This window comes from Methylocystis bryophila, assembly GCF_027925445.1.
GTDB classification, from domain to species: Bacteria; Pseudomonadota; Alphaproteobacteria; order Rhizobiales; family Beijerinckiaceae; genus Methylocystis; species Methylocystis bryophila.
Genome location: NZ_AP027149.1, coordinates 1805056 through 1916655 on the forward strand (window position 1 = coordinate 1805056; position 111600 = coordinate 1916655).

Consider the following 111600-nt stretch of genomic DNA (forward strand, 5'->3'; position numbering starts at 1 on the left):
ATGCGGTTGTTCAGAACGCCCTTGCCGTCGACCACCTCATGCTTCTTGGCGTTGAAGGCGGTGGCGTCGTCCTTGAAATGTTGGATCAGCGTTCCAGGCTCGGGCCCTTCATAGAGCACCTTGGCCTTACCTTCGTAGATGCGGCGACGACGGTTCATGGGCGTGGACCCGGCTAGAGAATCTCGTGGCGCGTCTTCGAAGCAGAAAGGAGCCGGCGACGGCGCATTGTGCTCAAGAGCCGGATACGGCTTATTGGCGCTCCTGCTTCGTCCGCCGCGGCGGTCGTATCCCTTCCGCGCCTTGCTGACAACCCTGCGGGCGCGCCTCCGATCCTCTTCCCTTAAAAAAGGGCTCCCGCCCCGCAGCCTAGCGGGGCGGAAATCCAATCAGCCGCCGCGCAATTCGGGCGCGCGGCCTCCTTTGGCGGCTTCCTCACCACCAGTAGCGCCACCGACGCCAACGCCAGGGGCGGTAATAATACCGGCGACGCCAACCCCACCAGCGGCGGCGACGCCAACGCCAGCGACGCCACCATACGTCCTCCGTTTGTCCGCTGGGCGCGATCACGTCGCGGGGCGCGACGAGTGGCGCTGCGTCCGCGGCGCTCGCCGCGAGAACCGCCAGGGATAAGAGAGTCGCAGTCAGGAACCCGCGTCGATCCATTCTTCCCTCCTTCTGATGCGTCCGAAGCGTTTCAATTCGCGTTTCGGGCCGCGCCCAAATCAACGCGTTATTCGCGGCATGGTTCCAGGCTCGACCGTGCCGGTGCGTATCAAAAAGCGAAACCTCGCCGCGCCATGCCGTCCCGACCGGAAGGCCGCGCTTCAGCTCAGGCATAGAACAGCCACATTTGTAAACTTTTCTCTACCGCGCCCTTCCCGCATTTTTTGGGCGGAGCGTCTCCTAGGCCGCGCCCGACTTTGCGGGTCGAGTGGAGTTCGCGTAAGGCGTGTTCGGGGTTCGCCCGAGCCTACAACGAGAAGAGGACAGCCGAATGAAGGCGCCTTTTGACAAGCAGGAGTTGATGGCGGGCCTGGCGGAGCTCGAGAAGCGTGTGCGAGAGCACAAGCCTCCCCGTCGGCCGGCGGCCTCGCCGAACGACAGTCTGGATATCGACCTTGCGGCGATTGCAGCCGCGGCGAAGTCCAGGAGCGCGTCCAAGCCCGCAGCGGCTTCAAATGAAGCGCTCGTCGTCGAAGACCAATCGGCGACGCTCGACGGGGGTCGCGATGTTGCGGCCCTCAAGGAGCGCGCGTCTCAACCGGCCGCGCGCGACGCCGTGGCGTTGTTGGCGGATTTCCCGCGCGACCACGCCGCGCCGTCGCGATCCGCTAAGGTCGATATCGTCGCCGAGAGGAACTTCCGCGCCTCGCCCTCCGAGAGAGCAAGCGCGCCCAGCGTGGCGGATGCGGCGCGGCGCGGCGGTGAGCCGCAGTCCCTGCCTTCGCGATCGACGAAGGCCAACTCGGATTCGCGCCAGGCTCCTCGAGCTTCTGCGCCCGCCTCAGCGAGCGCGCCTTCGCGCCCCCATCGCTGGATCTATGCGGCGGCGGCGATCCTGATCGTCATCGGCTCGCTTGTCGGAGGCGGCGGCTATCTCGCAGGCGGAAAAGTCCTGGCTGCGCTCCGCTCTCCTTCGGCGCCGCCCAGACTCGCTCCGCCGCCGGAAGAATCGGCCGCGGCCCCTGCGCCTGAAGAGCGCGCGGACGAGGGGTCGACGGCGTCGGCTGCTTCGGAGAAAACCGCAGCCGTTTCGGCTGACGAGGCCGCCCCGGCCGCGCCCGAGCTCCAGTCCCCTGTGAGGGCCACTGAGGCGACGGCGACGCAAGCGATCCAGCCCGCGGAAGCGGTCGCGACGCCTCCTGCCGCAGCCGGCCCGCCGCCACCGGCCGCAAAGGCCGCGGTCCTTGCCGAGCCCCCCGCAGCGGCGACTCCGCCGACGTCTGCGGCGCCGGGCGCCAAGGCCGAAAAGTCGGCGAAGAAGCCGAAGAAGCCCGCAGTCGACAAATCGGAGGATAAATCCGACAGCGCGAAGCACCACGCGAAGGCGAAATCCGCCAAGGTCGCAAAACCGCATCCGGCGCCCGATGCGCCGCCGCCCCAGGTCCCGCCACCCCAGCCGCAGTCCCTGGCCGCTCCGCCGCCGCCCCCGCCGGTTGCGGCGAACCCCGAACCCGGCGTCTTGGCGCGGGCAGGCCAGGCGGTCGGCTCGATCACCGGCACGGTCAAAGGCTGGGTGGGTCTCGATTCTGGCGCGCACGCTCAATAGAGCGTGTCACGGAAAAGCGCTTTACAACAGCCTGTTAGCCCTCATCCTGAGGAGCGCCGCAAGGCGCGTCTCGAAGGATGAGGGTTTCAGTCTCCCCGCGCTCCCACCCTTCGCGACGCCGCTTCGCGGGCTCCTCAGGCTGAGGAGCGGGGGATGCGAAGAAGGGCGCAGAGCGAGCAGATCCTAGATCACGATGCGTTTGAGCGGAATCGCTCAAACGCAGATAACGTCATCGATTCTAAAGTTTTAGAGCGCGATTGGCGCGAAAAGCCGGTTCCCACTTTTTCGCATCGCGCTCTAGACGCTCAAACTTGCTTTCTGCGGCTTCGAGCTCGGCGAAAGCTTTATGCGGCGGTCGACGTCGCCTTACGGTGATGGCTGATATAGAAACCGGCGACCACGAGCAGAGCGACGCTCACCAAGGTCACGAGCAGGCTTGCTCGCTGGAGCAAGGCCAGGAAGGGCACGGCCGCGCCCAGCAACGCGCCGACGAGCGAGATGCGCCAGGCTCCAATCTGCGCGCCGGCCGTGAAGGTTCCAAGCGCCAGCAGCACCATCATCATCAGCGCGGAGGCGTTGGCGTTCATGATGTCGGCGACGTCCTGCACGGAGAGAAGCCGCATGGCCCCAAGCACGGCGCCCCAGTGCAGCGCCTCAATGCGCAAGAGCTTGGTGAGCGCGACCTTGTGCTGCTGGTCGCGCATGCGCGCATAAATGCACACAGCTGCGAAAAAGGGGATGAGCAGTTCCCAGTAGAGCGCCATCTGCTCGAGCGCGAGGCTCGCGAAGGCGACGCCGATCAGGGCCAGAATCAAGATGGCGATATAGGGCCAGTCCTCTTTGAGGAAGGCGCCAAGGCTCGGCGAACTTCCCGCTTCGTCGACCATCATGTCTCTCCTGCCGGAAAGCCGCATCTCCCCCGGAGCTTGGATCGTTAGCTTCGCCGCAAGCTTTACGCCAAATCAGAATGGGGCGCCAGCGCGGGCTGCGCCGCTCGCTTGAGCGCGTGTCCCCAAGCCCTCGAAATGTTATGCCTTGCCCATGAGCAAGCCTGTGCGCATCGACGAAAGCTGGCGACCGCATCTCGAGGCGGAATTCGCCAAGCCCTATTTCTCCGCGCTGCGCGAATTCGTGCGCGAGGAATATGCGGGGCAGCGGGTCTTCCCTCCCGCCGCCAGAATATTTCGGGCCTTTGACGCGTGTCCCTTCGAGAAGGTGAAGGTCGTCATCCTGGGTCAGGACCCTTATCACGGGGCGGGACAGGCCAACGGCCTGTGCTTTTCGGTCGACGCAGGCGTCGCTACGCCGCCGTCTCTGGGGAACATCTTCAAAGAGCTCGAGGCCGATCTCGGGCGCCCGGTCTCGCGTGACGCCGATTTGTCGCGCTGGGCGTCTCAGGGCGTGCTTCTGCTCAACGCAACCCTGACGGTTCGCGAGGGCGCCGCGGGCTCGCATCAGAATCGCGGGTGGGAGGAATTCACCGACGCCGCCGTGCGCGAGCTTAACGAAAAACGCCGCGGGCTCGTCTTCATGCTGTGGGGAAGCTATGCGCGCCGCAAAGGCTCAGGGATTGATCGCAGCCGCCATCTCGTGCTCGAGGCGGGCCATCCGTCGCCGCTTTCAGCGCAACGCTTCTTCGGATGCCGTCATTTCTCCAAAGCCAATGCGTATCTTGCCGCGCAGGGCGTAACCCCGATCGACTGGTGATCTCGCATGTCGGGCGGACGGTCGAGCGACCGGGCTCGACCGGAAGCGGTCATCAGCGCTGGCCTGTCAGGCCAACGCGCAATATCGTCAGGGCACATGGGAACCGTTCTATTTCAACCGTTAGAGACGACCCGCCTCCTTTTGCGCTGCGTGGTTGCCGACGACGCCGCGGCGACGGCCATGATCATGACGCCGGAAGTCAGCCGATGGTTGGCAAATTGGCCTGTTCCTTTCACCCACGAAATGGCGGTTGCGCGTATTGAGGCTGCCCGCGATAGGGCTCGCAGGGGCGATGCTCTGCCGTTCACCGTGACCGACAAAGTCAAAGGCGACCTCATCGGGTGGGTGATGATCTACCGGAGTGAAGAGAATCCTCGGCGCGGCTCTCTTGGCTATTGGGTTGGCGAGAAGCACCACTGCAAGGGCTACATGAGAGAGCTTATGCCGATAGCATTGGCGGCGGGTTTCGACCTGCTCGACCTCGACGCGATCGAAGCCGCGGCGCAACCGGAAAATGCTGCTTCGATTGCGGTCATGAAGGGTTGTGGAATGAAGCCAGCTGGAGAGGGGATGGTCTACGCCCCCGCCCGGGGGCGTCACGAACTTTGCCAATTCTACGAGGTTCAGCGTTCTCCCACCCCGGCTTGAAGGTCCTGTGTCCATCTATTCTGGCCAACGCGTCTGGCCAACGCGATCGAAGCGGACGAACGGCCGTCTCGGGTCAAAAGCGGTCGACCCGCATCCTTTCCCCCCGCTCCTTGGCGCGGAGCCAAAGCACGCTGGGTTTCTGCCACTAGTTCCCGGCGCGTCTGCCGCGCACGAAATTGGTCACCGCCTTGCCGAAGCGCCACCAAGGCGAGGCGTTGATGCGGTCGAGATGATAACGATATTCGGCGATCGTTGCGTCTCTGAGGGCGAGCGGATCCCCACTTGCGGTCCACATTGAGGAAGGACTGAGATCGTAATTGAGAGTTCGATTACAAGATTTGCAAATGCTGCAGCTTGAAAAGCCCGGCGACATATTTGTTTGGCGGAGCTGGTTCATTTCCGATCCAGTAAACAGATCATAATAGTTCTGTTGCAAAAGATTACCAATAACATGTTTCATGCTGTAATCCATGCAGCATAGAAGAACATCTCCGTTCGGCAACACCACGTTTTGATCATAAAATGGGGTATCAGCACAGCTGACCGCCGTCGTGTTGTGTGGTGTTTGTGTATAAATATTTTGAGTTTCCACATTTTTTTCATCGAGGCTGCCGGCTCTTGTGTGCCCATGCCATGGGGGTATTTCTAAGTTTAGATGAGATAAATCTTTGTGTGTGGCTCCCGACCCATCCATTGTCATTATGCTGAATGCATCAAGAATATTTTCTTGCTTGAGTCTTCTAAATTTTAGAAAAACATTCTCCCAAGTTCTGGAGTATTTCCAGCCTGGCATGTTCCCGTTCGCATCTGGCAGGTGTAGGCAGACAGCTACAATCTGCTGGCTATGGATTCGCAGCAATTCAATCACTTGGTCGGCGTCCGGCTCGCTCATGCCGTAAAGCGTGCTGAACACGGCGACTTTATAGCCGCTTGCCAGCGTTTTTCGTAGCATTTCCGTGCAGTCTGGATTAGCCCATGGCTCGGCCATGCCGGAAAAATCAATGCGCACATGCTTGGGCGTCTTCGATAAGATCCGCTCAAAAGTCTCAAGACCCATATACTTTGAGTCTCTGTCGCGTGGCGCGTTCTCTGCTTCATACTTTTTCTTTAGCGCCGGCTGCGGACAGAAGGTGCACATCAAGGGGCACCCGACCATCGTTGTGATCTCTAAAGTGGGCATTGGGATTTGCTACTCCGCTATCGTGTTGCCCCCCGGCAGCCAGAACAGCGATAGGCGCCTCGCGTCGACGACGCCCTGTCCCTCGAGCTGCGGCGATGTCCGCCCGCGCGCTCGCTAGTTCGCGACCCCTTTTAGCGGATTTATAACGAGATTGCTCGCGAATGGAGCTGGACTTCGGACTCTGGCTGTTATCTCCTGGCTTACTCTCGTAATCCCGACAGCGCGAACATGCGAAAAACCGGCGCGCCCCGGAACGGGCGCAATTGGGAACGAGGATATGGTTCCCGCCGCACACGTACGATAATGGCCGACGGATCGGCCCTCTTGGAACGCCTCTCTTGAAGCATCGTAAATTCCTAGCGATCACGCTAACCCTGGGACTGACTGTCGTTACGCCCTGCCAGGCGCAGACGCAGAGTCCCTCGGGCGCCAAGCCGCCAATTCCGCCCGCAGTCTCGACGGCGGCGCCGCCTCCCCCTGCCGCCCCGCCTGCGCAGCCGGCGCCCTCAGCGCAGCAGCCTGCGACAGCCGCGCCGGCGAAGCCGCCGACGCAGGCGAAAGGTCCCGCGAAGCCCGCAGCGCCGGCCGCGCCCGTCGCCAAGCTCGATCGAGCGGAGGCCATCAAGCGCGCCAACGCCTTCTTCAACGCCTCGCCCGTGCTGACGGCCGACTTCGTGCAGCTCGGCGCGGACGGCAAGCGCTCCGAGGGCAAGCTTTACGTGCAACGCGCCGGGCGCGTGCGCTTCGAATATGCCGATCCTGCGACGATGGAGGTCGTCTCGGACGGCTTGCGCGTTGTCGTGCGCGACCGCAAGCTCAAATCCGAGCAGGCCTATTTCATCGAGCAGACGCCGCTGAAGTTCTTCATGAAGGAGAAGTTCGACCTCGAGAAGGACGTGAAGCTCGTCGATGTCTTGATCGAGGATTCGGGCGTCACGGTCGAGATTGAGGACAGCGCGACATTGGGCGGAACGTCGCAGCTCAAGCTGCTCTTCGATCCCAAGACGTTCAAGCTCAAGCAGTGGCAGGTGACGGATCCCCAAGGCTATCAGACGCTGTTGACGCTGTTCAACCTCGACCAGGCGACGACGCCGGATCCTGCCCTCTTCAAGCTCGAGCAGAAGGCGAACGCGAACTGAAATCTCGGATGGGATTCGTCGAAGGGCAATGGCCGAGGAACCTCAATCCCAATGGCGACTGTTTCGGTCCTTTCGGGGGAGGGGAAAAGGCGCGTGGCGCTATGACCTCGTCGCGGGTCTGACGCTCGCCGCGATCGCCGTCCCCGAACAGATGGCGACGGCGCGGCTCGGGGGTTTTCCTGCGCATATCGGATTTTTCGCCTTTATCGCGGGCTCCGTCGCCTTCGCCGTTCTCGGCTCGAACCGCTATCTCTCGTCGGGCGCCGATTCGACGATCACGCCGATCTTCGCGGGAGCGCTCGGCGCCCTCGTCTCCTGGAATTCGGACGCCTACCCACAGCTGGCGGTTCTGCTGGCGCTCTCCGTCGGTCTGCTTTTGACGCTCGCAGGACTGTTTCGCGCGGGCTGGGTGGCCGATCTGCTCTCGATTCCGGTGATGACGGGTTTTCTCGCCGGCATCGCGATCCACATCGCCAATTCGCAGGCGCCTGCGCTTCTGGGCTTGCCCTCCGAACCGGGCGGCGCGCTTGAAAGCCTCGCGGCAGTCTGGAGAAGGATCGGCGCGGCGAACCCCTATGCGCTTGCGATCGGCTTCGCCACGCTTCTCTGCATCTCTCTTTGCGAATGGATCAACCCGCGCATCCCGGGAGCCTTGATCTCGCTCGCGGCTGCCACCTTCGCCGTCGACCGCTTCGATCTCGTCGAAAAAGGCGTCGCGGTGGTCGGAGGGTTCAAGGTCGTCTTGCCGCGCCTCGCGATGGATCCGAAGATTTGGGACGATCTGCCCCGCGTCTTCGGTCTCGCCGTCGTCGTCGCCGTCGTCGTGATGGTGCAGACCGCGGCCGTGTCGCGATCCTTTCCGAACGCGCCCGGCCAATCGCCGGACGTGGACCGCGATTTTCTGGGGCTCGGCGCGGGAAGCTTGCTTGCCGCATTGGTCGGCGCTTTTCCCGTCAATGCAAGTCCGCCGCGCACGGCGATCGTCTTCGAGACGGGCGCTCGAAGCCAAGGGGCCGCGATCGTCGCCTGCTTGGCTGTGCTGGCGACCATCATCTATGGTTCGCCGCTTTTGGAGAAGGCGCCGGAGGCCGCGCTTGCCGGCGTGATGTTCTTCGTGGCCGGCCGCCTCATTCGCCTGCGAGAGATTCGTGCGATCTCCGCAAAGACGCGCGCCGAGCTCCTGTTGGTTGTCGCGACGGCGCTGCTCGTGACGATCCTGCCGGTTCAAACGGGCGTGGCGCTGGCGATCTTGCTCTCGCTCGCCCATGGCGTCTTCACCACGACCCGCACGCGACTGATAGAATATGAGCGGCTTCCCGGCGCCTCGATCTGGTGGCCGCAGAGCGCGGCGTTCAGGCCGAATCTCCTGAACGCAGAAAACGCGATCGATTCCGAAAGTTTAGAGAGCGATTTGTGCGAGAAACCGGTCTCCGCTTTTTCGCATCGCGCTCTAGCGCGCTTCCCGCTCGAACGGAATCGTTCGAGCGATAAGGAATCGCGCCAAATCAAAAGGGTGGAGCATGTCCTGACCGGAAAACCGCTTCGCACTTTTCCGGGACATGCTCTAGCGGGAGAAAAGCTCGAAGGCGTCATCGTCGTCGCCTTTCAGGCGCCGTTGTCCTTCCTCAACGCCTATGGCTTTCGTAGCGACTTGGAGGAGGCGATCGCACGCGATCACGCCGCTCCTGTGCGGCTCGTCATCTTAGAGGTGAGCAGCAACGTCGAGATCGACTACACGGCGGCGCGCATCCTTGACGAGACGATCCGCCGCTGCCGCACGCGAGGCGTCGACTTCGCCATCGCTCGGCTTGAATCGGTGCGGGCTCAGGCGGCGCTCAAGCGCTTCGGCGTGTCCGCTACTCTTGGGGAGGGCCATATCTTCCATAGCGTGGACGAGGCGACGCGAGCGCTCGCGCCCGACGCCGCCGTGCGTCCTGCGTAGAGACCGAATCCGCGGGCTCTACATGCGCGTGAACTCGCGCGACAGGGCCTTCTCGATCTCCGGCAAGGGGTGACGCGTCAGGTCGCGGTCGAGCTCGCCTTTGACCTTGCTGTGAGCCTTGTCGGAGAGTTCCTTGCGGATCTCGCCCAGCACCCGCGGGGGCGCGATGATGATGATCTCCTTCATCTCGCCGCTCTCCGCCGCGGTGTTGATGCGCTGCGCGATGTGACGGGCGAAGTTCTCCTTCTCGAGCTCATGCCAGTCGGTGGGCTCGATCGCGCTGCGGACGCCGCCCCGCGAGGAAAAGAGCCGTCCCGGCGCGTCGGAGCCGAGGTCGCGGGCGGCCGGAATCTCCTCGACCACCGCCTGGAGCACGCGCAGATCGAGAAGATCGGGGTCGCCGTGATTGGCCAGGAATATCGCACGCCGGCCGTCGCCGACCACCACCCACGCGCCGTTGTGCACTACGATGTGGCTCATTGCTGCTTCTTTCCTTTTTTCCGCCTCTTCTTATGAAGTTGGGAAGCGCCGGCAGAGCGGCAAGCGCGACGTGACGCCGCGCCGTTGAGCTTCAGCCCGACTTTTTCCCGCGCATGAGAGCCCCGGCGCGAGCTTGGGCTCGCCCGCCACTTGCCGGCCGAACATTTTAGAGTAACATTTCCTCAGAAGCTCCCCTCGCCGCCCGCGGAACGGTCGAGGCGGCGGCTGCCTAGCAGTGCGACGAGCGCCGCAGAGTTTTCGTTCCGCTCGGTCGTCAGGCAGACTTAGGAGATTGACTATGAGTGAGGACCGAATCCCCAGGGGGGGCTCACAGGACGCTTCAATCACAAGTGTGGTGAATGCCTTGTTTGTCCGTCTCTTGTCCATAGGGCTAATGGTCGCAGCCTGCGCTCTGACGTTTTGCGGTCCCGCCGCCGCTCACGGACGTCTGGGGGCGGCCGAAGGCCGCTGCCGCCTGTTCATCGGCCCCGACATGATGAATTTCACCGGCTATTTGCCGGACGCTTCAAAAGTCGAGTTCTGCGAGGATATTCCAGCCACCGGACATGTGATCGTCGCGCTCGACGACATTCAGGAAGAATTGCGTGACATGAAGGTGGAAATCCGGATCGTGCGCGACGTGGGCGGAGCCGCCAATGAGGAGGAAAACCTCAAGGCGGTGACTGTGGCCTATGTCGAGCCGCGCTATTACCCCACGGGCACGATCAACTTCGAGCACACCTTCTCCGAGCCTGGCTATTACGTCGGCATCGTCACGGCGATCGGAGATCATGGCGAGCGCTGGGTGTCGCGTTTCCCCTTCTCGGTCGACAAGAGCTTCATGCGAACTCTGCCGATCTACCTGCTGCTCGCGGCTGCCGTGGTGGCGGGATTCTTCATCTACCTGCGTCATCGCCACGAATGGGCGCCGAAGAAAGTGTCGGCGCGCCCTCCGAGTGATCCGACGCCGACGCTGCCGCCGGCGCCGGCCGAGTAGGGCGCTCATGCGCGCAGAGCATGTCCCGGAAAAGTGCGAAGCGGTTTTCCGGTCAGGACATGCTCCACCCTTTTGATTTGGCGCGATTCCTTATCGCTCGAAAGATTCCGTTCGAGCGGGAAACGCGCTAGTCCGTCTCGCCCTCGATCGCTTGGGCGAGACGGGCGATCGTCTTGGCGTAGACGCGCGCCTTGTTCCATTCGAGCAGCACGGCGAAATTGGCTTCGCCTTCGCGGAAACCTTCGCCGCGCTTCCAGCCCTTCGACTGCAGGAAATTCGCGGTCGAGGCGAGCGCGTCCGCCGTGTCGCGGATGAGGTCGCGCGTGCCGTCGCCGTTGAAGTCGACCGCATAGAGCAGATAGGACGAGGGCAGGAGCTGCGTTTGGCCGATCTCGCCCGCCCAATCGCCACGCATGTCCTCAGGACGCATGTCGCCGCGCTCGACGATTCTGAGCGCGTCCAAAAGCTCGGCGCGAAACGTCTCCGCGCGCCGACAGTCATAGGCGAGCGTCGCGACCGCGCTGAGGATGGGAAAGCGCCCGGTGTCGGCGCCATAGCCCGTCTCCAGCCCCCAGATCGCGACGATGATCGCGCCGGGAACGCCATATTGCCGCTCGATCTTCGCGAGCAGCGCGGCGTGGCGGCGCATCAGCGCCTTGCCGTGCGAGACGCGTTTCGGCGTCACGAGCCGCGCAGAGAAATCCTCAAAACTCTTCTTGAAGACATGGCCCTGGCCGCGGTCGCGCCCAATGACGCGGGGATCGTAACGCACGTCGCGAAGCGCGCGCTCGACGACGCTGCGCGAAACGCCGTTCGCCGCCGCCTCGTCCTTGAAGGCGGCAAGCCACGCGCCGAAGCCGGACGAATCATTGCCGCAAGGCGCGGCAAGAGCGGGCGCAGCGGAGAGGGCGATGAGGGCCGTCGCGAGAAAGCGTGCGACTCTTAGAAAAGCATTGTGGTAGCGCTGGTCAGCCATGTGTCGAGCAACGATATCCACTCTGTGCTTTCGGATCGATCATTGGATTGAAGGGGCGGAGTGGCGGGCGATTATCGTCTCGCGCATATTTGAGTGAAATTTCGCGCCCTAGGCTCCTGGGACCTGCATGGGTCCGCCCTATCCCCAACTCGCCTTATGTCTCAACTCCGTCTGGGCAGACGTTTCGATCGGCTCGAAGCTCGCGCCAATTCAGTCACGCGTCAACTGATTCGGATGGATCTCTGAAAACCGCTTTTCCCCAGGGAGTTTCGCTATCTCGCAGCAAATTTGCGAAAAGCGGAGATTCCCATGCCAACACTTCGTAGAGCGATGACTTCAGCTCACTCCATTTTCCTGAAGGGGCTCCTGCCTTTGGCGTCGTGAAGGCGGGGCCTGTCGCAAGGGGTCGATCGCCGAGAGAGAAGGGCGCGTCCGACGGCCTTCTCGAGGCGGAAAACTTGCACCGGCGCGCCCGTCGTCAGCTTAAACGTCACAATTTCTTCGCGAGGCTGACAATGGACGCGTTTACCCGCGCTCGTCGGGTTGAAACCTGTCTTGAGGGGCTTTCATGAAACATGCTCTGTTCAGAACCATGTCCGCTGCGGTGGCGTGGATGATCGCCATGCAGCCGCTAGGGGCGCAGATGCTTGGCTACGGTTCGGCGCCAATCTTCTTCAACAACCCGCCCGGCGCAACCTTCCCTCAAAATCAACCCCTCGTGCGCCAGCAGCCGAACCCGACCTCGGACGTCGCGCCTTACGCGTCCCGTTTCCAGAACGATTTGGCCTTCAGCCAGCGCTACCAAGCCTATTATGCTCAGGCGCTGCGCAACAAAGTCAAATATGTCTTCGTCATCTTTAACGAGAACCGCTCTTTCGACCACGAATTCGGCACCTTTCCTGGCGCCAATGGCCTCTATTCGGACGGCGTCAATCCGCGCTCGCCGGCCAACACGCCGGGATTCACGCAGACCTACACTGACAAGCTCTCGGGCGCGACGATCACAGTGCAGCCCTTCCTGATCGGGTCACAGCAGAACGCAAACATCATCGACAGCGTTGATCATTCCCACACCGGTCTCGCGACGAAGCTCGATGTGGGCAGCAACGGCGTCCCGCAGATGAATCAGTTCTCGCTCGACGAATATACCAAAAGGGCCGGCGCGAGTCCGACTTCGACAAGCAACAAGGCGGCCAATCAATTCGCCCATCTCGTCATGGCGCACATCGACTGCAACACAATCCCGTTCTTCTGGTATTACGCCAGCCGATTTACGATCTTCGACAACATCTTCGCGACCGAGGACACGCCCTCGACGCCGAACGCGATCGCCATGATCGCCGGCCAGTCGGGCGAAACGCAGTGGGTCAAGCACCCTTCCAGCGGCTCGGCTGGGCCGACCGACACGTCCGTTGCGAATATCTGCCAGCAGCCAGGCGCGACCCCGAACCCCAGCTCCTTGACCCCGGGCCAGACGGGCACGCTTGCGGGCGTGCCAGTCACCGGCGACCCGCAGCCCTTTTATGGGTCGGAGTTCGACGGCACGACGACCTCGCGTGAGCCCGCGGGCTGCGCCACCCCTGGAAACCCCGCAAAGCCGGCCGAAAGTTACGCCACGAGCAACATCGCGAACGTCTTGACCTTCGCGAGCCTGCCGCTCACCTTCCAGGGCTCGCAAATTCGGGCGGCGATGGCGACGGATCGCAATGCTTCGATCGATCTCGGCGACATCCAGAACGACATCCCGTACATCGCCTCGCTCGGCACGGCGCCAGTCGCTTGGCGCTGGTATCAGGAAGGCTTCGACCATGAGCCGACCGACCCGCCGGGCGAAACGACCAACACCAGTTTCGTGAGCCATCACGACGGGGCGCAGTATTTCGGCTACATCGCCGACAATCCGTCGCTTTCTTCAAACCTGAAGGGCCTTGGCGATTTCTTCAACGACATCGCTAACAACAACTTGCCCCCGCAAGGCGGCGTCATCTACATCCGCGGCGGCTACACCAACATCCAAGGCTTCTCGCCGACGATTCAGAACCCGAACTTCCCGGTGACTGGCGCGCTGGCGGGGACTGCGGCCACCAATCCCAACATCGCCGCGGTCAACACAGCGAAATCTGGCGACGACAATCACCCGAGTTACACGGACGCCTTCATCTCCGAGGCGATGGCGGCGCGGGTGATCAATGCGGTCGCCGGCAATCCGACCCTGTGGAGCCAGAGCGCGATCATCATCACATTCGATGAGTCGGACGGCTTCTACGACCACGTGCCGCCGCAGATTCTGTCCTACGGACCAGACGGCCTGCCGCAGGCGCGTGGCGTGCGCATTCCGCTGATCCTGATCTCGCCCTACGCTCACGCGCATGCGGTTTCCGACGCAATCGGCGATCACAACGCGATCATCGAGACGATCAACGCGATCTTCAACCTGCCGCCGCTCTCAACGCTTCCCGACGAGGCGTCGGCGCTGGCGGCGGGCAATTCGGCGGCCTTCAATCAGTTCGTCCCGGCGGGCGGTTTGCCGGTGACTTCTGGCCAGCAGAAGTATCTCGGACCGCGCGACACACCCTCGGCCTTAATGCAGAGCTTGCTCTCGGGTTTCGACCTGGCGCGTCTCATGGGCAACTCTCCGCCGCTTCCGGCGTCGCTCGCGCTGATCCCGACCTCGATCGCGAATAGCATGCCGCCTTTTAGCGGGGCGGGCTGCTCGGCGATCGGCGTGACGCCCGTCGTGCCGCAAGGTCAAACTACGGACAATCCTCCGCCGGCCGGTTTCAACAACCTGCCCTCGACGCTGCCGCAGTATAACTAGCGCGCTTCCCGCTCGAACGGACTCGTTCGAGCGATAAGGAATCGCGCCAGATCAAAAGGTTAGAGCATGTCCTGGCCGGAAAGCCGCTTCGCACTTTTCCGTGACATGCTCTAACGCGACGCGAGACGCACGATTGGAGGGGCTCGCGCCGCGCGGCGCGAGCCCTTTCTGCGTCATGTTCAGAGAAGGGGACTCCTCGCCGTGCAAAAGCTTCCATTCGTCATCGCAATCGCCTGCGCGCTCTCGAACCTATCGGTATCCCCTTGCGTCGCAGGAGCCTTGCTGGACCGCGTCAAGCAGCGAGGGAGCGTGACCTGCGCCGCGGTCCAGCGCCCCGGTCTCGCGAAGATTACGGGCGGGGAGTGGCGTGGGATGCTTCTCGACTATTGCCGCGCCATCGCGCTCGGAGCCCTCGGCCCAGAGGGGAGGATCGACTTTCGCGAGCTGGAGACGCCGCTTCAATATGACGGAGCTCGCGCCGGCGACGACGACGTGCTGTTTCTGACGGGAACCGAAATCGTCGAGAACGATCTGAGCGGCGCCGTGCTGCCTGGCCCTGTGGTCTATCGACAGGCGCATGCGGCGCTCGTCGAAGAGACGTCGCCTATCCGCAAGCTCGAGGAAATCGCCAATAAGAGCGTCTGCTTCTTGCAAACGACGGCGACGGCGAAGTCGCTCGAGTTCTGGCTTGGACACAATAAGCTCAATATCTTGCGCGTGCCCTTCGAGGAGCCAATCGAATTTTTGGACGCCTATAACGTTCGCCGCTGCGCCGTCGCGGTTGGCGAGGAGACCGAACTGGCCGAGGTCAAGGCCCGGCGCGGCGTGCAAAAATTCTCCAGCCGCATTCTGCCGGAAAAAATCGCGGTTTTTCCAATCTTTGCGGCGACTCCGATCCAGGACGCGCAGTGGTCGGCTCTTGTCGCCTATACGGTGATGGCGCTCCAGGCCGCGGAACGCCCGCAGACCGACTGGTCGAATGGCGGGGCGAAGGCTCTATCGATAAACGGCGCCGCGATCGGGCTCGATAAGAGCTGGCAGACCCGCGTGGTCGACGCCTTCGGCGGCCACGCCGCAATCTATGACCGCAACCTCGGCGAGGGGTCGCCCCTCCGCTTGCCGCGCGGCGTCGACGCGCTCTGGAGCGACGGTGGCTTGGGCGCTCCCGCCTATGCGGAGTAATCGCGAATGTGGCCAAAATGTCACGCTTCCCAAAAATGCGCATGACCGAGCACGGCGAAGATTTTTCTGTCAAGCTATAGTCATGCGACGCGCTTAGCTCAAGCAGGACTCGATGAATGCGTCCCAACTTCGAGTGTTCGTATTCTACGTCGTGGGGAGATCTAGCGCCGTGAAAACCTCTCAGCCTCTTACTCTGGCCGCCACCGCGGCTCTGTTGGTCATGAACGGCTCTGCGCTTGCTGCCGATCTACCGTCGCGCAAGGCTGCGCCGCTGCTGCCGCCGCCCCCGCCGCCCGCTCAGTGGAGCGGCTTCTATGGCGGTCTGAACGCCGGCTACGTCTTTGACGCCAGCTCCCAAGTGACGCAGACGGCAGGTCTCCTGCAGCCGATATCCGGCGATCTTTCGCTCGCCTCGGGCCTACCCGCCTCGTTCAGCGCCGACAATAGCGGCTTCATCGGTGGCGGTCAGATCGGCTACAATTATCAATTCCTCGGGAATTATGTTGTGGGTCTCGAGGCGGATATCCAGGGCCGCGCATCGTCCAGCGGTAGGGCGACCGCGGTCATGGGAACAAACGTAAACACAATCCCGGGCGATTTCCCTTTCCCGGCCGTGCGCGCCACGTCAGTGGAGAAGGACACGAGCTGGCTCGGCACGGTCCGCGGCCGCGTCGGTTGGGTCGCGATGCCGCAACTGCTGCTTTACGCAACCGGGGGTCTTGCCTATGGCGACGTGAAGCTGTCGAACAACACGTTCCTGGCGCAACCCTTGTTCTTCGGCCTTGTGCAAACTGACTTCGGCGGGACAAGCGCTTCCGACACGCGCATCGGCTGGACCGTCGGCGGAGGCGCCGAGTGGATGTTCGCGCCGAACTGGAGCGCGAAAGTCGAATATCTTTACTACGACCTGGGCTCGGTGAACCTAAATTATGTGACGCTCTCGAACTTCGTGCTCGCCGGTCCCTTCGCTTATGGACCGTCTCTCGGCGTCGGGGCGTCGGCTCGCTTCAGCGGCCACATTGCGCGCGTCGGCTTGAACTATCACTTCAACTGGGCCTCGCCGGCGCCCGTCCTCGCCAAATATTGATCGCGCCGAGAGCGGCGTGTCAGGGAAGGATTCACGATCGTGTTGGGAATCCTCCCCTATCCGCGAGGGATCCTTGACCGGGCTGAAGCTCGGTGGAGAGGCCGTCACGGCGCTTTCGTGGCGTTCATGAGTCGGTCACGGAGGCGATCTTAGGCGGAAGGCGCGGGCCCTGCGAGCTCCGCGCCTTTTCTTTTGCGCGCGCCGGGAGAAGCGAACATCCGGAGAACATTGGCCCGTGAACGGCCGCGGAACGGACTCGCGAAAGAGCAGTCGAAAAATCGAAATTGTTCTCGTTTCGCCCCATCCGTCCATCGACGAAAATATTTTGAAATCAGTCTCTTAAATGGTCGGAGTGGCGGGATTCGAACCCACGACCCCTTGTCCCCCAGACAAGTGCGCTAACCGGGCTGCGCTACACTCCGACTCGGGCGTCTTATAGGGGGCTCGGGCCGCGCTGGCAACGCCGCGCTTGTTCAGCCATGACGGCATTACGATTTATCGGCGTTACCATTGAGATGTGAGCATGCCGTGGCCCCTTAAGGGGATGGATTTACGCCGACGCCACATCCGTCCGGCCGCCTTGCCTGCGGCGGCGCGTCGTTTGACAAAGCTTCACAAAAAAGAACAGGTGGCGGAGCCTCTCTTCCCCGCGGGGCGGGCGATTGAGGCTCATCTCAACGATTGACTTCGAGACGCAGAAAGCCCGATGTCCGACGATCACCGCAAGCTTCTTCGCGAAATGTTCGACGCCGCGGTCGCCGCGGCGCACCCTTCCGTCTGCCTGCCGCCGCATATCGCCAGGATCGCGCCGCCCAAAGGCCGCACGGTCGTCGTCGGCGCCGGCAAGGCCGCAGCGGCCATGGCGGCCGCCGTGGAGCAGCATTATCCCGCCACGCTCGAAGGCCTGGTCGTGACGCGCTACGGCCATGGCGCGCCGACCGCGCAGATCGAGGTCATCGAGGCCTCGCATCCCGTGCCCGACGCCGCCGGCCGCGAGGCCGCCGCGCGAATCCTGAAAACCGTGCAGGGCCTGACCGAGGACGATCTCGTGCTGGCGCTGATCTCGGGCGGCGGCTCGGCGCTAATGGCGCTGCCCGCCGAGGGCGTCACGCTCGAGGAGAAGCAGGCCGTCAATAAGGCGCTGCTGAAAAGCGGCGCGACGATCTCCGAGATGAACTGCGTGCGCAAGCACCTCTCCGCGATCAAGGGCGGGCGTCTGGCTCGGGCCGCAGCGCCGGCGCGCGTGGTCGCCTTGATGATCTCGGACGTGCCGAACGACGATCTTTCGGTCATCGCCTCCGGACCGACCGTGCCGGACGCCACGACGCGCCAGGACGCGCTGGCGGTGATCGCAAAATATAAGATCGAGGCGCCGGCCGCCGTGCTCGCGCATTTGGGCGGCGACGCCTGCGAGACGCCCAAGCCCGGCGATCCCGTTTTCGCGCGCGTCGAGAATATTCTCACGGCGACGCCGCAGGGCTCGCTCGCCGCGGCCGCCGAGGTCGCGAAAAAGGCGAGCTTCACGCCCTGCATTCTCGGCGATCTCGAAGGCGAATCGCGCGACGTGGCGTTGGTGCATGCTGGCGTTGCGCGCCAGATCGCCCTTCACGGCCAGCCTTTCGCGCCGCCCTGCGCGATCATCTCGGGCGGGGAGACGACGGTTACGGTGCGCGGGCACGGCAAGGGCGGGCGCGACGCGGAGTTCCTGCTCGCCTTGACGCTGGCGCTGCAGGGCTTCGGCGGGATCAGCGCCGTGGCCTGCGACACGGACGGCATCGACGGCAGCGAGGACAACGCCGGCGCGATCATGACCGCGGACAGTTTCGCGCGCGCGGAGCGGGCAGGGGTCGATCTCAAGGCGCTTTTCGCCAACAATGACGCCTATACGGCATTCGAGAAGCTCGGCGATCTGATCATCACCGGCCCGACGCGCACCAACGTCAATGATTTCCGCGTCATCCTGGTTCCGAACTGGGCCGGGCGCTAGATCACGCTGCATTCAGGCGGACTCGCCTGAATGCAGAAGACGTGATCGATTCTAAAAGTTTAGAGCGCGACTCGCGCGAAAAACCGGTTTCCACTTTTTCGCATCGCGCTCTAGACCTTCGGCGCGTCGCGCCTCTTTCGTGATAGTGTAGGCCCTCCCGGCGCTTGGCCGGGAGCGGTCCGTCACGAAAGAGGCCGGCGTTTTGCGATGTGGAGATTTCTCGGCCTTTGCGCGCTGATTCTGGCGCTGGACGCGACGTCGACGCCGACGCAAGCGGGCGCGCCTCCGCTTCCGGGCCCGCCCGCGCGTCCCTTCCTCGCCCGGATGAACGGCCCCTGTCCAAAAAAATGCCAATGGATCGCGGTGCAGGGCGCGATCGACAAGACGACGCTCTCGGTTTTTGACGAGCTCGTCGCGACGCTCGGCGACGCGAAGCCCCCCGTGTTCTTCAACTCAGTCGGCGGCGATGTCGCCTCCGCCGTGCTGCTCGGCGAGCGCCTTCGTAAGCTCGGCCTCGACACGGCCATCGCCGCGACCCGCCTCAATTCGAAAGATTTCGGCATTCTCGGCAGCTCACCCGCAACGGCGCCGCGCGCCGACGTGGTTGTCTCGGGGCGCGGCTTCTGCGCCTCGGCCTGCGCGCTCGCCTTTGCCGGCGGCCTGCGTCGCTATGCGCCGCTCGAGACCTCGCTCGGCCTGCACCAAATGCTTCAGCCCGAGCAGGATGTGCAGCAAAAGGTGGCTGTGTTCGAGCAGGGGGAGGTGAGCCTCAACGGGCAGGTCGTCGGCAAGACATCCCGCCTGGTGGGAACAAAGACCGTGACGCGGCATCTGCCGAAAGGAGCGCCGCCCGACGCCGTCTATAGCGCTGTCGAGGCCTATTTCACGAAGATGGGCGTCGACGGCCCCAAAGCCGTTGCGCTGATGCGCAAGATGCGGCCCGAGAAGATGGACTGGCTCACGCCCGAGCAGATCCTGGAGACGCGTCTCGCGACAGCGCGCAAGCGCGCCGACGCGCTGCTCGACTTCTGAAAGCAGGGCGACCCGCTCAGCTCGCCGCGCGGCGCAGGCGGTCGCGGATCGCTTCGCCGAGACCCTGTCCCGGGATCGGCGCGACGGCGGCGCGGGCGATCCCGCGGGCGTCGAGCGCGCGCAGATGCGCATAGAGATTGGCCGCCGCCTCCTTGAGGTCGCCCGAGGGCGAAAGATCGAGCGCGACGGGCTCGCCCCTGGCGGCGAGCGCGCCGCCAAAATCGAGCCCCGCCTCGCCCCGCTCCAAGGTGAGGGCGTCCAAGCGCAGCCGGGCGCGCGGCGCGTAATGCGACGCCGTCATGCCGGGCGCGAGAACGCTCTCCCCCGCCTGCGCGAGCTTCTGGCCGAGCGCCTCCTCGATCGCCTCGCGCGGCGTCGCGCCCGGCCGCAGCAAGGTCGCCCGCTCGCCCAAAAAGGCGACGATCGTCGACTCGAGGCCGGCGGCGGCGCGGCCGCCGTCGAGAATGAGATCGATCTGCCCGGCAAGATCGCTCATCACATGCTCGGCCGTGACCGGGCTGACATGGCCCGAGCGATTGGCGGAGGGCGCGACGATCGCGCCGCCGAAAGCCTCGATCAGCGCCAGCGCCGTCGGGTGGGCGGGCACGCGCAGCGCGACGCTCGGGAGCCCCGCGCGGGCGAGCTCGCAAACGCTTCCCGTCTCCAAGGCCGGGGCCACCAGCGTGAGCGGACCGGGCCAGAAGCGCTCGGCCAGCCGTTGCGCGGGTGCGGGCAGCGTCGCCTCGCGCATCGCGGCGTCGAGCGTCGCGATATGGGCGATCAGCGGATTGAAGCGCGGGCGGCCCTTGGCGGCATAGAGCGCGGCGACAGCGTGAGGCGAGGCGGCGTCGGCGCCGAGGCCGTAAACCGTCTCCGTCGGAAAGGCGACGAGCCCGCCGGAGCGCAAAATCTCCGCGGCGCGTTCGATCGCGGCGCTCGAGGCGGGAAGGAGAGCTGTCATGATTGCGGCTCCAGGAGCAACGCGGGCGGGGAGTTCAAGAATGGCCTTCCCTGATTGCTGTGCGGCCCCCTCCCTCACCCTCCCCCGCTTCGCGGGAGAGGGGGCGTTCGGCGTTGCGCGACGTCTCGATGAAGCTCGCAGTCTACTCCCTCTCCCGCGAAGCGGGGGAGGGCTGGGGAGGGGGTCGCAAGCATAGAGTGACGAAGGGGACCGGGAGACCCCAACTACAGGTCCAGACGGCGACAACGCAACTGAGGCGCCCGTTGCAGAGCGGCGCGGTCGCAGTGTAGGACACTTCCCTCCTGGCGGGGATAGCCGGGCCGGTAGCTCAATTGGTTAGAGCCGACCGCTCATAACGGTCTGGTTGGGGGTTCGAGTCCCTCCCGGCCTACCAATAAAATCAGTGAGTTATTACCTATATTGGTCCTCGGGAAGCCTGCTCCCGCAGTTTCCCCCGCAATCACCTGTGAGCTCGGTCTTCGCGACCTGCGACTGCGGCCGGTGTGGATGCGTCGGCGCTTGCCGGCTCGACTGAGGTTCCGGCGCTTGCCCGCCGATTGCGCTGCTCGAGCTGTGGCGCCCGGCCCAACGATGTGCGACCGGACTGGCGTGAGCATCGGGCCTCAGGGTTGTCGCGCTGACTTCGGCCGGTTCGAAGGGCATGCGCCATCTCTGACCGTTCGCGAATGGCCTGGACCGCCATCAGCGCCCGCAAGATGGAGCCGCCGCCCGAAAGGGGCGGCTGGTAGCTCGGATGATCGTTTTCAGGTGCGGCGCGCGCCGGCAAATAAGCCGGCCAGAGCCAAAGCTGCGAGGCCCGCGAGACCAACGCCGGGGACCGGAGCCGGAGCGGAAGCAGGAACCATAGAAGTTACCAACATGTGATCGCCGGCGGCGTCCGTGAGCGTGAAGGAAGCGGAGCCTCGGGGCCCGCCGGGGAGGGGTGACCAAAGATTGAAATCGCCCCAGTCGCCCCAGGCACAAGCCCCCGTGGACGGACCGTATGCGCAGCCGGCACCCACAGGCTGTCCAATCAGATTTTGACCGAGGTTCAGCGGGGTGGAGGACCAAAAGATTATCGACGCAAAATCGGAGGTGGTGAACGTTCCGCCGCCACCCTGGGGATCCGTGATCGTGACCGTGATGTTTGAGACGCCAGTATTGGGAATGAAGATGGGCGGGGCGAGCGCCGCAATTAGCGGGAACACCGAGTTGTCGAAGGTGATCGACCCGGTCGCGGTCGCCTGATTTCCAAAAGAAGCGCCGCTCCAGGTGATGTCGAGCGTCTCCATCGCTGCGAGGGACGGCGAACTGGCGCCGAGCAGCATGCCAACGGCCAGGAGATATTTTGCGGATTTCATGACAAGCGCCTTTCTTTGAAGCAATAGTGCGAGCAGACGTCGCAACTGCCCTTAATCGCCCTTGGCCCGAAGTCGACGCCAATAGGCCAGCAAAATCTTCCCTGGTAAATATGCGTAGGCGGCTCTTGGCAAGATTTCCTTGAGGAGTTGTGAACGTACCACACTGCCTAAACCTGAGACGAGGCTCGGGCCCCATGCATGCGAGCGGCAGACACGGGTCATTTCTGAGCTTTCTTCCGTCCCGCCGCGCGCCATCGGGATGGCGCGGGTCTTTCGTCAGGTTCACTTGCATGACCGCGCTCGATGGGCACGGATTGGCCACTGCATGACGCGAACAAAAGATAAATTTCCTGGCCGCAATTTCGGGCAAACAGCCTGATTTTAGGATAACGCCAATCTCGCGGTCGACAGTTCTCCGGCCAGCATGGGTTGTCGGGCCAGCTTGCATTGCCCAGGGCGATGCTGCGCCTATCTCGCAAGCAGCGAGAAAAAAAGCAGGGCCAAGAGGATCAGGCTGACGATCCGCCAAAAGGCGACGGGGTTGCGCTCGTAGAGCGGCTTGCGCGTCGGCGCGCGGGCGATTCCACGATGGACGCCGTTTTCGAGCTCGAATGCGAACTCCAGCACGTCGCCGTAACGCTCGCGCGGCTCGACGGCTACGGCTCTCAACACGGCGGCGTCGAGCCAGGCGGGTAGATCCGGTCTCCGGCTGCCGATAGGCCGCGGCTTGCCGAAGCGCGGCCGGCTGAAGGGCTCGATCTCGCCATAGGGGTAGTCGCCCGTAAAGGCGCGATAGATTGTGACGCCGAGCGCATAGAGATCCGACGCTTCGTCGCCCGGCGCGCCGAGGAAGAGCTCCGGCGCCATGTAGCTCGGCGTGCCGGGAACGTCCTCGGCGCAGAAATCCTCGAGCCGCGGCGCGCGGCAGACGCCAAGATCGATGAGGCGCAGGCCTCCGTCCTTCAACAGCATCACATTATCGGGCTTGACGTCGCGGTGGATGATCCCGGCGCGGTGCAATGTCGCGACAGCGCGCGCCAGACGCGTTGCGATATTGACGCCTTCCTCCAAAGCGAGTTTTGGCGCGCGCCGAAGTCGCGCCTCCAGCGTCTCGCCGTCGTAAAACGGCATGGCGGAATAGAGGCGCGTTCGCCGGCTTTCCTCTGCTTCGACGATTTCTCCGATGAAGGGGCTGCGCACGCGCGCCGCGACCCAAGCTTCATTGACGAAGGATCGCCGATAGCTCGCGTCGGTCGCGACGCGGGGATGCGGAAACTTCAAGACGAGCAGGCTTCCGTCGCGAAGGTCGGTCGCACGCAGAAGGCGACTGTAACGCCCGTCGGAAACCGCCTGCTCGAGGCGATAGTCGTCGACGATCTCACCGGGCCGCGGCAGCGACTCGATCGGCAAATCGGCGACGACGCGGGCAAGCGCCATTTCGTCGGCAGGCGGCAGATCGATCAAATCGGCGACGAGCGCTGTGGCATTGTCGTCGCCGCCCGCCTCCAGCGCCGCACTGACCAGCCTTTCGGCCGCTTCCTGCGGCGAGGCGGCCTCGGAAAGCAGCGCGCGAATCGACGCGTTGCGCAGGGGCCCATGCACGCCGTCGCTGCAAAGCAGGAACCGGTCATGCAGACGCATCGCATGTGAAGCGTTGTCCACGCGCAACGTCTCCTCGAAGCCGACCGCGCGCAACAACGCGTGGGACAACTCGCCGCGTCCGAGCACGTGGTCGCTCGTCAGCAGCTCGAGATCGAAATCTCGCAGTCGATAGGCGCGGGAGTCGCCAACATGAATGAGAAACGCCGTGCGCCGCGAAAAGATCAGCGCCGAGAAGGTCGTGGCCATTCCCGCGAGACCAGAATCGACGCGCGCCTGCGCGGCGATCCATGCGTTGATCGATTCCAGCGCGCGGGAGGCGGCGCGCGCGACGCCGAGAGTTTCGGGCTGCGCATAATAGGCGTCGATGAAACCGCGCACGCAAGTCTCGGCCGCCTCGCGTCCGCCCTTGTGGCCGCCGACGCCATCGGCGACCGCGGCCACAATTCCTTGCAGCGCGCCGGGACCGATCGGCCCCGAGGCGGTGGCGACATAGTCCTGATTCTCTGGCCGTCTACCCGCTTCGGTGCAGAAGCCGATCTCGACGCGCAGGCCGTGGTCGTAACGGGCGAGCAGCGGAAGTCCTCCGGCGGGATCAGAGCGAATTCCGCAAAAGTTGACAGACTTTTGCGGAATTCGCTCTGGCTTTTTACATTCTGGCGCGAATTCTTATCGCTCGAACGATTACGTTCGAGCGGAAAGCGCGCTAGATACGCGCGCCAGAAACGGCGCCCCAGGTCGTGCGCCAGCGCGACTTCACCAGCAGTAAGCCGAGGAGGCCAAGCAGCGCAAGCACGCCGAAGAAGCTGAAGCCCATGAGAAAGCCGCCGGTCGCGCCCTTCGAGAAGGCGAGCGTTTTGGCCAGAAAATAGCCGCCGAAGCCTCCCGCGGCGCCGACGAGCCCGGTCATCGCGCCGATCTCGTTGCGAAAACGCTGCGGCAGGAGCTGGAACACCGAGCCATTGCCCATGCCGAGACACAGCACGCCGAGAGAGAAGAGTCCGACCGCGGCCCAGGCGATCGGCGGCAGCTGCGTCAGAGTCCAGCCGGCTCCCTCCGCGGGCGCCGGCCCCTCGGGCATGAAGGCTACGGCGAAGTAACAGAGCGACACCAGGCTGAAGAGAATGGATAGCGCTTTGATTCCGCCGATGCGATCGGCGATGTGGCCGCCGACCGGACGAAAGCCCGAGCCCAGCGCGACGATGAGGGCGACGACGAGGCCCGCAGCGACGCCGCTCGCATGATATTGAACGGTGAAATAGAGCGGCAGCGCCGAGGCGAGACCGACGAAGCCGCCGAAGGTGATGAAGTAGAAGAACATGAACCAGCGGCTGTCGGGGTCGAGGAAGATACGGCCGTAATCGGCAAGGCTGCTCTTGGCGCGCGCGACGGGGGCGTCCTTCGCGGCGAAGACATAAAAGACCAACACCATGGCCATCAGGATCATCAAGATGGCGAAGACGGCCTGCCACCCCCAATTTTCCGCGATCGACGGGGCCAACAGCGTGTCGAGCACCACGCCCATGTTGCCCGCGCCGGCGATGCCCATCACCACGCCCTGATAGTGCGGCGGATACCAGCGGCTCGCCTGCGGCAGCGCGACCGCGAAGGACGCGCCGGCGACGCCCAGCGAAAGGCCAAAGAGCGCGATCGGCAACGGATCCGAGAGCCCGAACAGATAGACCAGGGTCACGGAGAACAGAACCACGACTTGCGCCATGACGCCTGTGATCTTGGCGCCGATCGCATCGGCGATCAGTCCGAGCGGCAGGCGAAAAAAGGCGCCGCCGAGCACGGGGATGGCGACCAGATTGAGCTTCTGCTCAACGGAAAGGTGCATGTCCTTGGCGATGTAGATCATCAGCGGGCCGAGCGACACCCAGGCCATGAAGCTCACATCGAAATAGAGAAAGGCCGATAGCAGCGTCGGCCAATGACCGGCCTTCTTGAAGTCTTCGAATTTCATTGATGACGGCTCCTTGGGTTGGTGCGGCGTGGGGTAAAGCGCCTCATTCGGCGTGCTCCAGGACAGGCGTCCTCTCCGGGGCGGCGCCCTGATCGGTCCTGTCCTTGAGAATTCGTCGGATCTCGGAACGGCAAGAGCCGCATCCCGTGCCGGCCTTGGTGAGACGGCCGACGGCCTCGGGGTCGGCGGCGCCGTGAAGCGCGATCGAGGCTTCAATCGCTTTCGCGCCGACGCCATGACAGACGCAGATCGTCTGGCCCGGATCCGCGAGACCCTCTCTTGGACGCCCGGCGAGCAAGGCGCGCGCGTCGCCGGCCTCCGCTTTCTCGAATTCCGCGCAGAGGAAGGCGCGCGAGGCGGCCACCGGCTCTCGCGCGACGAACAGGAGACCGGAAGGACGGCCGTCCTGGATGAAAACCCAACGCCGGGCTCCGCTGCGCGGATCATGAGTCTGGGCGAGCTCGACTTCGGCTTCGCCGCAGCCGATCAGCGCTCGCGCAAAAACGTCCCAGTCCCGTGGCGGCGTCTTGCCGGCGAGCTCGATGCGCCAGCCGAAGCGCGTGCGCGCCAACGCCCAATATCCCGCGCTGATCTCCTTTGGCTTCTTGCGCGTCAGCGCGAAGCCGAACCAGACGGCCGGCCAGGCCTCGATGCGCACGGCGCTCGCCTTCAACTCCGGTTGGCCGGATAGGGGATCGACATTTGCAGCAACCAGAGCGTCGACCCGCGCGGCCGCGGCGTGTTGATCGGTCCAATGGATCGGCGCGAAGACGGAGCCCCTTTGTTGACGATCCGTGATCAGCGTTCGCAGGATCACGGCGCCATGCGCGTTGGAGACGCGGGCGAGCCCCGCGGGTTGAAGCTTCAAGCTTGCCGCGTCCTCCGGATGGATTTCGACGAAAGGTTCGGCGACATGCTGCGAAAGCCTCGGCGCGACGCCGGTGCGCGTCATCGTGTGCCACTGATCGCGCAGGCGTCCGGTGTTCAGGACGAAAGGCGCTGCGGCGCTGGTGCGGCTTTGGGGCGGGCGATAGGGCGTCGCGACGAGCCGGGCGCGCCCGTCTGGCGTGAAGAAACCCCCGTTCGCGAAGAATCGCTTCGGCCGAGCGAAGGCGGTTTCGCCCCGGCGCCAGGGCCATTGAAACGGCCGTAAACTCTCATAAGCGGCGGCACTGATCTCAGCGCAGGCGGAGATGTCGAAACTGCGTTCTCCGTGGTTGAGATGACCGGAGAGGGCCGCATATTCTCTGAAGATGTCGGCCGAGACCGCATAGTCGAAACCCTTCGCCCCCATGGCGCGCGCCACGCTGCAGAGAATTTGCCAGTCCGGCATGGCGTCGCCCGCCGCAGGACCTAGCGCGCGCTGGCGCGAGATCCGACGCTCGGAATTGGTGACGACGCCGTCTTTCTCTCCCCAAGGCTGCGCTGGCAGCTGCACGTGAGCGAAAGGCGCCGTGTCGGTCTCGGCCATGACGTCGGAGACCACGACGAAATCGCATGCGGCGAGCGCGCGCTTGATCTTGTCGGCCTCTGGCAGGCTCGCCACTGGATTGGTGCCGATGATCCACAAGGCCTTGATCCGGCCGTCGCCGACGGCCTCGAAGAGATCGACAGCCTTGAGGCCGGGCTTGGCGGCGACGCGCTCATAACCCCAGAAGCCGCGGACAATCTCGCGATGCCGTGCATTCTCCAGCTCCATGTGGCAGGCGAGTTGATTGGCGAGGCCGCCGACCTCGCGCCCGCCCATCGCGTTGGGCTGCCCGGTGACGGAGAAAGGCCCGGCGCCCGGGAGACCGATGCGGCCCGTGAACAAATGGCAGTTGAGAATGGCGTTGACCTTATCGGTTCCGGCCGAGGATTGGTTGACGCCTTGGGAGTAAATCGTGACCGTGCGCTCTGTCGCGGCGAACGCCTCGTAAAATTCTGCGAGCGCTGTCTCGTCCAAGCCTGTCGCGGCGGCGACCTTCGTCAGCGACCAATCTTGTGCGGCGAGCAGGGCGTTGTCCGCGCCCTTCGTATGCCTGTCGACATAGGCGGCGTGGCGCCGACCTGTGCGCTCGAGAAAGCGCAACAAGCCCAGAAACAGCGCCACGTCGGAGCCGGGCTTGAGCGAGAGCTGCAGATCGGCGATCTCGCTCGTCGCCGTGCGGCGCGGATCGATGTTGACGACGCGCATGTCGGCGCGCCGCGCCTTCGCCTGCTCCAGGCGCTGAAACAGCACGGGATGACACCAGGCGAGATTGGAGCCGACGAGCACGACGAGGTCGGCTTCCTCGATGTCCTCATAGACGTTGGGAACAATGTCGGCGCCGAAGGCGCGCTTGTGTCCGGCGACGGAGGAAGCCATGCACAGGCGCGAATTGGTGTCGATATTGGCTGAGGCGAGGAAGCCCTTCATGAATTTGTTGGCGACGTAATAATCCTCGGTCAGCATCTGACCGGAAACGTAAAAGGCGACGGAATCCGGTCCGTGTTGCTCGATCGTTTCGCGAAAACGCCTCGCGACGAGATCGACCGCTTCGCGCCAGGAGGCGCGCGCGCCCTTGATGATGGGGTGCAGCAGACGGCCTTCGAGCGTCAGCGTTTCCGCAAGCGCCGAACCTTTGACGCACAGCCGCCCGTAGTTCGCGGGATGCAGCGGATCGCCCGCAATCTCGACCGCGCCGGAAGGCGAGATGCGCGCCTCGACGCCGCAACCCGTCCCGCAATAAGGGCAGGTCGTCTGCACGACCCGCGAGGAGACGTTCATGGCGTCACCGCCTGATGCATTTCGAGATAGACGCGACCCTTCTCGACCTTCACCGCAAAGCGGCGCGCGCAGCCAGTGTCGGGGCCGGTCGCCGCGCCGCTCTCGAGGTCGATGATCCAATTGTGCAAGGGGCAGGCGACTTTGCGGCCGTGCACGATGCCCTCGCTCAGAGGGCCGCCTCTGTGCGGGCAGCGGTTCTCCAAAGCGAAGACCTCGTCGCTGGCCGTGCGAAACACGGCGATGTCGCGACGCGGCGTCTTCACAATCCGGGCGCCGCGGGGTGGTATTCGCTCGATCGGGCCGATGTCGAACCAGTGCGGGGAGATCGCGTTCATTTCACTCGCTCCTCATTCGGCGGCGACAGGCATTTCAAGGGGCGCGGGGAGGTTTGCGACCACGGCGAGCGGGGCGAACTCATTGGCCCCGAAGCCCGCGACGCGCTCGGCCCAAGGGTCCTTGCGCACGGCGCGCTGAGAGACGAGGAAGCGGTCATAGAGCGCCTTGCGCGCTTCGTGATCCTCCATGATCACATGACGCACGCGATCGAGGCCGGTCTTCTCGACCCATTTGTACAGCCGATCGAGGTAAGCCGCCTCCTCGCGGTAGAGCTGCATGACAGCCGCGACATGCTCGAGCGCCTGCTCCTCGGTCTCGACATGGCCCAGCAGATCGGTCGCGCGCACATGCAGGCCCGCGGCGCCGGCAATATGGATGTCGTAGCCGCTGTCGACGCAGATGACGCCGATGTCCTTCACCGTGGCTTCCGCGCAATTGCGCGGGCAACCCGAGACGGCGAGCTTCACTTTCGCGGGCGTCCACGAGCCGCAGAGCAGGCGTTCCAACTTGACGCCAAGCCCGGTGGAGTCTTGCGTGCCGAACCGGCACCATTCCTTGCCGACGCAGGTCTTCACCGTGCGCAGTCCCTTGGCGTAGGCGTGACCCGATACGAGGCCAGCGGCGCTGAGATCCGCCCAGACGGCCGGCAGGTCTTCCTTCCTGACGCCCAGAAGATCGATGCGTTGTCCGCCCGTCACCTTCACTGTCGGAATCTTGAACTTGTCGGCGACGTCGGCGATGGCGCGCAGTTCATTCGGCGTCGTGAGCCCGCCCCACATGCGCGGCACGACGGAGAAGGTTCCGTCCTTCTGGATATTGGCGTGGACGCGCTCATTGACGAAGCGCGACTGCGCGTCGTCCTTGTAATGCAGCGGAAAGGCGCAGAGCAGATAGTAGTTGAGCGCGGGCCGGCAGGACGGGCAGCCGCAAGAGGTTTTCCAGCCGAGCTCCTGCATGACGGCCGGCATGGAGTTGAGCTCGCGCGAGACGATGAGGCCGCGGACCTCCTCATGCGTGAGATCGGTGCATTTGCACATCGGCTTGCGTTGGGAGGCTTGGTAGTTCTCGCCGAGCGCGCTCGCGATCAGCGCTTCGACCTTCGTCGTGCACTGGCCGCAGGAAGCCGAGGCCTTCGTCTGCGCGCGCACCTCTTCGAGCGACGCAAGGCCGTTCTTCGTGATCGCCGAGACGATCGTTCCCTTGCACACGCCGTTGCAGCCGCAGATTTCCGCATCATCCGGCAAGGCTGCAACGGCCGCCATAGGGTCGAGGGGGGACCCTCCCTGATAGGCCTGTCCGAAGATCAGCGTGTCGCGCATCGCGCCGATGTCGGTCGCCTTTTTCAGGAGATCGAAGAGCCAGGGACCGTCCTCGGTGTCGCCATAGAGGACGGCGCCCCTGACGCGGTCGCCTTTCAACAGGATGCGCTTGTATATGCCGCGCGCGGGGTCGCGCAGGACGATCTCGTCGCTGTCGTCGCCCTCCGAGAAGTCGCCGGCGGAGAAGAGATCGATGCCGGAAACCTTGAGCTTGGTCGAGGTGACGGAACCCGAATAAGCTGCGACGGCGTCGCCGGCGAGTTGCGCGGCGACGACCTTGGCCATCTCGAACAAAGGCGCGACAAGGCCGTAGCAGAGTCCGCGATGCTCGACGCATTCCCCGACCGCGTAAACATCGGGGTCGCTCGTGCGCATATGATCGTCGACCTTCAGCCCGCGCTCGACGACGAGCCCCGCCTCTTTGGCGAGTTTGGCGTTGGGACGGATGCCGACCGCCATGACGACGAGCGACGCTTCGATCTCGCGGCCGTCCTCGAGTCTGACGCCGGTGACACAGGTCTCGCCAAGGATGACCTTGGTGTTGGCCTCGGTCAGCACCTCGACGCTGCGTTGCTCGATCGCTTTCTTCAAGAGATAGCCGGCGGACTGATCGAGCTGGCGCTCCATCAGCGTCGGCATCAGATGCAGGACCGTGACCTCCATGCCTTTGGACTTCAGGCCAGCTGCGGCCTCGAGTCCCAACAGGCCGCCGCCGATCACGACCGCGCGCCCCCCTTTCTCGGCGGCGCGAAGCATCGTCTCGACGTCGTCGAGATCGCGAAAGGTCACGACGCCAGGAAGCGTCACGCCATGAACGGGAATCGCGATCGGCGTCGAGCCCGTGGCGATCAGCAATTTGTCGTATGCCTCGACGGCGCCAGCGGCGGTGGCGATGGTCTTGGCCGTTCGATCGATCGCGGTGACGCTTTCTCCCTTGCGCAGCGTGACGCCACGCTGCGCGTACCAGTCGTCGTCATGGATGATGATGTCTTCGTAGGACTTCTCGCCGGCGAGCACCGGCGAGAGCATGATCCTGTTGTAATTGACGCGTGGCTCTGCGCCGAAGACGGTCACGTCGTACGCGTCGCGAGCGCGCTCGAACAGGTCTTCCAGCACGCGGCCTGCGGCCATGCCGTTGCCGATAACGAGGAGTTTTGGCTTCTTCCGAGAGCCCGGCGATTGCGTCATCATGCGCACCTTGTTCGTGACCTCGAAGGTCCCGTTCACGGAGCGCGAGTCGTCGGCGCGTTTTTGGAGGGTGACGCAACGACAGACCACACGCGTCGCCCTTGCAAGAAGGTGCGATGCGCCGCCCGTAAGCGAAATCCCACGCTGGATTTCTCTCGGGAGATCGAGGTCGTCGTTGACCGAGAAGCAGGAGCAAATTGCGCGCCAGTTCAAGCCGCTCGTCCGGCAGTGGCGCGAAAACAAGCATCATCGCTAACAAATTGATCTAAAGGCGAATACCCTTAGGAAGCCTCAGATGCGCGAGATGCTGCGCTTTGGATAGATGTCATATCGCCTATTGATTTGGCGCCATGCGTGGCATCGCGAGCATCGCGCCTAAATATGAAGCCTTCTCATATTTTCTGGCCGATCGGAAACGCCTGCAAATAGCCGGCGATATCATCGCTGTCGAACGCCGGCCCTGCAAAGGCCTCGATCGGCGCGGGAGGCATGGATTTTTCGCCGATGACAGAGTCGTAGAGATCGGCGCGCATGACCGCTTTCGCTGCGGCGAGACGCTCGGCTGAATGACGCGCCTGTCCCCAGCGGAGCATTTGCGCATAGAGCCAAGCGGCTTGCTGCGCGCTGGGTCGGCAGGCGCCATCGCGGTGGATGACGAGATAATCCTTGGCCCGCCTCTGGTCTCCCTTTGCGTTGACGATCAGCCGCCCTTCAAGGCTCCGCTTGATCAGCTCGGCGTCGATTGCGAGGCGGTCCTCTCGGGCCAAAATCGAGGCGACCTCACTGTGAGCCTCGACGTCATCCACGAATTTAGCGGCGGCGACGATTGCGCGGATGAGGGCTGCGACGAGCTCCGGAGCGGTCTCGACGCTGCTCCCGCGCAACGCCAGGACCTTCTCCGCCGCGCGCGGAAAAATCTCGCAGCCGAAATGCAGGATCACGCCAAGGCTTGCGTCGACAGCGACCGAGTTCCAGGGCGCGCCGACGCAGAATCCGTCGACATGGCCCTCGCGCAAGCTGTCGGCCATGAAAGGCGGCGGCAGCACGACAAGGCGCAAATCGCGATCAGGGTCTATCCCTCCTTCCGCCATCCAGTATCGCAACTGATAATTATGCGTCGAAAAGGGAAACGTCATCCCGAAGGTCAAGGGTTCGAGCCCTTGCGCCTCGCGCCGCCGCACCAGGTCGCCCAGCGCTCTGGCGCTGATCATGGGGCTTTCGAGCTCGCAGCCGGCGATTTGCCGCATCTCCTCGAACAAGGAGGGCGACAGGGTGATGGCATTGCCGTTGGTGGCGAGGCTCAGGGGCGCCGCGAACGGAACCTTGACATGCCCGAGCCCCAAGGTCGAAGCGATCGCCATCGGCGCCAATAAATGCGCGGCGTCGAAATGACCGATGGCGAGCTTATCGCGAATGTTCGACCACGACGCCTCGCGCACGAGCTCGACCTCGAGCCCTTCGGCGCTGGCGAAGCCCTTGTCGACGGCGACGATGAGCGCGGCGGCGTCGACAAGCGGCATGAAGCCGATCCGCAATTTTTGCTCGCCCGTCATCTCAACAGCTCCGCGGCCGTGATGATCGCACGCGCCACCTCGCCGATCTTTTTCTTCTCGCGCATCGCCGCGCTCCGCATGGCCGCATAGGCTTGCTCTTCCGACAGGTTCTTGGTCTTCATCAATATGCCCTTGGCGCGATCGATCGACTTTCTGTCCTCGAGGTCCGATTTTGCTCGCGCAAGCTCATCCTGCAACCGGGAGAAGGCGTTGAACCGCGAGATGCAGAGATCGAGAATCGATTTGATCCGTTCTTTCTTCAATCCATCGACAATATAGGCTGAAACGCCGGCGTCGACCGAGGCCTCGATGGACGCCGCGTCGCTCTGATCGACGAACATGGCGATGGGGCGACGGACGGCTCGACTGACTTGGAACATTTGCTCGAGCATGTCTCGCGACGGGTTCTCGAGATCAATCAGGATCACGTCGGGGTCGATGGCGTAGATGCGCTTTAGGAGATTGTGCATCTCGCCGAGCCGCTCGACATCCGCAAAGCCCGCTTCCCGCAAGCCTTCCTCGAGGATCGCCGCGCGAACCGGGCTCTCGTCGACGATGACGATTTTCAAGCCGCTGTTTCCGATTGATGGGAAAGACACAAAGTGCTCTTCGAGCGTTTCACGAGTTGCGGGCGGGCCACGTCTTCCATAGCCTCGATCGCGATTTCGATTCTTGCCGTAAGAGAGCGCCGGCGCCCCCAACGGCGATCCGAAAACGCGATCGCCTTTCTTCGTTCATACGCGAATCCGTCGCGCGCGGGCAGAGGCGGCGCCCTGAACCGAATGGGTCAGAATTTATCGAGGACCGGCGGCAACGCGCCCCAGCCGAAGTGATAATTCACGCCGGCGCGGATCACGTCGCCGTTGAAGCGCGCCCGATAGGAGGCGTTGGAGAAGAGCCCCTTCGATCCATAGACCGCCTGCAGCGGAAGCGTCGTCGCGGTGCCGAGATCATAGTAGAGATACTCGACCTTGGCGCTCCATTTCGGCAAGAACATCCATTCGACGCCGCCGCCGCCCGTCCATCCAGTGCGCATATCTTGGTAGCCATAAGCAGTGCCGCCTCCATTGAGCTTGGGCGCAAGGCTCGGGCTGAACCAGACGGCGCTCAGATCGGCTTCGCCAAAGGCGAGCCCGGCCGTTCCATAGGCGAGCAAGGTCTCGGTCGCCAGGAAGCCGAGGCGTCCGCGCACGGTGCCCAGATTATGCTGGCTGCGCACGCCCTGGACATAGGTCGGAGGAGACGCGGCGAACCAGTTCGCTTCGCTCACGCCCACCGCGAGACCCTGCACGTCGGTCTCGAAACCGGTCAGGAATTTGTCGCTCAGCAGCCGGTTGTATCCGATCTGCGCCCCACCGATGAAACCGCTGTTGTTCAGACTGAAGCTCGCCGGCACGGCGCCCCGCGCGGCGAGGGCGACGAAGCCGCCACCCGAGCCGACATAGTCGAAGCGCGTGGCGTCGTCGGCGTTCCAAGAGTAGCCCGAGTTGAGGCCGAGATAGAGGCCACTCCATATCGGCGCGAAGGGAGTGGCCGCCTCGACGGGTCCCTTGCGCGCGGGCAATCCCTCCGCGACCGGCGTCGCCGCCACGTCTGTCGCCTTCCAGCGCAACCCCATCGTCGCCTGCCACGCCTTCGCAAGCTGTGGCCCGTTCAGATCCTGGTAGACCGGAATTCCGCCTTCAACCAGCAAAGTCAGCCCGGGGACGCCGATGAGCTTGCCGTCAAGCGAGGCGCCGCCGAACAGTTCGATGCGCTTGCCGCCGTAAAAGAGCGGGTCCGCCGCCTGGATCTTCGCGACGATCCATGGGTCGGCGCCGACGATGTGATCTTGAATATTGCCGCTCACGCGGAAGGTGGTCGTGAAGCCGGGAATCCAGCTATAGCCGACCCAGCCGTTCGCCTCCTGATAATTGCCCCACATATAGCCTTCGTCATTGACGGTGAGCGGCAAGCGCGCGCGGTAGGATAGACCCCAGGACCAGGGTCCTACAAAGCCGCCGTAGAGTATCCCCGGGAGAACGTCGAACGTGCCGGTCCCCGTCTGCATTCCATAAAAGGCCCGCCCCGTCGCCCAAACGCCTGTAGGTTGTAAAGACGTCGCGATATTGTGGTCGCTGCCGGTCGGGAAGGACATGCCGAGATTGAGCTGCACGCGATGGATCGGGTCCTGATAGACGCGCCAAATTCCTGAAAGCTGGGTGTCCTGCAGGCTCTCCGTGCCCGGATTGCTCGTGCCCCTGGGAATGATCCCGCTCGTTCCGTTGAAGATGATGTAGCTGATGTGTTTTTCGATGAGGCCGGTGTTCAGGACGACGGAAAAGTCCTTGGTGACGCCATAGGCAAGCGTGACCGACTGCATCTCGTCCAGCCGTGTCGTCGGCACGACCCTTAGGGGCGCTGTCGGGCCCCAGTACCAGGGCGTCGTCGCCACAATTTGTTGCGCCGACACCCCTTGCGTGCCGATCAGCGAGTGAGCGTTTCCTATGAATGTCGGCGAGAGAGTCACCAGGAGATTCCCCGCCCCCGGCAAAGCGTCGCCGAAGACCCCGAGCGGAGCGGGCGGCGGAGCGGGTTGCGCAGGAGGCGCCGCATCTGTTTTGGAGACGTCGGCCGCCTGAACCAAGGAGACGTCGAGCAGTCCCGCAGCGGCCACGGCCAGCAGCCGACAGCGCCGTCGTCGAGAGTCAAGGCGGAAGTATCTAAGGGATCTCGGTCGCATGTCGCTCGCTCCAACGCCGGCCGAGCGAACCTGTCGCGCGGCAAAAAAAAAGCCGCCGCTCCGAAGTCCCGCTTCGGATGCGGCGACTTCGGAGCAGCGGCGTTGCTGCAAGGCCCGTCATTGGGCCGTGACGTCATTTCTGACGCTTCTCCATAACTCAAGCACGACCGGCGCCAAGCGGCTTTCTGAAGTTTTTCATTTATGAACAGATAGATAGCGATTGGCGCCCGGGCCCCCCTTTGCAGAGGGCTGGTCAAAAGACGGGCGCCGTGTCGAAGATGCAAGCAGTGAGAGACGGCAGATTCTATCGAACTGACGGGGTCGCCCTGGCGCGTCTTCCTGAGCCTACCAGCGAGCGCAATGCGCTCCAAATGCTTGCATAGACGTCGCCGGCGCCGCTAATCTCGCGTCTTCGTCACGCGACCTGCCAGGAAAAGACCGCCTCCATGACCTTCATCGAGTCCCATCTCGCGCCCGCCGGGCGCAAGAGCGGGCATATCAAACTGCACGGCCCCGAGGACTTCGAAGGCATGCGCCGCGTCGGGCGTCTCGCCGCTGATGCGCTCGACATGCTGATCGAGCACGTGCGGCCCGGCGTCACGACCGACGCGCTCGATAAGCTCGTCTTCGATTTCGCGATGGCGCACGAGGCTTATCCCGCGCCGCTCGACTATCGCGGATATCGCAAATCCATTTGCACCTCGATCAACCATGTCGTCTGTCATGGCATCCCCGACGACAAAGCCTTGCGCGAAGGCGACATCGTCAACATCGACGTGACCTTCATCCTCGACGGCTGGCACGGCGACGCCTCGCGCATGTTTGGCGTCGGCGAAATTCCGCGTCGCGCGGAAAGGCTCATCGAGGTGACCTATGAGGCGCTCATGCGGGGCATCGCCGCGGTGAAGCCGGGTGCGACGACCGGCGACATCGGCGCGGCGATCCAGCGATATGCGGAGAGCGAGCGCTGCTCCATCGTGCGCGAATTCTGCGGGCACGGTCTTGGGCGGCTGTTCCATGACGAGCCGAACATTCTGCATTATGGCGAACGGGGCAAGGGCGTCGCGCTGAAGCCCGGCATGTTTTTCACGATCGAGCCCATGGTCAATCTCGGCAAGCCGCAGGTGAAGATCCTTTCTGACGGCTGGACGGCAGTGACCCGTGACCGCTCGCTCTCGGCGCAGTTCGAGCATTCGGTCGGCGTGACCGAGACTGGCGTCGAGATTTTCACGCTGTCGCCGACCGGGCGCGACAATCCTCTCGCGGCAGTCGGCAGTGGGCAGTAGGCAGTCGCGCCTTAACGGTTTTCTGCCCTACTGCCGACTGCCTATTTGCCCACTGCCGCAAGTCCGACATGAAGGCCAAAACGCAAACTCCCGACGGCATGCAGGAGGCGGCGGAGCCCCATTTTCACGGGCACCGGCAGCGACTGCGCGACCGCTTCATGGAGGCGGGCGCCGGCGCTCTTTCCGATTATGAGCTCGTCGAGCTTGTGCTGTTTCGCGCGATCCCACGGCGGGACGTGAAGCCGCTCGCCAAGGCTTTGGTCGCGCGCTTTGGCTCCTTCGCCGAGGTCGTCGCGGCGCGGCCCGAGCGGTTGCGCGAGATCGAAGGGTTAGGCGAAGCGGCCGTCTGCGAGCTCAAGCTGATGGAGGCGGCGGGCCGCCGTCTCGCCCGCGGCGAGGTTGGAAAGCGGCGCGCGCTGTCCTCATTCATCGAGGTCATCGACTATTGCCATGCGTCGATGGCTTACGCCGAGCGTGAGGAGTTCCGGGTGCTCTTTCTCGACAAGCGCAACGGCCTGATCGCCGACGAATTGCTCGGCGTCGGCACGGTCGATCACACGCCCGTCTATCCTCGTGAGATCGTTCGTCGCGCGCTCGAGCTCAGCGCTTCGGCGCTCATCCTCGCGCATAATCACCCGTCCGGCGATCCGACTCCCTCCACCGCCGACGTGCGGCTCACGCGCGACATCGTCGAGATCGCGAAGCCCTTCAACATCGCCGTGCACGACCATCTGGTCATCGGGCGGCACGGGCACGCGAGCCTCAAGGGTTTGAAAATGATTTAAGCCACGAGGAGGAGCCGACATGTCAAAGCTCCACGATGGCCAAGCTCGACATCGCTGAATTGAAGCGCGCCTTGAATGGGACGGAAAGCGCCACGGCGTGATCGCGCGAGGGGCCGCTAACGCTTTCCCTTCTTCCGGGGCTGCGGAGCGTCGTGTTTGGGCGCCGCAGGCCTGCTCTCCTTGCCCTCGGCGGCAAGCCTGACGATCCGCTCGCGAATCCAACGCGAGCCGGCGTGCGCGTGGCTGCGCTCGTGCCACAGCAGCGCGACCTCAAATCGCTCAGAGAGCCAGGGCGGCTCGATGATCGTCAATCGATTTCGATGCGCTTGAAGAAGGCGCCGCGGCGCGAGCGCGACGAGATCGCTCGTCGCGACGATCTCCGGCAGGAAAAGAAAGGACGCCGCCGAGAGCACGACATTGCGGCGATGGCCCAGCGCCGCCAGCGCCTCGTCGACGGGCGTTGTGAAGCCGCCGCCTTGCCGTGAGACGATCACATGCTCGAGGCGAACATAGTCCTCGATCGTGGGGGCGGCCTTCAGTTTTGGATGATCGCGGCGCCCGATGAGCACGTAGCTTTCGTCGAAGAGACGGCGTTTGCGCAAATGCTGGGCGTCGCCGTCGGGCATGGCGATCGCCAAATCGATCTCGCCGCTTGCGAGCTGAGGCTCGAGCTGCTGTGGGCTCAAACGGCGAACGGCGACGCGTATGCGCGGCGCCTCGCGGCGCAGCGCCAGGACGAGGGGACCGACGATGACCGCCTCCAGATAATCTGAGCAGGCGATCGTCAGCGTGAAGGCCGCGCTCTCGGGCGCGAAATCCTTGTGGTTGCGCATCGTGCCGCGCAATTGATCAAGCGCCTGACGCAAGGGGTCGAGAAGCTCGAGCGCCTTGACCGTCGGCGTCATGCCACGATGTGCGGGAACGAGCAGCGGGTCCTCGAACAAGGCTCTGAGGCGATTGAGCTGCGCGCTGACGGCGGGCTGGCTCAGATGAAGCCGCGCCGCGGCCTTCGTCACATTGCGTGTGGCGAGCAGGGCTTCGAGCGTCACAAGCAGGTTGAGGTCGATGCGCTTGGTATCCATCAAAATGATGATAGAGCAAAAAATAATCAATTTCACAGATAGTGGTCGAAACGACAAGCTCCAGCCGTCGAGCCTTCAATGCTGGAGATCTGAGCCGTGCGCAAAAACATCCTTCTGGTTTACGCCCATCCCGAACCGACCTCTTTGACGCGACTGCTCGTGGCGGTGGCGATCGACGCGCTCGAGAAGCAGGGTCATGCGATCGCGCAATCCGATCTCTACGGCATGCGCTGGAAAGCCGTCTTCGACGCCGATGATTTCCCCTCTCGCGCCGATCCGACGCGGCTGTCGTTCATCGCGGAATCCGCTCACGCCTATGCGACGGGGCGGCAGACCGATGATGTGGCGAGCGAGCAAGCCAAATTGCTATCGGCCGACGCCGTCATCTTCGTCTTTCCCCTGTGGTGGTATGCGCCGCCGGCCATCGTGAAGGGTTGGATCGAGCGGGTCTACGCCTTCGGTTTCGGCTACGGCTACAGGGATGGCGGCAATCGTCACCGGTTTGGCGAGGGCGCGCTCAAGGGCAAGCGCGCGCTGGTCTGTGTTCTCGCGGGCGGGCCGACTGCGGACTATGGTCCACGCGGCGTCAACGGACCTTTGGATCAGCTTTTGTTTCCGCTGACCCATGGCGCGCTGTTCTATCCGGGCATGGACGTTCTCCCGCTTCACGCCATTTACGGAACGGTCTTCGTGACGAGCGCCGCACAGGTTGGCGCCATCAGGGAGAGCTGGCGGCGCCGAGTCGAAGGGCTCTTTACCGACAATCCCATTCCGTTTCGCCCGCAAAATGGCGGGGACTATCCCGATTTTCACACGCTCGCTGAGCATGTCGCGCCTGGCCGCGACGGCTTGACCGCGCATATCGCAGATGAGTGAACGGCTCGCCGCTCATTCCTGCGAGGGATCGACGCGCGGCGACGTCGGCGCTACTCTCGCCACACGCGGAATCGCGCCTGAACGCTGCGGTTCTCGAGCGCGTTCTCCGCTCGGATGGAATTGTTTGGGCGGCAAGCGATCGCGCGCGGAAAGCAGCGTGATTTAAGGAGTGAGCTATGGCTGAGGGCTTCCCGGTCAGCGGACAATGTCTTTGCGGCGCGGTGCGGGTGACGGCGAAAGCCGCCCCGTTTCGGATGGCGCAATGTCACTGCCGCGACTGTCAGCGCGTTTCCGGAACGGGCCACACGACCAATGCGCTCTTTCACGAGGCCGACGTTGAGGTCATCGGCGAGACGAGGGGCTTTGCGGTGACGGCGGACAGCGGCTCGACGTTGACGCGTTATTTCTGTCCCGTCTGCGGCAGCCGCATGTTCGGCCACAATTCCAAGCGGCCCGGCGCGGTCGTCCTCTCCGCCGGGATTTTCGACGAGTCGGATTGGTTCCAGCCGCAGATGGCGCTTTACAGCGCGCGCCGCCCGGCGTGGGATCCGGAGCGCGCCGACATCCCGAACTTCGAGACGATGCCGCCGTCGCCAAAGTGAACGACGTCGGCGCCGCCGCCTGCGCCTCTCTTGATCACTCCACGCCCAGCTTCTTTTGCAGATTGGTCGACGACGTCGTGTATTGGAAAAGCAGCTTCTTATGCGGATAGACGTAATGATGGATGCGCTGCGCTGCGAGCGAACCCTCGTGGAAGCCGCATAAAATCAGTTTCAGCTTGCCGGGATAGGTGTTGATGTCGCCCACCGCGAAGATGCCGGGATGATCCGTCTCGAATTTCTCGGTGTCGACCGGAATGAGATTCTCATGCAGGTTCAGACCCCAGTTGGCGACGGGGCCGAGCTTCATGGTCAGCCCGAAGAATGGGATGAGGCGGTTGCAGGCGAGCGCCTCCTGCGCGCCGTCATTGCCTTTCAGCGTCGCGGTCGAAAGCTCGCCGTTTTCGCCGTCGATATGGGTAATCTGGCCGAGCTTCAGCGCGATCTTGCCGCCAGCTACGAGCTCCTGCATCGCCTTCACGGAATGGGGAGCGGCGCGGAACTCCGCGCGGCGGTGCACAAGCGTCAGGCTCTTGGCCACCGGCTGCAAATTGAGCGTCCAGTCGAGCGCCGAGTCGCCGCCGCCGACAATCACCACGTCTTTGTCGCGAAAGTCCTCGACCCGGCGAACCGCATAGAACACGGATTTGTGCTCATAGGCCTCGATGCCGGGGATCGGCGGCTTCTTAGGCTGGAAGGAGCCGCCGCCGGCGGCGATCACGACCGCCTTGGCCTTGAACTCTTTGCCGAAGTCCGTGCCGACGAGGAAGGAGGGCTCTTCCGCCGTTCCGACCGATCGGAGGGTTTCGACCATCTCACCGAAATGGAATGTCGGATGGAAAGGGGCGATCTGCTTAAGGAGATCGTCGGTCAGACCCTGGCCGGTGATGTGGGGAATGCCGGGAATGTCGTAGATCGGCTTTTCCGGATAGAGTTCCGAGCATTGGCCGCCGGCGCGCGGCAGAATGTCCACAAGATGCGCCTTGATGTCCAAGAGGCCCAGCTCGAAGACCGTGAACAGGCCAGCCGGGCCCGCGCCGACGATGACCACGTCGGTCTCGATCACTTCGCTCATTCTTTTAGGATCCCCGAAAGGGTGGAGCGCCCGCGCGCGAACGCCGGGCACAGTCCAGTTGTTCTATAGCATGCTTGCGGCGACGCAAGCCGAGTCGCCCGCGCCGCTCATGCGCCCAGTCGTCGCGCTGGCCTAGAGCAAGTCCCGGAAAAGTGCGAAACGCTTTTCCGGTCAGGACACGCTCCAAACTTTTGATTTAGCGCGGTTCCTTATCGCTCGAGCGGGAAACGCGCTAGCCTTGCTGCGCGGGCGTGCGCAGGATGAGGCCCTCGAGCTCCGGCTTCACGACGATCTGACAGCAAAGGCGTGAGTTCTGCTCGACGGCGAAGGCGAAATCCAGCATGTCCTCTTCCATCTGCGAGCGCGCGCCGGTCTTCTCGAGCCATGCGGCGTCGACATAGACATGGCAGGTCGCGCAGGCGCAGGCGCCGCCGCATTCCGCGGCGATCTCGGGGATGTCGTTGCGGCGAGCGGTCTCCATCACAGTCGAGCCGACCTCGCCTTCCACCGTTCGCGCTTGTCCCTTGGAATCGACGAAGGTAATCTTGACCTTCGAGGGCGCGCCGCCGCCGGGCTCGGCGCCGTAACGAAGGAGTTGATCGTCGAGTGCCGTCTTGACCATTTGCTTGAGCTTTCTCCCGAACGCCAGATAGCGCCACCGTAACGACGCTTCTCAACTTTAGCGGTCCAGTAGCAGAGCCCCGGCGCCCACGCCAGTCCTTTCGCGTCACCTTCCTCGGCGGAGCCAGGCGGCGAGCCGGTCCGCCGCCGCGTCCAACGCGGCTTCATAGGCGCGCGCGGCCTCCGGTCCGAGCGTATGCGGCGCAGGCGCCTCGCCGAGAATGACTTTCTCGCTCACTTGCCCGCCGTCTTTTTTCGTGAGGCGAGCGACGATCTCGACGAGCGCCGTTTCACTGCCCGAGTCGATCTCGAAGCGGCGCAGCTCCATCGACAAGCGGTAAGCCGCGTTGTCGCCCTGGCGAACGGCGTTGACGCCGAGCGCCATGAGGCGGTCGATCAACCGCCCCTGCACAAGTCTCGGCACAGTGTCCGACCATTGCGCGTCGGCAAGGTAGGCGAGCTCGCCGCCCTCGCCGCGGATGAGGAAGCGGTTCGTGTCGATGATGGCCGGCGCGCTGGGCTCCTGGATCGCGATCGCCTCGCCATGGACCCGCCCGCGCGTAAAACTGTCCGGCGAGAAGTCGAAGGTTTCGCGTGGACTGGAGCAGGCCAAGAGCGTCAGCGCGGCGCAGATCGCCGTCGCGACGCCGAGCAGGCCTCCCTTCCGTTTCGACCGAATCGGATACATGCGTCCTCGCGCGCCATCCGGGATCCGGTTTCGCCCGCAGAGCCTGAGCTTAGCGTATTTTTGCGACAGGAACAAAAGGCCGACGTCTCCGGCGATGAGCCATTAAGCGGAAGATTCCTGGGCCAGACAATGCTTCTCCTCTGGTCATGCAAGGGTTTCGTCCGCAAGGCGCGCCCCGGCATTTCGAGGATCTTGCTTAAGAAAGAGGTAACTTCGGGGCTAGGCCGACATAGCGTCTTTCCCGCTCGAACGGGATCGTTCGAGCGTCGCGGCCCTCCGCGCCGCCGCGCCCGCGCCCGCGATTGCCGGGCCGCTCCGCGCTCACTCCGCTGCGGCCTGATCCTTGGCGTTGCGAGCGAGCCTCTCCGTCTTCAAGAGTTCGGCCACTAGGAAAGCCACCTCAATCGCCTGTTCAGCGTTCAGGCGCGGATCACAATAGGTGTGATAGCGGTCGCGGAGATCGGATTCCGAAATCGCGCGCGCGCCGCCTGTGCATTCCGTCACATTCTTGCCCGTCATCTCGAGATGGATGCCGCCGGCGTATGTGCCTTCCGCCTGATGCACGGCGAAAAAGCCCCGGATCTCGGCCATGATGCGGTCGAACGGCCGGGTCTTGTAGCCGCCGGCGCTGATCGTGTTGCCGTGCATCGGATCGCAGGACCAGACGACTTCTCTGCCCTCGCGGGCTACGGCGCGGATCAACGGGGGAAGCTTCTCTTCGACCTTATCGGCGCCGAAGCGGCAGATGAGCGTGAGGCGTCCCGGCGCATTCTCCGGGTTGAGCAGATCGATGAGCTGGAGGAGGCCATCGGGGCTGAGACTTGGCCCGCATTTGAGGCCGAGCGGGTTCTTCACGCCGCGCAGATAGTCGATATGCGCGCCGCCCGCTTGGCGCGTGCGGTCGCCGCACCAAAGCATGTGGCCCGACGTCGCGTAATGGTCGCCGGTCGTCGAGTCGACCCGCGTCAGCGCCTCCTCATAGCCGAGCAGCAACGCCTCGTGGGAGGTGTAGAACTCGGCCTGGCGCATCTCCGGATGATGCTGGGGGTCGAGTCCGATCGCACGCATGAAGCTGAGCGATTCGCCGATATGGTCGGCGAGCTTCTGATAGCGCTCGGACTGCGGGCTGTTCCGCACGAAGCCGAGCATCCAGCGATGGGCGTTCTCGAGATTGGCGAAGCCGCCCATGGAGAAGGCGCGCAGCAGATTGAGCGTCGCAGCCGACTGGCGATAGGCGAGGAGTTGCCGCTCGGGATCGGGAATGCGCGCGGATTCCGTGAACTCGATGTCGTTGATGATGTCGCCGCGATAGCTCGGCAATTCGGCGCCGCCCTGCTTTTCGACCGGCGAGGAGCGGGGCTTGGCGAATTGTCCGGCGATGCGCCCGACCTTCACGACCGGCGAGGCGGCGGCATAGGTCAGCACCACCGCCATCTGCAGGAACACGCGGAAGAAATCGCGGATGTTGTCGGCGGAGTGCTCGGAAAAGGCCTCGGCGCAGTCGCCGCCTTGCAACAGGAAAGCCTTTCCAGCCGCGACCTCCGCCAGCGAGCGGGTCAAATTGCGCGCTTCGCCCGCAAAGACCAGAGGCGGGAAGCTCGCGATCTGCCGCTCCACCGCGGCCAGCGCGGCAGCGTCCGGGAAAATCGGCGTTTGCTCGATGGGCTTCTGTCTCCAGCCGCTGGGGCTCCAACGTTCCAAGATGGTGTATCTCCGCTACTTTCGCCCGATGGCGCTATTTTTTGGGGCGCTTATATAGCAGACGCCGTCGGTTGGCGACAGTATTGCGACGGCCCCGCGGCGGTTCTAGAACCGTTGCGCGGGGACCACGCCCGAGGATTTTCTTCGGACGCGGGGAGCTTGCGGTTGACACCGGCCGCATTCGTGAGAATCTGTTCCCGCGCATCCCGCTATCCTTGTAGAAGGGGCGGGGAGCGGCCCGTATCGAAACCTCGGCCAATTCGGGCTTGGCCTTGCGTCAGAAGGAGAAACTCCATTCGCCGGCCAATGAAGAGCGTTGCGGTCCCTCAAAAGGAAGGCCCCAAAGTTAACAAAGAGATTCGCGCCAGAGAAGTGCGCCTCATCGATTCCGAAGGCAAGAACCACGGCGTCGTGCCTTTCCTGCAGGCGCTGGAGCTTGCCGACGCCGCAGCGCTGGACTTGGTCGAGATCGACCCCAATTCCGAGCCGCCCGTTTGCAAGATCCTCAATTACGGACGCTTCCGCTTTACCGAGCAAAAGCGCGCCGCCGAGGCGCGCAAGAAGCAAAAGATCGTCGAGGTCAAGGAGATCAAGCTGCGCCCCGGCATCGACGATCACGACTATGAGACAAAGATGAAGGCGGCGCGCCGCTTCTTCGAGGAAGGCGACAAGGTCAAGGTCACTCTGCGCTTTCGGGGCCGCGAGATCGCTCACCAGGACATCGGCTATCGTCTAATGACGCGCGTCAAGGCCGAGACCGCGACGATCGCCAAGGTCGAGCTCGAGCCTTCCATGGAAGGCCGTCAGATGATCATGGTCCTCTCGCCGCGCTGAAGTTTCGGCGCGCGCTTTCGATCGGAACGCGCCCATGCCCATCTTGGAGCTTCAGTCCATCCGGCTCGTGCGAAGCGCCGCCGCGCTCGCCCTGGTCGGGCTCGTTGGAATTGCGGCGGCCCGCGCTCAGCTCGCGCTGCCCGGCGCTGCCGCGCCTTCCGACACGGGAGCGGTCGCGCCGGAGGCGCAGTCGGAAGAGACTGCGATCCGCAAGCGCCGCGCCGCTGCGAGCGAAGGCGAGGCGGGGCCGGCGGTCGCCCCAAAGCCTCCGAGCGAGGATTCGATCGCCGAAAAGCCTCTGTTTCTCGATGGGAGCCGCGGCCGAATGGAGTTCCAGCGGTCCGCGGGCGAGACGCGTCTCGTCAAGCTGACGCTTGCCGGGGATCGGCTGTCCCGCTCGGGCGAGAGCTGCAGCGTCGAAGCGCCGGCAGCTCAATTGAAGCTCGCCCCGCGCGAAGGCGATGCGGGCGTTCGCCGTTATCAGCTTGACTATGCGGACTGCCCCTTCAGCGTCGACGTGCTCGACGGCGCCGTGCTCGTATCGACTGAAAAAGGCGCCTGCACGATCACCGCATCCGATTGCCGGGTCGATCCCAATGGCCTCTGGGGCATGGGCGCCGCCGAGTTCGACCCCAAGAACGCCAAGGACATGTTGAACCTTCGCGCTCGGGTCGAGAAGACGATCCACGCCGACTTCCGCGCGCTCTACGACAAGAACAAGAAGGATCGGCCGCTGCGGGCGTATCTCGTGCGCGAGCAGGCGGGCTTTTCCGCCCGGCGCGGGGAGATCTGCCGCAATTATGCGCAGGAGGCGGATTTCGGCTATTGCGCGCTGCGCATCACCGAGGCTCGCGCGTTGAGGCTCGGGACCCAGCTCGCGAAGGGCGTGAAGCTGCCGCAGGGCGTCGCCCTGCAGGAGCCCGCGAAAGAGAAGCGCATTGGCAGATAGGCCGTCTCATCCGCCCTTGCGCTGAAGCATGCCCTTTGCGGGATCATAGGCGCGGATCGCCGCGATGAGAAAGAGCGCCGTATAGCCTGCGACCACCGCAAGCGAGTCCCAGGCGATCTGCTGGTGGAAGGCGAAGCGGATCAACTCCACCGCATGGGTGAAGGGGTTGACCGCGCAGACGTAATAGAGAAGCAGCCCCGATTCCTTGACGCGCCAGAGCGGATAAAGTGCGGAGGAGGCGAAGAACATCGGGAAGATCACGAAATTCATCACGCCGGCGAAATTCTCGAGCTGCTTGATCGCGGAAGAGAGCAGCATGCCGAGCGCGCCGAGCATGAGCCCGGAGAGCGCCAGCGCTGGCAGCACGGTGAGATAGCCCCATTTCGACGGCGGCTCGATCTCCCAGAAATAAGCGATCAGCAGATAGGCCGCGACCTGCAGGATCGACACGGCGACGCCGGCGAAGAGCTTCGCGCCGAGCAAAAAGGCGCGCGGGAAGGGCGAAACGAGGAGCGTGCGCATGTTCCCCATCTCGCGGTCATAGACCATCGAGAGCGACGACTGCATGCCGTTGAAGAGTTGAATCATCGCCATCAGTCCGGGCGTGATGTAGACCTCATAGAGCACATAGGTGTCGTAGGGCGGGATGATCGAGACGCCGAGCACGGAGCGAAAGCCCGCGGCGAAGATGAAGAGCCAGACGAGCGGCCGCACCAGCGCCGAGATGAAGCGCTCACGCTGGTGCAGAAAGCGCAGACCTTCGCGCCACACCACGCCGCCGAGGCAGACGGCGTATTGAGCGAGCGAGAACCCGCTCTCCCTCTCCCCGCGAGCGGGGAGAGGGCTGGGGTGAGGGGCCGGGGGGGACGTCAACGATACCGCCTTTCGCTCTGCGTGCGGGCGCTCAACCTTTCGCGGAATGAGCCCAAGCCCTTCACACTAACCCTCTCCCCGCTCGCGGGGAGAGGGAACCACGCCCATCGTCAGCTTCTCGAACGCCCCGCCGATGCTGTCCGTTTCCTGCGCTGCGACGATCTCGGCGGCGGAACCATCCGTGAGCACGCGGCCCTCGTGCAGCATGATCACCTGATCGCTGGGCGCGATCTCGTCGATGAGATGCGTCGTCCAGAGCACGGCAAGATTTTCTTGCGCCACCAGGCCGCGCACATGCTTGAGAATGTCGGCGCGCGCCTTGATGTCGAGACCGACGGTGGGCTCGTCCAGGAGCAGGAGGCTCGGTCTGTGCAGCAGCGCGCGGGCGATCTCGACGCGGCGCATCTGCCCACCCGAAAGATCGCGCGCCTTCTCGCGCGCGCGTTCGCTAAGCCCTGCGCGCTCAAGCGCCGCCCCGGCGAGACGCTTGCCTTCGCCCGGACCAATCCCATGCAGCGCGGCGTGATAGAGCAGGTTCTGCGTGAGGCTCAATTCGAGATCGAGGGTGCGCGCCTGGAACACGACGCCGAGCCGGCGCAGCGCCTCGCCCGGCGTTTTCGCAACGTCATAGCCCATGATCTCGACGGCGCCGGCTCTCGCCCCATAGAGCCCGGTCGCGAGCGAGAACAGCGTGCTTTTCCCGGCGCCGTTCAGGCCTAGCAGCACGGCGAAGGCGCCGCGCTCAACGCGCAGAGAGACATCGTCGAGCGCTTTGCGCGCGCCATAGGCGTGCGAGAGGCTTTTGACGTTAAGGGCTGGCGTCTCGCTCACGCCGACTGCCCCTCATTGCGAGCGAAGCGAGGCAATCCAGGGGCTACGCCGCGACTCTGGAGTGCTTCGTCGCTAACGCTCCTCGCAATGACGGCCGTAATCACTGCGGCGCCACCACGACGCCCCAGGGGAAGGCCCCCACCGGTATTGACTTCACGACCTTCAAGCTCGCCGTGTCGATGACAGAGACGTCATTGGAGACGCCATTTGCGGTCAGGAGATATTTTTCGTCGGGCGTGAAGGCGAGATGCCAGACGCGCTGGCCCACCAATAAATATTTTTCGATTTTTTTCGTCTCGGCGTCGATGACCGCGACGCGATTGGCGGGGCCGAGCGCGACGAAGGCGCGCTTGCCGTCCTTGGTGATGGAAATGCCTATGGGCTGAATCGCCTCCTTCGATAGGCCTGGAATTTCGAAGGAAATCTTCTGCTTCAGCACGTGCTTTTCGGGGTCGATCACCGCGACCGTGCCGCCGACCTCGGAGGAGACCCACAGCTCGGAGCCGTCCGGCTTGAACTCGGCAAAGCGCGGGCGCGCGTCGACGAGAATATTGGCGACGATCTCCTTGGAGCGCGTGTCGATTAAATGCGCCATATTCGTCGTTTCCGACGTGTTGACGAGCGTCTTTCCATCGGGGCTCACCGCCATGCCTTCGGGCTCGACGCCGACCGGCACATCGCCGATCTGACGCTTCGTCGCCACGTCGATCATCGTGACGAGATTGTCGTTTTCGTTGGAGACATAGATCGTCTTGCCGTCCGGCGAGAGCACCATCAACTCCGGATCCGGGCCGGAAGGGAGACGGCCGGTGATCTGCTGCGTTTTCGTGTTGAGCACCTGGATCGCGTCGTCGTCGCCGGCGCAGATGAAGAGTTCTGAGCCGTCCTTGGTGAGCTCCAAGCCGCGAGGACGGCGGCCCACCTTGATCGTCCTCACGGCCTCGAGTTTTTCCGTGTCGATGATCGTGACGCTATTGCCCTTCTCGTTGCTGACATAGGCGATAAAGGCCTGAGCGGGAGAGATTGCGCAAAAGGCGAAGAACGCTGCGAGCGGGACAAGCCCCCTCCCCAGCCCTCCCCCGCTTCTCGGGGGAGGGGACGGCCGGCGGAAGCGGGACTCTTCATGAAGCGCGGGGCCTACTCCCTCTCCCGTGAAACGGGGGAGGGCTGGGGAGGGGGCATCCTTCATCATTGCAGCCTGCATTTCGTTTCGGGCTTGTCGAGGCCCAGCGTGTCGAGCTCGCTCGTCTGGTGCAGAAAGCCTTCCTGCGGGGAGACGGAGACGACGATGCGCCCGTCCGAAAGCAGGATCGGCTGACGCAATTGCTGGTTCCAGGGGCGCAACGTCAGTCGCACGCCCTTGAAGGCCGCGATCGAAAAGTCGGGCGAGACGAGATAAGCGTGAAGCTTCTCAGTCTCGCTGGACGCCGTCCGCGTCGCCGCCTCGCCGATCATCCGCATGGCGAGCCAGGCGTTGTTGTCGCGCGCGTTCATCGTCCGGTGAAAGCTTTGCGTGAAGCGATTCTGCAATTGCTGCGCGCCCCACTGCTCATGCGCGCCGTCCCAGCTTGTCGGCACGAGCCCAGCCGATCCAGCAACCGGGCGTGGATCGAAGGTGCGATAGGGCAGATAACCAGCGAAGACGTCCGATTCATCGGCGGCGATGAGCACGTCATAGCTTGGCGCGCCCTGCGTTAGCACCGGCATCTGGCGCTGCGTCTGCACCGAGCCCGAATCGCTGCGCCGCCCGCCGCCCGTGTCTTCGAAGAGGCGCTCCTCGACGATCTTGGCGCCGAATTTCTTGGCGCTGGCGCGGTAAGCCGCGGCGAGGCGTTCGTCCTCGGGATGCGATCCCTTGATCAGGAGCCAGCGCGACCATTTCTTCCAGACGAGATATTGCGTGAGCCCGTCGGCAAGCATCGCGCGCGAAGGGGCGACGTGAATGACGTCGGCGCGGCAATCCTGCTCGCGCAGCGATTCGTCGGGCGCCGAGACGTTGAAGAGAAGCGCGCCCAGAACCTTGGCGCGCTCCGCGGCGGCGAGGAGGCGCGGCGCGGAAAGATCAGCGATAATGAGCCGCGCGCCCTCTCCCGCGAGTCGCTCGACCGCCGCCCCGGCGTCCTCGCGGTCATCGATCTTCGCATCGATCGTCTCGAAGCGCTGGCCGGTGAATTTACCGGTCGTATTGTCGTCGGCCGCGCCCATGAGAGCGCCCGCGAGCGTGTCGTCGGCCGCGGGAAGATCCAGGATCGACAAGGTCTCGCGCGAATGCGGCTCGCGCAGCACGCCGACCTTGATCGTCAGCGGCTCGGCCTGCGCGGGCGCGGCGAGGAAGAAGGCAAGACAAAGGGCTACGAGCCGGCGCATGGCGTCCTTTTCAACTTGCCGGAGGCGGGGGCGGATCGCATTCATGCCGCCTTCGTCGTAAACGATCAATGAGATTGTTGGGATCGAGGCTTCGCCTCGATGAAACGGGCTGGCGCCCTGGGCGACGCCGGCCGCGTCGCAGAGAGGGATCGAGCCCGTGCCGTCGACACTCCTCAAAATGCTTGCCGCCTTTGCCGCCATGGCGGCGGGAGCGGCTGGTCTCATGACCTTGCGCGCGCCGCAGGAAATCACCTTCACGCAAGCGGAGCTGCAAAAGCGAATCGACCCGCTGCTCGACAAGGACCTGCCGCTCAAGGGACCGGCGGCGGAGATCGTCTCGTCGCTGCAGGCGCGCATGGTCAATGTGACCATCGCCGAGGGGCGCGTCGACATCGCCGCGCTCCTCCAGGGGAAGCTCGTCATCGGGCCGACCTTTTCCCTCTTAGCCAGCCTGCGCGGAAAGCCGCTCTATGAGGACGGCGCCTTCTACTTCGAGCCGGAAGACGTTCGGCTCGAGAAATTTTCGCTGGGCGAGGAGGGGAAGCTCGCGGGGGCCTTGGCGGGCCTTGCGCGGCTTGCCGGGCCGGGCGCGGCGGAACTCCTCGACAAGAAGCGGCGAGAGCTGGAGGGCGCCGCGAAAGGGCTCGCCGAAAACGCGATCAAAGCCGAGCTGGCGAGACGGCCCTTCTATCGGCTCAAAGACGACGCCAAAGCGGAACTGCTTCGCGCGACGCTCGACACCCTTGCGGTCGAAGGTGACAAGCTCGTGATTCGCTTCACGCTTTGGCGCGCGACGCCATGGGCGGCGCTCGGCGGCGCGGCGCTGCTCGGGGGCCTCGTCGGCGTCATTTTGGCCTCGCGAAGGTGATGCGCTCGATTCTGCGCTCTTGCTGAAAGCTTTTTGCGCGCTCGTCATATCTCCGCGCCTGATGGGCGCTACCTGTACCAGCGGCCCGCGGCGCCCCTGCTATCAGCCTGCGCCGCTCGCCGAACGAGGGAGGGATAGAATGGCGCAGGGAAGAAGGCTCGCGATCGGTCTGGTCGCCGGAGGGTTGCTGCTCGGCGGGACGCTCGTCGCCTCGCTGCCGGCGCAAGCGCAACAGGCTGAGATCAAGGCGCTGGACGCCGACAACGATGGGACGCTGGACCTCGACGAGGTGACCAAGGGGGCGCAGGCCGGTTTCGACCGCATGAACAAGGATCGGGATGACACGCTCGATCGTGATGAGCTCGGCTCGCGCGTGGCTGCCCAAGAGTTTTCTGACGCGGACCCCGACAAGGACAAGACCCTGTCGAAGGAGGAATACGTCGCGCTCGCAACGAAACTCTTTAAGCAGGCGGACATCGATGGCGACGGCACGCTCGACGCGAAAGAGCTGAACTCCGAGGCCGGACGTGAGCTTTCGCCCCTGATCCACTGAAAGCCGAGCGTCTGGGCGCAGGGAGCCCGCGACAGGCGGAAGGCGAGCCGCGTCGTGAGGCGGGCAGCGAAGGCGTGGGCTTTTCAAGCACACGTTCGTTCCAGCATAATGGACCTGGTCATCCTTGGTGTTGCCCGGCGCGAGCTGAAAGCCCACGCCGTTAACACTTCATGTCGAGGAATGGCCGTCGCGCCGCACAGCCTGGGCTGACGGCCATCTCAGCCTTGGCGCTCGGAGCTGTTCCCGCTTGTCCCCGGTTTCACCCAAGACTCTTCCGCTCCAAGGACGCGCGGTCGCGCTCGTGCATCCCTCTTGGCACAGTTGCGGGACCTATCGCGTCGTGCTCGGCCAGGTCGCGGCTTATCGGGCGCTTGGCGCGCGCGTGTGTCCGGTCGCGGTGTCAAGCGATCCTGGCTTCAGCCCAGGGCGCGACTGGATCTGGCGCGGCTTCCGAAGCGCGACGCCGGAGCTTGACGACGGCGAGCGATATGATGCCGGCGCGCCCTTTCGCGCCGTGCTCGACCCGCTTTTTCTCAAAAACGTGCTTTGGCCTTACATTCACGGGGATCAAGCGGTGATCCGCACCGGCATGGCGGAGCGCGCGGCGCTCGCTCCGGAGTTGCGGGAGATCCGATTCGATCTCGTTCACTGCAATCATTTCTTCCTGATGCCTGTCGCCGAGCGTCTGGCGCGGGGCGCCAAAGTCCTGCTCGACAGCCATGATCTGCAGGCGCGCCAATTTGCCCTGATGAACGAGCGCATGCCTTGGCTCAGACCCCATGTGAGCTATGACACGATGCTCGCCGAGGAGCTTGCGCAAATGCGCCGGGCGGATCTCCTTATCCATCTCAACGCAGAGGAGGATAAGGACTTTCGGTCGCTGCTGCCGCAGAAGGCGCATGCGCTGCTCTATCCCGCCGTGCCAGCGGCGCCGACGGGACCCGGCGGCGAGGATATCGTGATCGTTTCGAGCAATAATTCGGCCAATGTCGAGAGCACGATCTGGTTTCTGCGCGAGGTCGCGCCGCAATTGGCGGATCTGCCGATCAAGATCGCCGGCAGCGTGGACGCCGGCGTTAAGGCATGCGAGCCCGAGCTTTTCGCCCGCTATAAGTCCTGGTTCCTCGGCCGCGTCGACGATCCTGGCGCGATCTATGCGGCTGCGAAGCTCGTGTTGCTGCCGACAATCGGCGGTCATGGCCTCTCGATCAAAACGGTGGAGGCCCTGGCGAGCGGCCTGCCGCTCGTCGCCACCGCGCACGCGTTGCGCGGCATGAGTGAGGAAGCGCTTCGACTGGAGGGCGTTTCGATCGCGGAGGCGCCACAGGCGTTCGCCGCGGCGGCGAGGCGCGCCGCCGGACAGCGGGCGCTCACGCCGCAGGAGCGTCGGGAAAGTCCGGCGCGCGCTTTTTACGACGCGCATTTTTCCGCCCAAGCTTACGAAGAGAGTCTCCTCGCGCTGATTGAACCGCTGCTGCCGGCTTAAGACCTTTCCCCGGATCCAACGAAAACCCCGGCGCTGGAGCCGGGGTTCAGCTCGCGCGGCCTTCTGCCTGATCAGCCGGTCGCTTCGACTTCGCGTTTACTCAGCCGCCAGCCGAGCAGGGCGCCCGCAAAGATCAGACCCGCCAGACCGGCGCCGGGCGCCGGGCCGGGGGCGATGGCAGCGAGTTGGCCCCGAATTTCACCGCCAGGAAAATTCACGTCATGAATATTCACGTAAGCGAGACCGTCTTCGAGACCGGTGACGAGAGCGGCTTCCGCCGAACTCGGGGCGCCGCCGTTGGTGGTCAGGAAGGCCGTCTCATAGGTGGCGGCCGCGGTAAGGTCGAATGTGTTGGTGTAAACGCCGGAGGTCGTGGCCGGGAAGGCGGTAAACGGGATCGCAACGCCGGCGTTTGACCCCGCGGGCGCGCAACAATGGATGTGGGCGCCGGAGGCGGGGGCGCTGAGACCGGTGAAGCTTATATCCACAGCGAGGGTTTGCGCGCTCGTATTCAAAAAGACGAATGCGCTTCCAGTCGCCGCCGAGGCGTTTGGCGGGACTTGGCTCGATCCGTTGAGCGTTGTCGAAAATTCCAGGATCGCCGCCTGCGCGGAAGACGACGCCAGCAGCAGCGCCGCCGCAAAGAGAAAAGAGCGGGATGAGCGCATGAGGCGATCCTCCTTCTGAAAATACGCTGCATGCAGCAGCAAAAAGAAACTTATGCGCTTTGTAGCCGCGCCTGACTGGATGACGCAATTAGGGCAATTGCCTATGCCGGCGACTTCGCCGGATAAGCTTGCGACGGATTCACTTGACGGGAGTTCTGGCCGACTGGGCGTGAGCGAAAGCTTGCGCGGTCCGGCTTGGAGCCACTACGGCTCCCAGAAATCCAGCGCCGGAAAGCCCTCGCCGGAGAGAAGGGCGTAAGTCTCGTAGAGCGGCAGGCCGACGACGGCGGAATAGGAGCCGACGACCGTCGCGACGAAAATCCCCGCGCGGCCCTGGATCGCATAGCCTCCCGCCTTGCCGCGCCACTCATCGGTCGCGAGATAGGCCGCGATCTCGGCGCTGCTTAGGCGCTTGAAGCGGATGCGCGCTTCAGCCAGCCGGCGGCGCTCGGCGCCGCGCGGAGTGATCAGGCTCACCGCCGTGTAAACGCGGTGCTGGCGCCCCGACAGAAGATGCAAACAGTCTTCCGCCTCATCGCGTGTCTCGCATTTCGGCAGGACGCGCCGGCCGACGGCGACGACTGTGTCGGCCGCGATGAGATAGGCGCCGACGAGCTCGGGCTGGTTGTTCTTGATCTTGTTCGCAACCTCCGCCTTACGGGTCGCCAGGCGCTGCGCGAGAAATCGCGGCGCTTCGCCCCGTTGCGGCGTTTCATCGATCTCGGCTGGAAGCAGCGCGTCCACCTCGAGACCCGCCTGCTGCAACAGCGCAAGGCGCCGAGGCGAGGCGGAGGCGAGAACAAGCCGGGGTCGCGCGGGGACGGGCTGGGGTGTCAAGTGCGTGCGCTCCGGCTTTCTGATTTTATCGGAAGCGATAAGTGATTCGACCCTTGGTGAGGTCGTAAGGAGTCATCTCGACCAGAACCTTGTCGCCCTCGAGCACACGGATCCTGTTCTTGCGCATTTTTCCGGCGGTATGGGCGATGATCTCGTGGTCGTTCTCGAGCTTGACGCGAAACATCGCGCTCGGCAGCAGCTCCGTCACGATTCCCGGAAATTCTAGAAGTTCTTCCTTAGCCATGAGGTTCCTTGCAGGCGGCGGGCCAAAAGGGCCGCGCCCCATCGTTTCGGCGCGGACCCTAATCGAATATGCGGGATTTGTGAACCGGGCGTCGCTTGACAAGGCCGCTCCTGGACCTATGGTCCGGTTTCTTCGTCGCGGGCAGCGGAAGACGGTTCAAAACCGGCACGGTCGCGCCACTGTGATCGCCTTTCGGCGAGAGTCAGACCCCGCTCGCGACAAGTCGCCGCCCGCTCGATGGACGCGAGATCCAAGGAGTTTTTAATGCCCGCCAACTCGTTCAGCGCCGCTCGTCCCGCCGCCATTTCCCTCGCCGAGATCCTGCCCTGGGCGGTCTTCGGCGGACTGCTCTTGGCGATCGGCTTCTATTTCGTCGGCGTGGAGCAGGGCGCGACGGCCTTCTTCAACGGCGCTTCCGTGCATGAGTTCGTTCACGACGGCCGGCATCTGCTGGGCTTTCCCTGCCATTGAGGGCCTGTCTGAGCGCACCTCCCGATCGCCGTGACAGGCTCTAACGATCGGATGGCGCGACCCCCGCCAATGAAGCGCCCGGTCCTCTCCCGCGGAACGGGGGAGGGGGCGTTCCAGCCCGCTCCGACGAGACCGACCTGCGGTCGAGAGGCTCGACTTATGATGGGAAGACTGCTCGCCGCCGGCATGCTCGCGGGTCTCGTCGCCGGCTTCCTCTCCTTCGGCTTCTTCAAGCTTGCGGGCGAGCCGGCCGTCGAGCGCGCCATCGCCTTAGAGCGGGCGATGGAGGCGGCCAAGGCTAAGGATGCCGCCGAGCCGGTCGAGCCCGAGCTTTTCAGCCGCAGCGTGCAGTCTGGCATCGGTCTCCTGACCGGCGTCGCTGTCTATGGCGCGGCGCTGGGCGGGTTTTTCGCCATCGCTTTCGCGGTCGCCTACCGCCGCTTGGGCGATTTCAGCGGGTTCGCGACCGCAATGCTCCTCGCGGTCTCGGGTTTTATCGCTGTCCATCTAGCGCCGGCGCTCAAATATCCGGCCGCGCCGCCCGCCGTGGGGGCCGCAGAGACGATCGGCGCCCGCACGAATCTATATTTCGCGTTTCTGTTCATTTCGCTGGCCGCCATCATCGCTGCGGGCGTGTTGCGCCTTCGACTCGAAAATCCTCTCGGGAGGATGAAAGCGGCGCTTGTCTCCATCGCCGCTTACGTCGCCGTCATGAGCTGCGTCGCTTTCGCGCTTCCCGGCGTTAACGAAACGCCCGAGAATTTTCCCGCTGCCGCGCTCTGGCAGTTTCGCGCGGCGTCGCTTGGCGGACAGGCGCTGATGTGGGCGGTGCTGGGCCTCGCCTTCGGGGCCGCCGCCGAAAGACTGCTCGCTCGCGAAGAAGCTTCGTTGCGACCGAAACTTCGCTAAAGGCGCAGAATGCGCCTGGAGCTCCTCTGCTCGGCCTCGACGGCGGGCCTGCGCGGCGGGTTCTTCCCCACAGCGGACGAGCCGCTCGATCAAAAAGGCCGCGTCGCGCTGGCTCGATTGGCCGGACGGCTCGGAGACTACGACAGAATCGTGGCGAGCCCTGCGCTCAGCGCCATGGAGACCGCTCGGGGCCTGCTGCTCGCGGCGACGCCGGAGCCGGCTCTGCGCGACGGCGACTTCGGCCGCTGGGCGGGGCGCGCGCTCATGGAGGTCGAGGCCCTGGAGCCGGAGGCGCTCGCCCTTTGGCTCAGGAATGCGGGAGTCGCGCCACATGGCGGCGAGTCCTTTGCCGACGTGGCGAAGCGCGTTGGCCAATGGATGGACGCGCTTCCGGAGAAATCCGGCGTCGTTCTCGCGATCACACATGCAGCCGTGCTCCGCGCTGCCATCGTTCACGCGCTCGGCGCGCCGTCCCCTTCTCTGCTCTCCATAGACGTCTCGCCTCTCGGCCGGGCGAGATTCGCTCGCGCTCGCGGAACTTGGCGGTTCGGCGCGCTGCTTCCCCTTAAGCTCTCGCGTTGAGCGTTTCCGATCTGCACAACAGGTAGCTATCGGCGATCCGGCCGTGCTTGCGGAGCGTTTCTTCCCGGATCGCGACGATATCGCTCATCACCTCGGCAAGCCTTCCGGCGACGAGAATTTCTTCCTTCGTGCCGAGATAAGCGCCCCAGATAATGTCGAGATCGGCTTCGCCGAGCCGCGTGAAGGAGTGGTCGCGATCGAGAAGAACCATCACGCTAGCCGCATTGTCGGGAAAGCCTTCCGCAAGCTTGCGTCCGGTCGTGACGTGAACGGGAGCGTCGAGGCGGTTCTGCGCGAGAGGATGCTTTGCCGCCAAGGCCCGAACGGCGCGCTCGATCGCGTTGACGTGGACGAAAACATCCGCATCGCCGTCAGCGAGCTGAATGAAACCGAAGCCGTTTTGAGAATTCAACCATTTCACGCGTGGGATCGCCATCTGGTGTCTCCGGGCGCTCATGCGCATGCGCCGCTGATGGCCATCCTGCTCACGCCGCGCCTGCGTCGGGGTCAGAACTGCCAATGCAGGCGGGCCGCCAAAATATTCGCAGGGCCTCGCGCCCCGTCGTAGGCGGGATCGACGATGGCCTGATAGTCGAGGCCGATCTTGATGTTCGGCGTCAACGCGTAATTGTAATAGGACTCGACGATCTTCTCCAGCCGGTAGGAGGGCAGCGCTCCATCGCCGATGAGGATGCCGAGGCCGCCCGCGGCGAAATAAGCCTCGTGCGAATTGGCGAGACCGTTGACGACCACCGCGAAGCCGACGGTGTCGTCTGGGCGCCCCCAATCCTTGCCGAGGATCGAAACGCCCGCTTGCGCGGTGCGGTCGATGTCCGCGAAGTCCCAGGGCTCCACGCCGCCGTCCGCATAGCCCGCGCGCGCGAAGAACCCGACTCTGTCGTTGATCTGCTGCTCGAGATTGAGGCTCACGCCCGGACGATTGCGGAATCGGCGGTCGAGCGCGAGCGCGAGGCTCGGGTCTATGCCCGTTCCCGCATTGATGTTCACAGCGTCCTGGAAACTGCCGGCGCGGCCGCGGCTCAGATAGCCGGTGACCTTCAGCTTGCCGGGCTGGCCGAAAAGCTCGTGCCGTTCCTCGAGCTCGCCGACGACCTGGAACTGACTCAGATTGGGATCGAGGCCGTAGGACGAGGCGTTCAGCGCCGCGCCCTGCGGCGTCGCCGAGAGGTCAAAGATCCCGGCGCGCGCGGCGAAGCGGCCCTGATACCATTCGGCCGCCGCGCCATAGGTGTAGCCCCAGGCGTCGCCCGCATAGTCGAACGTGCCGGCGTTGATCAGCGCCCAGTTGAGAAAGTCGGTCTTGGGGTTATTGGCGTATTTGTTGGTGTCGAAGATGTCGACGACGCAGAATTTGCCAGCCGTGAAAACCAGCCGGTTCTCGGTGATCTCATTTGCGAATTGATTGATGTCCGCCTCGACCTTCTGCTTCTCGCCGCCGAGGTCGATCTGCTGGCGCAGAATGGCGCGCTGCACGCGGACGTAAGGGAAGGCGTAGCCGAGCTTATAGGATTCGCCGCTCGGGAAGCCTGCGGCGCCATGCGTGTTGCCGAGACCGAAGCCCTGATCGATTTCCGGATTGATCCAGAGTTCAGCCCCTTGCCAAAGGCGCAGGCCCCCATAAAGGGTCACGTCGCTGGTCTGGCGTAGATCGCCGACGCGCGACAGGCTGTTCGGCCCGTCCCAGGCCGCGCGGAGTTTCGGATAACCCTGCGCGACCTCAGTGATTTGCGCGTGAAAATTGACGCGGTCGCCGTCCGTGAGCGTCCAGGCGGAGGGCGGCTGCGCGCTGAAGCCCGCCAGCGCCGGCACGGGGAGCGTCTCCCCGAAATGGTAGTTCAGAGAGAAGCGAAGAACCTGCGGGGCGAAATCCGAGCGAAACGTCTCGCCATTCGCCAGGAAGTTGACGGGCTTCGTTCCGTAATAGCTGTAGAGATACTCGAGCCTCGCCGTCCAGTTCGGGATCAGCGGAATCTCGACGCCGCCGCCGACGGTCCAGCCGTGTCGCCAGAAGAACGGGTTGTCCGTCGTGCCGGTCAACGCCGGCGTGAGCGTCTGCGAGTTGCGGGTCCAGGCTGCTCCGCCGGTCGCGTAGAGCAGCCAGTTGTTGTCGAAAACATAACCGACGCGGCCGCGCAGCGACATCGCAGCCTGGATGGACTCCATGTAGGTCGCGGGCCCGAGCGACAGCGAATTGAAATTTGCCGTCACGCCCGTCGATTGGCCGAAAACGTCGGGATCGGCGGGAAAGGTGAAGTCGCCTTCGACGCCGAGCAGTACGTGCGACGGCAGCAGAAGATTGTAGCCGCCCTGAAAGCCGCCCAGGAAACTGCCGGCCTCGGTGAAGGTGTCGATCTGCTTGGCGAGGCCGCTCGCATTCCAGATGTCCGGGCCCGACCAGTTGGACTTGCCGCCCGCGAAACCCATGTGACCGCCGAAATAGAAGCCGTTCCAGGGATCGGCGGGCCCGGGCGTTTCCTCCGCGCCCTTTTTGGAGGGGAGGTCGGCCGCATGGGCGGAGGAGATCAGGCTCGCCGCCAGAGCCAGAGCCAGCGCCGCGAGCGAAGCCGATCGGGCGCGCCCCGCGGAGAGCCTCTTCCCAAAATCGCACGGCTTTTTGCCACGTCCCATCTCGCGTTCTCACAAGCCGCGTGTATCTCCTAAGCGAAATGTGATGGGCTCCGCTTGCGCCTGCAATCGAAAAGGTCGGAGTTTGGAATTCTTCAAAGAATCTGCGCCATTATTAGAGAGTATAACATCTTGCTGCAGAGTGTGATATTTTTGCCACAGCGCTGGAGAAAGAAAATTAGGCGATGAGGTCTTCTTTGGAAACGCTCCAAACTAGGAAATACGCTGGCGCTCGATGAGCCGTCGCCCGGCGCCCCTGTCATGAATCTGTGATCCTTCGCGGCGACTTTTCGCCGCGCGAGAGACAGGGGACCTCGATGACGAAGCAAAGGCTCGGGGTCTGCTACTATCCGGAACATTGGCCGGAGGATTTGTGGACCGAGGACGCGCGCCGGATGCGCGATGTCGGTCTCTCTGTTGTCCGGATCGGCGAGTTCGCCTGGTCGCGCCTCGAGCCGGAGGACGGGCGCTACGATTTCGACTGGCTCGCGCGCGCGATCGACGTGCTGCACGAAGCGGGGCTTCGCGTCGTCCTGGGCACGCCGACGGCGACGCCGCCCAAATGGCTCGTCGATAAAATGCCGGACATGCTCGCGCGCAACGCGCAGGGCCGGCCGCGCGGCTTCGGCTCAAGGCGCCATTACTGCTTCAGCTACGAGCCCTACGCCCGAGAATGCGAGCGCATTGTCACGGCGCTGGCGCAGGCCTTTGGCGCGCATCCGGCCGTCGTCGCCTGGCAGATCGACAATGAATATGGGTGCCATGACACGGTGGAGAGCTACTCGCCCGCCGCGCGTGAAGCCTTCCGTCGGTGGTGCGAGCACAAATATGGCGACATTGGCGCGCTCAATCGCGCCTGGGGCAATGTGTTCTGGTCGATGGAGCTCTCGCGCTTCGACCAGATCGAGCTTCCCCATCTGACCGTGACGGAGGCCAATCCGGCCTGTCTCCTCGATTTCAAACGTTTCTCGTCGGATCAGGTCGCCGCCTTCCATAGGCGGCAGGTCGAGATCATCCGCCGTCATTCCCCAAGCCGGGACATCCTTCACAATTTCATGGGCGCCTTCACCGCCTTCGATCATTTTGCGGTCGGGCGCGATCTCGACGTCGCCGCCTGGGACAGCTACCCACTCGGGTTTCTGGAGCGAAGTCATCGCGACGAGGCCTTCAAACGCCGGTTCATGCGGGTCGGCGATCCCGATTTTCAGGCCTTTCACCATGATCTCTACCGCGCCTGCGGGGCAGGGCGCTTGTGGATCATGGAGCAACAGCCCGGCGCCGTGAACTGGGCTCCGTGGAATCCGCTGCCGGCGAAAGGCGCCGTGCGGCTGTGGAGCTTCGAGGCCTTCGCGGCCGGCGCCGAAGTCGTGAGCTATTTTCGCTGGCGTCAGGCGCCTTTTGCGCAGGAGCAGATGCATGAAGGCCTGCTTCTGCCCAACAGCGAGCCCAATGAGGCTTATCATGTCGCCCGAGCTGTCGCTCGCGAGCTCGAGTCGATCGACGCCAAAGTCGAAACCGAGTGCGCGGATGTCGCGCTCGTCTTCGACTATGACAGCGCCTTCGCCTGGGAGATCGAGCCGCAGGGGCAGGACTTCTCCTATTTCGATCTGATCCTCGATTTCTACGGCGGCTTGCGGAAGCTGGGACTGAATGTGGACGTCGTTCCGCCGACGCCGGAGGCTATGGCTCGGCGTAAGCTCATCGTCGCCCCGGCTTTGTTTGCGTCGAGCGCGGCGCTCACGCGAGCATTCAGCGAGAGCGGCGCCTTGGTGCTGCTCGGGCCTCGCAGCGGCTCGAAAACTGAAGATTTCCAGATTCCGCCCGGGTTGCCGCCGGGCGATTTCCGTCCGCTCGTCGACGTCGCCATCCAGCGCGTCGAATCGTTGCGTCCCGGCGCGCAGATCCCTGTCGAGGCCGCGGAAAACGGAGCATTCGTCCGCTGGCGCGAGATCATCGCTGCGGGCGCGGAGGCGGCGGTTCTGCTCCGCTGCGACGATGGCGCGCCAGCGCTGACGCGGCGCGAGCGGTTCCTCTATCTCGCGGGCCTTCCCAACGATCTTTTGCGCGACGCTCTTTTGCGGCGCCTAGCCAATGAAGCGGGTCTTACCCTTATTGATCTCCCCGAGCATATTCGTCTGCGCGACAATGGACCCATGCGCTATGTCTTCAACTATGGCGAGCGCGATTTCGATCTTTCACCAATTCTGGGCGAGGCGTCCCTGCTGCTCGGCGAGCGGCGGCTCCCGCCCTGCGGCGTCGCGCTTTTCCGGCGTCCCGGCTGAAGCGGGACGGCCGCACCGATGAACTGCGCCATAGATCTCCAATCGCGCTTTGTGGAGCGCTTCGGCGGCGCGCCGCGGCTCTTTCGTGCGCCAGGGCGAGTCAATCTGATTGGCGAGCACACCGATTACAACGACGGCTTCGTCCTTCCCGCGGCGATCGATCTCGCGACCTACGCCGCGGTCGCGCCATGCGACGATCGGCGCTTCGTCGTTCATTCGCTCGCCTACAATGAGACCGTCGAATTCGATCTCGACGCTCCCCCGCCCGCGCCGCGCCGTCACTGGAGCGATTATGTTTTCGGCGTCGTTCTCAACCTGCAGCGCGAGGGTTTTGCGCTTTGCGGCGCCGATATGATGCTCGCGGGCGACCTGCCGATGGGCGCAGGACTCTCGGCCTCGGCGGCGCTGGAGGTCGTCGTCGGTTACGCGCTCTGCGACCTTTGTGGAGTGTCCATCGAGCGAAAGGCGCTCGCGCTTCTTTGTCAGCGGGCGGAGAACGAGTTCGTCGGCATGCGCTGCGGCGTGATGGATCAGCTCATCAGCTGCTGCGGCGTCGCCGATCATGCGTTGCTCATCGACTGTCGCTCGCTCGAGACGCGGCCGGCGCCGCTCGATCCGAAGGCGCAGCTCGTGATTTGCAATACGATGGTCAGCCATGAGCTGGCCTCGAGCGAATATAATAAGCGGCGAGCGGAGTGCGAGCGGGCGGTCGAGCTGCTCTCTCCTATGCTGAAGGGCGTGCGCGCGCTGCGGGACGTGTCGCCTGAGCAGCTTGCGCTTCATGGCGCGGTCTTGCCTGACGTGATCCTGCGCCGCGCTCGCCACGTGGTGACGGAGAACGCGCGCACGCTGGCGGCGGCGCAGGCTCTGGAAGATGGCGATCTCCCGTCTTTCGGGCGGCTCATGAATGCGTCGCATGCGAGCCTGCGCGACGATTATGAGGTAAGCTGCGCCGAGGCCGACGTGATGGTCGATCTCGCGCAGAAGAGGGAAGGCGTCTTCGGCGCGCGCATGACCGGCGGCGGCTTCGGCGGCTCGACGCTCGCTCTGGTCGAAGCGGGCGCCGCCGAGCATTTTATGACGCGCATCGGCGAGGCCTATCGCAAGGCGACGGGACTGACGCCGCAGATCTTTCGCGCGACGCCTTCAGCAGGCGTCCAACGAGTGATGGTCCCGTGAGCGATTTCCTGCAAAACGCGCCGCATCGGCGCTTCAATCCGCTGACGGGCGCCTGGGCGCTCGTCTCGCCGCATCGCACGCAGCGCCCCTGGCGTGGCCAGCTCGAAGCCTCGGCGGCCGAAACTCTGCCTAGGCGTCAGCCAGGCTGTTACCTCTGCCCGGGAGAAGTGCGCGCCAATGGTAAGCGTAACCCCGATTACGAGACCGTCTTTGTTTTCGACAACGACTTTCCGGCGCTGCTTCCGGACGCCGATGGCAAGGCCGTGGAGGAGGGCGAGCTTCTCATCGCTCGACCGGAGACAGGCTTCTGTCGAGTCTTGTGCTTCTCGCCGCGGCACGATCTCACGCTGTCGCGCATGGAGACGCGCGACATTGCAAGCGTCGTGGAGGCTTGGCGCGACGAATATGTCGCGCTCGGCGCGCGGGACAATGTGCGTTACGTGCAGATCTTCGAGAACCGCGGCGCGATGATGGGCGCGAGCAATCCGCACCCGCATTGCCAAATATGGGCGAGCTCGAGCCTTCCCGACGAGCCGCTCAAGGAGGATCAAAAGCAGGCCGACTACCTCGCGCGGAAGGGTTCTTGCCTGTTGTGCGATTATCTCGCTTGCGAGCGCGACGCCAAGGAGCGCATCATCTGCGAGAACGACGCCTTTCTCGTCCTCGTCCCCTTCTGGGCGGTCTGGCCTTTCGAAACGATGATTATCTCGAAGCGCCACTTCGGCGGCCTCGAAGCCTTGACGAATGCGGAGGTCGAGGCTCTGGCCGACGTGTTGAAACGGCTGACGACGCGCTACGACAATCTCTTCGCCGCGCCTTTCCCCTATACGATGGGGTTGCATCCCCAGCCCACCGACGGGCGCGCCTATCCGCATTGGCATTTTCATGCGCATTTCTACCCGCCGCTGCTGCGCTCGGCGACGATCCGCAAGTTCATGGTCGGCTACGAAATGCTCGCCGCCCCGCAGCGCGACATCACGCCCGAGCAGGCCGCCGCGAGCCTGCGCGCGAGCGCGGAGTGGTTTGGGTGAGGAAGCGACTCGTCCTACTCTCGATCCCAGTTCCGGAAATGATTCCAATCCGAATATGGCCTTCGTCACCACGCGCTGTTACGCTCACTCCAGTTTTAGGAAGTCGAATTTGCAATAAATCTTTGCATATCGTTGAGCAAATTGCCTACCAGCTGGTGTGAGCTGTACTCTGCTAGAGGAACGAATGAAAAGCGGTGCGCCAAGCCGACCTTCCAGGTTGCGAATGCGACGGCTGATAGCCGATTCTTTGCGTTCGGAACTCTGCGGAAGCTGCCGTGGTCAGCGACAGCAATTACGCAATTTATGTCGCGGAGTAAACCTCTCAGCGAGGGTGGTTTTCTTTTCAGCTTCCAATATTCGAAAGCCGAAGTGCCTCCCTCGCTGAAGGTTGTGCTGTGGCGGAGACGCTCGCGAAAACCCCGGTTTACGCGCCATCTTCGTGGATTCGCCTAAAACGTCGATATCGCTTAAGCGGCGCGACCGACTTCAGTGGCGCTGGGAACTTTGTTGAGACAACCGGTCTTCACATCATAGATGTAGCCGTAGATCGGAATGTCTTTTGGGACCAGCGGATGCTTGCGGATCCGCGCGACGTCCTGCGTAACGCTCTGTTCTTGCGATTTGATCGTGAGCCATTTGACGAAGTGGCCGGCCGAGCAACCGCCGCCATGCTTCGGATTGGACCACTGCTTCCCATCGAACGAAGCCGTCGAAAGATTGTCTTCGAGTAGATCGCCCATCACCTCGTCGCAGAACAATTCCATTCCGCAGTCCGTGTGATGGATGACGAACCACTCCAGCGTTCCGAGCAACTTGTGAGAGATCACGAGCGAGCGGATAGCGTCGTCGGATGCCCGCCCGCCCGCATTGCGCACGACATGCGCATCGCCCTCGGAAAGACCAGCATATTTGGCCGGGTCGAGCCGCGCGTCCATACAAGTCAGAATTGCAAAGCGCCTTGCCGGCGGCATCGCCAGCTGCCCCTTGTCTCCGAAGGCGGAGGCATATTTCGCGTTTGCCGCCATCACCTCGTCGAGAATTGTCATTCATTCCTCCTCTGTGGCTTGATCGCCTTGGGGCTTCTTAAGGGCGAGGTCCTGGGAGCTGAACTGCAATTTTTTCATTCCCGCCATTAGGAAAATTCATTTGGCGGTCTTTAGAGTGACGTGTCGATAAAGAGTGGGCTTTTCCGCTCACCTCCGCCCGAGAATGAGGCTTGGACTGGCGAATGACGGAGCTAAGGAATTTTGACCTCAATCTGCTGGTTGCGTTCAAGTTTCTCATGGAGGAACGAAGCGTCTCGCGAGCTGCGGAGAGGCTGTTTATCAGCCAGTCGGCAATGAGCCATGTATTGCAGCGGCTCCGACGGCAGCTAGATGACCCGGTCTTGGTTAAAACTGCTGCGGGAATGAAGCCAACTCCACGCGCTCAAGCCCTTTGGGAACCAGTCAAGACGATTCTGCGTGACGTAGAAAGGCTTGTCCATACCCCCGAAGAATTTTCGCCCGAAACTTGTCAGAAGCGCTTTGTCATCGCGGCTAGCGATTACGTTGAATTTACTTTGCTGCCCCCCTTCATTGCGGGGTTAAACCGTCGTGCTCCTGACATAGAAATACAGATAAGGCAATTAATTAATACTTCTCCAGAGACTGCAATCGAAGAGCATCAGGTTGATTTTGCAATAGGTTTTGATGTTATCATCAGCCCTTCGCCAAGGGTTTGCAGTAAGACGCTCTTTAAAGATGAAATAGTCTGTATCTGCAGAGACAACCATCCAGACCTAGTCGGGCCTCGGATTTCATTTGAACAGTTTATTTCAAGCAAGCAAATGGTGATTTCGCGCAGGTCCGCAGGAACGGGCCTCATCGATGACTGGCTGGAAAAGCATGGACAAACGAGGAAGGTTTCTCTTGTCGTTCCGAACTTTCTCTCTGCTCCATGGATTGTTGCAAACACAGACCTGCTGCTGTCACTCCCTGCAAAGATTGCCGAGAGATTTGTGCATGCAGCGCCGCTCAAAATTTTGCCAATACCGATCGAGTTGCCAACATATGATGTGATTATGATCTGGCATCCCTTGCAGGAAAAAGAGCCAGATCATCAATGGATTAGACAGGAGATATTGGGAGCCAGCAGTGCGCCCACCGGATAAACGTAGAGAGTTCGCGCTCCGTGGACGGAGGAGGGCGCGCTCGCCAGCGCCGTGACGATCGTGAAGATCGTGGCGGCTGCGGCGAGACCGGCTCCGGAGCAGCCGCCGCTGCCCAAGCCTTTCTATGTCGACCATCCATTCCTCTTCTTCATTGTCGATCGCAAATCCGGGGCAATGTTATTCGAAGGCCGAATCGAAGAGCTACGCTGAGGCGGCGGCTTTCGTTTTCCTTCTCACGGCGATTTGGCTATGACGGCTATCGCCGTTCCACGCCATCTGGGCGCGCGGCGCATCGCGGAGGCCAGGCATTGCAGAAATTCGACGCCGTCGTGATCGGCTCCGGCCTCGGCGGGCTGACCGCGGGCGCTCAGCTCGCGAAGGCCGGATATGCCGTCTTGCTGCTCGAGCGCAATTTCAGCCTCGGCGGCGCAGCCTCCGTCTATCGCGTCGGCTCGCTGACGATCGAGGCTTCGCTTCATCAGACCTCCGACGCGCGACATCCGCGCGACGTGAAGCACCGCATCCTCAAGGAGCTCGGCATTCTCGACGAGCTCGAGTTCCTGCCGACAGACGCTGTGCACAAGGTGCGCGGCGGTCCCGTCGGCGAGCCCTTCGCGCTGCCGGCGGGCTTTGACGCCGCTCATGACGCGCTCGCCGAGCGCTTTCCGGACAAGCGCCACGCGATCCGAGACTTTCTGAACGATGTGGAGCGCATCCATGATTCGCTCTGGAACCTCAGAGAGGCCCGCGACGGCGCCTCGATCGCAAAGTTCCAGCGCGCCTTGTGGGAGCTGGAGCCTGCGGCGCGCGACTGGAACGCGACGCTCGACGAGGTGCTCGAGCGCTGCTTTGGCGCGGGTGAGGCGGTAAAATGCGCGCTCGGCGCCAATCTCCTCTATTTTGGCGACGATCCGCGGCGCATCTGGTGGGTGTATTATGCGCTGGCCCAGGGCGCGAACATCGCGTCGGGGACGGCCTATATCAAAGGCGGCTCACGGCAGTTGAGCCTCAAGCTCGCCAAGGTGATCACCAAGGCGGGCGGCGTGGTCCGCCTCGGCCGCGAAGCCTCGGCGATCTTGACGAATGCGCAGGGCGGCGTGACCGGCGTCCGGCATGTCGCGCGCAAGGCCGGGGGCGACGAAGAAGAGGTTCTCGCGCCCGTGGTGCTCGCCAATTGCGCGCCCCATGTCGCGGCCGAAATCCTGCCCGAGGCGCAACGGGAGGCGATGGAGGCGGCGTTCGGCGGCAGGCCGCTTTCCACCTCGCTGTTTTGCGCCAATTTCGGGCTCTCGGCGCGTCCGGAGACGATTGGCATGCGAGAATATTGTGAGATCGTGCTGCCGGAAGGCATGACGCGCTTCTCGCAATATGCCGAAGGAGCCGAGGCGCTTGGCTCTAATCCGGACGCGGCGCTGCCGCCTTATGCGATCGCGAATTTCACCGCGGTCGATTCTGGCCTCTGGGACGAGCCGCCGCATCTCGTCGCCGTTCTCGGCCTCGACCGCCTCGCCAATTGGAAAGGCCTCGCGCGGGAGGAGGCGGTCGCGCGCCGCGACGCTTGGCTCGGCGCCATCGAAAAGCGTCTCGATCGCGACCATCCTGGTTTCGCAGACTTGGTTAAGGAGCGCGTCTTTCTCAACGCGCATTCGATGGCAGGCTATCTTCGCACGCCCGAGGGCGCCGTGTACGGCTTCGAGCCCTTGCCGCCGGAGGCGACCATTCTCGCGGGATTTCCTCGCACGCCGGCGACGCCCGTCGGCGGTCTTTATCTCGCCTCGGCCTTTGGCGGGGAGCACGGCTTCAACGGCGCCATTTTGTCCGGCGCCGAAGCGGCGCGGCTGGCGGCGCGCGACCTCGAGTCGCGGCGCCTCGACAGCGGAGGCTCCGGCTGCTAGGCAGGGGCAACGCCGGCGCGGATCCTATGCTGGAGCGAATTCCGATCGCGAAAGATTCGAAGCTTTCGCATCGATTCGCCCGGGGCTCGTGGGCGAGGACGGGAGTCTGACGGGAAGAAATGAGCCACGCAACGCTCGACGGGGCGCCGATCGCCCTCGAAGACGCTTATGAGCATGCCGCGCGTCTTCTCGAGGCCGCAAAATTTCCGCTCATTGCCGGATTAGGCGCCGACGCCGCGGGCGCTCGCGCCGGGATCCTTTTGGCCGAGCGGCTGCGCGGCGCTTACGATCATCTCGCTTCGGAGGCGATTCTCGCCGATCTCGAGGTGATGCGGAGCTTCGCCATGTTCACGACGACGCCGAACGAAGCGCGCCTGCGCGCTGACGTCGTGCTGCTCGTCGGCCCGGGGCTTGCGGCGCAATCCCCCGCGCTCTTCGAGCGGCTGGCGCTCGAAAAGGGCGTGCATTTCCAGAACGGCGCGGCGCGCAAGATCATCTGGCTCGGGCCGAAAGCCGGTGAAGGAAAGATCGAGGGCGCGGAGGTCGAAACTCTCTCGGCGACCCGCGAGGCTTTGCCGCTGATTCTCGCGGCGCTTCGCGCCCGCGTCGGCGGCCGCCCCGTGGCGCTCGCTCCCGCCGTGGCCAAGAAGCTGGACGCTGTCGCGGAGACGCTCAGAACCGCGCGCTTCGGCGTGGCGGTCTGGTCGGGCTCCAGCGTAGACACGCTCGTCGTCGAAGCGCTGCAAGGCCTGCTCTCCGACCTTAACGCGACGACGCGCTTCACCGGCGTCCCGATCGGCGCGCGCTCCGGCGCCGCGGGCGTCACGCAGCTCAGCGGCTGGATGACGGGCTTTCCTCCCCGCACGGGCTTTGGTCGCGGCTATCCCGAGCATGACCCCTGGCGCTTCGAGGCGAAGCGTCTCGTCGAAAGCGGCGAGACGGATGCGGTGTTGTGGATCTCCGCCTATGACGGCGAAGCGCCGCCGTGGAAATCGGGAGGCCCGAAAACCGTGACGCTTGCGCCCAAAGGCGCAAAGCCCGGACGCGGCCTCCATATCGAGATCGGCCGGCCCGGCGAGGATCACGACGCGCTCGAATTCTCGCAGGCGATCGCCGCTTTCACCTTGACCCAGGCGCGCGCGCCGAGCGGCGCGCCAAGCGTCGCAGCCGCGATCGCCGCGATCGACGCCAGGATTTCGGAGGGCGTTTCTTGCTGACCTGCATTCACGGCGGCCATGTGATCGACCCCGCGACGGGGCGCGACGGCGTTGGCGACGTCTGGTTCGAGAACGGCCGGATCGTCGAGAAGCCGGAAGGGCGCGCGCCGGACGCAAGCCACGACGCGTCGGGTCATGTCGTCATGGCCGGAGCGATCGACATCCATTCCCACATCGCCGGCGGCAATGTGAACACGGCGCGGCTGCTGTTGCCGGAGATGCATCGCGCGATTCGCGCGCGGCTCGCTGGCACGCCGCTCTCGACGGCCAAATGGTCGACCTATGAGACGGGCCGGCTCTATGCGCAGATGGGCTTCACCACTGTGGTCGAGCCCGCCATGGCGCCCCACAGCGCGATCCAGACGCAACTCGAGCTGGCTGATACGCCGCTGCTCGACACCGGCGCGCTGACCGTGCTCGGCAATGACGACTTTCTCTTAAATCAGCTGCGCACGGGCGAGAGCGAGACCGCGATCAGCGACTATGTCGCGCGCACCGTGGACGCGACCAAGAGCCTGGGGTTGAAATGCATCAACCCGGGCGGGGTCGAAGGCTTCAAGGAGAACATGCGCGTCTTCGGGCTCGACGACGTCGTGCCCTTCTATGGCGTCACCTCGCGCCAGATCATCCAGGCGCTGCAAAAGGCGACGCAGGCGGTCGGCATTCACCATCCGCTGCATCTGCACATGAACAACCTCGGCATCGCCGGCAATATCGAGACGGCGCTCGCGACGATCGACGCCGTGCAGGGCCTGCCGCTGCATCTCGCGCATGTGCAGTTCTACGCTTATGGCAAGGAAGGCAAGAACGCCTTCTCGTCGGCCGCCGCGGCCTTCGCCGAGAAGGTCAACGCCAATAAGAACGTCAGCGTCGATGTCGGCGCGGTGATGTTCTCCGACACGGTCACCGTCTCCTCCGACGTGTTGAAGCAGTTCAACAGCATGCCGGGCGCGGTCCCGAAGAAGGGCGCGATCTTCGACGGCGACGCCAACGGCGGCGGCATCGTGCCATACGCCTATAAGATCTCGAACTACTACAACGCCGTGCAATGGGCGGCGGGGCTCGAGCTGTTCCTGCTCATCGACGATCCGCACCAAGTCTTCTTCACGACGGATCATCCGAACGGCGGACCCTTCACCACTTATCCCGAGCTCTTCGCGCTGTTGATGAGCGCGGATCTGCGCGCGCAATGGCTTTCGCGCCTTCCGGCGGAAGTCCTGGAGGTTACGAAGCTCGCGGAGATCAAGCGCGAATACACGCTCTATGAGATCGCGCAGATGAGCCGGTCCGGCGCCGCCAAGCTCTTCGGCTTCACCGATCGCGGCAAGCTCGCTCCCGGCGCCGTCGCCGACATCGCGGTCTACAAGGATCAGAGAGACAAAGCCGGCATGTTCCGTAATGCGGCGCTCGTCTTCAAGGATGGCGAGCTCATCGTTGAAGCGGGCGAGGTCAAGCGCTACAAGCGCGGACGGACGCTCCACACGAGTCCCAAATTCGACGGGGCGATCGAGCGCCGTCTCGATCGTTATTACGACGATCTCTACGGGCTGCCGCGCACGATCTTCGACGTGCCGCAGGCGGCGCTTCCCAACGCCGACGCCTTTGCGGAGGTCGCATGTCGCAGCTGACCCGCCGGGGCGTCCGCATCGACGACAGTTTCGCCGAGGCCTTTCCGATGGCCGGCACGGGGCTAGTCATCACCGCGCCGACGCGCAAATGGGCGATGATCGCCGCGCAGACGGCGACCGGCTACGCAACCTCGGTCATCGGCTGCGACTGCGAGGCGGGCGTCGATCGCGAGCTTTCGCCGAAGGAAACGCCGGACGGGCGTCCGGGCGTGCGCATCCTCGCTTTCGGCTTCTCGACCAAGGCGGTCGAGAAGGCGCTCGTCAATCGTGTCGGACAATGCCTCCTCACCTGCCCGGGCACCGCCGTCTTCTCGGCGATGGACGGCGACGTGAAGATCAAGGTCGGCGATTCGATGCGTCAGTTCGGCGATCGCTGGCAGATTTCGAAGGCGATAGACGGCAAGCGTTTCTGGCGTGTGCCGGTGATGGACGGCGAGTTTCTCGTCGAATCCCAGGTCGGCGTCGTCAAGAAATGCGTCGGCGGCGGCAACCTTCTCGTGATGGGCGAGGATTGGGACAAGACGATGCGCGCGACCGAGGCGGGCGTCGCGGCGATCGCTAAGGTCCCGGATACGATCACGCCCTTTCCCGGCGGCATCGTGCGCTCGGGCTCGAAGGTCGGCTCGAAATACAAGGGCATGTCCGCGTCCACCAATGACGCCTATTGCCCAACCTTGCGCGGCGTGACCGCAAGCGCGCTCGATCCCGACATCGGCTGCGTGCTCGAGATCGTCATCGACGGGCTTTCGAATGAGGCGGTGGCGCTCGCGATGCGCGCCGCTATCAAGGCCATCGTCGCGCTCGGCCCCAAGACGGGCGCAAAGCGCATCGGCGCCGGCAACTATGGCGGCAAGCTCGGACCGTTCCACTATCATTTGAAGGATCTTTTGCCGTGAAGCCGCTGGTGTTCACGCTCCGTAGCGAGCCCGCGCAAAGGCTCGACCTCTCGAAGCTCACGCCCGATCGTCTGCTCGGCAAGAGCGTCAAGGAGATCGAGGCGATCGATCTCGCGACGACGAAGGCCGCGGTCAAGGTCGGCGACGTCTTCAAGCTGCGCGCCGGCGATCCGCATGAGCTGCGTTTCGAGGGCGGCTCGGAGCGTTTCGACCTTCTCGGCGCGAAGCTGTTGGCGGGCTATTCGATCCATGTCAACGGCGACGTCGGGATGGGGCTCGGGCGCCAGGCGCAGGGCGGGGCGATTGCGGTCCGCGGTGACGCCGGCGCTTATGTCGCGAGCGGCATGACGGCGGGACGTATCGAGATCGACGGAGACGCCGGCGATTTCCTTTGCGGACCCTTGGCCGGCGAGCTCGCCGGCATGTCGGGCGGCCGCGTGATTGTGCGCGGCTCGGTTGGCAATCGCGCCGGGGATCGGCTGCGACGCGGGATCGTTGTGATCGAAGGCGACGCGGGCGAAGATTTGGGCTCGCGCGCCATTGCGGGGACCATTGTGCTGCTCGGCCATGCCGCGGGGCGGCTGGGCTATCTCAACAAGCGCGCATCCCTCGTCCTCTCGCAGCGTCGAGATTTTGGTCCGACCTACGTCGATTGTGGCGCCCACAACTTTTCCTTTGCGAAGCTCTTTGCCAGGGCGCTCAATGAAGACAGTCGTCGCGCCGCCCGCCTGTTGAACCAGCGGCTTCAGCGCTATGCCGGCGACACGGCGGTCTATGGCAAGGGCGAGATTCTGACGCCCGCGTGAGGCGAGGGGCGGGGGAGGTCCGGGAGCGCGACAGTCGGCGCGACTCGGCGGGGATCGAGCGATACAAACTTTTAGAATCGATCACCTTCCCTGCGCTTGAGCGGTTCTCTCAAACGCGCGGTGATCTAGGGTCTCGCCGATGAGTGAAACGCGTTCCGGCTGGAGAGGTTTCTCTTGGCAAGCGCGCGCGAAGCGCAGCGCTCCACATCTGCCGCACGCGGGCCTGACGAGCCTCACCATCGGCGCGCTCGGCGTCGTATTCGGCGCGATCGGCACCTCGCCGCTCTATGCGATCGACCAAATTTTTTTTGGTCCCGCCGCTGTCGCCGCCACACCCGAGAACGCGCTTGGCGCCAGCTCTCTCGTCATCTGGACGATCACGCTCGTCGGCGCGATCACTTATGCCCTGCTCATGCTGAGGGCCGAGAACGACGGCGAAGGCGGGGTCTTCGCCCTCTACGGCTTGCTGCATAAATATCGCTTTCAAGGCGCCCGCGTCCTGCTCTGGGCCCTGATGCTGGGCGCGGGCCTCTTGTTTGGCGACGGCATGATCACGCCGGCGATCAGCGTCTTGTCCGCAGTGGAGGGACTGGAAGTCGCGGCGCCGAACTTGGCGCATTTCGTCGCGCCGCTTACCGTTGCGATTCTGACGGCGCTTTTCGCGCTGCAGTTCAAGGGCGCATCACGCGTCGGCGCCATCTTCGGGCCGCTGACCTTGCTGTGGTTTGTGGTGATCGCGGCCTTCGGCCTCGCCGAGATTGCTCGCGCGCCCGAAATTTTGGCGGCGTTCAATCCCTTGCACGGCCTCGCTTTTCTCGCGAATTCCGGTCCGCGCGAGACGCTGTGGGTCTTGAGCGCGCTGATCCTCGTCGTCACGGGCGGCGAGGCGATGTATGCGGATCTTGGCCATTTCGGCGCGAAGCCCATCCGCATCGCATGGTTCGCGGTGGTCTTCCCCGCCCTCCTGCTCAACTATCTGGGGCAGTGCGCGCATCTCCTGAGGGGCGCCCCTATCCCCGGCGACAAGCTTTTCTTCAGCCTGATCCCGACGCCGCTGCTTGTTCCGGTCATCCTGTTGGCGACGCTCGCGACGGTGAGCGCCTCTCAGGCCCTGATCTCCGGGACTTTTTCATTGGCCTGGCAGGCGATCGGCATCGGCTTCGCCCCCCGCCTCGAGGTTCAGCACACGCATCAGGCGCACGCGGGCCAGATCTATATTCCCGCCGCCAATTGGGGACTCTACGCCGGCAGCATCGCGCTCGTTATCGCCTTCGGCTCCTCGATGGCGATCGCCGCCGCCTATGGCCTCGCCGTCGCGGGCGTGATGCTGATCACCTCGCTCGCGATGATCATGGTCGCGCGGCGTTATTGGCGATGGAGCCGGCTCCAGACCGCGCTTGTCTGGGGTCCCTTGACCTTCGTCAACGCCGCTTTTCTCGTCGCGAGTTCGATGAAATTCTTCGAGGGCGGTTTCGTGCCGCTCACGGTCGGATTGGCGATATTCTTAGCGATGGCGACCTGGCGTTGGGGCCGCAAGGCGACCTTCGCGGCCTATGCGGCGCGCTCCAAGCTCACCATGGGCGAGGTCGTCGAGCTTCACCGTTCCTGCACGAGCTTCGTCGAGCGCAATGCCCTCGTCATGGCGCCGGCGGCGGTGCGGCGCATGAGCGACCGCGCGCCTGCGCTCGTCGGCCTTTTGTGGAACCGCTACGGCGTCTTTCCGCGCAATCTCGTGCTCGTCGAGGTGGTCCATCCCAAGGTCCCCTATATCCACGAGAATCGCTATCACGTGACGGTGTTCGACCGCGACAGCGCCCGGGGCTGCGTGATCGGCGTCGAGCTTCGCTTCGGCTTCATGGAGGAGCCGAATGTCGAGCGCTATCTCGCCGACATGGCGCGGCACCACGAGATCGATCTGCCCGCGGACCCGCATAGATGGGTCGTGCATGTCGCGCATGAGAATCTGCTGCCGGCGAAGGACATGAATTTTCTGAAAATGCTGCGGTTTCGACTGTTTCTCTTCCTGCGCCTCGTCTCCCGGCCGGCCTATTACGGCTATGGCCTCGGCGACGAGGTGCAGCTCTCGGCCGAAATCCTGCCGGTCAAAGTGCGATAGAGGCCGCGCTCACACCTTCTTGCCGATCGCCATGAATTTCTCCGTGCGCAGCGTCGCGATCTGCTCGCGCGACAGATTGGCGAGCGCCTGAAGCTCGGTGCGCAGCGCCTCGCCCACGGCGCCGATCGCCGCTTGGGGATCGCGATGCGCGCCGCCCGAGGGCTCCGGCACGATCGCGTCGATGATGCCGAACTTTAGGAGATCTTGCGCGGTGATCTTCATGCTCGTCGCCGCTTCCTGCGCTTTGCTTGAATCGCGCCACAGGATCGAGGCGGAGGCTTCGGGCGAGGCGACCGTATAGACCGCGTGCTCGAGCATCAGCACCTTGTTCGAGGCGGCGATGGCGATGGCGCCGCCGGACCCGCCCTCGCCCAAGATGACCGCGACATTCGGCACGCCGAGCGCAAGCGAGATGTCGGTCGAGCGGGCGATCGCCTCGGCCTGGCCGCGCTCCTCGGCGTCGACGCCCGGAAAGGCGCCGGCAGTGTCGACGAGAGAGATCACCGGCAAGCCGAATCGGTCGGCGAGCTCCATCAGCCGCACGGCCTTGCGATAGCCCTCGGGACGCGCCATGCCGAAATTGTGCTTCAAGCGGCTTTGCGTGTCGGAGCCCTTCTCCTGGCCAATCACGCAAACCGCTTCGCCGCGAAAGCGTCCGAAGCCCCCGACGATCGCATCGTCCTCCCCGAAGGCGCGGTCGCCGGCGAGAGGCGTGAAATCGGCGATGAGCTGGCGCACGTAATCGGAGAAATGCGGCCGCTCCGCATGGCGCGCGACCTGGATCTTCTGCCAGGGCGTCAGCGCTGCATAGAGATCGCTGAGCGCCTTGGCGGCCTTGGCCTCGAGCTTGGAGAGCTCCTCGGCGATGGAGACTGCGTCGCCTTGGCTTGCGAGCTGCTTGAGCTCCTCGACCTTGGTTTCGAGATCGGCGACGGGTTTTTCGAAGTCGAGATAGGAGCGCATTGGGCCTTGGAGATTTGGACGATCAGCGGCTCTCCCGACCGCCTATCGGGAGCGCGCGGGAACCTGCGGGCGGCGGAGTTGGAAGTCAAGGCGAGACGGCTCCGCAGGCCGGGCAAGGGGTGCAGGGTCCTCCACCCTCATCCAGAGGGGCCGGCGGAGCGGGCGTCTCGAAGGATGAATTCGGAAAGCCGCGGCCTTCGAGACGGCTCCAGCGGAGCCTTCTCAGCACGAGGCGGCGGTTTGGGCGCACTCCTGCCGCGCCGCGTGATTCGCCATCCGTTCTCCTTTATATTCGGGGGAAGATTCGCCGAGCCCGGAAGGGGCTCCGATCCCCGCCCTCGAATGAGCGCATGCTTCTGCGCCCCAGGATGTTCCCATTGTCTTCAGCCGCCCCCTCGCTCTCCCAGCAGGCGCAAGCCTATGTTCAGGGCGCGCGCTATCTTGCCGCGCTCAACCCCGAGCAGCGGGCCGGCGTCGAGACGCTCGACGGTCCCGTGCTCGTGCTCGCCGGCGCCGGCACCGGCAAGACGCGCGTGCTCACGACCCGCATCGCGCATATTCTGGCCACGGGCCGCGCCCGCGCCTATGAAATTCTCGCCGTCACCTTCACCAATAAGGCGGCGCGCGAGATGCGCGAGCGCGTCGAGGCGCTCGTCGGCGAGGGCGTCGAGGCGATCCAATGGCTCGGCACCTTTCACGCGATCAGCGCCAAGATCCTGCGCCGGCACGCCGAGCTCGTGGGCTTGAAGCCGAATTTCACGATCCTCGACACGGACGATCAGATCCGCCTGTTGAAGCAGGCGCTCAAGGCCGAGAACATCGACGACAAGCGCTGGCCGGCGCGCGCGTTGGCGCATCAGATCGACGCCTGGAAGAATCGCGGCCTCTCTCCCGCGCAGGTCCCCGCCGGAGAGGCGCATAGCTTCGCCAATGGCAAGGGCGGCGTCCTCTACGCGCTCTATCAGGAGCGCCTGAAAATCTTGAACGCGGTCGACTTCGGCGATCTGCTGCTCGAAAGCCTGCGGCTCTTTCGCGAGCGCCCCGACGTGCTCGCCGAGTTCCACCGGCGCTTCAAATATATTCTCGTCGACGAGTATCAGGATACGAACACCGCGCAATATCTCTGGCTGCGGCTCATCGCGCAGGGCCGGCGCAATCTCTGCTGCGTCGGCGACGACGATCAGAGCGTCTATGGCTGGCGCGGCGCCGAGGTCGAGAACATTCTTCGCTTCGAGCAGGACTTTCCCGGCGCCAAGATCGTGCGGCTCGAGCGCAACTACCGCTCCACGGGTCACATCCTCGCCGCCGCCTCGCATCTCATCGCCCATAATGAGGGGCGTCTCGGCAAGACGCTTTTCACCGACGGCGCGCTGGGCGACAAGCCGACGGTGACGGGCGTCTGGGACAGTGAGGAGGAGGCGCGCGCAGTCGGCGAGGAGATCGAGCAGCTGCAAAGGCGCGGCCATGCGCTGGAGGAGATCGCCATCCTGGTGCGCGCGTCTTTCCAGATGCGCGAGTTCGAGGAGCGCTTCATCACGCTGGGGCTGCCCTATCGCGTCATTGGCGGCCCGCGCTTCTATGAGCGCGCCGAAATTCGCGACGCGCTCGCCTATCTGCGCTGCGTGTCCTCTCCCGCCGACGATCTCGCCTTCGAGCGCATCGTCAATACGCCGAAGCGCGGCTTGGGCGACGCCACTTTGCAGTTGCTGCACGAATATGCGCGGCGCGAGAGCGTGCCGCTAACGCATGCCGCGCGCGTGTTGACAGAAAGCGAGGAGATCAGGCCCAAGCCGCGCGCGACGCTGCGGGGCTTTATCGACGATATCGAGCGCTGGCGCGCGCTGAGCGAGACGAAGCCGCATCACGAGCTTGCCGAGACGGTGCTGGAAGAGTCGGGCTACACCGACATGTGGCGCGAGGAGAAGACGCCCGACGCCGCGGGACGCTTGGAGAATCTGAAGGAGCTCGTCCGCGCGATGGAGGAGTTTCCGGACTTGAGCGCCTTTCTCGAGCATGTCTCGCTCGTCATGGAGGTGGACGAAGCGGCGGGTTCGGAACGCGTCTCGATCATGACGCTGCATGGCGCCAAAGGGCTCGAGTTCGAGACGGTTTTTCTGCCCGGCTGGGAGGAGGGGCTTTTCCCGCATCAACGCTCGCTCGACGACAATGGCCGCGCGGGGCTCGAGGAAGAGCGCCGCCTCGCTTATGTCGGTCTCACGCGAGCGAAACGTCGCGCCAAGATTTTCTTCGCGACGAACCGGCGCATTCATGGGCTCTGGCAGGCGACGATGCCGTCGCGCTTCATCGACGAGCTGCCGGCGGCGAATGTCGAGGTCGTCGAGTCGGCCTCCGCCTCGCAATATGGCGCCTATGGCGTCTCGCGCTTCGCCGGACTCGATCGCTATTCGTCGGGCTATGACACGCCCGGCTGGCGACGCGCGAAGGAAGCGAAGTCACAGCCGCAGGGCAAGCGCGCCGCGCCGCCGATCATCGAAGGCCGCGTGCTCTCGAAGTCGACTGCGAGCGCGCCTTTCGAGAAGGGCGCGCGCGTGATGCATCTGAAGTTCGGCCCCGGCACGGTGCAGGAGGTCGATGGCGACAAGCTCTCGGTCGCCTTTGATCACGCGGGAACGAAGATGGTGAAGGCGGCCTTTTTGGAGCGGGGGTGACGTCTTGGCCCCCTCCCGTACCCTCCCCCGCTTCGCGGGAGAGGGGGCGGCAGGCATTGCGCGAAACCTTGATGAAGGCCGCATCTGCTCCCTCTCCCGCGAAGCGGGGGAGGGTTGGGGAGGGGGCTTCAGTGACAACAGTGGAGATCCCCATGACCACCCGCCCGCCCGTGCCGCCCTTCACGCTCGAGACTGCGACGCAAAAGGTGCGTGGCGCCGAGGACGCCTGGAACTCGCGCGATCCTGAGCGTGTCGCGCTCGTCTATACCGAAGACACCGAGTGGCGGAACCGCGCCGAATTCCCGAAAGGGCGCGAGGCGGTCAAGCAGTTCCTGAAGCGCAAATGGGAGAAAGAGCTCGACTACCGCCTCATCAAGGAGCTCTGGGCCTTTGGCGACAATCGGCTGGCGGTGCGTTTTGCTTATGAGTGGCGTGACGATTCGGGCAATTGGTTTCGAAGCTACGGGAACGAGAACTGGGAATTCACCGAGGCGGGCCTGATGCGGCGCCGTTTTGCGAGCATCAACGATCTGCCGATCAAGCCCGACGAGCGCCTCTACCACTGGCCGCTCGGGGGGCGCCCCGACGATCATCCGGGCTTGAGCGCGTTGGGCCTTTGAGGCGTGGGCATAAATTCGCCGTCATTGGAGCATTGCTGCGCTTTATGACGCTTTCGAAGACTCAACACCCGGCCGGCGCGCAATGACCGTGCGGCTCCACCAGGGCGACCTGCCCGACGGCCTCGATCTCGGCCCGGCGGTCGCGATCGACACCGAAACCCTCGGGCTCAACCCGCATCGCGACCGGCTCTGCCTCGTGCAGCTTTCGCGCGGCGACGGCGACGCGGAGCTCGTCCAGATCGCTTTGGGGCAGAAGCGCGCGCCCAATCTGGAGCGCCTGCTCTCCGATCCCAACGTGCTGAAAATCTTCCATTTCGCGCGCTTCGACCTTGCCGTGCTCCGGCAAGCTTTCGGCGCGACGCCGCAGCCCGTCTATTGCACCAAGATCGCCTCGAAGCTCGTGCGCACCTATACGGATCGCCATGGACTCAAGGACCTCGTCCGCGAGCTGCTCGGCGTCGAAATCTCCAAGCAACAGCAGTCCTCGGACTGGGGGGCGGCAAAGCTCTCCGAGGCGCAGCTCTCCTATGCCGCATCGGACGTGCTCTACCTGCATGAGCTCAAGGCGCGGCTCGACGCGATGCTCATGCGTGAAAGCCGCCTGGCGCTTGCGGCGCAGTGTTTTGCTTTTCTCCCGGCTCGGGCCGAGCTTGACCTCGCGGGCTGGGCCGAGACCGATATTTTTGCGCATAGCTGACGCGGCGGGACAGCGGGGCGGGGGCGGCCGACCCGCCTCGAATTCGCCATCCCTCCACGCTATCCCTCGAAGGTCCAGGGCTTTTCCCGAAAAGAGGCAAAGTTGACCGAGGCGTCGATCTCCACGCGCAATCGAGAACTGCCCGCGCCGACTCGCGATCGTTTGGCCGCCCTCAGCGCGCCGCGCGCGAGCCAGATCCCCATGGCGGTGCGGCACACGCAGCGCGTCGCGAAATTGCGTCGCAACATCGTCTGGGGCGTCGGCGGCATCGTCACGATCTGCGCCGTCTTTCTCGCCTATCATTTCATCAGCAGTCTCGCGATTGATCTGCGCTTCGCCCATATCGGCTTCCAGGGCGCGCGCATCACCATCGAGCAGCCTCGCCTCGTCGGCTATCAGAAGGACGGGCGCCAATATGAGCTGAAGGCGCGCATGGGCGTGCAGGACATCCACAAGCCCGATATTTTCGAGCTTGAGGGGCTCGAGGCGCGGCTCGAAATGGGCCAGGGCCTTCCCGTTCTCCTGACCTCGGCCGCAGCCGTCTATGACGGCAAGCAGGACCGCGCCGAGCTTTCGAACGGCGTCCGCATCTTCGACGAGAAGAATTACGATCTGAGACTGGAGAGCGCGACGATGGACTTCAAGGCGAGCACGCTGGTCTCGCAGCGTCCTGCGACCTTGAAGCTCGACTGCTGCGACGTCGATGGCAAGGCCGTGGAGCTCGCGCAGGCGGAGAGCCGCCTCACCTTCACGGGCGCGGTGCACTCAACCTTCCACGAGCAAAAGACCGAGCCGGGAACCGGGAGCAAGTGACGCGATGAGCCTCAATCGCTGGCCGGCGATCGCGGCGCTGCTGGCCGCGCTCCTGCTTTCAGCCGAGGCCGCGGGCGCCCAATCCCCCGCGAAATCGGGCGGCGGCGGTATTTTGCCCGGCGCGACGGCCTCCGATCCCGTCAACATCGACGCCGACAAGCTCGACTATTTTGATAAGGAGCAAAAGCTCATCTATGGGGGCAGCGTGATCGTCGTGAACGGTCCCTCGACGCTGAAGACCTCGAGGATGACGATTTTCCTCGACAACAAGAAGGGCGCGGGCAAGGACGGGCAGGGGGAGGCCGGCGGGTCGTCGAGCGACAAGGTGCGGCATGTCGAGGCGGAGGGGCCTGTGACGCTCGTCTCGCCCGATCAGATCGCGACGGGCGATCATCTCACCTATGACCGCGGCGACAACAAGGTGCATCTCACCGGCAATGTCACCTGGACGCAGGGCGAGAACGTCGTAAAGGGCGACCACCTCGTCTACGACCTGACGACGAAGGAGGCCCATGTGCTCGCGAGGGACGGCTCCGGCAAGGAAGGCGGCGGAACGCCAGGACAGCGCATCCACAGCATGTTCACGCCCAAGAACAAATAGCGCCCAAGAACAAGTAGCGCTAATGGAGACAGGCGGGAAGCGTCGCGCCGGGGAAAGCGCGACGCCCCCGAGGGGACGAGGCTCGGGAGAAAAGCCTCGACCCGCTATTCGACGACGGCTGGCTCCTTCGCCTGCTCTGCGTCCTCGCGAGCGATGAGCGCGCCATTGGCGGAGAAGAAGTCCGTGCCGAGACGGCGGCCGTTCTCGTCATATCGCCAGGCGATGCTGGCCGCTCCCAGGTCGCGCCGTTCCGTTGGCTTGCCGCAGGAATTGTAATAGGACTCTTCGATCTGATTGCCGCGCTTGTCGTATCGGCGCGCGATGCGGGCGGCGCCCAAGGTCCTATGCTTGATCGGGCGTCCCTCGGCGTCGAAATAGCGCTCGATCACCTCGATTGTCTTGGCGACGGTGTCGCCGTGGGGCGTCGCAGCCGGAGCGGCGGATCTCGGCGTGCGGCTTCTTTTTGCCGACGACGCCGACGCCATCGTCTTGGCGGGCGGAGAATGCTGGTTCATGACCTGACCGACTTCTAGGAATCCTGAAGGCTGTTGTTGAGCCTGGGCCAATGGAATGGCTGCTTTGGCGAGTCGGCTCGCGACGCGGATTCCGGGAAAAAACGCGGGCGCTTTCTTCGAAAGTCTGTGCTTCGAGAGTCCGCGCTCGCAGCTGGAGCGACCTTCAGGTCGCTTTCAGAGGTCGGAGGCAGGGGGCGCGCGCGAGCCCACGGGCAGCGTGGGCCAGAGCGTGATGGCCGCGAGCGTGGGCGCGGGCCAATCCGCCGGCAAGCCGCTTGGGGCCGGCGGTAGCCGAACGTCCGCCGCGGGCGGCGCCATGCCGGCGCCCGCGCCGTGGAAGACGCAACATTGATCGTGAGGCTGGCCGTTGGTCGGACGCGGCGCGCCCGGCGTCTCCGGGGCGCGATCTTCGGCGCTCTGGATGCAGGTCGCGCTCCAGAAGCCATTCGCCCGCAGCGCGCCGACAGGCGAGACCAAGCTGACCGCTAGGCTTTGCAGTACAAAGAGATACGCCACGAACAGCGGAGCTGTTCGAGACCCTGAGGCGCGAGTCCTGGGCAAGGCGATGCTCATGCCATTTGATCTACGCTTCGTGGTCACCGCCGTCAATCCGCGGGAGGCGGTCGCTTTCCGCATTTTCGTTCTTGCTGGGACGCTGATGAGGATCGAGCTGGCGGAAGCCCGGCCGGGCGCGCGGCCGGGAGATCCTTCCCTTAAGCGCGGGAGCGGCTCTTGAGCCGCCCAAGCGCAGGACTTTGGCGTCGACCTTTCCGAGGCCATGCTGGGCCGAAGGCGCTTGCGTCTCGTCTTTCAGAGCGATCCCACCTCGCGGGGCGGGGCCGCGGGCTCGCTGATGGAGGCGACCCCGTCGATCCAGGCGCGCATTTTCGCGAATACGCCGGCCGAGCCGAGCACGATATGGCCTCCGCCGGGTACGGCCAGGAAAGTCTTGGGCTCGTTCGCCAGCTCAAACAGCCGCATTCCGGACTCGATCGGGACGATTGGATCGCTTTCTCCGTGGATCACGAGCACGGGCATCCGCACGCGCGGCATCGCCAGATCCGAGCGAAACGGATCGCGCATGAGCCAACGCACGGGCAGGAAGGGGAACCGCCGCGCCGCGAGATCCATCGCCGAGAGAAAGGGAGCCAGGAGAACGAGGGCGCGGGCCTCACGTCTTGCAGCCAGGGCCACGGCGACGCCAGCGCCGAGCGACGCGCCCACGATGATCAGGCGATCGGCTCCGTAGCGGGCGCAGGCGGCGCGGTAGGCGCAATCGGCGTCCAGCAGCAGACCGGCCTCCGTGGGCGTTCCGCTCGACCCGCCGTAGCCGCGATAGGAGACCATGAGCACGCCAAACCCGCTCTCAATGAACAAGCGCAGGCGTGGAACGCGTTTGACGAGCGACCCGGCGGCGCCGTGGAAATAAAGAACGAGCGGTTTTCCCGGCTCCGGCGCAAAGTGCCAAGCGACCAGCAATTCGCCGTCGGAGGTCGTCAGTCGCAGCTCTTCTCCGCCCGCGAGGCCAGAGAGTTCGATCGGCGTGTGACGCGCGTGGGGTCGATATTGGAGCTGGCGCTGAAAGAGCGCGGCGCCCAAGACGAGAAACCCGTAAGCGGCTCCAATCGCCGCTGCGGCCGTCTCGATCGAGACCATTTCCGCATTCCGATCGAGAGGCTGGAAATCAAACGAGAAGCGGCCGCCCCCCGCTTCGTTGAGGGAGCGGCGGCCTGCGCGGTCAGTGCGCCAGCGTGGGGCTATCCTCTGACTCCGTGTCCTCGTCCTCGCCCTCGGCCTGGAACGGCTTGGGGTCGGGCTTCTGGCCGAGATGCAGCGGCGACTTGTAATAAAGCGCGATGTCGTGGAAGGGGTCCGTCAAGATCTTGGCGGCCCAGACGGCCGCGGTCATCGCGTCCTTCGTCAGGATGAGCTGAACGATGCGGAACATGAATCCGCCGGCGCCGACGACAAACCAGATATAGCCGATGTTGTGAACGAGCTCGCCCGTGCTTTGCGCAGCCTTGACGGCGCCAAAGAGCGTCGGGTCGACCTGCAGCAGGAGGGGCGAGAGCGCCCAGATCGCCATGAGAATCCGCTTACGATGCAGATTGTAGCCGACCTTGATTTCTTCCTTATATTCCTGGGTCGCATGATTGATGGAGTCATAGCCGCGCGGCTCGAAGAAGAAATGCCCGCTTTGCCGCGTGACCATGGACACGAGCCAGGCGATCAGCGCTGCAAGCGCGGGGTCCTTGAAAACGATCGTGTAGCAATAGAGGAAGCTGACGGCGCTCACGAAGTGCAGAGACTGATTGACCCGGCTGTGATGATAATAGCGATGGTCATCCCAACGTTGCTCTTTGAGCGACGATAAAAACCGATCCATACGACGTCTCCCGGTTTTGCTTATGACGATCTTATTTAGCTATTTAAGATTCGTGAAATAGGCGTGACGGTTTTTCGTCAGTACGTCGAAGGCGTGAAAGTTTTTGCCTGTGAATGGCTTGGCTGCTGCTATGCATCTCTTGCTATGCTGCCAAGAATGCGACTTCGGCGCAGCCTTTGATCAGCGCGGCCGCACAAGGCCACATTCCCCGCTGCTCAAAGGGGCAGACGCATCAATGGCTCGCCGACCCGGATGCGCGCGCCGCACTCGACTCCTGGAGAAAGAGAAAATCCCTTCGGCGCGAAAACAATAATCGTCGAGCCATGCTCGAACCAGCCCATGAGGTCGCCCTTGCCGAGTCGCGCATCGCAAGGAAAAATTTTTGGCCCCTTATGAGTCACGCCGAGCGTGATATCGAGAAATTCGAAACGCATCGAGGCGACGAGCACGGCGGCGACGGGCGCGAGCGTGATGGGGTGACCCGTCGCCGCAAGGCGGCTGCGAATCACCGCGCGCTCATTCTTGCAGAAGAGCTTCTCGATGCGCCGGAGGGCGATCGGGTTGACGTTCCATACATCGCCCGAGACATAGGTCACGCGATCGACATGGCAGTTATGCGGCGCATGGAAGCGGTGATACATGCTCGACATCAGCCGCAGGGTGACGTAGCAGCCGTCGCGATGCGCCGCGACGAGCTCATCGTCTTGCAAGAGCTCGCCGATGTCGTAAGGCGAGCCTTTGATCTGCAGCACCTCGCTTCCCTCGATGCGGCCGCAGGCGCCGACGATCGCGTCGCAAGGGCTGACCAAGATCTCCGGACTCATGTCGATCGGCCGTGCGCCGTCTTTCAGCTCGCGCACGAAACAGTCGTGCAAGCTTTTGAATTCTTGTTTCTTCGCGTCGCTCAAATCGAGGTCGGCGAATAAGCGCCAAAGGCCGATGGAGGCGTCGCGCACCCAGGGCTGCTCGATCTTGCTGAACCATCCCATGAAGACGGTGAGCGCATAGCGCGGGATGCGATTGGTGAGCAGGAAGTTGATCTCTTCCTGCTCCACGAGGTTTTTGAGCGTCATGGAGCGGTCAACTATGATGATTAGTTAGCCGATATATGACAGTCACGATCCAAACGCTTCTTCTCACCGGGCTTGGCGGCGGCGCGCTCGCGGCCCTCTTCCCCAGGCTCAAACGCCGGCTCGAGCTCTCCCGGGCTAAGCACCGCTCGCTCGCCGGACATCCGCGCATCGCGCGAAGGCTCGCGTCCTTCCTTCCGTTCTATCAATATGACGAAACGCGCTTTTTCTGCTGCGACGACGCCTCTCCCGAGGTCGCTGCGCAGCGCCGAGCCGGCTTCATGCGCCTCGCCGAAGTCTATCGCGAGCGATTTGCCGCGACGAGCCGTCTTGGCGCCGAAGCCGCCCAGAGCATCTCGGACATGCAATTTACCGAGCGCTATCGCACGCCTTTTCAGTTCAGCGGCTATGTCGCGCGGCATTTGCCGTCGGGCGCTTTCCTCTCGGCCTCGTCCGGCGTCACGCTGACCGATCTGGACGGGAATGTTTTTCACGATCTCGCGGCCTCCTACGGCGTGAATGTCTTTGGCAATGACTTCTATAAGGAGACGATCGCGGAAGGCGCCGCGGACGCGCGAGCGCTCGGGCCGGTGCTTGGCGCCTATCACACGGCGATCGTCGACAATGTGCGCATGCTGAGGGAGATATCGGGCCTCGACGAGATCTCCTTCCACATGTCGGGCACGGAAGCGGTGATGCAGGCGGTTCGCCTCGCGCGCTATCATACGCGCCGCTCGCATCTCTTGCGCTTCTGCGGCGCCTATCACGGCTGGTGGGGCGACGTGCAGCCGGGAATCGGCAATCCGGCTCCCGCGCATGAAACCTATACGTTGAGCGAAATGTCGCCAGCGACACTGCATGTCCTGCGCACCCGCAACGACATCGCCTGCGTTCTCGTCAATCCATTGCAGGCGCTCGCGCCCAATGCGCCGGCGCCCGCCGACTCCTCGCTTGTCGACAGCGCGCGCTCTGCGCATTTCGACAAGGCCGCCTATACGCAGTGGCTCAAGGAGCTGCGCGCGATTTGCTCGGAGCGAGGCATCGTGCTGATCTTCGACGAAGTGCTCGTCGGCTTTCGCCTGGCGCGCGGCGGCGCGCAGGAGTATTTCGGCGTCAAGGCGGATCTCGTCACTTACGGCAAGACGCTCGGCGGCGGTTTCCCGGTGGGCGTGCTTTGCGGCCGCAAAGATCTCATGCGGCGCTTCCGCGAGGATCGTCCAGGCGACATTTGCTTCGCCCGCGGCACGTTCAATTCGCACCCCTATGTAATTTGCGCGATGCGGCGCTTCCTGCAGCGCCTTGAAGAGCCTAGCCGCCGTGATCTTTATCGCGATCTCGATTCAATTTGGGACGAGCGCGCGCGGAGGCTCAACGCGCGCTTCGAGACGGAGGCCTTGCCCGTGCGGGTCGCAAATATGTCGACCATCTGGATGGTCAGCTACACCGAGCCCTCACGCTATAACTGGATGCTGCAATATTACCTGCGCGCCGAGGGGCTCGCTCTGCCCTGGACAGGGACGGGACGGCTGATCTTCAGCCTCAATTACAAGGAGGAGGATTTCGCCGTCGTGGCGGATCGGTTCATTGCGGCGGCGAAGGCCATGCGCGACGACGGCTGGTGGCGCGCCCCCGCCGGGCTGACGAACAAGACGATCCGCCGCGGCGTTCTGAAGGAAATGATCCTCCATCGGCTCTTCGGCGAGCGCGCGGCGATCTCTCCCTGACGGGAATCTCCCCCTGACGGGGGCGCTTATCCTTGGACGATCGCCGAGCCGGCGATCTTGGTCGGCGCGCGCCGGCAATCCTGGTTGGCGACCTTGTGCATGTGCTCGATGAATTGGCGGGCGCTGTTCTCCCAGGAATAGCCGAGCGCAAAGTCGCGACAGGCCCCGCGGGAGACATTCAGCGCCGCAAGGCAAGCCGCCCGCAAGTCCTCATTCAGCGCGCCGATGGGATTAGCTCCGACCACATCCAGCGGGCCTGTGACCGGATAAGCGGCGATCGGCAGACCGCAAGCCAGCGCCTCGAGCTGCACGATGCCAAAAGTGTCGGTCTTGCTCGGGAAAACGAAGACGTCCGCGGCGGCGAGATAGCCGGCGAGCGTCTCATGCTCGAGCTCGCCGAGGAACACAGCCTCGGGGTAACGCTGCTTCAGCTCCTCGAGCTGGGGACCGCCGCCGATCACGAGCTTGGTTCCCGGCAGGTCGAGCGACAGAAAAGCGTCGAGGTTCTTCTCCACCGCCACGCGCCCGACCGTGACGAAGAGCGGACGCGGAAGATCGAGCGCCACGGCCACGTCCGGCCGAAACACGTCGGTGTCGACGCCGCGCGTCCACATGCCCAAATTCCCAAAATTGCGCGCGCGCAGCTCATTGTAGAGGGAGGGCGTGGAAACCATGGTGACGGAGGCGGCGGCGTGAAACCACCGGAGCACCCCATAGGACCAGCTCACCGGAATGGGGTAGCGGGCGGCGATATACTCCGGAAAACGCGTTGTGTAGCTCGTCGTGAAGGGGCGGCCGCGCCTGACGCAATAGGCGCGGGTCATGTGGCCGATCGGTCCTTCGGTCGCGATGTGAATGGCGTCGGGCTTCGCCGCCTCGATTCGCGACGCGATTCCACCAGGCGACGGCAGCGCGAGACGAAGCTGCGGATAGGACGGCATGGGCAGCGACCAAAAACCCTCAGGCGAGAGAAATTCGATCTCCACGCCGAGCCCGCGCGCGCTGCGGGCAAGCGCCGAGAGCGTGCGCACAACGCCATTGATCTGCGGGCGCCAAGCGTCCGTCGCCACCAAAATCCGCATAAGCGTCAAACGCTCCTCGTCGCGGCAGCCTAGCTGCGCCCATACTCAGATTCTGAGATAATCGCTACCTATTTTCTCCATTGTGTGACGACGCGTTCTTTCGCGCTCGGAATTCCTCAGCGGGAAGCTAAGCCTCCTTCGCAAGGAATTCTTCGAGGGATCAGAAACCTTGCCGCCCCAACATGTTGAAGCGAATTCTAACCCTCTGCCCTTCGCAGGCCTCTCTGAATTCCGGGCGTTCGAGGTTTGAAGCCCTGGCGGGATCCCCGCAAGGAGTGCTCCAAGTATGGTGTTGCAGATTTGCAACGCTAAAAGGATCTTTTACTGACGCTCCGCCGCGATGTCCGGATTCGGAAAACGGCTTCGCACTTTTCCCTGACATGCTCTAAAGGTGAATATAGACAAAGCCCATCCTCTGCAAGCGGGCAAGTTCCGCGGCGCTGCTGGGAACAATGTCTTCTTCTTTCACGCCATAGAGCTCATGCCAATCTATCTGACGTTCCTTGAGTGTATTGGCGCAAATTAGAAAGCGGACGCCTTCCTCTCTAAGCCTGTCGAGACGGCTAGCCAGCTCCTTGTCTGTCTTCGCCATCTGGAACAATTCGACGCCGCTACTGTGGTCAACAACGCGAATTTCAACATGTTCTTTCCCGATTGCTTCAATATGGTTGCTGATCGTATTGAGCATTCTCTTAAAGTAAGCCGCGTTGTCTGGGCTACCGCCATCGTTGTGATAGACAACTTTCTGGTCTTGGTAATAGCCGACCGGCGCTGCATTTGCGAAGGGGTATCCCACGATCATCAAAATCGCGGCAAAGACGCCAGATGCGAGTAACTTCATCACGTTTTCCCAGGATTCTGCGTTGGATGCGTCGTCGGGCGGCGGCGGAGTCCCGATATTTAGCGCATCACGAGCTTGCCGCCTGCAAAGTCAACTCTAGCTCTCCTTGTGCCTCTCTGCGGCAAGAGGTCAGCACGAGGAGGTTACGATGATATCGACCCAAGAACACGTCACGATGGCGACCATGGGGGGATTGGCCGGAGCGGTCTTAGGGGCGGCGATCGGGGGCGCGCTGTTCGGCTTCCCTGGGTTCCTCACAGCCGCGGTGCTTGGCGGGATCGGCGGCACGATTTTCGGCTCCTTCATGTAGGACGAGCGGATACGCATCGCGCGAATATAAAGCCCGCTTCAAGCGGGCTTTTGTCTGTTTGCCATCGGGCTTGCGCGAAGAGGCGCGTTAACCCGCCGGCGGCGCCCCGCTCGATTTGGCGACTCTGCGTCTCTTCCGCGGCGCATCCAAGCTCTTCCACTCATTGGGCTTGAGGTCGATGGTGCGCGGGCCGCGGCGGCCTTCGCTCTCGCCGCGCAGGCGTTTTGCGAGGCCTGCGCGGATCGACGGGGCCTTCAGCGCAAGACCCACGAGATCGGAAGCGAAGCCCGGCAGAATCAAGAGCGTCGTGGCGAGCGCATGGAGGCCGGTCTCCACCATGTCGGGCTTCGGCTCGCCTTCCTTCGGCGCGCGCCCGGCGCTCGAGCGGCGGCGCAAATAATCGAACAGCTTCTTGATGTCGAAAAGGCCGATCAGCGTCGTCGCCAAGGCGAGCGCGAGCGCCGCGGTCACCCCGAAGAGCTCGACGACGATCACGAAGGCCAGCGCTTCCAGGAGTAGCCAGGCCGCCAAGGCATAGGCGAAGAATTTCGACCTATTCACGTCTGTCGAGACCCTTCTGCGCGCTTCCCATCGGCGCGCTTTTCGCTTCAACGGAACCGCACAAGCGATGAGAAGTTCCGCCGCACAGCAAGCTCGAGCGAATTCGGAGCTCAAAGTCCGGGAACTTCTGCCGATTTCGCTCTTCCGGCGACGCTTGGCCGCGTCTTCGACGCGGCTTGATTCGTGACTTACGCCCCCTCGCATGATAACCGAGTGACGGAACTTTAGGGAGCGTCGCCCTTGAACATTGAGCAAGCCTTCGATCCGTCAATCCTCGTCTTCGCGGCGCTCGCCGTCTTCGTGCTCTGGAAGCTTCACTCGGTGCTTGGCGTGCGCAGCGAACGCGATGCGTCCGCGCCTCCGCGCAACCGTTTTTCGCCCTCCAAGGGAGGGCTCTTCGGCCCCCGGCCCGCGGCTCCCGCTCCGGCCGCGCTTGATGCGGAGCGCTGGACGGGCCTCGCCGAGCAGGGCAGCAAGGCCTGGGCCGGGCTCGACGCGATCGCCGCCACCGACCCGTCCTTCACGCGCGAGCGCTTTATCGAGGGTGCGCGCAAAGCCTATGAGATGATCGTCTCGGCCTTCGCCAAGGGTGATCGCGATACGCTGCGCCGACTGCTTTCCTCCGAAGTCTATGATAATTTCGCGCGCGAAATCGCGAGCCGCGAGGCGAACGGCGAGAGCGTCGAGACCTCGGTTGTCGCCATCGACGACACGCGCGTCGAGGATGCAAGCTCGGAGCGTGGAGTCAATAATGTGACCCTGCGTTTTGCGGTGAAGCTGCTGACGACGCGTCGCGATCGCGAGGGGAAGCTCATCGGGGGGGAAGAGCATCCCGTCTCCATTGTCGATCTCTGGACCTTCGCCCGCGCCCCGGCGTCGCGAGACCCGAACTGGAGGCTCGTCGCGACCGAATCATTGCACTAGATCGCGCTGCGCTCAGCTTCGCTCCTTGAACGCGAAAAGCGTGATTGATCCCCAGAATGTTGGAGCGCGTTTTCATGCCAAAGACAGGCCTTTCTTCATTCCCAGCGCGCTTTAGCGCCGCGACTCCCCTCCGCGCCGAATGAACGGCGTCGATCTTCCGCCTTTCCGCGGCGAAGCCGTGAGCTTCGAGGCGCTTTCGGGCTTCGAGCGCGACGATTTGGCGGAAGCCTTCGCCGCCTTTCGCCGCTCGGCCGAGGCGATCGTCTCAAATGCGGCGTTGCTGCGGCCGGCGCGGCCCGCCTTCGATGGGCTCGAGGAGATTTGTCGCGCGGCGCTCAGCGAGCCCGAGGAGCCTGCGGATTTCTTTCGGCGCCGCTTCCAGCCTTTCCGACTGGAGAAGACCGGCTTGCTCACCGGCTATTACGAGGTCGAGGTCGAGGCGCGCCGCAAGCCGGAGCCGGGCTTTGCAACGCCGGTGCTGGCTCGGCCGGGCGATCTCGTCACCTTGAACGAGGCGCCGCTGATGATCCAGGGCGGACCGCCACTTTACGCTGCACAAAGACGCGACGACGGCGCCCTCGAGCCCTACGCCCCGCGCCGGGAGATCGAGGAAGGCCCCTGGATCAGTCAGTCCCCACCCCTCGCTTATCTCGCCGACGCGGTTGAGCTTTTTCTTATTCAGGTGCAGGGATCGGCTCGGCTCGTTTTTCCCGATGGGTCGAGCGCGGCGCTGACCTACGACGGGAGGAACGGCCGCCCCTATACCTCGATTGGGCAACTCCTTATCGAATGCGGCCTCGTGCAGCCCGAGCGAATGTCGCTTGCGGTCTTGAAAGCGACGTTGCGCGCGTTGGGGGCAGGCCCCGGCGAGCCGGGACGGCGGCTCATGCAGAAGAACGAGTCTTATGTCTTTTTTCGCCAAGACGATTCTCCTGAGCGGAGCCTCGGACCCATCGGCGGCGCCGGCTTAGCGCTCTCGCCGCTGCGATCCATCGCTGTTGATCGCTCGATCTGGTGCTACGGGCTTCCCTTCTGGATTGAGGCTCGTATCCCCTGGAGGAGTCATGACGCCGAGGACTTCGCGCGGCTCATGGTCGCGCAGGACACGGGCTCGGCGATTCTTGGCGAAACCCGCGCGGACCTCTACTTTGGCTCGGGAGAGAAGGCGGGCGCGCTCGCCGGCGGCATTCGGCATGACGCGCAATTCTTCACGCTGTTGCCGAAGGTTGAGTGAGCAAAGGTTGAGCGAGATTGAGTGAGCTGCGCGCGAGGGGAGAGGAATGGATCGCGGTCGCGAGGGAAGAAGAGCGGGAAAGCTCAGCGCCTTGGACCTCGAGCTGTGGTCGGCGGTCACGGCCGATGTGAAGCCTTATCGCGATCGCCCTGTCACGCCGAAACCCGCTTCGCCGCCCCCGGCGCGCAGCGCCGACGCCGCGGCTGCGCCGCGCCTCGCGCCGCTGCCCCAAAAGCGCCCGGAGCCGCCCATGACCATCGACGAGGCGACGCGGCGCAAGCTCAAGCGCGGTCGTCTCGACGTCGACGCCAAGCTCGATCTGCATGGGTTCCGCCAGCAGGAGGCGCATGCGGCGCTGCTCGACTTTTTGCGCCGGGCGCAGGCGCGTGGGGCCCGGCTCGCGATCGTCGTCACGGGCAAGGGGTTTGGCCGCGCCGACGGCGGAGTGCTGCGCAGGCTCGCGCCCTTGTGGCTGCAAGGGCCAGGCCTGCGCGACATTGTCGTCGGCTTCGGCGAGGCCTCGCGGCGGCATGGCGGCGAGGGCGCTCTCTATGTGCGCTTGCGTCGCGCCGATCGGGGGTCAGGCGCCAGCCGAATCTGAGGCGATGGCCGCGACCGGGGCTTGGTGCTGAAAAGCCGCGGGAATTTCCGGGCGCCCGTCCTGAGAAGGTCCAGGCGGCGGGGAAGGCGGCGGACCCCATTCGAAAGCGTCGAGCTTCCCGGTCTTGGGCGAGATCGGCGCCCAGCTTCGCGAGACCACGCCGTCGGCGATCCACGCGGGATCGCGAGGCGCGCGCGAACCGCGTGCGAGCCATTCGCGCACGGGCCCGCTGGGACCAAACTCGACGTCCTCGATTTCCGCCATGAGGAGGCAGGTGTGCGCCGTTGGCGTCTTGCCTTCGGCGACGAGCGGCGCAAGCGCCGAACGCGCCTTGGCGAAAGCGCGCGCCGAAAGCGCGGCCTGCGCCAGAGCCTGCCGGCTCTCGGGCGCCTGCGGCGCGAGGGCGGCCAGCCGCTCGGCGCGCACGAGCTTCTGCGCGTTGGTCTCCGAGGGAAAAGAGTCGAGATAGGCCGTCGCGAGCTCCGGGTGGGGCGCGCTGGGCCAAGCCTTTTCAATGAGCTTCGCCGCGAGCTTGGGATCGTTTCGCTTGATCAGAACCCGCGCCGCGACCAGGAGCGCGGGGACGAAATTCGGCCGGCGCTTCAGCGCGAGGTGGGCGAGATGCAACGCCGCCTGGGGGTCGCGCGCCTCTTTTTGCATCGCTGCGGCCGTCTCAAGCACGGCCCGGTAGCGCTCCGCAGCGGCGGCGTCCAACCCTCCCACCTTGTAGCTTTCTTCGAGCGCCTTGCGGGCTTCGTCCCACTCGCCCGCCGCGGCGTAATGCTCGAGCAGCGCCGTGCCCGCCCAAGGCAGGGGAGCGATTTCATGCGCTTCCTTGGCGAAATAATGAGCCGCTTCCGAGTCAGCGCGGCGTTGGGCCTGGATGTGCAATCCGCGCAGGCCGAGAAGCCGCGTCTCGGGCTTGAGCGTCATGCGCTGAAAGGCGGCTTCGGCCTTGCTGAAATCGCCTTCGATCTGGGCCGCCTGCGACTTGAGGTAATGCACGAGCGGTTCATCCGGGAGCAGCTTTTCCGCCGCCTTTGCGGCGTCCCGCGCAGCCGCCGCGTCGCCCGATGCTGCGGCGACGATGCCCTTGGTCACCGCGGCGAAACCCATCTCGCGGCGACGCCCCTGCAAGCCCTCACGCATGCGCTGCGGCAGTTTGAATGTGCTCGTGACGAGCGTCCACACGAGCACAATTCCGGCGGCAGCGATGAGCAGCGCCGCCACGGCGACCGGAATGGAGGCGTCGAGGTGATAGCCGCTCCAGTCGATCGTGACCGAGCCCGGCTGGTCGATCACCTGTTCGACCCCATAGGCAAGAGCGGCGAGCAGCAGAATGAAAAATAGGATGAACCACATGGGCGATGGCTCCTTGAGAGCTTAATTCTTGCCGGCGTCGAGCGCGCTGATCGCGGCCGCAACGAGCGCCGTAGAGGCCTCTTCCGCGGCGAGCCGCGCCGCGAGCAAATCGCCGAATTCCTTGCCCTCAGCGCGAGTCGTCTCGGGTAGGCCGGCGAAGGCCCGCATCGCCTCCGCGAGATCGTCGTGCGCCAGCGCCTTCTCGATCTTGGGCGTGATGTCGTCCGCCGTCGCCTTAGGCGCCTCCCCCTTGGGCCGCAAATGCACGAGCCGCTGCGCCTCAAGCACCAATTTATCGGAGAGGGGCGTCCCTTCCGGCGGCTTGTTCTCGAAAGCGCGCAGCTTTTTGCCGACGGCTTCGAAAGTGCCGAGCAGATCTCGCGGCGAAGGCGCGCCTTTTTCGGCGAATGGCGCAAGCTCCGCGAGCGACTTCGGGTCCGCGCCGAGGCGTCGCAGGGCCGCGAGCTCGGCGGCGAAGGGCTTGGCCCGCTCGAGCGCGCGCTGCACCGCTTGGGCGAGTGCGAGCGATTCCAGCGCTGCGAGCGGCTTGTCGGACTGCGGACGCGGTCCGGCCTCGACATCGGGCGTCGCCCGCGTGCCGACCTTGGGCTGTTCGAGCTGCTCCTGCAGCTTCGCCACCGACTGCGTCAGCTCGTCCAGGCGAGCTTCGAGCCCGGCGACCGTATTTTTCGTCTCGAGATTAGCCGCTGCAGGGGCTTCCGCCCGCTCGCTCGGCGATTTCGCTTCGGCCGCGCGGCGCGCCTCGGCCGCGGCCTCAGTGGCCACGCGGACGCCGTCCTCCAGGGCCTCCAGGCGCCTGACCAGCGGCGCGATCTCATCACTTGCGATGGCGTTTGGCGGCGGGACCGAGGGAGCCGGAGCCTGTCGCAGAGGCTCGGCTTCCGCATTCTGGACAGGCGGCTTCTGCTGAGTCTCCCGCGGGGCCGCCCATCCCGGGCCGTTGGCTGCGGGCGCGCTCGCAGCGGAGGTCGGGGTCGGATCCGTCGGCATGGAGGCCGGCGCGGGACTCGTCCTAGCCTCTTCTTCGCCCTTCGGAAGCTTCTCGGTCAGCCAGGCGCCGAGCTCTTCCTTTTCCTTCAATATGAAACTTTTGGGGTCTTCCGTCGCCTGTTCGATCGCGTCGGCGACGACGCGAAGGCGCTCATCCTGGTTCCTGAACATGACGGTAGCCGCGCCCAGCGCGGTCGCCAGCAGCCCGACCGCGGCAAGGAAGAGGGTGAAACTGCGCCCCCGACGGCGTCGCTTCTTCACGGCGACGCGTTCTGTCTCGGGCGTTGATTTCGGCGCTTGCGGCTCTTGATCTCGCGGCGCCGACGGCGCGTCGGTTTCTTTCTCGACCATCATGTTTCCTCGCCGCGCCCCTTATAGTCGACCCCGGCCTTCGGCGAAACCGCCAGCGCCTATCCGCTGAGCAACCTTTTGCTCGCCTCTGCCGGATTTCACGCCGGATAGGGCAGCGTGCTTAGACCCCAGGCGCCAGGCGCCAAACCCTTAAGCTTCAGTCTCGCCGACGAGCGCCAGCGTGCGCCGGGCGTCGTCGAGGTGCAGGCGCTCCACCATGCGGCCCTCGATCTGCACGACGCCTCTGTCCTGATTTTCCGGCAAGTCGAAGGCGGCGAGGATTTTTCGTGCAAAATCGACCTCTGCCGGGCTCGGCGCGAAAATCTCGTTTGCCGGTCCGATCTGCGCGGGATGGATCAGCATCTTGCCATCCATGCCAAGATCGCGCCCCTGCTCGGCCTCGTCCCGAAAGCCGGCCTCGTCGTTGAAGTCGTTGTAAATGCCGTCGATGATGTCGAGCCCGTGAACCCTGGCGGCGAGCACGGCGGCGGACAGCCAAGCCAAGAGGCCGGGGCGGCCCTTGATCAAGCGGACGCGGGTCGATTTGGCGATGTCGTTTGGGCCGAGCATGAGCGTCTCGAGGCGAGGCGCCGAGGCGAGCGCGCCGGCGATCTTTTCCACGTCCAGGATCGCCCGTGGCGTCTCGATCATCGCCCAGAGCCGCACGGAGATCGGCATGCCGACCGCCGAGAGATCGCTCGAGACCTGCAAGACGTCCTCGGGCCCGTTGACCTTCGGAATGACGATGGCGTCGGGGGAAGCCGAGGCGAGCGCGACGAGGTCGTCCCTGTACCATTGCGAGGCAGGAACGTTGACCCTGACGACAAGCTGACGCTTGCCGTAGCCGCCGCCTTTCAGAGCCGCGACAACCTGCTCCCGGGCGGTCGCCTTGGCGCTCTCGGCGACGCCGTCCTCGAGCTCGAACATCAGCGCGTCAGCGCCGAGCGCCTTGCCTTTCTCGAGGGCGCGCGCATTGGAGCCCGGCATCGCCAGGACGCTACGTTTCAATCTCGGGATCATTCCCTTCCTCATTTGGCGCTGATCCCGTCTTGCCGCGGGATTCTTCGTTTGATTGAAGGTCTAGAGCCTAGTCCTTTTCTATTGCGCGGAACCGCGTGATAGAAAAGGACTAAGCTCCAAACAGAAACTTACGAGCCTATCCTAACCGGAAAACCCCTTCGCACTTTCCGTGACATGCTCTAGACCCCAGCATAAGGGAGAGCGCGGGGACGCGCCAAGCCCGACGTTGCGATCAGCTCGAACCAGGACGGATCATGAGCGACGACATCAGCCCGACGAAGGGATCCCCTCCGCTGCCCGGCCATCTCGTCCAGGGATATGAGAGCTTCCTGGCCGGGCGCTTCGGTCAGGAGCAGCAACGCTACCGCACGCTTGCCGAGCAAGGTCAGCGGCCGTCGACGATGATTGTCAGCTGCTGCGATTCGCGCGTTTCGCCGGAGGTGATTTTCGACGCCCGGCCCGGCGAGCTCTTCGTGCTGCGCAACGTCGCCAATCTCGTGCCGCCTTACGAGCCCGACAACCACTATCACGGGGCCTCGGCGGCGCTCGAATATGCGGTGATGGCGCTCAAGGTCCGGCACATTCTGGTGCTCGGGCATGCTCAATGCGGCGGCGTGGCGGCCTTCGCCGACGCGCTCGCCAACCCCGATGCGCCGCCTCTCTCGGACGGCGACTTTATCGGGCGCTGGATCAAGCTGCTCGGCCCCGCGGTCGACCATGTGGGCCTGCCGCCGAGCCGCCCGGATCGCGCCTATGTCGAGCGTCTCGAGCTCGAAGCCGTCAAGCAGGGCCTGCGCAATCTGCGAACATTCCCTTGGATTGCGACGCTCGAGAAACGCCATTATCTCCATCTGCACGGCGCCTATTTTGGCGTCATGGACGGACGTCTCCTGGCGCTCGACGAGGCGCGCAATGTTTTTTCCGAGGTTGCGCCGATGTCGCACGCCTTGGCGCTCGAGGCGGCGCGATTTTGAGCTCAATCCCCATCCCGACGATTTCCGGTCTTTCTGCGCTCGCGCCTCGATATGACGCCATATTTTGCGACGTCTGGGGCGTGCTGATCGACGGCTTGCGGTGCTTCCCAAATGCTGCGGCCGCTCTGCGCGCGTTTCGCGGCCAGGGCGGTCGGGTCGCGCTGATCACCAACGCCTCGCGGCCCAGCGCCGAGGTGGCGTTGCAGCTCGACGCCCTGGGCGTGCCCCGAGACTGCTGGGACGCGATCGTCACCGCGGGCGAGCTAACGCTTCGCGAGATCGTGGCGCGGCGCGACCAATCCTGCTTTCATCTTGGACCGCCGCAGGACAAAGGCCTTTTCGAAGCGGCGGCCCGTCTCGGCGCGCCGGCGCGGCTCGTTGGCGTGGAAGCCGCCGACTATGTCGTTTGCACGGGTCTCGTCGACGACGAGCGCGACGAGCCTGAGGATTACGACGATCGTTTACGCGCGTTGTCGAGCCGAGGTTTGACGATGCTCTGCGCCAATCCGGACGTCGTCGTCGAGGTTGGCGGCCGTCGCGTCTACTGCGCCGGCGCGCTGGCGCGACGCTATGACTCGTTCGGAGGGCGCGTGCTGACCTATGGCAAGCCGCAGAGCCTCATCTATGACGCGGCGCGGGCGGCCCTCGACGGCCCTCAGGGCGCTATCCGCGCCCTCGCCATCGGGGACGGAGCCGAGACCGACCTCGCAGGCGCTGGCCGCGCCGGGCTGGATTGCCTCTTCGTGACGGAGGGCGTCCACCGTGAGGAAATCCGGGACGCCGCCGGCGCTCTCGACCCCGAGGCGCTGGAGCGGCTGTTTTTGCGCGCCAGCGCCCGCCCCGTGGCTATGACCAGCGAACTTGTGTGGTAAAGAGGGGCGGCGGGCAGAGGACGAATTCCGCAAGCGTCGGCAGACTTTCGCGGTCGGAATTTGCTCAGCCTTTGAATCTGGCGCGGCTTTCTTGTCGCTCGAGCGATTCCGTTCGAGTGGGAAGCGCGTTAAAGGCCCGCCTGGGCCCATTCGGTGGAGCCATGTCGATCCCGTTCAAAATATACCACTTCGAAGACCTCAGCGTCGGCATGCGCGAAACCTTGATGAAGGCCGTCATGGACGACGACGTGATCGCATTCGCGGATCTCTCCGGCGACCGCAATCCGATTCACCTCTCGGACCATTTTGCGAGCAAGACTCGCTTCGGCGAGCGGATCGTGCACGGCCTCTACACCGCGTCGCTGATCTCGACCGTGATCGGCATGTACCTTCCGGGTCCGGGCGCGGTCTATCTCTCGCAGACCCTTTTCTTTCGTGCGCCGGTCAAGATCGGCGACGTGATCACTGTGGTGGTCGAGGTGGTCGAGCTTGTCGAAAAGGGCCGCCGCGCCAAGCTTAAATGCGAGTGCCTCGTGGACGGCAAGGTGGTGCTCGACGGCGAGGCCACGGTGATGGTGCCGAGCCGCGAGCAGGCAAGTCGCGCCGTTGGGGCCGCCTGAGCCTTCGTGAGCAGCCAAACGCCCTTCGTCGATCGCCTCGATCCGCTCGCGCCCCCGCCGGGCCTTAGGGGCGGCGTGTTTGCGCTCGGCAATTTCGACGGGCTGCATCGCGGCCATGTCGCCGTGATCGAGAGAGCGAAGACGCTCGCGGCCCGGCTCGGCCGCCCTTGCGCGGTGCTGACCTTCGAGCCGCACCCCGCTGATTTCTTCGCTGGCCATTCCGTGATCTTCCGGCTGACGCCGCCGCTCGCCAAGGCCGCCCTTCTGAAGCGGCTCGGGCTTGACGGCCTGGTCACGCTTACGTTCGACGCGGCCTTCGCCTCGCTTCCCGCGGAAAGCTTCACGAGCGACGTCCTCAGTCGACGCGTCGGCGCCTCCGCCGTCGTCGCCGGCTATGATTTTCGCTTTGGCAAGGGCAGGCGCGGCGACGCGCAATTTCTCGAGAGCGAAGGCGCGCGGCTGGGCTTCTTGGTGGAGATCGTCGAGCGCATCGTCAAGGATGAGGCCGGCAGCCTCGACGCCGTCTCCTCGACCGCGACACGCGAGGCGTTGGCGCTCGGCGACGTGCGGCTCGCTCGGAGCCTGCTTGGCCGTCCTTATTTCATCGAGGGCGAGGTCGTCAGGGGCGCGCAACGCGGAAGGAAGCTCGGCTTTCCGACCGCCAATATCGCGCTCGACGTCTCCAATCGCCTGCGGCACGGCGTCTATGCGGTGACGCTCGAGGCGCGCGGCGTCCTTTATGGTGGCGTGGCGAGCTTCGGGAGGCGTCCGACCTTCGACGACGGGCCGCCGCTGCTCGAGGTATTCGTCTTCGATTTCGACGGCGATCTTTACGGCGAGACCGTCGAGGTCGCCTTCTACGAATTTCTGCGCGGCGAGGAAAAATTTGCGTCCGTCGAGGCGCTGATTGCTCAGATGCAGAAGGATGCGCAGGCCGCGCGCGCGGTGCTGAACGACGAGGTTAGACAATAAAGACAACGCGGGGCGCGCCAAGCGACGCGCCCCTCTCGGTTGATCGGCTCAGCCGCAGGGACCGCCGGCGCGGGGCGCCACAATGCCTGGCGCGACGCCAGGTTCCCCTGTTTCGGGGATGACCGCGGCGACGCGATAGGTGCGCGGATCGACGATGACGATGTCGTCCTCGACGATGACGAACTTATAGCCCCTGTATCGCGGGACGATCGCCACCACGTTCGACGGCAAGACAGCCAGACGCTCGCTGCGGGGGACGACCGCCCCGACATTTAGCCCGAAGTCGGCGTGATCGATGCGAGCTGCATGGTCATTCCTGACCGTGTCGCGGATCCTGGCCTGCTGGTCGGGGGATATCGCCGCCCCTTGTGCTCGCGCCTGACCTTGCAATGGCTGTTGTCGTGTCGCCTGCGCGCCGGTTTGCGCAGGCGTTGCCGCACCTTGCCGCGCGCCAGCGCGCCCTTGCGCGCCAAGCTGCTGCGCATTGGGACGCTGCGACGCGCGTTGACCGGGTTGAATCTGCTGCCCAGCGGGCTTGCTTTGCTCTGTGGGTCCGGCCCCGTTTTCACTCTGGCCGATACGCCCCGTCTGCTGGTTCGGCGTTTGGCCCTCGGTTGCGCGCTGCTCGCTCGCATTCCCCGTCTGTCCCGCGCCATCCTTCAAGCCCGATCGAGCGTCTGATTGTTCCGCCCCTCGCTGCGCGGCGGAACCGGCTCCCTGCTCAGCGGCTGCGCCTTGCTGCGGAGGCTGGGTTTCTTTCGTTCGAGCTTGTTCGGGCGCTTGGGAATAGATCGGGCTGCTGTGTCGCCCAGATCTATCTGTTTGCGCTGTTTGCGCGTTGGCGAGCGCGGCCGCAGAGATCAGAGCCGCGAGCGTTACGCCTGTCCTGATTGTGTTTTTCATGGGATTGCCCCGTGGTGCACCGTTTGTGCGGCAATAAACAAGGGCAAATGGACGGAGCGCCAACTGCGGAAAAGTACCGGCGCCGAGATAAGGGGTTCCCCTCCCCGAGGGCGTGCTTGTTTTTCCACCCAAGTCGGTCGAGCTGCGGCTCAGTCTTCAGACGCGAGCAGAAAGCTTGGGCGGCGTCTCGAGCCCAACACTGCTGAGAGGACTCTAATGTGCCCGATGACGGATGAGCGTGGCGGTCCCGTGCGGCGCCATGGAGTTCAAGACGTGCTCGACGAGCGGCGCTATTCCGGCGACGACCCGCGCGACGCCCAAGGCGTTCGGATGCTTGTTATCGCTCAACATCAGCGCAGGATGGCCGTACACGCCCTGCAGGAAAAACGGGTACAAGGGGAGGTGATGCGCCCGCGCAACGTTCGGGAAGATATTGTTGAAGCCGACGACATAATAGGGACCGTTCTTTGGTAACGAAAACATGCCTGCAAGGAGCACGCGCGCGCCTTGCGCCTCGAATTTCGAGATAATGGCGTCAAGGTTTTGATAGGTCACCTTCGGATCGACCTGGTCCAGCATGTCGTTGGCGCCCAACTCCAAAATGACGAGGTCGGGATGACGTTCAAGCGCCATATCGATGCGGGCAAGACCATCGGCAGTCGTGTCGCCGGGGCCGGAGTCATTCCAGACGATAACGTCGTGGCCGTCCGCGAGCAGCTTGTGTTTCAGAACAGTGGCGAAATCCTGCCCCTCCTGCAGTTCGAACCCCGAGCTGAGGCTGTCGCCAAAAACCAGGATTTGCAGCGGGCGGGCAGCCGCCGAAGACGCGAGCATGACGAGCGGCAAGGCGAGGAAGAGGATCACTCGGTAGATCTTCGATGCGAACATGTCTCTCGCCTTTGCGCGCAATAGAAATTTGGGAATCGCCACCCAATGGCTTCCGCGGCAGCGCCATAGTCCTTTAGTTTGAAGTTTCTGACAAGCGCAAGGGCGACACACGCGCTTCACAGCGCAGATGAGCCGGGGAGAGCTTCCCCCGCCTGGGCTTGCCTGCTATTCGCCCGGAATGAACGAAGCCCTCCCGCACCGCCGGCTGCACGGCCGCTCGAAAGGCAAGGCCCTGCGCCGCCACCAGGCCGAGCTTGTCGAAACACTGCTGCCTCGGCTTTCTCTCGATCTCGAAAGCCCCTTCGAGCCCGCCTCGCTCTTCCCGGCGTCGAAAGAGTTGCGGCTCGAGATCGGTTTCGGCGGCGGCGAGCACCTGATCGAGGCGGCGATCCGGGAGCCTGATGTCGGGTTTATCGGCTGCGAGCCCTTCGTCAACGGGGTCGCGAAGCTGCTCGCGGCGATCGAGCCGGCGGGCGTCCGAAATATCAGACTCCATCGAGGGGACGCGGCGCTCGTTCTCGACTGGCTTCCGGAAGCGAGCCTCTCTCGCGTCTACCTCTTTTACCCCGATCCTTGGCCGAAGCGACGCCAGCGCAAGCGTCGCTTCGTCAATCGTGAGACTCTCGATCTCCTCGCGCGCGCGATGCGCCGAGGCAGTGAATTACGATTCGCGACCGATATCGACGATTACGCCGCCTGGACGCTCGCCCGCCTTCGCACACACCCGGCCTTCTCCTGGCGCGCGAGTTGCTCCCTGGATTGGACACAGCCCTGGGAGGGATGGACGTCGACCAAATATGAGCGCAAGGCGATAGCGGAAGGACGGAAACCCGTTTATTTGACCTTTTTGCGCCTTTGACGCCAACCGGCGCGTTGCGGGAGTCCCTTCAATGAATTCTGATAGTTTCACGCCCTCGCCGAGTGGAGCGGCGCCCAAGGAGGCGACGAGCGCGAGCCTGCGCGCGGATGTTTTAGAAGCGTCGCTGCGCCGCCTCGTGGTCGTCGAATTTTACGCGCCGAACGCCGCGCCTTGCGCCGCGTTGGGGCGTAGCCTGGCGCGCCTCGTCGCCGCGACGGAAGGCAAGGTGGCGCATGTGCGGCTGAATGTCGCCACGGAGCCGGCGATCGCCGCTCAGCTTGGCGTGAAGGCCGTGCCGGCGGTGATCGTCTTCGACCGCGGCCGCGCGACGGACGGCTTCGTCGGCGCCATTTCCGAGCGGGAGATCCGGGGCTTTCTGGAGCGGCTTGTGGGTCCGATCGCCGCCGACGTGGACGCTTTCCGCCAGCTTGAGCAATTGCAAGCGGAAGGCGATCTCGCCGGCGCGGAGGCGCTGTTGCGCTCACTTCTTGAGCAGGAGGCGCCGACAGCGCGGGCGGTCGCTGAACTCTGTCGGCTTTTGACTGAATCTGAGCGGCTCGACGAGGCTGAAGCGCTTCTCTCCTCCGCCCCGGAAAGCTTGCGCCGGGACGCAGCGATCGCCGCCGCCGTCGCCGCGCTCGAAAACGCCCGTCAGGCAAGCGCGTTGGGCGAGGTGGAGGAGCTGCGGCGCCGCACGCTCGCCTCTCCCGAGGACGCGCAAGCGCGGTTCGACCTCGCCCTGGCTCTAAATGCGAAAGGGTTGCGCGAGGAAGCCGCAGCCGAGCTTCTTGACATTGTTCGGCGCGACCGTACTTGGAACGACGATGGAGCCCGCAAGCAGCTCGTCCAGTTCTTCGACGCCTGGGGGCCGACCGACAAGGCGACCATTGCGGCGCGCAGAAGGCTGTCGTCGGTCCTGTTTTCGTGACGAGAACGTCGCACGGCGGAGAGGGTCCCGGCGCGGGTGAGGGTGGCGGCATGACGATGAACAGGCCATACCTTTCGACCGACGAGCTGCCTCAGACGCTGCGCCTGATGCCTCTCGCCGGCGCGTTGCTGCTACCGCGCGGCGAGCTGCCGCTCAATATTTTCGAGCCGCGCTATCTTGCGATGGTCGACGCGGCGCTGGCCTCTGATCGTCTCGTCGGCATGGTGCAGCCGGCCATGCGGCCCTGCGCCGATTCGCTGACGCCTCTATGCGAGATCGGTTGCGCTGGCCGACTCACACGTCTCGCTGAAACGGGAGACGGCCGTTATCTCGTCACGCTCTGCGGAGTTGGCCGCTACCGCATCCTCGCCGAGCTCGAGAACGACGAGCCTTACCGCTCGGCCAGGGTGGATTTCACGCCCTTCGCGCGCGATCTCGAAGCTGGCGCAGGCGAAGCGGCGGTCGACCGGCTTCGAATGATCGAAATGTTGCGCAGTTTTGCGAGTTCTTCTCGACTCGAGGTCGATTGGACGAGCATAGACGCCGCTCCGACTGAAACGCTCGTCAATGCGCTCGCGATGATGAGTCCGTTTGGCGCAAGAGAGAAGCAGTCGCTCCTTGAGGCGGAGGATCTCAAGACGCGGGCGGAAATCCTGATCGCGCTGGCGCAATTCGACCTGGCGCAGGCGCAGAGCGCAATGCCGCCGGACGTCAAGGCGAGGCCGCACTGAGCTAGAGCATGTCCCGGAAAAGTGCGAAGCGGTTTTCCGGTCAGGACATGCTCTAAGTTTTTGACTTGGCGCGATTCCTAATCGCTCGAACGATACCGTTCGAGCGGGAAACGCGCTAAAGCGAATTCTCGCAAGAGTTGATAGGCTTTTGCAAATTGGATTCGCTCCTCTCGATCTGGCGCCATTTCATGTCGCTCGAACAGGGGCAGCCATCTCTCGCAGGGGAGCAAACTAATGAACGATTCCAAAGAGACCACGCCTCCTGAAACAGCCGAACCGAGGCGCGTGGATCCGCGACTTCTCGAAATCCTGGTCTGCCCGCTGACCAAGACGACGCTCGAATATGACGTGGAGCGTCAGGAGCTGATTTCCCGTCAGGCGCATCTCGCCTATCCGATTCGCGACGGCATCCCCATCATGCTCAGCGATGAGGCGCGCCCGCTCGAGTAATCGCTCCATGGCGATCAACGCTTCGCTCGACGAGCTCTTGAGGCTGCTCGATCTCGAAACTCTTGGCGAGGACCGGTTCCGCGGCTTCAGTCCTGCGAACGCGCCGAGGGCGGTCTACGGCGGTCAGGCGATCGCGCAGGCGCTCGTCGCGGCGCAACGCACCGTGCCCGCCGACCGGCCGGTTCACTCCCTGCATGGCTATTTCATCCTCGCCGGCGATCCAAAGACGCCCATCGATTACAGCGTCGAGCGCGTGCGCGACGGCAGGAGCTTCACGACGCGCCGCTGCGCCGCGCGGCAGAACGGCCAGACGATTTTCTCGCTCGAGGCTTCGTTCCAGATCGTCGAGGAGGGCTTCGATCACGCGATCGAAATGCCGGAGGTTCCTTCACCCGAAAGCCTGCCGACTTCGAGCGCTCTCGCAGATCGGCTGCAATCGTTTTTGCCGCAGGGCGTGCTTGCGCGCTTGCAGGCGCCGTCAGCGCTCGACATGCGGGTCGTCGATCCCGCGGCGGCCTTCGGCATGACGAAGCCCGGCTCGGTACGGCAATATTTCTGGTTCCGCATCGGGGGCCCTTTGTCCGATGACGACGCGCTTCATCGCGCGCTGCTCGCTTATCTCTCGGATATGACGCTGCTCAACACGGCGCTCGCGATCCATGGCCGCACCATCTTCGAGCGCTCCTTGCAGGTGGCGAGCCTTGACCATGCGCTCTGGTTTCACCGGCCGTTCCGCGCGGATGAATGGCTGCTTTATGCGCAGGAGAGTCCGAGCGCATCGGGCGCACGCGCGCTGACCCGAGGGGCTTTGTTCACAAGGGAAGGCCGGCTCGTCGCTTCCGTCGCGCAGGAGGGGCTGATCCGGCAGCGCGACCAGGAACGGCGCTGAATGATACAAGCCGGCGCATTGCCGATAAGAGCTGCGGCCCGGTCGTGATCGCAGCCTGCCAGCCTCTTGGCGTCAATGATACATCGATCGCCTGAGGCATCACTCAAGCCAGCTCCTGCGCGGCCAGCGCACAGTGGGAGTCTTCCTCAAGGACAGGACACGACACTCTCGATGCCTTCACGTCTCACCGATCCGTTCTGCCCCGAGAGGCCGCGCACATTCTTCAGTTCGACGCTGATATTGTCGTCGCCCGCGGCGAGGATGAAATCCTGAAGCGCTTCGAGAATGTCGTGATCGATGAAGCTCGCGCGCGCGCCGTCGATCACGACATAGCTGCCTTCGTCGATGCTTTCGAGCGTTGCCCGCAGCGGCGCTTTGTGTAGGAAGGACAAGTCCTTTTGTAGCCGCAGCAGATAATTCCTGCCGTCCTTCGTCAGCGTGAAAGCTGAAAAGTAATTGGCGCGCAGCACGAAGAAGAGACCGACAGCCATACCGATCGCTATGCCTTTCAGCAGATCGGTGAGAAGGATCGCGGCTATGGTGATGGCGAAAGGCGCAAACTGATTGAAGCCTTTCGCATATTGCTCCATCAGCAGTTGCGGTTTTGCGAGCTTGTAACCGGTCAGAAGGAGCACGGCGGCGAGGCAGGCGAGCGGGATCATATTGAGAAAATGCGCCAGGAACATCACGCTCAGCAGCAAAAGAGCGCCATGCACAATGCTCGCGATTTTGGTGTGCGCGCCGGCGTTGATATTGGCGGAGCTGCGGACGATCACCGCGGTGATCGGCAGGCCGCCGAGCATGCCGCTGACGAAATTGCCCACGCCCTGCGCCGTCAATTCCTGATTGGTCGGCGCTGTGCGCTTTAAGGGATCGAGCTTGTCGGCGGCTTCCAGACTGAGCAGCGTTTCAAGACTTCCAACAAGCGCGAGCGTGGCCGCCGTCACGAAAATTTCCGGGTCCTTGAGGCGGGAAAAATCCGGCAATTGCAGATGGCCAATAAAGTCGGCCGGCCCGCTGATTGGCGGCAGCGCGACGAGATGCTGCGCCTGAATCGCAAAAGCCGGAAAGGCGGAAGTCGTCAGGAGATTATAGGCGACGCCGAACAGCACCGCGATCAACGGCGCCGGCGCCAGCGAGAGAAATCGATTCTTCTTGATAAGCGGCGTTTCCCACAAAAGCAGAATAGCGAGCGAGACGACGCTGACGACGATGGCGCCGAGCGAGAGCGACCCCAGCGCCTCCCACACGAAAGAGAAGGTCGCGTTGCTGTCATCCTCGACGAAAGAAAGATCGCTCTCGGCATCGGCGTCATAACCTAAGGCGTGGGGCAATTGCTTCATAATTAGGATGACGCCGATAGCGGCGAGCATCCCCTTGATGACGGCGGAGGGGAAATAGGCGCCGATCACGCCGGCGCGCAGAACGGCCATGGCGAGTTGCATTAGCCCGGCCAGCATTGTCGCCGCCAGCATGCCGCGAAAGCCATATTTCTCGGCTGCTAGCGCGACGATTACCGTGAGGCCGGCGGCGGGGCCAGACACGCTGAGTTGCGAGCCGCTGAACACCGAAACAATGAGGCCGCCGACAATGCCCGCGACGACGCCGGAGAAAGGCGGCGCGCCTGAAGCGACCGCGATGCCTAGGCACAGTGGCAATGCGACGAGAAAGACGACGACGCCCGCCGGAACGTCGTGGTTGAGATAACGGAAATAGTAATTGAGATGTTTGTGCAGCATGCGCGCCTCCGCCTTTTGACGTCTATGCATCGACCTGTTGATAGAGGATGTCGATGTCGCCGCCGGGCGGCAGCGTAATGAGCTGTTTCAGCACGCCGTCATCGAATCCGTAGACCCAGCCGTGCAAAGTGGGACGCCCGTTGTCGCGCCAAGCGGTCTGCACGATGGAGTTGTGCGACAGATGGCGCACCTGTTCGATCACATTGAGCTCGACGAGACGATCCGCTTTCGCCTCGATCGAGGCGAGCGCATCGATCTCATGACGATGCAGGCGGTAGATATCCTTGACGTGAGTAAGCCATTTGTTGAGCATCGACAGATCCGCACGGGGGCGGTCCAGCGCGGCGCGCACGCCGCCGCAGTTGTAATGGCCGCAAACGATGATATGCCGCACCTTGAGCACCTGCACGGCGTATTGAATTACGCTCAAACTGTTGAAATCGGTGGCGATCACCTGATTGGCGATATTGCGATGCGCGAAGATCAGTCCGGGCTCGGCGTTGACAATGATGTCCGCCGGGACGCGGCTGTCGGAGCAGCCGATCCAAAGAAATTCGGGCTTCTGCTCCGCCGAGAGACGGACGAAAAATTCGGGTTCGCGCTCTTTTTTCTCTGCCGCCCAGGCTTTGTTTTCGAGCAGAAGCTTTTCATAGGACTGCATGCGTCAACCGATCTCGTGGAATGATAAATCCACGCCATGAGCTCAGCTAAGAGGTCCGCTCAACGGACATGGGTCGGATGGCCTCATGTTCGACGTAGGTCTGCGTCGACGGGGATTCTCCAAACCCAGTTCTGCTGGGACACGGAATCGCTCGGTCCATCCGAACTGATTTGTGAAGGCGTTCTCCCGACCACGACTCCACGCGAGGCGATCCATCGATCCTGCAAAACTAGACTAACCGACCTTACAATAGGCTGACACAGATGTGGCGGAGCGCGATGCGGGAGCGCGCTCCCGCGATCCTCACGGCGTCTTGCGATACGACCGGCCGGGTCGTCTGTCGATCTGGAGCGTGGGCTCTTCGAATAAGGCGGCTTATCGCCTCGCCAGTCTGGTCGCTCAAGACTCCACCTCCAACAAATCGCCACGGCGGATCACGCCTGGCGAGAGCACTCTGGCGTAGACGCCGATGGAGGGGAGCGCCTTGCCGGCGAACGGCACGTGCACCTTGTTGTGAATGATCCCCTTATGAAGAATGCCGAGGTCTTTCGGAAGATCGCCCTGTGCAAGCGTGGGCATAACGCAGCGAGGGCAAGGATCGGTGATTTGCAGGCGAACAGTCGCTCCGATTCGAACGGTTTTTCCAACCCATTCGTTTTCGACGAAGCCTTCCTCGCCGTTGGTGTCGATCACGATATTTGGGCGAAAGCGCCTGACCTCGAAGCGGCCCTGCGGATAGAGCGCTCGCAATTGATCGATCGTGCCGGTCGTCAGGAGATGCAGCGCGGCGTAGTCGAAAAAGCTTCCCGTCGGCGCATCTCCCGCGACGCCCTCCTGGCTGACCTCGTTTTCTTGTCCCTCATGTTCGGGCCAATATTGTTCGAGGCTCGGTGACTGAGGGGCGGTTCCCCGCATTCGGACGGCGCGCGACAGAGCCGCCGACAGTCTCGTATTAACATCCGCGTCGTCGCTGCGCAGCATAGATCCCGAGGGCAATGTTATCCAGATCGGCGGCAGATCGCTGGCGTCGGGGGGCGACGCGTAGGCGGCCCGATAGGAGAAGAAGTCTGGCCATTTCTTAGGGTTTTTCGCGCTCACGACCTTGCCCGTTTCCTCGTCGATGAGGGCGAACGCCCTGTCACCGAGCACGCCTGAAGCGGTGATCGCGGCGGCGTTGAGCTCCTCGCCCATCATGGACTTGATCGGATATCTCCAGACGGTTGAGATGCTGACGGGGCTTGCGTGAGACATGTCTCGACTCCTTCTTGATCTTGTCGTTCGTCGCGCGTGATGAAGGGTGGGCCGCCGGCGTTGTTTCGCTCGGCGAAGACGGTGAGCGCCTTTCGCTCATTTTGGCGTGACGCCAGCGGTTGAGCGGACCGGGGCGGGCCCGGGGAAAGGCCCGCCCGTCCCGCGCGAAGGCTTCCGGTTCGCGCGTTACTTCAGGGCGTCGAGAGCGGCCCCGAAATTGATGTGATAGGCGTGGCCGTCGATGACGAAGGCCGGAACGGATTTGACCCCGGCGGCTTCAGCTTCCGAGATTCGATTCTTCGCTTGGCCAAGATGGACGATTTCCACTTGGTATTGTCTTGGATCGAGCTTTTCTGCGAACTGGCGCTCGGCGTCGACGCAGATTGGGCAGCCGGCATGATAGAAAACAGCTTTGCTCGTCATGACGTTGCGCTCCTCTTGGTTTCGTGGCTCCCTGACGAAGGTTCGTCAGTTGACCGTTCCGTCATCGACGCTTCTCCAAGCGCGTCGATCTCCGCGGCGACGCTCATGGCGTCGCGCTTCCTGTTTCGCCGGATTTTGCTCCGTCCGCCGCCGCAAAGCTTCGCCACGCAGCGTCCTGATGCGTCGCGGGCGCCGCTTCGTGTTCCGCGCAATCAAGTCGCAGCGCCTCGACGCCAAAGGCCGCATCGACGTAATCGCAATGATGCGGGCTGCGGTGATCTTCGTGCGCATGCGGGCGAAAATATTTGCAGGTCACGCACAGGCGTTGCGGCGCGATCGCTCCGGCGACTTGCAAGGCCCGAATGGTCTTGATGATCAAGAGCAGCAGCTCGTTTTGCTCTGCAGGGGAGAGCATTTCGAGGGCGCGTTCGGTCGCCGTGATGGCGAGACCAATTCCCCGCACGACGTCGCGCCCGCCTTGCGTGATCCGGATGCTGACGGCGCGCGGATCGTCAGGATCGGCTTCTTTTGTAGTCAGACCTTTTCGCACCAAGGCTGCGATGGAATCCGTCGCCGTGGGCTGCGTCACGCCAAGCTGGGCGGCGATAGCGCCGACGCGCACGCCCTTCTCTGCCCGGCCGGCAATGAAAGTGAGCGCGTGGACCTGAGTGGGATTGAGCCCGGCCGCTCCCGCGATCGTCCATTGATCGGCGCGCATGACAGCGCAAATCCGATCGAGGCCGTCGCGCAGGCGGCGCGTGAGCTGTTGAGCGGGCGGGGGAGGCGCGGTCATGGCAACAATGTAGGACTCCTATATATATGCGTCAAGCAAAAACCGTCGTCAGCGCCGTCGAATTTCCTGGCACGCCGACCAGCTGCCGGTCGGGATGCTGAGTGCTTGTCCTGATCGGTAATCCAATTCGCACTTTTCGAAGACAGCTCTAATGCGTGGTCGGAATGACGAAGCTCGCGCCCTCCGTGCCGCCTGTGGGCCAGCGAGACGTGACAGTCTTCGTCTTGGTGTAGAAGCGCATCGAATCGGGCCCGTGCTGGCCGAGATCGCCGAAGAAGGATCGCTTCCAGCCGCCGAAGCTGTAGTGGGCGAGCGGCACGGGGATCGGGACGTTGACGCCGACCATTCCCACCCGAGCTCTCGAAACGAAATCCCGGGCGACGCCTCCGTCGCGCGTGAAGATCGCGACGCCGTTACCGTATTCGTGGTCGTTGACGAGCGCCAAAGCTTCGGCATAGTCGGCGGCGCGCAGGACCACGAGGACGGGGCCGAAAATCTCCTCTTGATAGACGCGCATTCCGCGCGTGACTCGATCGAGGAGACAGCCGCCCAAATAGAATCCCTGCTCATATCCCTGCAGACCGAAGTTGCGTCCGTCGACGAGCAGGCTGGCGCCTTCCCGCTCGCCGAGCCCGATGTAAGAGCAGACGCGCTCGAGGTGCGCCTGCGTCACCAACGGACCGAAATCTGCCTCTGCATCCGTGGACGGACCGATCTTGAGCGTTTTCACGCGTGGGACGAGGCGCTCGATCAGCGCTTCCGCTGCGGCGTTTCCAACCGGGACTGCGACGGAAATCGCCATGCAGCGCTCACCCGCCGCGCCATAGGCCGAGCCGACGAGCGCCTCGACCGCCTGGTCGAGATCGGCGTCCGGCATGACGATCATGTGATTTTTGGCGCCGCCGAAACACTGCATGCGCTTTCCGCTCGCCGCGCCGCGGGCGTAAACATATTGGGCGACCGCGGTCGAGCCGACGAAGCTGAACGCCCTGACCCCCGCGTGATCCAGCAGGGCGTCGACGGCTTCCTTGTCGCCATTCACGACATTGAGGACGCCGGCGGGGAGGCCGGCTTCCATCATCAGCTCGGCGAGCCGCAACGGCACGCTGGCGTCGCGCTCGGACGGCTTCAGCACGAAAGCATTGCCGCAGGCGATCGCCGGAGCGAACATCCACATTGGCAGCATCGCGGGGAAATTGAACGGGGTGGCGCCGGCCGCGACGCCGAGCGGCTGGCGCATGGAGTAGAGGTCGATTCCTCGGTCGCCGCCGTCGCTGTACTCGCCCTTGAGAAAATGCGGGACGCCGATCGCGAATTCGACAACTTCGAGACCGCGCTGAATGTCGCCTCGGGCGTCGCCGATCGTCTTGCCGTGCTCCCGCGAAAGCAAGCTCGCGAGCGAGTCAGCCTCTTGAGTCACCCGCTCGACGAATTTCGTCAGCACGCGCGCGCGACGCTGCGGGCTGAACGCGGCCCATGCCGGCTGCGCCGCCTCGGCGCTTGCGATCGCCGCCGCAACCTCCGCCCGCGAGGCGAGCGGCGTGCGGGAGATCGTCGCGCCGCTCATCGGCTCGTAACCGTCGCAGAAGCGTTCTGACGTTCCGGCGACCCGCTGACCCCCAATGAAATGGAAAAGGTCCTGCATGAAGATTCTCGCTTCCTTCGGGTTAGGCGGCACGGCCGCCGCCGCCGGCCTATTCGGCGTCGGCTTGTCGGGCCGGGTGTGCGCGCTTGAACGCCTCGAGCTCGAGACTGGCGGCTTCGACGGAGAGAAGGCGCGGCAGCTCGTCTAGCGGAACCGCGAAGCGGCGCGCGGCGAAAAGTTGCGGGATGAGGCACACGTCCGCGAGCGTGGGCTCGGCCGAGAAGCAAAACGGCTTTGGCGCGATCAGCTTCTCCACCGCTTGCAGACCCTCGAGAATCCAAAACCGTCGCCACGCTTCGATGGATTCCGGCGAGGCATTTAAGGAGGCGGCGAGATAGCCGCCGACCCTGAGATTGGTGAGCGGATGGATGTCGCAGGCGATCGCCAAGGCGACCGCCCGGGTCTTCGCCGCGAGC

The 111600-nt window shown here is 64.0% G+C and carries 106 protein-coding genes, 2 tRNA genes and 1 pseudogene (2 of these 109 cut by a window edge); 55 read left to right on the forward strand and 54 right to left on the reverse strand.

Annotated features, from left to right (window positions below):
* Together purC and QMG80_RS08535 are read right to left on the reverse strand one after the other, a co-directional pair.
* A protein-coding gene (gene purC, locus QMG80_RS08530; protein ID WP_085772434.1) for a phosphoribosylaminoimidazolesuccinocarboxamide synthase crosses the window boundary here: on the reverse strand, window positions 1-158 show its start. 604 nt of this gene lie to the left of the window's left edge; the window shows 158 of its 762 coding nt (coding positions 1-158); the start codon lies at window positions 156-158; its stop codon lies beyond the left edge, outside the window.
* A 274-nt stretch (window positions 159-432) separates the two neighbouring features.
* A complete protein-coding gene (locus QMG80_RS08535; protein WP_085773763.1) occupies window positions 433-663 on the reverse strand; it encodes a hypothetical protein in 231 nt (76 codons plus the stop codon).
* 331 nt (window positions 664-994) lie between these two features.
* On the opposite strand from QMG80_RS08535, the gene QMG80_RS08540 reads away from it, so the two are divergent.
* Window positions 995-2269 (forward strand): hypothetical protein, encoded by a 1275-nt coding sequence (locus tag QMG80_RS08540; protein WP_085772435.1) that lies wholly within the window; start codon window positions 995-997, stop codon window positions 2267-2269.
* A 344-nt stretch (window positions 2270-2613) separates the two neighbouring features.
* Here QMG80_RS08540 and QMG80_RS08545 read toward each other — a convergent pair whose 3' ends face one another.
* A complete protein-coding gene (locus QMG80_RS08545) occupies window positions 2614-3159 on the reverse strand; it encodes a hypothetical protein (RefSeq protein WP_210190830.1) in 546 nt (181 codons plus the stop codon).
* 151 nt (window positions 3160-3310) lie between these two features.
* On the opposite strand from QMG80_RS08545, the gene ung reads away from it, so the two are divergent.
* Window positions 3311-3976 carry a uracil-DNA glycosylase gene (ung, locus tag QMG80_RS08550; RefSeq protein WP_085772437.1) on the forward strand — a complete coding sequence of 222 codons (666 nt, stop codon included), beginning with the start codon at window positions 3311-3313 and terminating at the stop codon, window positions 3974-3976.
* A gap of 96 nt (window positions 3977-4072) precedes the next feature.
* Entirely contained in the window at window positions 4073-4624 is a 552-nt protein-coding gene (locus QMG80_RS08555; protein WP_158658813.1) for a GNAT family N-acetyltransferase, read from the forward strand.
* Window positions 4625-4769: 145 nt separating this feature from the next.
* Here the strand turns inward: QMG80_RS08555 and QMG80_RS08560 are convergent, their stop codons facing one another.
* The gene (locus QMG80_RS08560; RefSeq protein WP_085772439.1) at window positions 4770-5804 is read right to left on the reverse strand and encodes a radical SAM/SPASM domain-containing protein; all 1035 of its coding nucleotides are present in this window, start codon (window positions 5802-5804) and stop codon (window positions 4770-4772) included.
* 338 nt (window positions 5805-6142) lie between these two features.
* On the opposite strand from QMG80_RS08560, the gene QMG80_RS08565 reads away from it, so the two are divergent.
* Both QMG80_RS08565 and QMG80_RS08570 read left to right on the forward strand, forming a co-directional pair.
* Window positions 6143-6943, forward strand: a complete 801-nt coding sequence (locus QMG80_RS08565; protein WP_245299945.1) for an outer-membrane lipoprotein carrier protein LolA — start codon at window positions 6143-6145, stop codon at window positions 6941-6943.
* Window positions 6944-6971: 28 nt separating this feature from the next.
* A complete protein-coding gene (locus tag QMG80_RS08570) occupies window positions 6972-8885 on the forward strand; it encodes a SulP family inorganic anion transporter (protein WP_245299946.1) in 1914 nt (637 codons plus the stop codon).
* 18 nt (window positions 8886-8903) lie between these two features.
* Here QMG80_RS08570 and QMG80_RS08575 read toward each other — a convergent pair whose 3' ends face one another.
* Complete coding sequence (locus QMG80_RS08575) at window positions 8904-9365, reverse strand: host attachment protein (protein WP_085772440.1); 462 nt, start codon at window positions 9363-9365, stop codon at window positions 8904-8906.
* 394 nt (window positions 9366-9759) lie between these two features.
* On the opposite strand from QMG80_RS08575, the gene QMG80_RS08580 reads away from it, so the two are divergent.
* Window positions 9760-10362 carry a hypothetical protein gene (locus tag QMG80_RS08580; protein WP_245299947.1) on the forward strand — a complete coding sequence of 201 codons (603 nt, stop codon included), beginning with the start codon at window positions 9760-9762 and terminating at the stop codon, window positions 10360-10362.
* 127 nt (window positions 10363-10489) lie between these two features.
* Here QMG80_RS08580 and QMG80_RS08585 read toward each other — a convergent pair whose 3' ends face one another.
* Entirely contained in the window at window positions 10490-11338 is an 849-nt protein-coding gene (locus QMG80_RS08585) for a lytic murein transglycosylase (protein ID WP_085772442.1), read from the reverse strand.
* 568 nt (window positions 11339-11906) lie between these two features.
* Here QMG80_RS08585 and QMG80_RS08590 point away from each other — a divergent pair.
* The 3 genes from QMG80_RS08590 (at window position 11907) to QMG80_RS08600 (ending at window position 16425) form a co-directional block, all read left to right on the forward strand.
* Window positions 11907-14156, forward strand: a complete 2250-nt coding sequence (locus tag QMG80_RS08590) for an alkaline phosphatase family protein (protein ID WP_085772443.1) — start codon at window positions 11907-11909, stop codon at window positions 14154-14156.
* A gap of 201 nt (window positions 14157-14357) precedes the next feature.
* Window positions 14358-15338 carry a type 2 periplasmic-binding domain-containing protein gene (locus QMG80_RS08595; RefSeq protein WP_085772444.1) on the forward strand — a complete coding sequence of 327 codons (981 nt, stop codon included), beginning with the start codon at window positions 14358-14360 and terminating at the stop codon, window positions 15336-15338.
* Between the two features lie 220 nt (window positions 15339-15558).
* Window positions 15559-16425: an outer membrane protein gene (locus QMG80_RS08600; protein WP_425351473.1), complete on the forward strand. Its 867-nt coding sequence runs from the start codon at window positions 15559-15561 to the stop codon at window positions 16423-16425.
* Between the two features lie 344 nt (window positions 16426-16769).
* Here QMG80_RS08600 and QMG80_RS08605 read toward each other — a convergent pair.
* A tRNA-Pro gene (locus tag QMG80_RS08605) sits at window positions 16770-16847 on the reverse strand.
* 284 nt (window positions 16848-17131) lie between these two features.
* Here QMG80_RS08605 and QMG80_RS08610 point away from each other — a divergent pair.
* Together QMG80_RS08610 and QMG80_RS08615 are read left to right on the forward strand one after the other, a co-directional pair.
* A complete protein-coding gene (locus QMG80_RS08610; protein WP_085772447.1) occupies window positions 17132-18412 on the forward strand; it encodes a glycerate kinase type-2 family protein in 1281 nt (426 codons plus the stop codon).
* 207 nt (window positions 18413-18619) lie between these two features.
* Window positions 18620-19444: a hypothetical protein gene (locus QMG80_RS08615; RefSeq protein ID WP_085772448.1), complete on the forward strand. Its 825-nt coding sequence runs from the start codon at window positions 18620-18622 to the stop codon at window positions 19442-19444.
* Between the two features lie 16 nt (window positions 19445-19460).
* On the opposite strand, the gene QMG80_RS08620 is transcribed toward QMG80_RS08615, so the two are convergent.
* Window positions 19461-20405 (reverse strand): L-threonylcarbamoyladenylate synthase, encoded by a 945-nt coding sequence (locus QMG80_RS08620; RefSeq protein ID WP_085772449.1) that lies wholly within the window; start codon window positions 20403-20405, stop codon window positions 19461-19463.
* Window positions 20406-20722: 317 nt separating this feature from the next.
* On the opposite strand from QMG80_RS08620, the gene QMG80_RS08625 reads away from it, so the two are divergent.
* Window positions 20723-20799: transfer RNA gene (locus QMG80_RS08625), tRNA-Ile, on the forward strand.
* Between the two features lie 370 nt (window positions 20800-21169).
* Here QMG80_RS08625 and QMG80_RS08630 read toward each other — a convergent pair.
* The 9 genes from QMG80_RS08630 to QMG80_RS08670 all read right to left on the reverse strand — a co-directional run bounded on the left by QMG80_RS08630 (window position 21170) and on the right by QMG80_RS08670 (window position 35132).
* Window positions 21170-21766 (reverse strand): hypothetical protein, encoded by a 597-nt coding sequence (locus tag QMG80_RS08630; protein WP_085772450.1) that lies wholly within the window; start codon window positions 21764-21766, stop codon window positions 21170-21172.
* 468 nt (window positions 21767-22234) lie between these two features.
* Entirely contained in the window at window positions 22235-23809 is a 1575-nt protein-coding gene (locus tag QMG80_RS08635; RefSeq protein ID WP_245299949.1) for a bifunctional protein-serine/threonine kinase/phosphatase, read from the reverse strand.
* 262 nt (window positions 23810-24071) lie between these two features.
* Complete coding sequence (locus tag QMG80_RS08640; protein ID WP_085772452.1) at window positions 24072-25331, reverse strand: MFS transporter; 1260 nt, start codon at window positions 25329-25331, stop codon at window positions 24072-24074.
* 43 nt (window positions 25332-25374) lie between these two features.
* Window positions 25375-28080 (reverse strand): nitrate reductase, encoded by a 2706-nt coding sequence (locus QMG80_RS08645; protein ID WP_085772453.1) that lies wholly within the window; start codon window positions 28078-28080, stop codon window positions 25375-25377.
* A complete protein-coding gene (gene nirD, locus QMG80_RS08650) occupies window positions 28077-28415 on the reverse strand; it encodes a nitrite reductase small subunit NirD (protein WP_085772454.1) in 339 nt (112 codons plus the stop codon). Before nirD ends, QMG80_RS08645 begins: the two co-directional genes overlap by 4 nt.
* A 12-nt stretch (window positions 28416-28427) precedes the next feature.
* Window positions 28428-30923 (reverse strand): nitrite reductase large subunit NirB, encoded by a 2496-nt coding sequence (gene nirB, locus QMG80_RS08655; protein ID WP_085773765.1) that lies wholly within the window; start codon window positions 30921-30923, stop codon window positions 28428-28430.
* 392 nt (window positions 30924-31315) lie between these two features.
* A complete protein-coding gene (locus QMG80_RS08660) occupies window positions 31316-32476 on the reverse strand; it encodes a CmpA/NrtA family ABC transporter substrate-binding protein (protein WP_085772455.1) in 1161 nt (386 codons plus the stop codon).
* Window positions 32473-33045, reverse strand: a complete 573-nt coding sequence (locus QMG80_RS08665; RefSeq protein ID WP_199769085.1) for an ANTAR domain-containing response regulator — start codon at window positions 33043-33045, stop codon at window positions 32473-32475. The genes QMG80_RS08660 and QMG80_RS08665 overlap by 4 nt, the downstream gene beginning before the upstream one ends.
* 218 nt (window positions 33046-33263) lie before the next feature.
* The gene (locus QMG80_RS08670) at window positions 33264-35132 is read right to left on the reverse strand and encodes an outer membrane protein (RefSeq protein ID WP_281926315.1); all 1869 of its coding nucleotides are present in this window, start codon (window positions 35130-35132) and stop codon (window positions 33264-33266) included.
* Window positions 35133-35644: 512 nt separating this feature from the next.
* On the opposite strand from QMG80_RS08670, the gene map reads away from it, so the two are divergent.
* Together map and radC are read left to right on the forward strand one after the other, a co-directional pair.
* A complete protein-coding gene (gene map, locus QMG80_RS08675) occupies window positions 35645-36484 on the forward strand; it encodes a type I methionyl aminopeptidase (RefSeq protein ID WP_085772458.1) in 840 nt (279 codons plus the stop codon).
* Between the two features lie 68 nt (window positions 36485-36552).
* Entirely contained in the window at window positions 36553-37269 is a 717-nt protein-coding gene (gene radC, locus QMG80_RS08680) for a RadC family protein (protein WP_085772459.1), read from the forward strand.
* A gap of 116 nt (window positions 37270-37385) precedes the next feature.
* Here the strand turns inward: radC and QMG80_RS08685 are convergent, their stop codons facing one another.
* Window positions 37386-38351, reverse strand: a complete 966-nt coding sequence (locus QMG80_RS08685; protein WP_085773767.1) for a LysR family transcriptional regulator — start codon at window positions 38349-38351, stop codon at window positions 37386-37388.
* A 96-nt stretch (window positions 38352-38447) separates the two neighbouring features.
* On the opposite strand from QMG80_RS08685, the gene QMG80_RS08690 reads away from it, so the two are divergent.
* Both QMG80_RS08690 and QMG80_RS08695 read left to right on the forward strand, forming a co-directional pair.
* Window positions 38448-39227 carry an NAD(P)H-dependent oxidoreductase gene (locus tag QMG80_RS08690; RefSeq protein WP_085772460.1) on the forward strand — a complete coding sequence of 260 codons (780 nt, stop codon included), beginning with the start codon at window positions 38448-38450 and terminating at the stop codon, window positions 39225-39227.
* A gap of 176 nt (window positions 39228-39403) precedes the next feature.
* A complete protein-coding gene (locus QMG80_RS08695) occupies window positions 39404-39829 on the forward strand; it encodes a GFA family protein (RefSeq protein WP_085772461.1) in 426 nt (141 codons plus the stop codon).
* A 34-nt stretch (window positions 39830-39863) separates the two neighbouring features.
* Here QMG80_RS08695 and QMG80_RS08700 read toward each other — a convergent pair whose 3' ends face one another.
* From QMG80_RS08700 to QMG80_RS08715, 4 genes are all read right to left on the reverse strand, one after another.
* Window positions 39864-40901: an NAD(P)/FAD-dependent oxidoreductase gene (locus QMG80_RS08700; protein WP_085772462.1), complete on the reverse strand. Its 1038-nt coding sequence runs from the start codon at window positions 40899-40901 to the stop codon at window positions 39864-39866.
* 232 nt (window positions 40902-41133) lie between these two features.
* The gene (locus tag QMG80_RS08705) at window positions 41134-41523 is read right to left on the reverse strand and encodes a 2Fe-2S iron-sulfur cluster-binding protein (protein WP_085772463.1); all 390 of its coding nucleotides are present in this window, start codon (window positions 41521-41523) and stop codon (window positions 41134-41136) included.
* A 105-nt stretch (window positions 41524-41628) separates the two neighbouring features.
* Window positions 41629-42210 (reverse strand): ABC-type transport auxiliary lipoprotein family protein, encoded by a 582-nt coding sequence (locus tag QMG80_RS08710; protein WP_085772464.1) that lies wholly within the window; start codon window positions 42208-42210, stop codon window positions 41629-41631.
* Window positions 42211-42531: 321 nt separating this feature from the next.
* Window positions 42532-43914 carry a class II 3-deoxy-7-phosphoheptulonate synthase gene (locus tag QMG80_RS08715; protein WP_199769086.1) on the reverse strand — a complete coding sequence of 461 codons (1383 nt, stop codon included), beginning with the start codon at window positions 43912-43914 and terminating at the stop codon, window positions 42532-42534.
* A 303-nt stretch (window positions 43915-44217) separates the two neighbouring features.
* Between QMG80_RS08715 and infC the strand changes: the two genes are divergently transcribed.
* The gene (gene infC / locus QMG80_RS08720; protein ID WP_085772466.1) at window positions 44218-44745 is read left to right on the forward strand and encodes a translation initiation factor IF-3; all 528 of its coding nucleotides are present in this window, start codon (window positions 44218-44220) and stop codon (window positions 44743-44745) included.
* A 34-nt stretch (window positions 44746-44779) separates the two neighbouring features.
* Window positions 44780-45694, forward strand: a complete 915-nt coding sequence (locus tag QMG80_RS08725) for a hypothetical protein (protein WP_085772467.1) — start codon at window positions 44780-44782, stop codon at window positions 45692-45694.
* A gap of 6 nt (window positions 45695-45700) precedes the next feature.
* Here QMG80_RS08725 and QMG80_RS08730 read toward each other — a convergent pair whose 3' ends face one another.
* From QMG80_RS08730 to QMG80_RS08745, 4 genes are all read right to left on the reverse strand, one after another.
* Window positions 45701-46567, reverse strand: a complete 867-nt coding sequence (locus QMG80_RS08730; RefSeq protein ID WP_085772468.1) for an ABC transporter permease — start codon at window positions 46565-46567, stop codon at window positions 45701-45703.
* 66 nt (window positions 46568-46633) lie between these two features.
* Complete coding sequence (locus QMG80_RS08735) at window positions 46634-47398, reverse strand: ABC transporter ATP-binding protein (RefSeq protein WP_085772469.1); 765 nt, start codon at window positions 47396-47398, stop codon at window positions 46634-46636.
* Between the two features lie 100 nt (window positions 47399-47498).
* Window positions 47499-48590 (reverse strand): YVTN family beta-propeller repeat protein, encoded by a 1092-nt coding sequence (locus QMG80_RS08740; RefSeq protein ID WP_245299950.1) that lies wholly within the window; start codon window positions 48588-48590, stop codon window positions 47499-47501.
* Window positions 48587-49765: an ABC transporter substrate-binding protein gene (locus QMG80_RS08745; protein ID WP_085773769.1), complete on the reverse strand. Its 1179-nt coding sequence runs from the start codon at window positions 49763-49765 to the stop codon at window positions 48587-48589. The genes QMG80_RS08740 and QMG80_RS08745 overlap by 4 nt, the downstream gene beginning before the upstream one ends.
* A 157-nt stretch (window positions 49766-49922) precedes the next feature.
* On the opposite strand from QMG80_RS08745, the gene QMG80_RS08750 reads away from it, so the two are divergent.
* From QMG80_RS08750 to QMG80_RS08760, 3 genes are all read left to right on the forward strand, one after another.
* On the forward strand, window positions 49923-50633 hold the full coding sequence (locus tag QMG80_RS08750; protein ID WP_158658814.1) for a YceB family lipoprotein: 711 nt from the start codon (window positions 49923-49925) through the stop codon (window positions 50631-50633).
* 139 nt (window positions 50634-50772) lie between these two features.
* Window positions 50773-51186 carry a lanmodulin LanM gene (lanM, locus tag QMG80_RS08755; RefSeq protein WP_085772471.1) on the forward strand — a complete coding sequence of 138 codons (414 nt, stop codon included), beginning with the start codon at window positions 50773-50775 and terminating at the stop codon, window positions 51184-51186.
* Window positions 51187-51433: 247 nt separating this feature from the next.
* Window positions 51434-52672 (forward strand): glycosyltransferase, encoded by a 1239-nt coding sequence (locus tag QMG80_RS08760; protein ID WP_085772472.1) that lies wholly within the window; start codon window positions 51434-51436, stop codon window positions 52670-52672.
* 71 nt (window positions 52673-52743) lie between these two features.
* Here the strand turns inward: QMG80_RS08760 and QMG80_RS08765 are convergent, their stop codons facing one another.
* From QMG80_RS08765 to infA, 3 genes are all read right to left on the reverse strand, one after another.
* A complete protein-coding gene (locus QMG80_RS08765) occupies window positions 52744-53340 on the reverse strand; it encodes a CHRD domain-containing protein (RefSeq protein ID WP_158658815.1) in 597 nt (198 codons plus the stop codon).
* A gap of 204 nt (window positions 53341-53544) precedes the next feature.
* A complete protein-coding gene (locus QMG80_RS08770) occupies window positions 53545-54177 on the reverse strand; it encodes a Maf family nucleotide pyrophosphatase (protein ID WP_085772474.1) in 633 nt (210 codons plus the stop codon).
* Between the two features lie 25 nt (window positions 54178-54202).
* Window positions 54203-54421, reverse strand: coding sequence for a translation initiation factor IF-1 (gene infA / locus QMG80_RS08775; protein WP_016920926.1), 219 nt, complete (start codon window positions 54419-54421; stop codon window positions 54203-54205).
* Window positions 54422-54685: 264 nt separating this feature from the next.
* Here infA and QMG80_RS08780 point away from each other — a divergent pair, with 264 nt between their 5' ends.
* The 3 genes from QMG80_RS08780 to QMG80_RS08790 all read left to right on the forward strand — a co-directional run bounded on the left by QMG80_RS08780 (window position 54686) and on the right by QMG80_RS08790 (window position 56383).
* The gene (locus tag QMG80_RS08780) at window positions 54686-54892 is read left to right on the forward strand and encodes a CbtB domain-containing protein (RefSeq protein ID WP_085773770.1); all 207 of its coding nucleotides are present in this window, start codon (window positions 54686-54688) and stop codon (window positions 54890-54892) included.
* A gap of 159 nt (window positions 54893-55051) precedes the next feature.
* Entirely contained in the window at window positions 55052-55801 is a 750-nt protein-coding gene (locus QMG80_RS08785; RefSeq protein WP_085772475.1) for a CbtA family protein, read from the forward strand.
* A 9-nt stretch (window positions 55802-55810) separates the two neighbouring features.
* Window positions 55811-56383, forward strand: coding sequence for a histidine phosphatase family protein (locus tag QMG80_RS08790; RefSeq protein WP_085772476.1), 573 nt, complete (start codon window positions 55811-55813; stop codon window positions 56381-56383).
* Here QMG80_RS08790 and QMG80_RS08795 read toward each other — a convergent pair.
* Complete coding sequence (locus QMG80_RS08795; RefSeq protein WP_158658816.1) at window positions 56367-56819, reverse strand: cold shock domain-containing protein; 453 nt, start codon at window positions 56817-56819, stop codon at window positions 56367-56369. The genes QMG80_RS08790 and QMG80_RS08795 overlap by 17 nt on opposite strands.
* A gap of 71 nt (window positions 56820-56890) precedes the next feature.
* Entirely contained in the window at window positions 56891-59032 is a 2142-nt protein-coding gene (locus QMG80_RS08800) for a carbohydrate porin (RefSeq protein WP_085772478.1), read from the reverse strand.
* A gap of 314 nt (window positions 59033-59346) precedes the next feature.
* On the opposite strand from QMG80_RS08800, the gene QMG80_RS08805 reads away from it, so the two are divergent.
* Genes QMG80_RS08805 through QMG80_RS08815 form a run of 3 tightly spaced genes read left to right on the forward strand, consistent with a single transcriptional unit; the run spans window position 59347 to window position 63521 of the window.
* Window positions 59347-61311 (forward strand): beta-galactosidase, encoded by a 1965-nt coding sequence (locus QMG80_RS08805; RefSeq protein ID WP_085773771.1) that lies wholly within the window; start codon window positions 59347-59349, stop codon window positions 61309-61311.
* Window positions 61312-61329: 18 nt separating this feature from the next.
* The gene (gene galK / locus QMG80_RS08810; RefSeq protein WP_085772479.1) at window positions 61330-62490 is read left to right on the forward strand and encodes a galactokinase; all 1161 of its coding nucleotides are present in this window, start codon (window positions 61330-61332) and stop codon (window positions 62488-62490) included.
* A complete protein-coding gene (locus QMG80_RS08815) occupies window positions 62487-63521 on the forward strand; it encodes a UDP-glucose--hexose-1-phosphate uridylyltransferase (RefSeq protein WP_085772480.1) in 1035 nt (344 codons plus the stop codon). The genes galK and QMG80_RS08815 overlap by 4 nt, the downstream gene beginning before the upstream one ends.
* 84 nt (window positions 63522-63605) lie before the next feature.
* On the opposite strand, the gene QMG80_RS21695 is transcribed toward QMG80_RS08815, so the two are convergent.
* Both QMG80_RS21695 and QMG80_RS08820 read right to left on the reverse strand, forming a co-directional pair.
* Window positions 63606-63758, reverse strand: a complete 153-nt coding sequence (locus QMG80_RS21695) for a LysR family transcriptional regulator (protein ID WP_085773772.1) — start codon at window positions 63756-63758, stop codon at window positions 63606-63608.
* Between the two features lie 230 nt (window positions 63759-63988).
* Window positions 63989-64567, reverse strand: coding sequence for a beta-class carbonic anhydrase (locus tag QMG80_RS08820; RefSeq protein ID WP_085772481.1), 579 nt, complete (start codon window positions 64565-64567; stop codon window positions 63989-63991).
* A 182-nt stretch (window positions 64568-64749) separates the two neighbouring features.
* Between QMG80_RS08820 and QMG80_RS08825 the strand changes: the two genes are divergently transcribed.
* The 8 genes and pseudogenes from QMG80_RS08825 to QMG80_RS08860 all read left to right on the forward strand — a co-directional run bounded on the left by QMG80_RS08825 (window position 64750) and on the right by QMG80_RS08860 (window position 74231).
* On the forward strand, window positions 64750-65673 hold the full coding sequence (locus tag QMG80_RS08825) for a LysR family transcriptional regulator (protein ID WP_085772482.1): 924 nt from the start codon (window positions 64750-64752) through the stop codon (window positions 65671-65673).
* Between the two features lie 36 nt (window positions 65674-65709).
* Window positions 65710-65883: pseudogene (locus tag QMG80_RS08830) on the forward strand (serpin family protein); the annotation flags it as partial.
* A 98-nt stretch (window positions 65884-65981) separates the two neighbouring features.
* Window positions 65982-67568 (forward strand): phytoene desaturase family protein, encoded by a 1587-nt coding sequence (locus QMG80_RS08835; protein WP_085772483.1) that lies wholly within the window; start codon window positions 65982-65984, stop codon window positions 67566-67568.
* Between the two features lie 119 nt (window positions 67569-67687).
* Window positions 67688-68785: a molybdopterin-binding domain-containing protein gene (locus QMG80_RS08840; RefSeq protein WP_085772484.1), complete on the forward strand. Its 1098-nt coding sequence runs from the start codon at window positions 67688-67690 to the stop codon at window positions 68783-68785.
* Window positions 68779-70413 (forward strand): formylmethanofuran dehydrogenase subunit A, encoded by a 1635-nt coding sequence (locus QMG80_RS08845; RefSeq protein WP_085772485.1) that lies wholly within the window; start codon window positions 68779-68781, stop codon window positions 70411-70413. Before QMG80_RS08840 ends, QMG80_RS08845 begins: the two co-directional genes overlap by 7 nt.
* Window positions 70401-71309 carry a formylmethanofuran--tetrahydromethanopterin N-formyltransferase gene (fhcD, locus tag QMG80_RS08850; RefSeq protein WP_085772486.1) on the forward strand — a complete coding sequence of 303 codons (909 nt, stop codon included), beginning with the start codon at window positions 70401-70403 and terminating at the stop codon, window positions 71307-71309. Before QMG80_RS08845 ends, fhcD begins: the two co-directional genes overlap by 13 nt.
* Entirely contained in the window at window positions 71306-72115 is an 810-nt protein-coding gene (locus QMG80_RS08855; protein WP_085772487.1) for a formylmethanofuran dehydrogenase subunit C, read from the forward strand. Before fhcD ends, QMG80_RS08855 begins: the two co-directional genes overlap by 4 nt.
* Window positions 72116-72254: 139 nt before the next feature.
* Entirely contained in the window at window positions 72255-74231 is a 1977-nt protein-coding gene (locus QMG80_RS08860) for a KUP/HAK/KT family potassium transporter (protein WP_085772488.1), read from the forward strand.
* A gap of 9 nt (window positions 74232-74240) precedes the next feature.
* Here QMG80_RS08860 and QMG80_RS08865 read toward each other — a convergent pair whose 3' ends face one another.
* On the reverse strand, window positions 74241-75194 hold the full coding sequence (locus QMG80_RS08865) for an acetyl-CoA carboxylase carboxyltransferase subunit alpha (protein WP_085772489.1): 954 nt from the start codon (window positions 75192-75194) through the stop codon (window positions 74241-74243).
* Window positions 75195-75562: 368 nt separating this feature from the next.
* Here QMG80_RS08865 and QMG80_RS08870 point away from each other — a divergent pair, with 368 nt between their 5' ends.
* The 5 genes from QMG80_RS08870 (at window position 75563) to QMG80_RS08890 (ending at window position 80594) form a co-directional block, all read left to right on the forward strand.
* Complete coding sequence (locus tag QMG80_RS08870; RefSeq protein ID WP_425351474.1) at window positions 75563-77863, forward strand: UvrD-helicase domain-containing protein; 2301 nt, start codon at window positions 75563-75565, stop codon at window positions 77861-77863.
* Between the two features lie 152 nt (window positions 77864-78015).
* The gene (locus QMG80_RS08875) at window positions 78016-78483 is read left to right on the forward strand and encodes a nuclear transport factor 2 family protein (RefSeq protein ID WP_085772491.1); all 468 of its coding nucleotides are present in this window, start codon (window positions 78016-78018) and stop codon (window positions 78481-78483) included.
* An 82-nt stretch (window positions 78484-78565) separates the two neighbouring features.
* Window positions 78566-79180, forward strand: a complete 615-nt coding sequence (locus QMG80_RS08880) for a ribonuclease D (protein ID WP_085772492.1) — start codon at window positions 78566-78568, stop codon at window positions 79178-79180.
* Window positions 79181-79282: 102 nt separating this feature from the next.
* Complete coding sequence (gene lptC / locus QMG80_RS08885) at window positions 79283-79993, forward strand: LPS export ABC transporter periplasmic protein LptC (RefSeq protein WP_245299952.1); 711 nt, start codon at window positions 79283-79285, stop codon at window positions 79991-79993.
* Window positions 79994-79997: 4 nt separating this feature from the next.
* Window positions 79998-80594: an LptA/OstA family protein gene (locus QMG80_RS08890; protein ID WP_085772493.1), complete on the forward strand. Its 597-nt coding sequence runs from the start codon at window positions 79998-80000 to the stop codon at window positions 80592-80594.
* Window positions 80595-80698: 104 nt separating this feature from the next.
* Here QMG80_RS08890 and QMG80_RS08895 read toward each other — a convergent pair whose 3' ends face one another.
* Together QMG80_RS08895 and QMG80_RS08900 are read right to left on the reverse strand one after the other, a co-directional pair.
* Window positions 80699-81109 carry a hypothetical protein gene (locus tag QMG80_RS08895; RefSeq protein WP_245299953.1) on the reverse strand — a complete coding sequence of 137 codons (411 nt, stop codon included), beginning with the start codon at window positions 81107-81109 and terminating at the stop codon, window positions 80699-80701.
* A gap of 174 nt (window positions 81110-81283) precedes the next feature.
* Window positions 81284-81586 (reverse strand): hypothetical protein, encoded by a 303-nt coding sequence (locus QMG80_RS08900; RefSeq protein ID WP_158658818.1) that lies wholly within the window; start codon window positions 81584-81586, stop codon window positions 81284-81286.
* 94 nt (window positions 81587-81680) lie between these two features.
* Here QMG80_RS08900 and QMG80_RS08905 point away from each other — a divergent pair, with 94 nt between their 5' ends.
* A complete protein-coding gene (locus QMG80_RS08905) occupies window positions 81681-81845 on the forward strand; it encodes a hypothetical protein (protein WP_158658819.1) in 165 nt (54 codons plus the stop codon).
* A 74-nt stretch (window positions 81846-81919) separates the two neighbouring features.
* On the opposite strand, the gene QMG80_RS08910 is transcribed toward QMG80_RS08905, so the two are convergent.
* The 3 genes from QMG80_RS08910 to asd form a co-directional block, all read right to left on the reverse strand.
* Window positions 81920-82765, reverse strand: a complete 846-nt coding sequence (locus QMG80_RS08910) for an alpha/beta hydrolase (RefSeq protein WP_085772495.1) — start codon at window positions 82763-82765, stop codon at window positions 81920-81922.
* A gap of 82 nt (window positions 82766-82847) precedes the next feature.
* Entirely contained in the window at window positions 82848-83495 is a 648-nt protein-coding gene (locus QMG80_RS08915; protein WP_085772496.1) for a hypothetical protein, read from the reverse strand.
* Between the two features lie 215 nt (window positions 83496-83710).
* Complete coding sequence (asd, locus tag QMG80_RS08920; protein ID WP_085772497.1) at window positions 83711-84568, reverse strand: archaetidylserine decarboxylase; 858 nt, start codon at window positions 84566-84568, stop codon at window positions 83711-83713.
* Between the two features lie 35 nt (window positions 84569-84603).
* Here asd and QMG80_RS08925 point away from each other — a divergent pair, with 35 nt between their 5' ends.
* A complete protein-coding gene (locus QMG80_RS08925; protein WP_085772498.1) occupies window positions 84604-86289 on the forward strand; it encodes an aminotransferase class III-fold pyridoxal phosphate-dependent enzyme in 1686 nt (561 codons plus the stop codon).
* A gap of 26 nt (window positions 86290-86315) precedes the next feature.
* Here QMG80_RS08925 and QMG80_RS08930 read toward each other — a convergent pair whose 3' ends face one another.
* Window positions 86316-87371, reverse strand: a complete 1056-nt coding sequence (locus QMG80_RS08930; protein ID WP_085772499.1) for a glycosyltransferase family 4 protein — start codon at window positions 87369-87371, stop codon at window positions 86316-86318.
* 385 nt (window positions 87372-87756) lie between these two features.
* Entirely contained in the window at window positions 87757-88173 is a 417-nt protein-coding gene (locus QMG80_RS08935) for a DsrE family protein (RefSeq protein ID WP_425351475.1), read from the reverse strand.
* Between the two features lie 187 nt (window positions 88174-88360).
* Between QMG80_RS08935 and QMG80_RS08940 the strand changes: the two genes are divergently transcribed.
* Window positions 88361-88522 carry a hypothetical protein gene (locus QMG80_RS08940; protein WP_199768982.1) on the forward strand — a complete coding sequence of 54 codons (162 nt, stop codon included), beginning with the start codon at window positions 88361-88363 and terminating at the stop codon, window positions 88520-88522.
* Between the two features lie 87 nt (window positions 88523-88609).
* Here the strand turns inward: QMG80_RS08940 and QMG80_RS08945 are convergent, their stop codons facing one another.
* Complete coding sequence (locus QMG80_RS08945; RefSeq protein WP_102938210.1) at window positions 88610-89083, reverse strand: FxsA family protein; 474 nt, start codon at window positions 89081-89083, stop codon at window positions 88610-88612.
* Window positions 89084-89323: 240 nt separating this feature from the next.
* Here QMG80_RS08945 and QMG80_RS08950 point away from each other — a divergent pair, with 240 nt between their 5' ends.
* The 3 genes from QMG80_RS08950 to QMG80_RS08960 all read left to right on the forward strand — a co-directional run bounded on the left by QMG80_RS08950 (window position 89324) and on the right by QMG80_RS08960 (window position 91842).
* Window positions 89324-90007, forward strand: a complete 684-nt coding sequence (locus QMG80_RS08950) for a Tim44/TimA family putative adaptor protein (protein WP_102938117.1) — start codon at window positions 89324-89326, stop codon at window positions 90005-90007.
* A gap of 139 nt (window positions 90008-90146) precedes the next feature.
* Window positions 90147-91241: a murein transglycosylase A gene (mltA, locus tag QMG80_RS08955; RefSeq protein WP_085772502.1), complete on the forward strand. Its 1095-nt coding sequence runs from the start codon at window positions 90147-90149 to the stop codon at window positions 91239-91241.
* Window positions 91242-91287: 46 nt separating this feature from the next.
* Window positions 91288-91842 (forward strand): Smr/MutS family protein, encoded by a 555-nt coding sequence (locus QMG80_RS08960; protein WP_085772503.1) that lies wholly within the window; start codon window positions 91288-91290, stop codon window positions 91840-91842.
* Here QMG80_RS08960 and QMG80_RS08965 read toward each other — a convergent pair.
* The 3 genes from QMG80_RS08965 to QMG80_RS08975 all read right to left on the reverse strand — a co-directional run bounded on the left by QMG80_RS08965 (window position 91822) and on the right by QMG80_RS08975 (window position 95586).
* Window positions 91822-93204: a heme biosynthesis protein HemY gene (locus tag QMG80_RS08965; RefSeq protein ID WP_085772504.1), complete on the reverse strand. Its 1383-nt coding sequence runs from the start codon at window positions 93202-93204 to the stop codon at window positions 91822-91824. The genes QMG80_RS08960 and QMG80_RS08965 overlap by 21 nt on opposite strands.
* Window positions 93205-93225: 21 nt before the next feature.
* Window positions 93226-94566: a COG4223 family protein gene (locus QMG80_RS08970; RefSeq protein WP_085772505.1), complete on the reverse strand. Its 1341-nt coding sequence runs from the start codon at window positions 94564-94566 to the stop codon at window positions 93226-93228.
* Window positions 94567-94716: 150 nt separating this feature from the next.
* Window positions 94717-95586, reverse strand: coding sequence for an HpcH/HpaI aldolase/citrate lyase family protein (locus QMG80_RS08975; RefSeq protein WP_085772506.1), 870 nt, complete (start codon window positions 95584-95586; stop codon window positions 94717-94719).
* Window positions 95587-95840: 254 nt separating this feature from the next.
* On the opposite strand from QMG80_RS08975, the gene QMG80_RS08980 reads away from it, so the two are divergent.
* From QMG80_RS08980 to QMG80_RS08995, 4 genes are all read left to right on the forward strand, one after another.
* Entirely contained in the window at window positions 95841-96560 is a 720-nt protein-coding gene (locus QMG80_RS08980) for a carbonic anhydrase (protein WP_085772507.1), read from the forward strand.
* Window positions 96557-97432, forward strand: coding sequence for a TIGR01459 family HAD-type hydrolase (locus QMG80_RS08985; RefSeq protein WP_245299954.1), 876 nt, complete (start codon window positions 96557-96559; stop codon window positions 97430-97432). The genes QMG80_RS08980 and QMG80_RS08985 overlap by 4 nt, the downstream gene beginning before the upstream one ends.
* A 161-nt stretch (window positions 97433-97593) precedes the next feature.
* Complete coding sequence (locus QMG80_RS08990) at window positions 97594-98052, forward strand: MaoC family dehydratase (RefSeq protein ID WP_085772508.1); 459 nt, start codon at window positions 97594-97596, stop codon at window positions 98050-98052.
* Between the two features lie 6 nt (window positions 98053-98058).
* A complete protein-coding gene (locus QMG80_RS08995; RefSeq protein WP_085772509.1) occupies window positions 98059-99024 on the forward strand; it encodes a bifunctional riboflavin kinase/FAD synthetase in 966 nt (321 codons plus the stop codon).
* A gap of 48 nt (window positions 99025-99072) precedes the next feature.
* Here the strand turns inward: QMG80_RS08995 and QMG80_RS09000 are convergent, their stop codons facing one another.
* Both QMG80_RS09000 and QMG80_RS09005 read right to left on the reverse strand, forming a co-directional pair.
* Window positions 99073-99687: a DUF1236 domain-containing protein gene (locus QMG80_RS09000; protein WP_158658820.1), complete on the reverse strand. Its 615-nt coding sequence runs from the start codon at window positions 99685-99687 to the stop codon at window positions 99073-99075.
* A 453-nt stretch (window positions 99688-100140) separates the two neighbouring features.
* Complete coding sequence (locus QMG80_RS09005; protein ID WP_085773777.1) at window positions 100141-100815, reverse strand: arylesterase; 675 nt, start codon at window positions 100813-100815, stop codon at window positions 100141-100143.
* A gap of 178 nt (window positions 100816-100993) precedes the next feature.
* Between QMG80_RS09005 and trmB the strand changes: the two genes are divergently transcribed.
* From trmB to tesB, 5 genes are all read left to right on the forward strand, one after another.
* Window positions 100994-101674, forward strand: a complete 681-nt coding sequence (gene trmB, locus QMG80_RS09010) for a tRNA (guanosine(46)-N7)-methyltransferase TrmB (RefSeq protein WP_085773778.1) — start codon at window positions 100994-100996, stop codon at window positions 101672-101674.
* 31 nt (window positions 101675-101705) lie between these two features.
* Window positions 101706-102602 (forward strand): tetratricopeptide repeat protein, encoded by an 897-nt coding sequence (locus QMG80_RS09015; RefSeq protein ID WP_085772511.1) that lies wholly within the window; start codon window positions 101706-101708, stop codon window positions 102600-102602.
* 50 nt (window positions 102603-102652) lie between these two features.
* On the forward strand, window positions 102653-103333 hold the full coding sequence (locus QMG80_RS09020) for an LON peptidase substrate-binding domain-containing protein (protein ID WP_085772512.1): 681 nt from the start codon (window positions 102653-102655) through the stop codon (window positions 103331-103333).
* Between the two features lie 234 nt (window positions 103334-103567).
* Window positions 103568-103783, forward strand: coding sequence for a Trm112 family protein (locus QMG80_RS09025; RefSeq protein ID WP_085772513.1), 216 nt, complete (start codon window positions 103568-103570; stop codon window positions 103781-103783).
* Between the two features lie 7 nt (window positions 103784-103790).
* A complete protein-coding gene (gene tesB, locus QMG80_RS09030) occupies window positions 103791-104672 on the forward strand; it encodes an acyl-CoA thioesterase II (protein ID WP_085772514.1) in 882 nt (293 codons plus the stop codon).
* Window positions 104673-104818: 146 nt separating this feature from the next.
* Here the strand turns inward: tesB and QMG80_RS09035 are convergent, their stop codons facing one another.
* The 7 genes from QMG80_RS09035 to maiA form a co-directional block, all read right to left on the reverse strand.
* Window positions 104819-106411 carry a SulP family inorganic anion transporter gene (locus QMG80_RS09035; protein WP_085773779.1) on the reverse strand — a complete coding sequence of 531 codons (1593 nt, stop codon included), beginning with the start codon at window positions 106409-106411 and terminating at the stop codon, window positions 104819-104821.
* Window positions 106412-106433: 22 nt separating this feature from the next.
* Window positions 106434-107072, reverse strand: a complete 639-nt coding sequence (locus QMG80_RS09040; protein WP_085772515.1) for a carbonic anhydrase — start codon at window positions 107070-107072, stop codon at window positions 106434-106436.
* 399 nt (window positions 107073-107471) lie between these two features.
* Entirely contained in the window at window positions 107472-108323 is an 852-nt protein-coding gene (locus QMG80_RS09045) for an MOSC domain-containing protein (protein ID WP_085772516.1), read from the reverse strand.
* Window positions 108324-108509: 186 nt separating this feature from the next.
* Window positions 108510-108746, reverse strand: a complete 237-nt coding sequence (locus QMG80_RS09050; RefSeq protein ID WP_085772517.1) for a thioredoxin domain-containing protein — start codon at window positions 108744-108746, stop codon at window positions 108510-108512.
* A gap of 103 nt (window positions 108747-108849) precedes the next feature.
* Window positions 108850-109539 (reverse strand): MarR family winged helix-turn-helix transcriptional regulator, encoded by a 690-nt coding sequence (locus tag QMG80_RS09055; protein WP_245299955.1) that lies wholly within the window; start codon window positions 109537-109539, stop codon window positions 108850-108852.
* 148 nt (window positions 109540-109687) lie between these two features.
* Entirely contained in the window at window positions 109688-111184 is a 1497-nt protein-coding gene (locus tag QMG80_RS09060; RefSeq protein WP_085772518.1) for a CoA-acylating methylmalonate-semialdehyde dehydrogenase, read from the reverse strand.
* Between the two features lie 49 nt (window positions 111185-111233).
* Window positions 111234-111600: the 3' portion of a maleylacetoacetate isomerase gene (gene maiA, locus QMG80_RS09065; protein ID WP_085772519.1), read on the reverse strand. It continues 269 nt past the right edge of the window; only the last 367 of its 636 coding nucleotides appear in the window; its start codon lies beyond the right edge, outside the window; the stop codon is at window positions 111234-111236.

What these genes read in the sequence shown, in the direction of transcription:
- QMG80_RS08535 (WP_085773763.1), bottom strand. Translation starts at nt 663, where the DNA reads ATGGATCGACGCGGGTTCCTGACTGCGACTCTCTTATCCCTGGCGGTT.
- QMG80_RS08540 (WP_085772435.1), top strand. Translation starts at nt 995, where the DNA reads ATGAAGGCGCCTTTTGACAAGCAGGAGTTGATGGCGGGCCTGGCGGAG.
- QMG80_RS08545 (WP_210190830.1), bottom strand. Translation starts at nt 3,159, where the DNA reads ATGATGGTCGACGAAGCGGGAAGTTCGCCGAGCCTTGGCGCCTTCCTC.
- ung (WP_085772437.1), top strand. Translation starts at nt 3,311, where the DNA reads ATGAGCAAGCCTGTGCGCATCGACGAAAGCTGGCGACCGCATCTCGAG.
- QMG80_RS08555 (WP_158658813.1), top strand. Translation starts at nt 4,073, where the DNA reads ATGGGAACCGTTCTATTTCAACCGTTAGAGACGACCCGCCTCCTTTTG.
- QMG80_RS08560 (WP_085772439.1), bottom strand. Translation starts at nt 5,804, where the DNA reads ATGCCCACTTTAGAGATCACAACGATGGTCGGGTGCCCCTTGATGTGC.
- QMG80_RS08570 (WP_245299946.1), top strand. Translation starts at nt 6,972, where the DNA reads ATGGCCGAGGAACCTCAATCCCAATGGCGACTGTTTCGGTCCTTTCGG.
- QMG80_RS08575 (WP_085772440.1), bottom strand. Translation starts at nt 9,365, where the DNA reads ATGAGCCACATCGTAGTGCACAACGGCGCGTGGGTGGTGGTCGGCGAC.
- QMG80_RS08580 (WP_245299947.1), top strand. Translation starts at nt 9,760, where the DNA reads ATGGTCGCAGCCTGCGCTCTGACGTTTTGCGGTCCCGCCGCCGCTCAC.
- QMG80_RS08585 (WP_085772442.1), bottom strand. Translation starts at nt 11,338, where the DNA reads ATGGCTGACCAGCGCTACCACAATGCTTTTCTAAGAGTCGCACGCTTT.
- QMG80_RS08590 (WP_085772443.1), top strand. Translation starts at nt 11,907, where the DNA reads ATGAAACATGCTCTGTTCAGAACCATGTCCGCTGCGGTGGCGTGGATG.
- QMG80_RS08600 (WP_425351473.1), top strand. Translation starts at nt 15,559, where the DNA reads ATGAACGGCTCTGCGCTTGCTGCCGATCTACCGTCGCGCAAGGCTGCG.
- QMG80_RS08610 (WP_085772447.1), top strand. Translation starts at nt 17,132, where the DNA reads ATGTCCGACGATCACCGCAAGCTTCTTCGCGAAATGTTCGACGCCGCG.
- QMG80_RS08615 (WP_085772448.1), top strand. Translation starts at nt 18,620, where the DNA reads ATGTGGAGATTTCTCGGCCTTTGCGCGCTGATTCTGGCGCTGGACGCG.
- QMG80_RS08620 (WP_085772449.1), bottom strand. Translation starts at nt 20,405, where the DNA reads ATGACAGCTCTCCTTCCCGCCTCGAGCGCCGCGATCGAACGCGCCGCG.
- QMG80_RS08630 (WP_085772450.1), bottom strand. Translation starts at nt 21,766, where the DNA reads ATGAAATCCGCAAAATATCTCCTGGCCGTTGGCATGCTGCTCGGCGCC.
- QMG80_RS08640 (WP_085772452.1), bottom strand. Translation starts at nt 25,331, where the DNA reads ATGAAATTCGAAGACTTCAAGAAGGCCGGTCATTGGCCGACGCTGCTA.
- QMG80_RS08645 (WP_085772453.1), bottom strand. Translation starts at nt 28,080, where the DNA reads ATGAACGTCTCCTCGCGGGTCGTGCAGACGACCTGCCCTTATTGCGGG.
- nirD (WP_085772454.1), bottom strand. Translation starts at nt 28,415, where the DNA reads ATGAACGCGATCTCCCCGCACTGGTTCGACATCGGCCCGATCGAGCGA.
- nirB (WP_085773765.1), bottom strand. Translation starts at nt 30,923, where the DNA reads ATGACGCAATCGCCGGGCTCTCGGAAGAAGCCAAAACTCCTCGTTATC.
- QMG80_RS08660 (WP_085772455.1), bottom strand. Translation starts at nt 32,476, where the DNA reads ATGACGGGCGAGCAAAAATTGCGGATCGGCTTCATGCCGCTTGTCGAC.
- map (WP_085772458.1), top strand. Translation starts at nt 35,645, where the DNA reads ATGACCTTCATCGAGTCCCATCTCGCGCCCGCCGGGCGCAAGAGCGGG.
- radC (WP_085772459.1), top strand. Translation starts at nt 36,553, where the DNA reads ATGAAGGCCAAAACGCAAACTCCCGACGGCATGCAGGAGGCGGCGGAG.
- QMG80_RS08685 (WP_085773767.1), bottom strand. Translation starts at nt 38,351, where the DNA reads ATGGATACCAAGCGCATCGACCTCAACCTGCTTGTGACGCTCGAAGCC.
- QMG80_RS08695 (WP_085772461.1), top strand. Translation starts at nt 39,404, where the DNA reads ATGGCTGAGGGCTTCCCGGTCAGCGGACAATGTCTTTGCGGCGCGGTG.
- QMG80_RS08700 (WP_085772462.1), bottom strand. Translation starts at nt 40,901, where the DNA reads ATGAGCGAAGTGATCGAGACCGACGTGGTCATCGTCGGCGCGGGCCCG.
- QMG80_RS08705 (WP_085772463.1), bottom strand. Translation starts at nt 41,523, where the DNA reads ATGGTCAAGACGGCACTCGACGATCAACTCCTTCGTTACGGCGCCGAG.
- QMG80_RS08710 (WP_085772464.1), bottom strand. Translation starts at nt 42,210, where the DNA reads ATGTATCCGATTCGGTCGAAACGGAAGGGAGGCCTGCTCGGCGTCGCG.
- infC (WP_085772466.1), top strand. Translation starts at nt 44,218, where the DNA reads ATGAAGAGCGTTGCGGTCCCTCAAAAGGAAGGCCCCAAAGTTAACAAA.
- QMG80_RS08725 (WP_085772467.1), top strand. Translation starts at nt 44,780, where the DNA reads ATGCCCATCTTGGAGCTTCAGTCCATCCGGCTCGTGCGAAGCGCCGCC.
- QMG80_RS08740 (WP_245299950.1), bottom strand. Translation starts at nt 48,590, where the DNA reads ATGATGAAGGATGCCCCCTCCCCAGCCCTCCCCCGTTTCACGGGAGAG.
- QMG80_RS08745 (WP_085773769.1), bottom strand. Translation starts at nt 49,765, where the DNA reads ATGCGCCGGCTCGTAGCCCTTTGTCTTGCCTTCTTCCTCGCCGCGCCC.
- lanM (WP_085772471.1), top strand. Translation starts at nt 50,773, where the DNA reads ATGGCGCAGGGAAGAAGGCTCGCGATCGGTCTGGTCGCCGGAGGGTTG.
- QMG80_RS08765 (WP_158658815.1), bottom strand. Translation starts at nt 53,340, where the DNA reads ATGCGCTCATCCCGCTCTTTTCTCTTTGCGGCGGCGCTGCTGCTGGCG.
- infA (WP_016920926.1), bottom strand. Translation starts at nt 54,421, where the DNA reads ATGGCTAAGGAAGAACTTCTAGAATTTCCGGGAATCGTGACGGAGCTG.
- QMG80_RS08780 (WP_085773770.1), top strand. Translation starts at nt 54,686, where the DNA reads ATGCCCGCCAACTCGTTCAGCGCCGCTCGTCCCGCCGCCATTTCCCTC.
- QMG80_RS08785 (WP_085772475.1), top strand. Translation starts at nt 55,052, where the DNA reads ATGATGGGAAGACTGCTCGCCGCCGGCATGCTCGCGGGTCTCGTCGCC.
- QMG80_RS08790 (WP_085772476.1), top strand. Translation starts at nt 55,811, where the DNA reads ATGCGCCTGGAGCTCCTCTGCTCGGCCTCGACGGCGGGCCTGCGCGGC.
- QMG80_RS08795 (WP_158658816.1), bottom strand. Translation starts at nt 56,819, where the DNA reads ATGGCGATCCCACGCGTGAAATGGTTGAATTCTCAAAACGGCTTCGGT.
- QMG80_RS08800 (WP_085772478.1), bottom strand. Translation starts at nt 59,032, where the DNA reads ATGGGACGTGGCAAAAAGCCGTGCGATTTTGGGAAGAGGCTCTCCGCG.
- QMG80_RS08805 (WP_085773771.1), top strand. Translation starts at nt 59,347, where the DNA reads ATGACGAAGCAAAGGCTCGGGGTCTGCTACTATCCGGAACATTGGCCG.
- galK (WP_085772479.1), top strand. Translation starts at nt 61,330, where the DNA reads ATGAACTGCGCCATAGATCTCCAATCGCGCTTTGTGGAGCGCTTCGGC.
- QMG80_RS08820 (WP_085772481.1), bottom strand. Translation starts at nt 64,567, where the DNA reads ATGACAATTCTCGACGAGGTGATGGCGGCAAACGCGAAATATGCCTCC.
- QMG80_RS08825 (WP_085772482.1), top strand. Translation starts at nt 64,750, where the DNA reads ATGACGGAGCTAAGGAATTTTGACCTCAATCTGCTGGTTGCGTTCAAG.
- QMG80_RS08840 (WP_085772484.1), top strand. Translation starts at nt 67,688, where the DNA reads ATGAGCCACGCAACGCTCGACGGGGCGCCGATCGCCCTCGAAGACGCT.
- fhcD (WP_085772486.1), top strand. Translation starts at nt 70,401, where the DNA reads ATGTCGCAGCTGACCCGCCGGGGCGTCCGCATCGACGACAGTTTCGCC.
- QMG80_RS08860 (WP_085772488.1), top strand. Translation starts at nt 72,255, where the DNA reads ATGAGTGAAACGCGTTCCGGCTGGAGAGGTTTCTCTTGGCAAGCGCGC.
- QMG80_RS08865 (WP_085772489.1), bottom strand. Translation starts at nt 75,194, where the DNA reads ATGCGCTCCTATCTCGACTTCGAAAAACCCGTCGCCGATCTCGAAACC.
- QMG80_RS08870 (WP_425351474.1), top strand. Translation starts at nt 75,563, where the DNA reads ATGTTCCCATTGTCTTCAGCCGCCCCCTCGCTCTCCCAGCAGGCGCAA.
- QMG80_RS08875 (WP_085772491.1), top strand. Translation starts at nt 78,016, where the DNA reads ATGACCACCCGCCCGCCCGTGCCGCCCTTCACGCTCGAGACTGCGACG.
- QMG80_RS08880 (WP_085772492.1), top strand. Translation starts at nt 78,566, where the DNA reads ATGACCGTGCGGCTCCACCAGGGCGACCTGCCCGACGGCCTCGATCTC.
- QMG80_RS08890 (WP_085772493.1), top strand. Translation starts at nt 79,998, where the DNA reads ATGAGCCTCAATCGCTGGCCGGCGATCGCGGCGCTGCTGGCCGCGCTC.
- QMG80_RS08895 (WP_245299953.1), bottom strand. Translation starts at nt 81,109, where the DNA reads ATGAACCAGCATTCTCCGCCCGCCAAGACGATGGCGTCGGCGTCGTCG.
- QMG80_RS08905 (WP_158658819.1), top strand. Translation starts at nt 81,681, where the DNA reads ATGCCATTTGATCTACGCTTCGTGGTCACCGCCGTCAATCCGCGGGAG.
- QMG80_RS08910 (WP_085772495.1), bottom strand. Translation starts at nt 82,765, where the DNA reads ATGGTCTCGATCGAGACGGCCGCAGCGGCGATTGGAGCCGCTTACGGG.
- QMG80_RS08915 (WP_085772496.1), bottom strand. Translation starts at nt 83,495, where the DNA reads ATGGATCGGTTTTTATCGTCGCTCAAAGAGCAACGTTGGGATGACCAT.
- asd (WP_085772497.1), bottom strand. Translation starts at nt 84,568, where the DNA reads ATGACGCTCAAAAACCTCGTGGAGCAGGAAGAGATCAACTTCCTGCTC.
- QMG80_RS08925 (WP_085772498.1), top strand. Translation starts at nt 84,604, where the DNA reads ATGACAGTCACGATCCAAACGCTTCTTCTCACCGGGCTTGGCGGCGGC.
- QMG80_RS08930 (WP_085772499.1), bottom strand. Translation starts at nt 87,371, where the DNA reads ATGCGGATTTTGGTGGCGACGGACGCTTGGCGCCCGCAGATCAATGGC.
- QMG80_RS08935 (WP_425351475.1), bottom strand. Translation starts at nt 88,173, where the DNA reads ATGATCGTGGGATACCCCTTCGCAAATGCAGCGCCGGTCGGCTATTAC.
- QMG80_RS08940 (WP_199768982.1), top strand. Translation starts at nt 88,361, where the DNA reads ATGATATCGACCCAAGAACACGTCACGATGGCGACCATGGGGGGATTG.
- mltA (WP_085772502.1), top strand. Translation starts at nt 90,147, where the DNA reads ATGAACGGCGTCGATCTTCCGCCTTTCCGCGGCGAAGCCGTGAGCTTC.
- QMG80_RS08960 (WP_085772503.1), top strand. Translation starts at nt 91,288, where the DNA reads ATGGATCGCGGTCGCGAGGGAAGAAGAGCGGGAAAGCTCAGCGCCTTG.
- QMG80_RS08965 (WP_085772504.1), bottom strand. Translation starts at nt 93,204, where the DNA reads ATGTGGTTCATCCTATTTTTCATTCTGCTGCTCGCCGCTCTTGCCTAT.
- QMG80_RS08970 (WP_085772505.1), bottom strand. Translation starts at nt 94,566, where the DNA reads ATGGTCGAGAAAGAAACCGACGCGCCGTCGGCGCCGCGAGATCAAGAG.
- QMG80_RS08975 (WP_085772506.1), bottom strand. Translation starts at nt 95,586, where the DNA reads ATGATCCCGAGATTGAAACGTAGCGTCCTGGCGATGCCGGGCTCCAAT.
- QMG80_RS08980 (WP_085772507.1), top strand. Translation starts at nt 95,841, where the DNA reads ATGAGCGACGACATCAGCCCGACGAAGGGATCCCCTCCGCTGCCCGGC.
- QMG80_RS08990 (WP_085772508.1), top strand. Translation starts at nt 97,594, where the DNA reads ATGTCGATCCCGTTCAAAATATACCACTTCGAAGACCTCAGCGTCGGC.
- QMG80_RS09005 (WP_085773777.1), bottom strand. Translation starts at nt 100,815, where the DNA reads ATGTTCGCATCGAAGATCTACCGAGTGATCCTCTTCCTCGCCTTGCCG.
- trmB (WP_085773778.1), top strand. Translation starts at nt 100,994, where the DNA reads ATGAACGAAGCCCTCCCGCACCGCCGGCTGCACGGCCGCTCGAAAGGC.
- QMG80_RS09015 (WP_085772511.1), top strand. Translation starts at nt 101,706, where the DNA reads ATGAATTCTGATAGTTTCACGCCCTCGCCGAGTGGAGCGGCGCCCAAG.
- QMG80_RS09020 (WP_085772512.1), top strand. Translation starts at nt 102,653, where the DNA reads ATGACGATGAACAGGCCATACCTTTCGACCGACGAGCTGCCTCAGACG.
- QMG80_RS09025 (WP_085772513.1), top strand. Translation starts at nt 103,568, where the DNA reads ATGAACGATTCCAAAGAGACCACGCCTCCTGAAACAGCCGAACCGAGG.
- tesB (WP_085772514.1), top strand. Translation starts at nt 103,791, where the DNA reads ATGGCGATCAACGCTTCGCTCGACGAGCTCTTGAGGCTGCTCGATCTC.
- QMG80_RS09035 (WP_085773779.1), bottom strand. Translation starts at nt 106,411, where the DNA reads ATGCTGCACAAACATCTCAATTACTATTTCCGTTATCTCAACCACGAC.
- QMG80_RS09040 (WP_085772515.1), bottom strand. Translation starts at nt 107,072, where the DNA reads ATGCAGTCCTATGAAAAGCTTCTGCTCGAAAACAAAGCCTGGGCGGCA.
- QMG80_RS09045 (WP_085772516.1), bottom strand. Translation starts at nt 108,323, where the DNA reads ATGTCTCACGCAAGCCCCGTCAGCATCTCAACCGTCTGGAGATATCCG.
- QMG80_RS09050 (WP_085772517.1), bottom strand. Translation starts at nt 108,746, where the DNA reads ATGACGAGCAAAGCTGTTTTCTATCATGCCGGCTGCCCAATCTGCGTC.
- QMG80_RS09055 (WP_245299955.1), bottom strand. Translation starts at nt 109,539, where the DNA reads ATGACCGCGCCTCCCCCGCCCGCTCAACAGCTCACGCGCCGCCTGCGC.
- QMG80_RS09060 (WP_085772518.1), bottom strand. Translation starts at nt 111,184, where the DNA reads ATGCAGGACCTTTTCCATTTCATTGGGGGTCAGCGGGTCGCCGGAACG.